Raw genomic sequence first — 114,291 nt, forward strand, 5'->3', positions numbered from 1 at the left:
CTCCTCTTTCGTGTCCGAGATCGTCGCCAAACGCTCGAATACGAGTAGAATCAACACCGTGCGCCATGTCCACCAAATTTAAACCGGACAGCAGTGGGCCTGTCCCGGGCATCTGCCACCGATTGATTTTATTCGACGTGATTAGATCCTCGGCACAGGGCCGAAGATGACGTCGAGATAAGCCTTACCCCTCGCGCTCAAGCGGGCAAGGCCCGTTGAACCCAACAAAAAACCCGCCGGAAATTCCGGCGGGTTCTTCATTTCAAAGATCGGAGCGATTATTCGCCGCGGTTCTTCAGAGCCGCGCCGAGGATGTCGCCGAGCGAAGCGCCCGAGTCGGACGAACCGAACTGTGCGACGGCTTCCTTCTCTTCAGCGATTTCCAGAGCCTTGATCGAAAGCATGACCTTGCGGTCCTTCTTCGAGAAGTTGACGACGCGGGCGTCGACAACCTGGCCAACCGAGAAGCGCTCGGGGCGCTGCTCGTCACGGTCACGGGAGAGGTCAGCGCGACGGATGAACGAGGTGAGGTCTTCGTGGTTGACGAGCTTCACTTCGATGCCGCCATCGTTGACGCCGATGACTTCAGCGGAAACGACTGCGTTCTTGCGCAGGTCGCCGGAAGAAGCGGCTTCGCCGACAGCATCCTTGCCGAGCTGCTTGATGCCGAGCGAGATGCGTTCCTTCTCGACGTCAACGTCGAGAACGACAGCCTTGACGACGTCACCCTTGTTGTACTCTTCGATGACCTGCTCGCCCGGACGGTTCCAGTCGAGGTCCGACAGGTGAACCATGCCGTCGACATCGCCTTCGAGGCCGATGAACAGACCGAATTCGGTCTTGTTCTTGACTTCGCCTTCAACTTCAGTGCCGGCCGGATGGCTGTAGGCAAATGCCTGCCACGGGTTTTCCAGCGTCTGCTTGAGGCCGAGCGAGATACGGCGCTTGGACGGATCGACTTCGAGAACGACAACGTCAACTTCCTGGCTCGTGGACAGGATCTTGCCGGGGTGTACGTTCTTCTTGGTCCAGGACATTTCGGAAATGTGGATCAGGCCTTCGATGCCCGGCTCCAGCTCAACGAATGCACCGTAGTCGGTGATGTTCGTGACCGTACCGGAGATCTTCTTGCCAACCGGGTACTTGGCGGAGATGCCATCCCACGGATCGGACTCGAGCTGCTTCATGCCGAGCGAGATACGATGGGTTTCCTGGTTGATGCGGATGATCTGAACCTTGACCTGCTGGCCAATGTTGAGGATTTCCGAAGGATGGTTGACGCGGCGCCATGCCATGTCGGTGACGTGCAGCAGGCCGTCGATGCCGCCGAGGTCAACGAACGCACCGTAATCGGTGATGTTCTTGACGACGCCGTCAACAACCTGGCCTTCTTCGAGGTTCTGAACGATTTCAGAACGCTGCTCGGCACGCGACTCTTCGAGAACCGTACGGCGCGAAACAACGATGTTGCCGCGACGCTTGTCCATCTTGAGGATTTCGAAGGGCTGCGGGTTGTGCATCAGCGGGGTAACGTCGCGGATCGGACGGATGTCCACCTGCGAACGCGGCAGGAACGCAACAGCGCCGTCCAGATCGACGGTGAAACCACCCTTGACCTGGTTGAAGATAACGCCTTCGACGCGCTCGCCAGCTTCGAACTTGGCTTCGAGCTTGACCCAGCTTTCTTCGCGGCGAGCCTTCTCGCGCGACAGAACGGCTTCGCCGAGAGCGTTTTCGATGCGCTCGACGTAAACTTCGACTTCGTCGCCGACCTTCAGCGTGCCGTCCTTGGACTTCGCGCCGAATTCCTTCAACGGTACGCGGCCTTCAACCTTGAGGCCGACGTCGACGATGGCAACGTCCTTCTCGATTGCCGTTACGATACCCTTGGCAACATAGCCTTCGGCAAGATCGTTGGAGGCAAAGGATTCTTCGAGAAGCGCTGCGAAATCTTCGCGCGTGGGGGTAGATACTGACATGAAATCTCCTGATTGCATCCGCGCTATGGCGAATACAAAAGCGCCGGTGGGCTAGTGTTGTTGATACCCGACCCCATGCCCGCCTTTTCAAAAGGCTTTCCGGCGCAAGGACATGTCTTCGGGCAATTCCGGACTAAACGCAGACGGCAGGAAGCCGTTCCGCGAGAAACCTATCTCCTCAGGGAGGCGTCGATGATCGTCCGCGCGGCCTGAAACGCCGCCTCTATACTCATTTCCGACGTATCTAGCAAGTGCGCGTCTTCAGCCGGCTTCAACGGGCTGTCGGCGCGGCCCATGTCGCGCTCGTCGCGTTTTTTCACTTCAGCGAAAATGGCATCATAATCGCCGCTGCCGCCATTGGCCAGAATTTCATCGTAACGGCGTCGCGCCCGCACGTCCGCAGAGGCCGTGACGTAAAGCTTCACCGGCGCCTCAGGGCATACCACCGTGCCGATGTCACGGCCGTCGAGCACAGTGCCCGGCTCCTTTGCGGCAAAACGCTGCTGCGCCTTTACGAGCGCGCGCCTCACCGGCGTCATCACCGCGATTTTGGATGCGGCCTCGCCGATATCGTGCCGGGAAAGAACGGCGCGATCGAGCCCCGCAAGATCGACTTCCAGCGCGATCTTTTCCGCCACGGCCTCATCATCGAGCGGCAGGCCGGCATCCAGAAGCGCCTTGGCGGTCGCCCTGTAGGTCAGCCCGGTATCGAGATGGTGGAAACCATAGGTCTCGGCAATCCTGCGCGACAGGGTTCCTTTGCCCGCCGCAGCCGGCCCGTCTATGGCGATCGTGAAGGTCATGAAGCTTTCCGCCTGTGCATTCGTCATTCATATAATAGAGTGCGCAACACCTTCCTATTTATATCAGCATCCCCGCATAGGGGTTGCGCCGAGGCAGGCGGCACCCGAAGTTTGTCTTTGACACGAAAGAGCGCAACGATTAAGGGGACCGGCTATAAATTTTACCGTCTATGCCGGTTTTACGGCGTACACACCGAAACTCATTCGACAATTTGAGGCTTAGACAGTGGCAAAAGCGGAACTTGGTACCAAGCGCACAGACCCCGATACCGGCAAGAAGTTCTACGATCTGAACCGCGATCCGGTCGTTTCTCCCTATACCGGCAAGTCCTGGCCGCTCTCCTTCTTTGAGGAAAGCACCGCCCAGGCCAAGATGGAGCAGGCTGAAGAAGAGGAAGTGGCGGAAGTCGATACCGAAAACACGGAAGTCGAACTCGTCTCGCTGGAAGATGCCGATGGCGACAACAACGGCGACGATATCCCGGATCTCGGCGACGACGATGACGTCGAAATCGATGACGACGACGACACCTTCCTCGAAACCGACGACGAAGATGACGACGACGACATGTCCGGCATCATCGGCGTATCGGGCGACGACGAAGAAGCTTGATTTTACTTGATAATTCGGCCCGACGACAAAAAAATGACGCCGGGCCGTTTTTTATGCTTGCACTCGTCGGAAAGCCGCAGTAGTAAGCCGCCACCGAACGGAACAACAACCGCTTCGGTTCCCGGAACCGGAAGAAATGCCGGAACCCTTATGGGGCTATAGCTCAGCTGGGAGAGCGCTTGCATGGCATGCAAGAGGTCAGCGGTTCGATCCCGCTTAGCTCCACCAAACCTTCCCAGACAAAAAATATCTTCCCTTCGGCCAGTCGCTCTTGCGCATCTCGCTAGTCCTTCGACCCGATCGCCTATTGCAGCAGCGCTCGCACATCCTGCCCGTTGATCCGGCACTCCACGGAACCGCCGGCACCACCTTCCTCCACCGTCCGACATTCCAGATATCTGCCGCGCAGCCGGTTCTCCAGCGCTTTGAAGGCGTTGAGGCCGCAGGCGAAACGGCGGCCGTCGGGGCCGGTGCAGACGCGGTTGCGCTCAACATCTTCCACGCCGGCGAGGCGGAATTCGTTACCCTTGAAAGTGAAGCGGCTGCTGGAAATCACGCGCAGGCGCTGGTCCGCATGCATCTTCAGCGGATAAAGATCGGGAGGCGTCGGAATGCGCTCGTAGTTTTGGCTACGCGGATCGACCCGCACCGGCGAGGTCGTCCAAAGTAGTTCCGTATTGGCCGCAAGGCCTGCTGGCGCCGGGGTTGCCTCGCCATTGACGAGCGAGGCGATGCGGATGCCGGCTATGCCGAGGCCAATGGCCAGGACGATCTGAAACAGCAAAATTGCGATCTGCCGGACCATGTCACCGCAACATCAAAACAATGAACAAATTAAAAATCGATCGGCCGCCGCCTCGCGAAGAGGTCCGCCGCATATCACATCAATAAAACCTTGCCCGCACTGACATCCCGCACCGTGCCCATGGCCATGATCGGAAGCTGGTCCCTGTCGAGGATCACCCGTCCGGTTGTCCGCAACCAGCGGAAGCCGCCAGATTTGAGCTGAATGCGATATTCCTGATCATAGAACACGCCATTTGTCAGCGAATTGTAAACCGCCTTGGCGACGCGTGCGCGCGAGCCGCTTTCTATCTGCGCGATGAAATCCTCGACCGGAATGCCGCAAGCGGCTTTTTCCGCGGAGAATTCGCGCAGGCGGGCCGCCACGGCATCGAGGTAAATCAGGTTTTGCCCGATGTTCCAGGTGTAATAACCCACAAGTGTCTCTTCGAGAGATATATTCTCCAACATCGGCCTTCTACAGTCTGAAATGCTCGTGCGGGTCTGTAACATATCAGATGACGGACGACTAACCACAAGAATTCATCCTTTTGTCTGATGGCGCCCCGTTTTCAGTGAGACTATTTATCGACAGCCCTTTTCTGCCGCCATGTTGGCGAAGCAACCTTCCTGTGCCAAAGAAGATTGATCTTGCGCCAACGACCAGAGGAGCCGCCGTGACCATCGGGCTTGCCCATGCCGAACTCATCGCCGTCGTCACCGCCATCACCACGGATGAGCCGCGGGTCATGACCGTTCGGGAAGGCGCAGCGCTTCCGTCGGGACCGTTCGAATTCGGGCACAGAACGCTTCAGAGCGGCTTGCGGGAATGGATTCACGAACAGACCCATCACCCCGTCGGTTATCTCGAACAGCTCTATACTTTCGCCGATCGCGACCGGAACAACGACATTTTAGGCGGCAGAACCATCTCCATCGGTTATCTCGGGCTGGTTCGCGAACAGGAAGCCTCCGGCGGCAAACGCCCGCTCTGGCACGGCTGGTACGAATATTTCCCCTGGGAGGATCACCGTCAGGGACGCCCGGAAGTTCTGGACAGCATCATCGACAGGCTGCGCGCCTGGGCGGATTCCGATCCCGCCTCCAAAAGCCAGCGCCATTTGCGGGCGGATTTCACCTTCGGCCTCGATGGCGGAGGCTGGAACGAGGAATTGACCCTGCAGCGTTACGAGTTGCTGTATGAAGCCGGGCTGGTCGAAGAGGCGCAGGGCGAACCGCGGATCAATTTCGGCAGGCCAATGTTTGCCGATCACCGCCGCATCCTTGCCACCGGCATCGCGCGTCTGCGGGCCAAGATCAAATATCGTCCCGTGGTGTTCGAACTGATGGCCGACGCCTTCACACTCCTGCAGCTACAGCGCGCCATCGAGGCACTGGCCGGGCTGACGTTGCACAAGCAGAACTTCCGCCGGCTTATCGAACAGCAGCAACTGGTGGAAGAGACCGGCGAGATGGCGACCGAAACCGGCGGCCGCCCGGCAAAGCTCTTCCGCTTCCGCCAGACCGTTCTCGATGAACGCGCCCTTTCCGGAACGAAACTGCCACTCTCCCGCAATTGACATATGCTCACAATGAGAATATGTCTTTACCCTAGATATACTCAAAAAGAGTATAAATGGGAGAGCACCGTGAACGAGCAGATTTCCGCCGCAAGCCTTTACGACCGCGTTGCCCGCGTCATTCCCAAGGCCGAATGGATGAGCTTTCAGGACGATGTGGAGGCGATCCTCGAGCTGAAGCGCAAGCGCAATGCCGTTATCCTCGCCCATAATTATCAGACACCGGAAATCTTCCACGGCGTCGCCGATATCGTTGGCGACAGCCTTGCCCTTGCCCGCAAGGCGATGGAGGTGGAAGCGGATGTCATCGTTCTGGCCGGCGTGCATTTCATGGCCGAGACGGCGAAACTGCTCAATCCGGAGAAAACCGTGCTCATTCCGGATATGGCCGCCGGTTGTTCGCTGGCCGATTCCATCACGCCCGAGGACATCGCGCTCCTGCGCAAGGCCTATCCCGGCGTTCCGGTCGTGACCTACGTGAACACCTCCGCCGCGGTGAAGGCGGCATCCGATATCTGCTGCACCTCCGGCAATGCCCGTCAGGTGGTGGAATCGCTCGGCGTGCCGCGCGTGCTGATGTTGCCGGATGAATATCTGGCGAAAAACGTAGCGCGGGAAACCAATGTCGAGCTGATCGCCTGGCGCGGCCATTGCGAGGTGCACGAGCTTTTCACCGCCGATGATATTCGCGAATTGCGCGAAAGCCATCCGGGTGTCACCGTACTCGCGCATCCGGAATGTCCGCCCGATGTCGTCGAGGCTGCGGATTTTTCCGGCTCCACCGCCGTCATGTCGGATTATGTCGGCCGCGAGCGCCCCGCCCGCGTGGTGCTTTTGACGGAATGCTCGATGAGCGACAATGTCGCCGTGCATCACCCCGATGTCGAATTCATCCGCCCCTGCAATCTCTGCCCGCATATGAAGCGCATCACGCTTGGCAATATCCGCACGGCGCTGGAGGAAAACCGCCACGAAGTGACGGTCGACCCGGCCATCGCTGTCGCCGCCCGCCGCGCCGTGGAAAGGATGCTGGAAGTATGAGCGAACGCCTCCCGTCGCATACGGGCTGGACGGTCATTGTCGGCAGCGGCATTGCGGGCCTGATGGCGGCGCTGACGCTTGCGCCGCAGCCCGTGCTGCTTCTCACACGCGGCGTTCTGGGCGGCGAGACCTCCAGCGCCTGGGCGCAGGGCGGCATTGCCGCCAGCCTCGGTCCGGACGATAGCGCCGCGCTGCATCTTGCCGATACGCTCGCCGCAGGCGACGGCCTCTGCGACGCGGAAATGGCCGCAGAGATCGTTTCCGCCGCCCCCGCCGTCATCGAGGCGCTGGAGCGGGCCGGGGTGCGCTTCGACCGGGATGTCGAAGGCAGGCTCGTTTTCGGGCTGGAGGCCGCCCATGGCAGAAGGCGCATCCTGCATGCCGAAGGGGACGGGTCAGGCGCGGCCATCGTCAGGGCTCTCGCCGCCGCCGTTCTTCGCACGCCGTCCATAACCGTTCTGGAAGGCACGGAGGTTCGCCGCCTGCTGACGGAAGACGGCGTCGTCGTTGGTCTCGCCTGCATCGGGCCAAAAGGCTGCTTCACTTTGCCGGCAAGCCAGGTCGTTCTCGCCACCGGCGGCCTCGGCGGGCTTTATGAGGCGACGACCAATCCCGCCGGCAATTTCGGGCAGGGCATCGTGCTCGCCGCCCGCGCCGGCGCCATCCTCGCCGATATGGAATTCGTGCAATTCCACCCAACGGCGCTTTCCTCGCCCCGACGGCCGCTGGCGCTGGTGAGCGAAGCGGTGCGGGGTGAAGGCGCGCTGCTTCTCAATGAAAACGGCGAACGTTTCATGGCGGCCGTTCCGGGTGCGGAACTCGCCTCCCGCGATATTGTCGCCCGCGCCATCGACCGCGAAATACTGCGTGGCGGCAAGGTCTTTCTCGATGCCCGCAAGGCGCTCGGCTCCGGCTTTTCCGCTCGCTTCCCCTCGATCGACCTGCTCTGCCGCGAAGCCGGGATAGACCCGGCCCGTGAACTCGTGCCGGTGCGCCCGGCGGTGCATTACCATATGGGCGGCGTCGCCACCGATGGCAGAGGCCGAAGCTCGGTGCCGGGCCTGTGGGTCGCCGGCGAAACCGCCTGCACGGGTCTGCATGGCGCGAACCGGCTTGCCAGCAATTCCCTGCTGGAAGCGGCGGCCATGGGCATGCGTGCCGCAGAAGACATTGCAGGCAGGCAGGCATATGCGGAAAAACGGGCAGTGGATATCGCAACACTCCCGATGCCCGATGTCCCGGCAGCCGACCTCTCACCCGTCCGGCACATCGTTTCCCGCCATCTCGGCATCGCAAGACATGCGGAAGGGCTGACGGGCGCGATCCGCGATCTTCTGCCACTGGCTGAGCGGAACGGCCCGGCATGCGATCCTGCCCTTGTCGCGCTGGCCATCGCCGTCTTTGCGGCGCTGCGCACGGAATCGCGCGGCGCGCATTTCCGCGACGATTTCCCTGAAAAACATGCGACGGCCACGAGGCGCAGGCTGAACCTCAGCGACGTTCTCACCATCGCCCATGAATTTTCCTCTTCCAGCCATTCTTCGGCCAGCCTTGCGCGGAGCGCCTGACATGATCCTTTCACCCCTGCCACGCCTCATCATCGAACCGCTCGTGCGCAATGCTCTTCTGGAAGACCTCGGACTGGCGGGCGACATCACGTCCGTCGCCGTCATTCCCGCCGATCATCGCTCGGTCGTCGTCATGGCCGCGCGCGAACCGGGCGTTATCGCCGGTCTCGACGCGGCAGAACTCGCTTTCCAGCTCGTGGATCCGGCCATCGCGATGAAACGGCATGTGCAGGATGGGGCCGCCGTGACGCCTGGCGATATCATCGCAACGATCGAAGGTCCCTCACGCGGCCTTCTGACGGCGGAGCGCACGGCGCTGAATTTCCTCGGCCACCTGTCGGGCATCGCTTCCGTCACCGCAAAAATCGCTGCCGCCATTGCCGGCACCAAGGCCTCGGTCGCCTGCACCCGCAAGACGACGCCGGGGCTGAGAGCGCTGGAAAAATATGCCGTGCGCGCCGGCGGCGGCATGAACCACCGTTTTGCGCTTTATGACGCCGTTCTCATCAAGGACAACCATATTGCCGTGGCGGGCGGCGTGCGCGACGCCATCCGCCGGGCCCGGCAGGGCGTGGGACATCTCGTCAAGATCGAGGTGGAGGTCGATACGCTAGCGCAGTTGCGCGAGGTCATGGATGAGGGCGTCGATGCGGTCCTTCTCGACAATATGACACCCGAACAGCTGCGCGAGGCGGTGGGGATCGTCGCCGGTCGCGCCATTACCGAAGCGTCGGGCCGCATCAATCCACAGACGGCCGCAGCCATCGCCGCAACCGGCATCGATCTCATCTCCGTCGGCTGGCTGACCCACAGCGCGCCGGTTCTCGATATCGGCCTCGACTTTCAAAGCCAGAGCTAAAGAATATGCGGCGCATAGTTCGCCGCACGGAACCAATCGCCCATATCGCCGTTATTGCTCCGCCTGGGGTCTATTCAAGGCGGGGGGATCAGTGCGCGCAAAAGCCTGTCCATATGCCTGCGGACCTCTCTTACAAAGGAAAGGCTTGTTATGGAAGACGCACAAGTTGGCTGGATTGCAGCAATCATCATCGGCGGCGTAGCCGGTTGGCTGGCCGAACAGTTCATGAAAAGCAATATGGGTCTTTTCATGAACATTATCCTCGGCATTGTCGGCGCCATCGTCGCCAATTTCCTTCTGGGGCTCGTGGGCATTTCGCTCGGAGGCTGGATTGGCTATCTCATCGCCGGCTTCATCGGCGCCTGCATTCTCATCGCCGTCGGGCGGGCATTTCGCCGCTAAGGGGAGGACACCATGAGCTTTTTCGACAAGATCAAGAACGCTATTTTCGGCAAGGCCGAAGCCGCACCGCAGACTTCGGCTCCGGCCGGCACGCCGGCAGCCACGGCAAGCCCGGCCGCACCGGCCGCACCCGCTCCGACAGCCGCGGCTCCGGCTCCCACCGGCAATGTCGACGTCGCTTCAATCCTGGATGCGGCGGTCAAGCAGAACGGCCAGAAACTCGACTGGAAACATTCGATCGTCGACCTTCTGAAAGCGCTCAATCTGGACAGCAGCCTCAGCGCCCGAAAGGAACTGGCCGGCGAACTCGGCTATACCGGCGACACCTCGGATTCCGCGACCATGAACATCTGGCTGCACAAGGCCGTCATCAAGAAACTGTCCGAAAACGGCGGCAAGGTTCCGGCCGACCTTCTGGATTGAACCGATAAACGGGAGCGCCGTGATGGACGACTATTCCAGCCTTCGAGAGCAGATCGGCCAGGACCTCGACACCCTGCACAGGACCGAGAATCCGAAATCGATCTTCGAGATCGCCGACGACTATCTTCTGGGAAATCCAAATCTCAAGAGGGCCATCGTCGAAGACATCATCAAGGAAGAAGCGGACAAGCGCGGCATCGCGATCCACTGACGCCGCGCGTCGCACGCACGGCTGTGTACCCAAAAGGGCGGCATCCCAACCGGATGCCGCCCTTTTATATTTGGCGGAGTTGCATCATCCGCACTCCGTCACCCCCGACCAGATCCGGCATGACGGAGGAGAGGCTTCCGCCAAAGCCCTATTTATCCAGCTTCGCTTCGGCCTTTTTCGCGTTTTCTTCCATCAACTCATACCACATGGCGTTCATGACGGCGAAGATGGCGGCGAGAGGCAGGCCGAGCAGCCAGGCGAAATACCACATGTTCGATCTCCTTCTTTCTCAATCAATAAGCATGACCGCTGTCGTCGCGGATCGCCCTCTCATCCACCTTGCCCCACAGAACGCGATAGACCCATGACGTATAGGCAACGATGATCGGGATGAAGATGAGGGCGACGACCAGCATGATGAACAGCGTCATATGGCTGGACGACGCATCCCAGACCGTCAGGCTCGATTTCGGATCGACCGAAGACGGCAGGATGAAGGGAAACATCGTCAGCCCGACAGTTGCGATGATGCCGAAAATCGCAAGCGAGCTGGAAAGCAGCGCCAGCACTTCCCTGCGGGCGCGGAGCAAAACGAAAGCGACGAGCGGAAAGACAAGACCGAGCGCCGGCGCCAGCATCATCCAGGGATGCGCCGCATAATTGGCAAACCAGACACCGCCCGCAACCTCTACCGTCTTCGACAGCGGATTGGACGGACCGTCGGTGACGACCTCCGAGGTGAAGCGATAGCCATCGATACCGAGCCACAGAAAGACGCCACCGAGCGCAAAAAGAACGGTGGTGGCAAGCGCCGCGATGCTGCCGAAACCGCGGGCACGGGCCGCGACCGGACCATCCGTCTTCAGCACCAGCCATGCCGCACCGTGCATGATGAGCATGGCGACGGAAACGAGACCGCAGAGGATGGCGTAGGGGTTCAGAAGCTCGAACAGCGTCGTGCCATCGTAGAAAATCCTGAGGTCGTCATTGAGGTGGAAGGGAACGCCCTGCAGCACATTGCCGATGGCCACGCCGAAGATTAGCGCCGGAACGAAGCCGCCGATGAAGAGCGCCCAGTCCCAGCCGGTGCGCCAGGCGGCGCTTTCACGCTTGGAGCGATATTTGAAGCCGACCGGCCGCAGGATCAGCGCAAACAGGGTGGCGAACATCGCCAGGTAAAACCCTGAAAACGACACCGCATAAAGCGGCGGCCAGGCGGCAAAGATCGCGCCGCCGCCAAGGATGAGCCAGACCTGATTGCCCTCCCAGACGGGGCCGATGGAATTGATGACGACACGCCGCTCGATATCCGTTTTCGCCACGAAGGGCAGAAGCGCGCCGGTACCGAGATCGAATCCGCCGGTCACGGCAAAACCGATCAGCACCACGCCGAGCAGCAGCCACCAGATGACGCGGAGGATTTCGTAGTCGATGAGTTGATGCAATATCATGATCGTTTACTCCGCAGCGACGAGTTTTTCAGGAACGAGCGGCGCTTCCGGCTCATGGTCCGGCTCCGGCCCCTTGCGGATCGCCTTCAGCATCAGCCCCATTTCGACGATGAACAGCACCGTGTAGATGGCGATGAAACACAGGAGCGTGATGAGGACCGTGGAGGCGCTGAGGCTGGAGACGGCCGCGGCCGTGGGCAGCACGCCCTCGATGATCCATGGCTGACGGCCGAATTCGGCCACCACCCAGCCCATTTCCGCCGCGATCCACGGCAGGGGAATGGCAAAGACCGCCACTTTCAACAGCAACGGATAATGATCCAGCCGACGGCGGGCCGAAAGATAAAAGAATGTCGCCGTCAGCAGGATGAAGAAGATGCCAAGACCGACCATGATGCGGAAAGCCCAGAACAGGGTCGGCACATGCGGAATGGTATCCGCCGCCGCCTTGGCGATCTGCTCCTCATTCGCCTGGCGCGGATCGTCGACATATCGTTTCAGCAGCAGGGCATAACCGAGCTCATGGCCGAGCTCGGCAAAGGTGCCGCGCACCTCTTCCGGCAACTCCGCGCCCTTACCGGTGGCCCGTATCTGCATCAGCGCGTCATAGGCCTTGATACCGTCGCGGATGCGGGTCTTGGCCTGCTCCACCAGATCGTTGATGCCCGGAATTTGCGTGTCGAGCGAGCGGGTGCCGATGAGGCCCATCACCCACGGGATCTTCACCGCGAAATGCGTTTCGCGTGCTTCCTGATCGGGAAAACCAATGGCCGTGAAGGGGGCCGGGGCCGGCTCGGTTTCCCACATGGCCTCGATGGAGGCGAGCTTCATCTTCTGGTGTTCGGTGGAGAGATAGCCGCTTTCATCACCCAGCACGACGACCGACAGCGCGGACGCCAGACCGAAGGAGGCGGCAACCGTCATCGAACGCTTGGCGAGATCGACATGACGGCCTTTCAGCACATACCAGGCCGAAACGCCGAGTACGAAGATGGAGGCCGTCACGTAACCCGCAGACACCGTGTGGACGAACTTCGCCTGCGCCACCGGGTTGAACAGGACCTCGAAGAAGTCAGTCACTTCCATGCGCATGGTCTGGGGATTGAAGGCCGATCCCGTCGGATTCTGCATCCAGCCATTGGCGATCAATATCCACAGCGCCGAAAAATTCGAACCGAGCGCCACGCACCATGTCGCGACGAGATGGCCGAGTTTAGACAGCTTGTCCCAGCCAAAGAAGAACAGGCCGACGAAGGTGGCTTCCAGGAAGAAGGCCATCATGCCTTCGATCGCCAGCGGCGCACCGAAAATATCGCCGACATAATGGCTGTAATAACTCCAGTTCATGCCGAACTGGAATTCCATGACAATGCCGGTGGAAACGCCGAGCACGAAGTTGATGCCGAACAGGGTGCCCCAGAATTTCGTCATCTGCCGCCAGACCGTGCGGCCGGTCATGACATAGACCGTTTCCATGATGGCGATCACCACCGATAGTCCGATCGTCAGGGGAACGAACAGAAAGTGATATAAAGCCGTCACTGCAAATTGCAGGCGCGACAGCGCCACTATGTCGAGTTCCATAGTCCTATCCACCTTTTCCGGAAGGCCGGCCTTCCATTTCAAAGACGACGCCGGCTCTCAAAAAATCTCAGTCCGGGCGCAGTGTCTCCAGCACTACGCCGTATTCCGGGGTGCCGCTTTGACATTCATCAAATTGACGCCCCTCTTTCAGCACGATGATGCGATCGGCAAATTCCGCCTCGCGGCGATTATGGGTGATCATCACGACAGTCTTTCGCTGCGCCCTCGCAAACAGCCGGGTGAGCACGTCGCGGGCGGTTTCGCCATCCAGCCCTTCCGTCACCTCGTCAAGAAGCCAGAGCGGCCGGTCGGCGAGCAGGAAACGGGCGAGCGCCAGCCGGCGCGACTGGCCGCCGGAAAGCCCCTGGCCCGCCTCGCCAAGCCTTGTCTCCAGCCCGGCGGCCAGGGTTTTGACGTGTTCGGCAAGGCCTGCCGCCCCGAGCGCGTCCCATAACTCGGCCCCGGTTGCGGTGGGTTTCGCCAGCCGCAGATTGTCGGAGATGCTGTCGCGGAAAAGCTGGCTTCGCTGCGTCATAAGAGTGGACGGCAGGGCGTTGACCGTGCCCGCTGCCGGCCGCAATTCACCCGCCAGAAGCTGGATGAGGCTTGTCTTGCCCGCACCGCTCTGGCCGATGATGGCAATCCGTTCCCCGGAGGCGATTGCAATGTTGATATTCGTCAGGACCGGATTGTCGTTCCCTTCACGCTCCAAACGCACATTTTTGAGCTCTGCCGCCATGCCCTTGACCGGCGAGACGGGACAGCGGCCTTCAGCCGTTGCCGAAAGACGCGGCGCGATGCGCCTTGCGGAAAACAGCGTGCGCCCAAGCTCCATCGCCCCACGACGCAACGCCGTGAAAGGCTCCAGCGCGGCAAAACAGACGAGCAGCCCGAGTGCTGCGGCCGGCGCGCTTACCGCCCCCTGTTCCGCAAGCCAGGCCATGCCGAGAAGGGCGGCGCTCAAAAGAAGGGCCGCTGAAACACCGAAGGAAAAACCGGCACTGATTTCGATGCGGTTCAGGGTATCATCGCAGGCAGAGAGGTAATCATCCGCCCGCTTTACCGCCGCGACCTGCGCGGAAAGGCGGCCGGTGGTCAAGAGCTCCGTCTGCCCGCTCACGAGATCGGCCGTGCGGGCCCGAAGGGCTTCCAGCCCGATTGCCCGGCGGCGCGAGAATGTTTCCGCCCGCAAGGCGGCGCGCAGCGAAATTCCAAGCCCCGCCGCGACGAGGAAAACCGCCGCCAGAATGCCCGCCAGAGGATGGAGAAAAGCAAGTCCAAGGCCTGTCGCGATTGCAGCAAGGACCGCCACGGCAGCGGGAACCAGCACGCGCAGATAAAGCGAATCCAGCGCATCGATGTCCGCCGTCAGCCGGTTCAGCAGGCGCGCAGGTCTCGCCTCCAGGGATTTCGCGGTCTGCGGCGCGGCAAAGCCGCGAAACAGCTTTTCCCGAAGTGCTGCAAGCACGGAAAGCGTGGCGTCATGGGTCGTCATGCGTTCGCCGTAACGGGCGGCGGTGCGCGCAAGCGCCAGAAGACGAATGGCGGCCGAAGGCGCAAAGACATCGAAGGCATAGGCAGTCACCGGCAGAAGACCGGCAATTGCCGTTGCGGTGATGAACCAGCCGGAAACGCCGAGAAGGCCGATGCCCGCCAGCACCGTCGTTACCGCAAGAGCCGCGCCCGCCAGGAGCATGCCGCGCCGCGCCGACCAGAACAGGCCGATAATGGGTTTCAATATCGCAAAACGCGCGATCATGGCTGCCCCCTCGAATGGATCGCCGTCATATCCACGATCCTGTCCATGCGCGCCGCAAGCACCGGATCATGGGTCGCGACGATCAATGTCCTGCCATTTGCCAGTTGCAGCAGGTTTTCCGTGACAAGGGCAGCCGTTTCCCGGTCGAGATGGGCTGTCGGCTCATCGGCCAGAACAAGCTGCGTTGCGGGGTCTGCGAAAGCACGCGCAATGGCAAGCCGCACCGCCTCCCCGCCCGAAATTCCATATCCGCCATCGCCGATCTGCAGATCCCGGCGCGCCTGCGACAAGCCATCGAGCCCGGTGCGGCACAGCGTCTCTTCCACCATACCGTCACTGACAACCGAACGGCCGAAGCGAATATTCGCCTTCAGCGAACCGGCAAAAAAGAACGGCTTCTGGCTGACCCAGCCGATGGTCCTGCGCAGCCCATCCGCCGTCGCATTATCGAGCTTGACGCCGCCGATCCTGATCGAGCCTTCTCCAGCCTCGGCCAACCCGGCAATCAAGGAGAGTACAGTGGATTTGCCACAACCGGAAGGCCCGAGAATCGCAACTCTCTCACCCTGCTGAACCGTCAGGTTGAGATTTTGGATGACAGGTGGAGCATTCGGATAAGCGAAGGAGAGATCGTCGATCTCCAGCAGACCGGGCGTCGGGGATGGGACAGACGCCATATCCGCGCCCTCGCCGGCGATGGCCGCACCGCCGGCCGTCAATTTGCCGAGCGCATCAAGCGCTGCTTCACCGGCCGCACGGTCGTGCCAGACGGCGGAGAGTTCCCGCAGCGGCTCGAAAAAGGCCGGCGCCAGCAGCAGGATGAAAAGACCTTCGGCAAGTGTCAGCTTCTCGCCCCAGGCGCCGAAATTGAGAAAACCGAGCAGATGAAAACCGATATAAACGGCGGTCATGGCAACGCCGAGCGCTGCGAAAAGCTCCAGCACCGCCGAGGAGAGAAAGGCGATCCTGAGCACCGCCATCGTCCGCGTCTTCAGGTTCTGCGCATCGGCGCTGAGACGTTCCGCCGTCAGATCGACGGCTTTCAGCGTGCGGATCGTTTCCAGTCCGCGCAGGCGGTCGAGCAGGAAGGCATTCATATTGCCCGTCTCGGCAAGCTGCTTTTCGCTGGCAGCCTTGGCCTGCCAGCCGATGAGCGCCATGAAAAGCGGGATGGTTGGCATGGCGAGCAGCAGCACCAGCGCCGCAATCCAGGTAAAGGGCAGGATCGCCACCACGAAAACCAGCGGCACGATGGTCGCCTTCATCCGCGCCGGCTGGAAACGGGAAAGATAGGGCACCAGCGCTTCCGCCGCCTCGGCCACAACGCCTGCCGCCTCACCGGAGGCGGTGCGCGACAGATCGAGCGGGGAAACCTTCGCCACGGCCTGTAGCGCTTCCAGCCGCCGCTGCGACAACGCCGCGCGAGCGGCACGAAACGATAGCCGCGCCGCGACCTTTTCCAGCCATGCCTTGATGAGGCCGAGGATGAGAACCGCAGCCGCAGCCGGCACAATCGCCATCATCGGCGCGCCATCGGCAATTCTTCCGACTGAAAAGGCAAGCAAACCTGCCTGCGGCAACCAGAGTAAAGCCGCAAGCACATGCAGCAAGGCAACGGATTTCCCAACCGAGGGCACGCCTGTCATTTTCGCCCGCCCGGCGGCTCTGTCGCGAGAGGTTTTGCGATTGGCATTGCTGAAGAAGCGCCGACGCGTCGCATCGGGCGAGACTCCAACCGGAGCGGGACAGACTGCGCCATCACCATCGGCCCCCTGACGGATTTCCACGGACATGCTCACGGCCGTTCTCCTCACCCGTCCTTCTTCGCGCCACGGGGTCTTGCGAGGGAGACGATCTTGTCCTTGGCCTCCAGAAGCTTCGTAACCTTCGAACCGAGCGCCAGAAGCGAAGCCAGCCTTTCCGTCTCCAGCCGCTTCACATCGTCATACCAGCCGGTCAGCTGCTCGATCAGCGTCTTCATCTCGTCGATGCGCTTTTGCGCATGCCGCTCATCTTCGTTTTCCGGCGTCTCCATCAGAATTTCGCGCAGCACGCTGAGCGTGGGATCGATCTCGCGCTTCTTGCGCTCTTCGGCAAGGGTGCGGAGAATTTGCCAGACATCGTCTGGCGTCGTGAAAAAATCGCGCCGGTCGCCGGGAAAATGCTTGAGAATTGCAAGGTTCCACGCCTGCAACTCCTTCAGGCTCATCGACACGTTGGAACGGGAAATGCCGAGCGCCTCCACAATCTCGTCCGCACACAATGGCTGCGGCGAAATATAAAGCAAAGCATAGACTTGGCCGACAGTGCGGTTGATGCCCCAGCGGCTGCCCATCTCACCGAAATGCAGCACGAAGGACTGAACGAGCGGGGACAGGCTGGTTGGCATTTTTACGTTTCCTGAATTTTCAGTAATTTCTGAAATTTCGATAACGCAAAAAACGACGAGCAGCAAATCACCTTTTTGACCTGCGTCAAAATGTGCAAACGGGCAGAGACGACCTCGGTAAAGACGGTCGTGGGTGCAGCCCGGGGCAAAATATGCGGCAGTGGCGTTAGGGGTATGACAGGCTGGGGCGTTCCGTCACTTTCCCACCGTCATTCCGGCTTTGAGCCGGAATCCAGCCAGCCCAAGTCCTTGGGCTGAAAGGACTCTCTCGCCGCGCAGACGCGCGTCGACTAGATTCCGGCTCAAGGCCGGAATGACGTACCTAAAGCAGTTGATGATATCGATAACATCATCACGAGTCTCCACGGGCAAGAACCCGTCGAAAAAATCGGCGGCGGGATGACCCGCCGCCGATCAAAACGTCGGCGCATTCGCGCGTAGAAACCTTACTTACGAAAAAGCGATCTGCACCTTCATCGCACGGCTGCGGTCCGAGGCGAATTCGAAGGCCGAGATGGCGTCGGCGAGATCGACGGTCTGGGTGATGAACGGCTTGACGTCGATCAGGCCCTTGCGCATCAATTCGACCCCGGTGGCGAATTCCTCGTGGAAGCGGAAAGAGCCGCGTAGATCCAGTTCCTTGGCGGTGATCGCCATCATCGGCAGGCTCATATCGCCGCCAAGGCCGAGCTGGACGATGATGCCGCGCGGACGAAGCGCCGTAATACCGCCGGCAAGCGCCACGGCGGCGCCAGAGCATTCATAGAGAACATCGAAGGTTCCCTTGTTCGCGCCATAGGCGGCAAGTGCGTCGGGCTCATCCTTGCTGTTGATGACACGATCCGCACCGGCCTCGCGCGCCTTGGCAAGCGTGAAATCGGAAAGATCGGTGGCGACAATCTCAGCCGCGCCGGCGCGGCGGGCCGCCAGAATGGACAAGATGCCGATCGGGCCGCAGCCGGTGACGAGCACGCGTTTCCCCAGCAAATCGCCAGCGCGGCGCGTGGCATGCAGCGTTACCGCCAGCGGCTCCGCCATGGCCGCCTCACCGGCGCTCAGGCCATCGGCCGGCACGCATTGCAGGGCGTCCGCCACCAGAACCTCACGGAAAGCGCCCTGAATATGCGGGAAAGGCATGGCGCTGCCATAAAAGCGCATGTTGAGGCACTGGTTGTGCAGACCTTCCTGGCAAAAGCGGCAGGTTCGGCATGGGCGGGACGGCGAAACGGCAACCAGACCGCCGACTTTCAACCCCTCCACGCCCTCGCCCAGCTCTTCGATGACGGCGGAGACCTCATGGCCGAGCACCATGGGTTCACGAAGCCGCACCGCGCCGAAGCCGCCATGGTTGTAATAATGCAGATCGCTGCCGCAAATTCCGCCCCGGACCAGACGAAGCCGCACTTCTCCCGGGCCCGGCGCTTCCTCGGGCCGCTCCTCGATGCGCACATCCTTCGCCCCATGGGCAACAATCGCTCTCATAAATATCTCCCGTTCGACATCGCGCCAGAGCGGCGCGACAAAATAATCCGCATCCCTGTCACCGCCGCCTGCCGTGCATTTGCACGTCGTGCCGCCTCCCCACCCGCCCGATCCGTACCGAAACCGGGCGTTTAAGCCTTGACATCCACGTCTGAAAGGGATGAATGTTATCGATAACATAAACCTGTATGAATGCAATGTCGAGAGACTGGAGGAAACAGTGGGCCTTAAATTGTTCGATCTTTCCGGCCGCCGCGCCCTGATCACGGGTTCGTCCCAGGGCATCGGCTTCGCGCTGGCGCAAGGGCTGGCGGAAGCAGGAGCGGAAGTGGTGCTGAACGGGCGCGACGAGGCGAAGCTGAAAGCTGCCGCAGCCGGCATCAAGAGCGCGAAAACGCTTGCCTTCGACGCCACCGATCATGAAGCGGTGCGCAAGGCCATCGACGGTTTCGAGGCGGAAGTCGGTCCCATCGATATTCTGGTCAACAATGCCGGCATGCAGCACCGCACGCCGCTCGAGGATTTTCCGGCAGATGCCTTCGAGCGCCTGTTGCAGACCAACATCGCCTCGGTGTTCCATGCCGGACAGGCGGCCGCGCGCCACATGATCAGCCGCGGCCGTGGCAAGATCATCAACATCGCCAGCGTTCAGACCGCCCTTGCCCGCCCCGGCATCGCGCCCTACACCGCCACCAAGGGCGCCGTCGGCAACCTGACGAAAGGCATGGCGACGGACTGGGCCAAATACGGCCTGCAATGCAACGCCATCGCACCCGGTTATTTCGACACACCGCTCAACGCGGCACTGGTGGCGGACGAGACCTTCTCGGCATGGCTTGAAAAGCGCACGCCCGCCGGTCGCTGGGGCAAGGTCGAAGAGCTTGTCGGCGCCTGCATCTTCCTGTCGTCCGATGCCTCATCCTTCGTGAACGGACATATTCTCTATGTCGACGGCGGCATCACCGCTTCGCTTTAAAAACACCGAAACCGGATGGCCGGCTGCGGCCGCCATCCGGTTTTGAACCGACGACACCACGACACTTTGGGAGGAGGCCGTGAACACCATGACCGAGAAGAACAAAGTCGCCCTGATCGGCGCCGGCGCCATGGGCGGGGCAATCGGCACACGGCTCATCGAGACTGGAAATCAGCTGACGGTTTTCGATCTGGATGCGGAGAAGGTGGCGGCGCTGACGAGCCTTGGCGCGCAGAGCGCGGGTACGGCGGCGGAAGCGGCTTCGGTTTCCGATGTGGTCATCCTCAGCCTCAATTCGCCGAAAATCGTTCGCATCGCCGTCTTCGGCAAGGATGGCGTCGCGGCGGGGGCGAAGCCCGGCACGCTCATCATCGACATGTCCTCCATCGATCCGGAAGCGACGAAGGAACTGGCTGCCGATGCCGCGGAAAAAGGCCTGCGCTGGGTGGACAGCCCGCTTTCGGGCGGCGCGCCCAAGGCGCTCATCGGGCAATTGACGCTGATGGCCGGCGGCAGCGAAACGGATGTGGCCGATGCGCACCGCGTGCTGCGACATGTGGCCAGCAATTACACTCATATGGGACCCTGCGGCGCGGGGCAGACGACGAAACTCATCAACCAGGTTCTGTGCGGGCTGAACTTCCTTGCGGTGGCGGAAGCAACGCAGCTGGCGCTGGATGCCGGCGTCGATGCCGCCAAAATCCCGCAGGCGCTGAAGGGCGGCCGCGCCGACAGCGCTATCCTGCAGGAATATATGCCGCGCTACGTGGCGAAGGATTACCGCCGCACCGGCCGCATCGACAATATGGTAAAAGACCTCAACGGCGCGCAGGATCTCGCCCGGCGCACCAACACTGCCATGCCGCTGACGGCGGTTTGCGCCGAGGTGCACCGCATGCTGACGGCGGCCGGGCTGGGTGGGGAGGATCAGGCCGCGCTGATGGAATATTTCACCGGCGCGAAACGCACCTTTCCCGACTGATTGCCCGGCAGACATGGATGGCAGGAGCCTGTTGATACAGCCCTTGCGGGCCCTTAACGGCCATTGCGAAATTGTCCTTCAGCGATGATGATCGGGCGAATCGGCACGGCAGCTGCCCCGATGACCGCAGACGCATGCATGCAAAGGACAATTTCCCGATGACACCCTCCACCACAGGCACGGGGATTGCCGGTCTGACCGTTTCTGGAAACGGTTTCACTGCCGAAATCGCTTACGAGGGCGCGACGCTTTTAAGCTGGCGGCCGGTCTCTGCCGATGGCGGCAAAAGTGAAAATCTTGTCGACGGATATTCGACGCCTGCCGAAATGCAGTCGCAAAATGGCGTGAGAAACGGCATTCTCGCCCCCTTTACCAATCGCATCCCTGATGGTCGGTTCAGTTTTGGCGGGCAGATGCACCACATTGAGCCGGTGCTTGCCCATGAAGCCCTCGTCTTCCACGGATTTGCCAGAGCCCTGCCCTTCGCACTTGCCGAGTCTTTCGAGGAAAACGGCGCTCACATTCTCGTCTTCCGCGCCGAAATAGAGCCTGCGGATTTCATGGGTTATCCCTATCGGCTTGCCATCGAGGTGGAATATCGTTTCGCCGGCCATGAGGTCACCATCGACATACGCGGCATCAATCGCGATGACCGGCCCCTGCCTTTCGCCGCCGGCTGGCATCCCTATTTCCGGCTGCCCGGCACCACGTCTATCGATGATCTTCTCCTCACGCTGCCCTCGCGAACGGCAATTGAAACAGACGAGGATCTGATCCCCCTGCAGGACCCACAGGGCGGGATGATCAAACGGGACGACACCCGCTTTCTCCATGCGCCGCTGGCCGGCCATGTGCTCGATGTCTGCTTCACCGACCTCATCGCATCCGAAAACGGGCTTTACGAGACGAGGCTCGAAAACCGGCGCAACGGTTCGAGCCTGACGGTATGGCAGGAGCGCGGGCACATGCATGTCTTCACCGGCGATACGCTCGCCCGCGACAGGCGCCAATCCATCGCGCTCGAACCGGTGGAAACGCCGACCAACGCCTTCAACCAGCCGGAACTCTCGGATGCGATTACACTGCAACCGGGCGAGACGCGAAGCTTCCGCTTCGGTGTTCGTTTCGAGACGGGGCGCTGATCAAGGCTCGATGATCGCTCAGATATGTGTCGTCGGCAGCGAAGACGACAGCTTCACCGTTTCCATCGAGATATAGGCGGACATGTCGTAAAGCTCGACGCGGCGCAGGATCTGTTTGTAGATCGTGTCGTAATATTCAACATTCGGCAGCACGAGTTTCAGAATATAGTCGAAATTGCCGGTCAGCCGGTGAACCTCGACAATTTCCGGTATGGTGCTGACGGCGGCATGGAACCGGTCCAGCCAGTCCTCCGCATGCAGGCCGGTTCTCACCAGCAGGAAAACCGTGGTCGGCAGGTTGATCTTGCGCCGGTCGAGCAGCGCCATCGTACCCGTCACATAACCTTCCGCCCGCAACCGCGTAATGCGCCGCGAACAGGCGGACAGCGACAGCGACACTTCCTCCGCGATATCTGCAAGCGGCGTTTCTGCGTTTTCCTGGAGAATCGCAAGGATTCGGCGGTCACGGTCATCAATCATCGGCTGAGAATGCACAGGTTAACGTAACTGCGCAAGAAATTTGCGATATTTAGATAAAGTGCGCCCCGATTTTGCATCTACGCCGCGAAATCCCTGCCAAAACGCACGCCGTTTTCGCCCAGAGGATGGCATTATAATTTCAATCAAACTTGATAAGGGAACTCTTATGAAACGGATCGGCCTGATTGGCGGCATGAGCTGGGAATCCACCGCAACCTATTACCGCATGATCAACGAGGCCGTGCGCGACAGCCGCGGCGGACTGGTCTCTGCTGACATCGTCATGCATTCGCTCGATTTTTCCGAGGTCGTCGCCCTTCAGAAGGCCGATCGCTGGGATGAGGCCGGTGCGCTTCTGGGTGCGGCCGGCGCGCGCCTTGCCAATGCGGGCGCCGATTGCGTGCTGATCTGCACCAACACCATGCATCTGGTCGCGGACACCGTGGAGAAGATGTCCGGCGTGGCGTTGATCGATATCATCGATGAAACCGCCGCAGCCCTGAAGGCGGACGGACGCCGCAAGCCGCTGCTTCTCGCCACCCGTTACACGATGGAACATGGTTTCTATACCGACCGCATGCGCCGCCACGGCGTCGAGGTGGTCGTGCCCGATGCGGAAGACCGGGCTGCGATCCACGACATTATTTTCGGCGAACTCTGCCAGGGCGAAATCAGGTCCTGCTCGCGCGAGCGCTATCTCGCGGTCATCGAGAAGGCCCGTGCACTCGGCGTCGATTCCGTCATTCTCGGCTGCACCGAAATTTCGCTGCTGATCGATCCCGATGCCCTGCCGCTGCCGGGTTACGATTCGACCGCCATTCACGCGAAGGCCGCCGTCGGCTTCGCGCTCGGAAACAAGGCCCTGAACAGAGCCGCATGAATGTGCCGCCTCTTTGCCTATTCCGGTAAACCGGTCTGGCTCGACAGTCTGCTGATCGAGCCGGAAGCATCGCTGGTCAGCCAGTCCATGGCCGCAAGGGAAGCGAAAACCGTCGTCAATGGCGATGGCTGCGGCCTTGGCTGGTATGGCGAACGCGGAACGCCCGGCGTTTTTCGCGATACAAGGCCCGCCTGGTCCGATGCCAATCTGGCGGCGCTTTGCCACCAGCTCCGCTCGGGCATGTTCATGGCCCATGTCCGCTCCGCCACGTCAGGCGAAGTGTCCCGCGCCAACTGCCATCCCTTTGCGCATGGGCGATATCTGTTCATGCATAACGGCCAGATCGGCGGTTACGAGCAGATCAGGCGCGACATCGATTCCCTCATCCCCGACGATATCTATGCGTCGCGACGCGGCACCGGCGACAGCGAAGCGATCTTCCTCATCGCCGCCGGGCATGGCCTCGATGCCGAGCCGGTTCGCGCCATTTCCACCGCGCTGCGGCTCTGCCAAGAAAAGATGATGGCGGCAGGTGTTTCTTCCGCACTGCGATTCAGCGCCGTGCTGATGGATGGCGATTGCCTGCATGCCTTCCGCTGGTCGAGCGACGACAAGCCGCCGACACTTTACTGGCGCGGGCTCGATGACGGCATCGCATTGAGTTCCGAACCCTTTTCCTTCGATTGCGCGCCGTGGTGCGCCGTTCCCCCCAATACCAGGGTAACGATCCGCGCCGGCGAGATGGCCATGGAGCCTTTCCTCCTGCCGTAAACAGCGCCACTGGCGACGATCGCAGCCGGTTTTTACACCGCTCCACCACAGGTCGGCGCGGCAGCGGCGATGCCCTGTTTATTTTCATTGAATTTTCGCAACCGCGAAGGCTAGTGTGTGATCCGATAGTTCGAAACAGATTTCAGGACCGGTGAACCATTTCAGAAGTATTGCAGCCTCTTCCCCTTTTCTGCGCGATGCCCGGCATCGCAAGGACCAAGAAAATTCGCTGAAGAACGGCGCAGACAGGGCGATCAATGCCTTCGGCGATCCTTTGGGCGCCGAGAAAAACACTTATTTTTCATTGCGCTAAGCTGTTCAATTTTCCGAAAAAATTGCTGTTGCCACGCCTCCATATCGATGCATAAACTGGCATCAGCAAAGGCAAGCCGGATCAACCTCTCAGACCCTCTCCTCCCACCAAGGTGCTGACCGACCAATGATCAATAATCTTAACGCCGCCGATCTTCCCCGTCCCGCCCCGCGCAGTTCCAACCCGGAAATCATGGCGTCGGAAATCATCGAACGCCTCACCTACCGTATCGGCAAGGACGTCAAGGTTGCCAAGCCGCATGACTGGCTGACCGCAACCATCCTCGTCGTGCGCGACCGCATCATCGACAAGTGGATGGAATCCACCCGCAAGGCCTATGCCAACAATTCCAAGCGCGTTTATTATCTGTCGCTCGAATTCCTGATCGGCCGCCTGATGCGCGACGCCATCTCCAATATCGGCCTGATGCACGAAATCCGCGATGCCCTGTCCTCGCTCGGCGTCGATCTGGATGTCATCGCCGGGCTGGAGCCGGATGCGGCGCTCGGCAATGGCGGCCTCGGCCGGCTTGCGGCCTGTTTCATGGAATCCATGGCGACCGTCGACATTCCCGCCTATGGCTACGGCATCCGTTATGTGCACGGCCTCTTCCGCCAGCAGATGGCGGATGGCTGGCAGGTGGAACTGCCGGAAACCTGGCTGGCGCACGGCAACCCCTGGGAATTCGAGCGCCGCGAAAGCTCCTATGAGGTCGGCTTCGGCGGCTCGGTGGAAACCATCGGCGGTTATGAAGATCCACAGCGTTTCGTCTGGAAACCGGCCGAACGCGTGATCGCCATGGCTTACGATACGCCGGTCGTCGGCTGGCGCGGCACCCGCGTCAATACGCTCCGCCTGTGGTCGGCGCAGCCTATCGACCCCATTCTGCTGGCCGCCTTCAATGCCGGCGACCATATCGGCGCCTTGCGCGAAAGCAACAAGGCAGAAAGCCTGACGCGGGTTCTCTACCCCGCCGATGCGACGCCGGCCGGTCAGGAACTGCGCCTGCGGCAGGAGTTCTTCTTCTCCTCCGCCTCGCTGCAGGACATTCTGCGCCGCCATTTGCAGCAATATCCCGATTTCACCTCGCTGCCCGAGAAGGTCTCGATCCAGCTCAACGATACGCATCCGGCCATTTCCATCGCCGAAATGATGCGTCTTCTGTGCGATGTGCACGGTCTGGAATTCGAGGAAGCGTGGAAGATCACGCAGGGCACGTTCTCCTATACCAATCACACGCTTCTGCCGGAGGCGCTGGAAAGCTGGCCGGTGCCGCTGCTCGAGCGTCTTCTGCCAAGACATATGCAGATCGTCTATGCGATCAACGCCAACACGCTGGTCTACGCCCGCAAGGAAAAGAAGATGGCGGATCAGCAGATCCGTTCGATCTCGCTGATCGATGAAGGCGGCGAGCGCCGCGTGCGCATGGGCAACCTTGCCTTTATCGGCTCGCATTCCATCAACGGCGTTTCCGCCCTTCATACCGACCTGATGAAGGAAACGGTCTTTGCCGACCTGCATAGCCTTTATCCTGAGCGTATCAACAACAAGACCAATGGCATCACACCGCGTCGCTGGCTGATGCAGTGCAATCCGGGCCTGACCAGCCTGCTGCGCGAAGCAATCGGCGACGATTTCCTCGACGATGCGGAAAAGCTGACCGCGCTCGACCGTTTTGCCGACGATGCCGGTTTCCGCGAAAAATTCGCCGAGGTGAAGCGTCTGAACAAGGTGCGGCTTGCCAATACGGTGGCGCAGCGCATGGGCATCCGCGTCGATCCTTCGGCCATGTTCGACATCCAGATCAAGCGTATCCATGAATATAAGCGCCAGCTTCTGAACCTCGTGGAAACGGTCGCGCTTTACGATCAGATCCGTTCCCACCCGGAACTGGATTGGGTGCCGCGCGTTAAGTTCTTCGCAGGCAAGGCGGCGCCGAGTTATCACAACGCGAAGCTGATCATAAAGCTTGCCAACGATATTGCCCGGGTCATCAACAACGATCCGGCCGTGCGCGGGCTTCTGAAAGTGGTATTTGTTCCGAACTATAACGTCTCGCTTGCGGAAATCATGGTTCCCGCCGCCGACCTTTCCGAACAGATATCGACGGCCGGCATGGAAGCTTCCGGCACCGGCAACATGAAATTCGCACTCAACGGCGCGCTCACCATCGGCACGCTCGATGGCGCCAACGTCGAAATGCGCGATCATGTCGGCGCGGAGAATATCGTCATCTTCGGAATGACGGCGGATGAAGTGGCCAAGGCGCGCGCCGAAGGCCACAATCCCCGCGCGATCATCGAAGGATCGGCCGAGCTGTCGCAGGCGCTGTCTTCCATCGCCTCCGGCGTCTTCTCGCCGGATGACCGCTCCCGTTTCGCCGGCCTGATCGACGGTATCTACAACAGCGACTGGTTCATGGTCGCCGCCGACTTCGACGCCTATGCCAATGCGCAGCGCGAGGTGGACGCGATCTGGAGCGATCCGGACAGCTGGTATGCCAAGACAGTGCGCAACACGGCACGCATGGGCTGGTTCTCGTCCGACCGGACAATCCGCCAATATGCCACCGAGATCTGGAGAGCCTGATGAAAAAACCGCTCAATTCGGCCGAAGAGAAAAAGACTGGCGACATCACGAAGGCTGAAATCGAGGCGATCAAGAGCGGTTTGCATTCCAATCCCTTTGCCCTTCTCGGCGTTCACGAAACGCCGGAAGGTTTTTCCGCCCGCTGTTTCATTCCCGGCGCCGAGGAGGTTTCCGTCCTGACGCTGGACGGAAATTTCGTGGGCGAATTGAAGCGGCTCGATCCGGACGGTTTTTTCGAAGGCCGGATCGATCTTTCGAAGCGCCAGCCGGTGCGGTATCGCGCCAGCCGCGACGATGCCGAATGGGCGGTGACCGACCCCTACAGTTTCGGCCCGGTTCTCGGCCCCATGGACGATTATTTCGTCCGCGAAGGATCGCATCTGAGGCTCTTCGACAGGATGGGCGCGCATCCGCTGAAGCTCGAGGGCGTCGAAGGCTTCCACTTCGCCGTCTGGGCTCCCAATGCGCGGCGCGTTTCCGTCGTCGGCGATTTCAACAATTGGGATGGCCGCCGGCATGTCATGCGGTTCCGCAAGGATACCGGCATCTGGGAAATCTTCGCGCCTGACGTCTATGCCGGCTGTGCCTACAAGTTCGAAATCCTCGGCGCAAACGGCGAGCTTCTGCCGTTGAAGGCAGACCCCTATGCGCGGCGCGCCGAGTTGCGGCCTAAGAACGCCTCCGTCACCGCGCCGGAACTCACCCAGAAATGGGAAGATCAGGCCCACCGGGAACATTGGGCGCAGGTGGACCAGCGCCGCCAGCCGATCAGCATTTACGAGGTGCATGCCGGCTCCTGGCGGCGGCGCGAGGACGGCACGTTCCTGAGCTGGGATGAACTGGCCGCCCAGCTCATTCCCTATTGTACCGATATGGGCTTCACCCATATCGAGTTCCTGCCCATCACCGAACATCCCTATGACCCTTCATGGGGTTACCAGACGACCGGCCTTTATGCGCCATCCGCCCGTTTCGGCGATCCGGAGGGCTTCGCGCGTTTCGTCAATGGCGCTCACAAGGTCGGCATCGGCATCCTGCTCGACTGGGTTCCGGCGCATTTTCCAACCGACGAGCACGGCTTGCGCTGGTTCGACGGCACGGCGCTTTACGAACATGCCGATCCGCGTCAGGGTTTTCACCCCGACTGGAACACGGCCATCTATAATTTCGGCCGCATCGAGGTGATGTCCTACCTCATCAACAATGCGCTTTATTGGGCCGAAAAATTCCATCTCGACGGCCTGCGCGTGGATGCGGTCGCCTCGATGCTCTATCTCGATTATTCCCGCAAGGAAGGCGAGTGGATCCCCAATGAATATGGCGGGCGGGAAAATCTCGAATCCGTCCGCTTCCTGCAGAAGATGAATTCCCTCGTCTACGGCACCCATCCGGGTGTCATGACCATTGCCGAGGAATCCACCTCCTGGCCGAAAGTGTCGCAGCCGGTCCACGAGGGCGGCCTCGGCTTCGGCTTCAAATGGAATATGGGCTTCATGCACGACACGCTGAGTTATTTCTCGCGCGAGCCGGTGCATCGCAAGTTCCACCATCAGGAGCTGACCTTCGGCCTGCTTTACGCCTTCAGCGAAAATTTCGTGCTGCCGCTTTCCCATGACGAGGTGGTGCACGGCAAGGGATCGCTGATCGCCAAGATGTCCGGCGACGACTGGCAGAAATTCGCCAATCTGCGGTCCTATTACGCCTTCATGTGGGGTTATCCCGGCAAGAAGCTGCTGTTCATGGGGCAGGAATTCGCACAATGGAGCGAATGGAGCGAAAAGGGCTCGCTCGACTGGAACCTGCGCCAATATCCGATGCATGAGGGCATGCGCCGCCTCGTGCGCGATCTCAACCTCACCTACCGTTCAAAACCCGCTTTGCACGCCCGCGACTGCGAACCGGAAGGTTTCCGCTGGCTTGTGGTTGATGACCACGACAATTCCGTCTTCGCCTGGCTGCGCATGGCGCCGGGTGAAAAGCCGGTGGCGGTCATCTGCAATCTCACGCCGGTCTATCGGGAAAACTATTATGTGCCGCTTCCGCTTGCGGGGCGGTGGAGGGAGATTCTCAACACCGATGCCGAAATTTATGGCGGCAGCGGCAAGGGAAATGGCGGACGCGTTCAGGCGGTCGATGCCGGCGGCGATATCGGGGCGATGCTCGTCCTGCCGCCACTCGCAACGATCATGCTCGAGCCGGAAAACTGACAGACAGAGAGGGAGGACACCATGTCGGAAAAAAGAGTTCAGCCTTTGGCACGCGATGCAATGGCCTATGTCCTCGCAGGCGGCAGAGGAAGCCGCCTGAAGGAATTGACGGACCGCCGGGCAAAACCCGCCGTCTATTTCGGCGGCAAGGCGCGCATCATTGATTTTGCGCTCTCCAACGCGCTCAATTCCGGCATTCGCCGCATCGGCGTCGCCACGCAATACAAGGCGCACTCGCTCATCCGCCACCTGCAGCGTGGCTGGGATTTCTTCCGTCCCGAGCGTAACGAAAGCTTCGATATTCTGCCGGCCTCCCAGCGCGTTTCCGAAACGCAATGGTATGAAGGCACGGCCGACGCCGTCTACCAGAACATCGACATCATCGAGCCCTATGCGCCGGAATATATGGTCATCCTCGCCGGCGACCATATTTACAAAATGGACTATGAATACATGCTGCAGCAGCATGTCGATTCCGGCGCCGACGTGACGATCGGATGCCTTGAAGTGCCGCGCATGGAAGCGACCGGCTTCGGCGTGATGCATGTGAATGAAAAAGACGAAATCATCGATTTCATTGAAAAACCGGCCGATCCGCCGGGCATTCCGGGCAATGAAGGCTTCGCGCTCGCCTCCATGGGCATCTATGTCTTCCACACGAAATTCCTGATGGAAGCCCTGCGCCGCGACGCCGCCGACCCGACTTCCAGCCGCGACTTCGGCAAGGACATCATTCCCTATATCGTCGAACACGGCAAAGCCGTCGCCCATCGCTTCGCCGATAGTTGCGTTCGTTCGGATTTCGAGCATGGCCCTTACTGGCGCGATGTCGGCACCATCGACGCCTATTGGCAGGCCAATATCGACCTGACGGATGTGGTGCCGGACCTCGATATCTACGACAAGTCCTGGCCGATCTGGACCTATGCGGAAATCACCCCGCCGGCGAAATTCGTGCACGATGACGAGAATCGCCGCGGCTCGGCCGTGTCTTCGGTCGTCTCCGGCGATTGCATCATTTCCGGCGCCTCCCTGCAGCGCAGCCTGCTGTTTACCGGGGTGCGCGCAAATTCATACTCCCGCCTTGAGAATGCCGTAGTACTGCCGAGTGTGAAGATCGGGCGTCACGCCCAGCTCAGCAATGTCGTCATCGACCATGGCGTGGTCATTCCGGAAGGACTGATTGTAGGAGAAGACCCAGAACTGGATGCCAAACGTTTCCGCCGCACCGAAAACGGCATTTGCCTTATCACCCAATCGATGATCGACAAGCTGGACCTGTAGAGCCCATGAATGTCCTTTCGGTTTCATCCGAAATCTATCCCCTGATCAAGACCGGAGGGCTCGCCGACGTTGCCGGCGCGCTCCCCATCGCGCTGGAAGCCCATGGTGTCACGACGCGCACATTGATACCCGGATATCCGGCGGTGAAAGCCGCCGTGACGGACCCCGTCAAATGTTTCGAATTTACCGATCTGCTCGGCGAAAACGCCGATGTGCTCGAAGTGCGGCATGAGGGGCTTAACCTCCTCATTCTCGATGCGCCGGCCTATTACGAGCGCTCCGGCGGCCCTTATCTCGACCAGACCGGCAAGGATTACCCTGACAACTGGAAGCGTTTCGCGGCGCTTTCGCTGGCTGCGGCCCGCATTGCCGCCGGCGCGCTTCCCGGCTGGCGGCCGGATATGGTGCATGCCCATGACTGGCAGGCCGCCATGGCGCCGGTCTATATGCGTTATGCCGAAACGCCGGAGATTCCGAGCCTTCTCACCATCCACAACATCGCTTTTCAGGGCCAGTTCGGTGCGAATATTTTCAGCAAGCTTGCATTGCCCGCCCATGCCTTCGGCATGGAAGGCATCGAATATTACAACGATGTGAGCTTCCTGAAGGGCGGCCTGCAGACGGCAACGGCGCTCAGCACCGTCAGCCCCTCCTATGCCGAGGAAATCCTCACCCCGCAATTCGGCATGGGCCTGCACGGCGTCATCGGCAGCCGCGCCCATGTGTTGCACGGCATCGTCAACGGCATCGATGCCGATGTCTGGAACCCGGCGACGGACCATCTGATCCACGACAATTATTCGGCCACCAATCTCAAGAACCGCGCGCTGAACAAGAAGGCTGTCGCCGAACATTTCCGCATCGACGATGATGACAGCCCGCTTTTCTGCATCATCTCCCGCCTCACCTGGCAGAAGGGCATCGACCTCATGGCGGAAGCCGTGGACGAGATCGTTTCCCTCGGCGGCCGTCTGGTGGTGCTGGGCACCGGCGAAGTGGCGCTGGAAGGCGCGCTTCTGGCGGCGGCATCCCGCCACCATGGCCGCGTCGGCGTTGCTGTCGGTTACAACGAGCCGCTGTCGCATCTGATGCAGGCGGGCTGCGATGCGATCATCATTCCCTCGCGTTTCGAACCCTGCGGCCTCACCCAGCTTTATGCGCTACGCTATGGCTGCATTCCGGTCGTCGCCCGCACCGGCGGCCTTGCCGACACGGTGATCGACGCCAACCACGCCGCCATCGCCAATAAATCGGCGACCGGCGTGCAGTTTTCACCCGTTACGCTCGATGGTCTGAAACAGGCGATCCGCCGGACCGTCCGTTATTACCACGACCCGAAACTATGGACACAAATGCAGAAACTCGGAATGAAATCCGATGTTTCCTGGGAAAAGAGCGCCGGTCTTTACGCCGCGCTTTACAGCCAGCTTATTTCGAAAGGCCATTGAAACAATGATCAAGACCGTTCAGACGAAGCCCTATCAGGACCAGAAGCCGGGCACATCCGGCCTGCGCAAGAAGGTGCCAGTCTTCGCACAGGAAAATTACGCCGAGAATTTCATCCAGTCGATCTTCGACGCGCTTGAGGGCTTTCAGGGCCAGACGCTGGTGATCGGCGGCGATGGCCGTTATTACAACCGCGAAGTCATCCAGAAGGCGATCAAGATGGCCGCCGCTGCCGGCTTCGGCAAGGTTCTGGTCGGTCAGGGCGGCATTCTCTCCACACCTGCCGCCTCCAACGTCATCCGCAAATACAAGGCGTTTGGCGGCATCGTGCTTTCCGCCAGCCACAATCCCGGCGGCCCGAACGAAGATTTCGGCATCAAATACAATATCGGCAATGGCGGTCCCGCACCGGAAAAGATCACCGATGCGATCTATGCCCGCTCGAAGGTCATCGACAGCTATAAAATCTCCGACGCCGCCGATATCGATCTCGACAAGGTGGGCAGCTTCAAGGTGGACGAACTGACGGTCGAGGTGATCGACCCGGTTGCCGATTACGCCGCTTTGATGGAAGAACTGTTCGATTTCGCCGCCATCCGCGCGCTGATTGCCGGCGGTTTCAGGGTCGTGGTCGATTCCATGAGCGCCGTTACCGGTCCCTATGCCGTGGAGATCATCGAAAAGCGCCTCGGCGCGCCGAAGGGCTCGGTCCGCAATGCAACGCCGCTGCCGGATTTCGGCGGCCACCACCCCGATCCCAACCTTGTCCACGCCAAGGAGCTTTATGACGACGTCATGAGCCCGGAAGGCCCCGATTTCGGCGCGGCCTCCGATGGCGATGGCGACCGCAACATGGTGGTCGGCAAGAGCATGTTCGTCACCCCGTCCGATAGCCTCGCCATCATCGCGGCCAATGCCAAACTGGCCCCGGGTTATGCCGGCGGCATTTCCGGCATCGCCCGTTCGATGCCGACGAGTGCGGCAGCGGACCGTGTGGCCGAAAAGCTTGGCCTTGGCATGTATGAAACGCCGACCGGCTGGAAATTTTTCGGCAATCTCATGGATGCCGGCAAGGTGACGATCTGTGGCGAAGAAAGCTTCGGCACGGGTTCCAACCATGTGCGCGAAAAGGACGGCCTGTGGGCCGTGCTCTACTGGCTGAACATTGTCGCCGCGCGCAAGGAAAGCGTGAAGGACATCGTCACAAAGCACTGGGCCGAATATGGCCGCAACTATTATTCCCGCCATGACTATGAGGAAGTGGATTCGGACGCCGCCAACACGCTGGTCGCAACCCTGCGCGAAAAACTCGCCACGCTTCCCGGCACCAGCTACGGCAATCTGAAGGTCGCGGAGGCGGATGATTTTGCCTATCACGATCCGGTCGATCAGTCGATCAGCAAAAATCAGGGCATCCGCATCCTCTTCGAAGGCGGTTCGCGCATCGTGCTGCGCCTTTCCGGCACGGGTACTGCGGGCGCCACACTTCGCCTTTATGTCGAGCGTTACGAGCCGGATGCAGCCCGTCACGGCATCGAAACGCAGGAGGCGCTTGCCGACCTGATTTCCGTTGCCGATACGATCGCCGGCATCAAGGCCCATACCGGCCGTAGCGAGCCGAGCGTTATTACCTGAGGGTTTTGTTCAGTTGCTGGAGAGGCGCAGAATCGAAAAGACGGGAGGCGGCCACAAGGACGTCTGAGAAGTAGCAGACCTCTCTCCAAACTCGACGTCATCCTCGGCCTTGTGCCGAGGATCTGCCAACGCATCGTCCAATCAATGCGTAGCAGATGCTCGGGACAGGCCGAGCATGACGGAGGAGAGGTTTTGGGTTCGCCATCGATCACAGGCGGACGCATACCCGCCTTCCATTAACGGCCACCTTCTACCCTTACGAAGAAGAAACAACTATCCCCCGGAGAGACAGACCATGCAGACACCTTCCGTTTTCCCCAAAGGCGCAATCCAGACGGAAAACGGAACGGAATTCACGGTCTATTCCCGGCACGCCTCGCAGGTCGATCTCTGCCTTTTCGATGCTAACGGCGAGAAAGAAACGGCGCGTTTGCCGATGGCGCGTGGTGAAGATGACGTTCACCGGTTGACCGTCTCCGATGCCGGCCCCGGCACGCGATACGGCTTTCGCGCTCACGGCATTTACGCCCCCGAACACGGCCTCTGGTTCGATCCTGCAAAGCTGCTGCTCGACCCCTATGCCACGGAGATCGACCGCCCCTTCCGGCACGATCCCGCGCTTTACGCCTTTGGTGCGGATACCGGCGGGATCATGCCGAAGGCGATCCTTTCGCAATATGAGCCGGTCCGGCGTCAACCGCCGTTTTTTGCCGAAGGCGGGCTGATTTACGAACTCGCCGTCAAATCCTTCACCCAGCTGCATCCTGAAGTGCCGGAAGAGATCAGGGGCACCGTTGCCGCACTTGCCCATCCCGCCATTGTCGCGCACCTGAAAAAAATCGGCGTCGATGCGGTGGAGTTGATGCCGATCACCGCATGGATCGACGAGCGCCACCTGCCGCCGCTCGGCCTTTCCAATGCCTGGGGTTATAATCCCGTCGGCTTCATGGCGCTCGATCCGCGCCTCTGCCCCGGCGGCGTGCGGGAATTGCGGGATACGGTTGCGGCGCTGCATGCGGAGGGCATCGGCGTCATTCTCGATCTGGTCTTCAACCATACGGGCGAAAGCGATATCGAAGGTTCGATCCTGTCGTTGCGCGGGCTCGATAACCTCACCGCCTTCCGCCACCCGCCGGGAAAGCCGGGCGTGCTGGCCAACGATACCGGCACCGGCAATACGGTTGCCTGCGATCATCCCTATATTCGCCAGCTCATCGTCGATTCCCTCAGGCATTTCGTTCTGAATGCCGGGGTGGACGGCTTCCGTTTCGACCTCGCGCCCGTGCTCGGGCGAACGGCCAATGGCTTCGACATGGCAAGCGAAACGCTCGCGGCCATGCATTCGGACCCGGCACTTTACGACCGCCTGCTGATCGCCGAACCATGGGATATCGGCCCTGGCGGATATCAGCTCGGCAATTTCCCCGAGAGCTTTCTGGAGTGGAACGACCGCGCCCGCGACGATATGCGCCGCTTCTGGCGCGGCGACGTCGGCACCACCGGGGCGCTGGCCGATGCGCTTTCCGGGTCTTCGCCGATCTTTTCCCGCCATGGCCGAGCGAACAGCCGCAGCGTCAACTTTCTCGCCGCCCATGACGGCTTCACCCTGTTCGACCTCGTCAGCCACGAACACAAGCACAATGAGAAAAACGGCGAGAACAATCGCGACGGCCACAATGAAAACCACTCCTGGAACAATGGCTTCGAAGGCCTGACGGATGATCCTGCCATTGTCGCCGCCCGCATTGCGGATGTGAAGGCGCTGCTTTCCACCCTGTTCGTCAGCCGCGGCGTCTTGATGCTGACCGCCGGCGATGAGGGCGGCCGCAGCCAGCATGGCAACAACAACGCCTATTGTCAGGACAATGACATCACCTGGGTCGACTGGTCTTCGCTTGTGCCCGAACTGATCGATCACACGGCATTTCTCGCAGTGCTTCGCAAACGCTTCGGCGTCTTTTCCGAGACCGGCTTCTTTTCCGGCAGCGGCGATGTGACATGGCTTGCCCCGGGCGGGGAGCCCATGACGATTGCGGACTGGGAAAGCCCGAATGGACCCGCCTTCGCCATGGTGCTTTCAACGTCGGACCGCGAAACGGGCGTCGAGGTCGAGCTTGCGGTTCTCATCAATCGCGGTCGCGAGATCGTTCCTTTCACGCTGCCCGGCGATGGCTGGCATGCGATCGGCACGGATTTCGGCAATCCCGCCTTCCTGCCCACCCGTTCCGTGGTGTTTTATCTGCGCAGTTGATCCCTTCGCGTCGCCAGCCGTATAAGTCCCTGGAAACAATGCGGACGAGGTAACATGACAAAAGAAATTGCGCTGGCGGAGATGAAAAATCTGGTCGGCACTGAAATGGGCGTCTCCGACTGGATCACCGTCGACCAGACGATGATTGACGCTTTCGGAAAGGCGACGCTGGATGAACAGTTCATCCACACCGACCCGGAACGCGCCAAAGCGGAAAGCCCCTTTGGCGGCACCATCGCGCATGGATTCCTGACGCTGTCTCTGCTTTCGGCGCTGAATTACGATGCCCTGCCCCGCATCCGCGAACAGACCATGGGCATCAATTACGGCTTCGATGCGGTTCGTTTCGTTACGCCGGTCAAAAGCGGTGCGCGGGTGCGCGGCCGCTTCACGCTGACGGAGGCGCGTTTTCGCGGCGCGGCCATGTTGATGACGACCTATGACGTGACGGTGGAAATCGAAAACGAGAAAAAGCCGGCACTTACCGCCCGCTGGACCACCATCAGCCAGTTCAACCCGGAGGACAGGCCGGAAGACGCCTGAAACTGCCGCAAGGGAGAGACCGCATGCATGACGAAGCCGTAAAGAATGCGTTTCTCGTGCAGGCAAGAGCCTGCGACAGCCTCGGCTCGCCCTTTACCGCACGGCTCTGCCGCGCCATGGCAGGAAGACTCGACCGCCATACCGAGGTGGGCGAGCGGATCTTGTCCTGGCCCGGCGATGTCGGCCCCTCGGGCGATTCCGCTCCCCTGCGGCTGGCGGGCGCCCTGCATGCGCTCGCCATCGAGGAAAAGATCGCGCCGCTTGCCGATATCCCGCCGGAAGACGAAGAAGCGCTCTGGCAGGCCTGCGCCAGCGCCCTGCGTTTTCATTCCGCCTTCATCCTCGAAAGATTGAAATCGCCGCCGCAAACCAACGAGGTTCGCCGTTCCGCCGTTCTGCTGCCGGGCTTTCTTTCGATTGCGGCACTGACCGGCAAGCCGCTGGTGCTTTCCGAAGTCGGAGCCAGCGCGGGCCTCAACCTGCAATTCGACCGTTACCGATATCGCCTCGGCGATCTCGCCTGGGGTGAGCAATCCGATGTTTTCCTGTCACCGGAATGGCGCGGCGACACGCCCGCCCATGAGCGGATCGAGGTTATCGAGCGCGCCGGCTGCGATCTCAACCCGCTCGACCCATCATCCGCCGAAGATCGCCTGCGGCTGATGTCCTATGTTTGGGCCGACCAGACAGACAGGCTGGAGCGAACCGCCGCCGCCCTGCGGATAGCCGTGGAACATGGTCTGCATGTCGAGAAGGCGGACGCGGTCGACTGGCTTAAACGCCGCCTTGCCAGGCAATATGCGGGTGCTGTCCACGTCGTCTATCACTCAGTCGCCTGGCAATATCTGCCCGATGGCCTGAAACAGGAAGGCGAGGCTGTGATTGCCAAAGCTGGAACCCGCGCCACGCCGGATGCCCCGCTTGCCCGGCTGCAAATGGAGGCGGATGCGACGCCGGGCGGTGCCGCCATTACCCTGCAGATCTGGCCGACGGGCGAGAAACAGGAAATCGGCCGAGCCGATTTCCATGGGCGATGGGTGGAATGGCGGGGCTGGATGGCCGGTTAAACCGCCACGTCCTCAGCCGCCTCCTGCAACAGCCCGCCGACATATTCCGCAAAGGAACGCCAGCATTCCACCCGGAACGTATCGTCCGCCGTGCGCAGCAGCACCACTTCCGCCTTGCCGAAAACGGTGCGCGAGCACGCGCCGACCGGGAACTTTGCGAGAGAAAGATCCTGCGGGCAGCCGGCATTGAGTGCCGCTTCCGCACCGGCACCGGAGACGATGACGGCCGTATTGCGGTGGGAAACATCAGTTGCAGAAAACAGGCCGGAAACGCCGGCGAGAGCCGCCATCAGGTCGCTCTCGCCCTGATCGATCACCAGCCATTCATCCGGGCCGAGCCACAAAGCGGACCGCAGGCCCGAGGTGACGGAGCTTTTCGGGCGGGCCGGCAGGGCAAGACCGAGCGCTTGCGAAAGTGCCGGCAGGGCGCTTTCCCGGGCGCGCAGCGAGAGCCGCGAGGCGGAAGCAGCGGGTTTCAGCGAAACAAAGGGAGAGCCGCCGTGAAAATCCTCGAGCACGGATTTGCGTTTTGCGTGCAGTTTGTCAGCCATTGAGACGGGCTCCTTCCTTGTCGAGGAAGACCATGTCGGTCACTTCGACGGCAATGGTTTTATCGGCGAGCGGAATATAGAGCGTTTCGCCCATGCGCGCCCTGCCATCCGCCACCAGCGCAAAAGCGATGGAATGGCCGAGATTTTCCGACCAGTAGGCGGAGGTGACATGGCCGAGCATGGTCATGGGTTTCGGCTGGTTCGGATCGACAACGATCTGGCCGCCCTCGTCCGGAACGGTCAGCCGGTCTTTCGTCTTCAGGCCGACAAGCTGTTTGCGGCCGGAGCGCGTGAGATCGGTGCGTTTCAGACCGCGAATGCCGACGAAATCCGTCTTCTTCTTGGAAACGGCCCAGGCAAGCCCGGCATCGTCAGGCGTCACCGTGCCGTCCGTATCCTGCCCGACGATGATATAGCCCTTTTCCGCACGCAGAATGTGCATGGTCTCGGTGCCATAAAGGCAGCCGCCGACGGCTTCCGCCCTTTCGCGGATCGCCGACCAGACGGCCGCGCCGTAATCGGCCGGAACGTTGATTTCGAAACCCAGTTCACCGGTAAAGGACACGCGGAAGAGCCGTGTCGGCACACCGCAGAAGGTGCCTTCGGCCACCGCCATATGCGGGAAGGCCTCCGGCGAGAGATCGATGCCCTCGACGAAGGGAGCGATAACCTCGCGCGCCTTTGGCCCCTGCACGGCAATCACGGCCCATTGTTCGGTGGCCGAGGTGAGCCAGACATTGAGATCGGGGAATTCGGTCTGGAGATAATCTTCCATATGCTGGAGAACGCGCGGCGCGCCGCCCGTGGTCGTCGTCACATGGAAACGGTCTTCGGCAAGACGCCCGACGACGCCGTCGTCGTAAACGAAACCGTCTTCGCGGGTCATGATGCCGTAACGGCAGCGGCCGGGTTTCAGCGTGTCCCAGGCGTTGGTGTAGATGAGGTTCAGGAACTTCGCCGCATCCGGGCCGACCACTTCGATCTTGCCGAGTGTGGAGGCATCGAACACGCCGACGCTTGTCCGAACCGTCTTGCATTCGCGGTTGATCGCCTCATGCATGTCTTCACCCGCCCGCGGGAAGAACCAGGCGCGCTTCCAGTTGCCGACATCCTCGAACACCGCACCTGCAGCCAGCTCTTCCTCGTGCATCGGCGTCTTGCGGGCCGGGTCGAACAGCGCGCCGCGCGAATGATTGATGAGCGTGCCGAAGGTGACCGGCGTATAGGGCTGACGGAAGGTGGTGAGACCGACCTTGGGCAAATCCCGGCCAAGCGCCTCCGATGCGATGGCAAGGCCGTGCATATTGGACATCTTGCCCTGATCGGACGCCATGCCATTGGTGGTGAAGCGCTTGATATGCTCAACGGAATGCATGCCTTCGCGCACGGCAAGGCGGATATCCTTGGCGCAGACATCGTGCTGGAAATCGATGAAGGCCTTGACGCCGGTTCCCTCACCCGCGCCTTCGGCCGCACCGATCATGCCACCGGTCCAAATCCTTGCATTCTCACCGGAAAACTCCACGCCGCCGCCACCGGCAGCCGCAGCCTCGGCGATCAACGCGGAAAGATCGTCCGTGCCGTTGCAGGCGCCGATGGAAACACCGTTCTGCACATGGATATCTGGCAGGAAACGCTGGTTAGCCGCGTCAAACTTCAGCTTGCCGCGCGATTGCGAGAAGAGATGCACCGATGGCGTCCAGCCGGCCGAAACCACAAGCGCATCGATGGCGATTTTGCGCTTGTTGGAACCGCCATTGCGGCCAACTGTCATGGAAGACACACGCAGGCGGCCGGCGGTATTGTAAACGCTATGGCCCGCCAGCACTTCGATGCCGAGCGCGCGCGCCTCATCCAGCAGGCGCTGATCCGGGTTCTCGCGGCAATCGACGATGGCGGCGATTTTCACCCCGGCCTTCTTCAGATCGAAGGCCGTCTCATAGGCCGAATCATGGGCGGTGTAGACCCCGACATTTTGACCCACAGCGACGCCGTAATGGTTGAGATAGGTGCGTGCGGCCGAGGCCAGCATGATGCCGGGGCGGTCATTATTGGCAAAGACCATGTGACGTTCGATCGCACCCGCCGCCAGCACGACCTTTTTGGCGCGTACCTGCCACAGCCGCTCGCGCGGCTGGTGTCTGGCGGGCGTGGCGAGGTGATCGGTCACCCGCTCGGCCAGCGCCACGAAATTGTGGTTGTAATAACCAAAAGCGGTGGTGCGGGTGAGAACCCGCACATTGGGCAGGGACTTCAGTTCGGCAAAAACCTTCTGCGCCCATTCGTAACCGGGCAGAGCGTCGATGACCGTGCCAGTGTCGAAACGCAGCGCGCCGCCGACTTCGGCATTTTCATCGACCAGAATGACGCTTGCGCCGGTTTTCGCGGCAGCAAGCGCCGCCGTCAGACCAGCGACGCCGGCACCGGCCACCAGCACGTCGCAATGGGCATAACGACCGGAATAATGATCCGCATCCGGCTCGCTCGGCGCCTTGCCAAGACCGGCGGCGCGGCGGATCAGCGGTTCGTAAATCCTGTGCCAGGCGGCCTTCGGCCACATGAAGGTCTTATAATAAAAACCGGCCGCGAACATCGGCGACAGGAGATCGTTGATGGCGCTCAGATCGAAGGACAGCGACGGAAAGCGGTTCTGCGAGGCGATGATCGCGCCGTCGAACACTTCCTGCACCGTGGCGCGCACATTGGGCTGCTTGCGCAGACTGTCGCGGGAAACGTCGATCAGCGCATTCGGCTCTTCCGGCCCGGCGGAAAGGAAGCCGCGCGGCCGGTGATATTTGAACGAGCGGCCGATCAGATGCACGCCATTGGCCAGAAGCGCGGAGGCGACCGTGTCCCCCTCCAGCGCCTGATAAATCTTGCCATCGAAGGTGAAGCGCGCGGTTCTGGCCGGGGTGAGACGACCGGCCCCCTTGATACGATAATCGCCGCTCATTGCCCGGCTCCCTTTTCTGCGGAAAGGACCGTCTCAGTATCGGGTTTCGGCTCACCCGCCTTGTAGGTCATCAGGAATTTGTCGCTGACCGAATCGCGGGCGGCGTTGAAGAAGCGGCCGCAGCCGTGAATGTGACGCCAGCGCTCGAAAACGAGGCCCTTGTCATTGTCGCGAATGAAGAAATATTCGGCGAAGGCCTCGTCGGAAATATCGGCGATGTTTTCCGGCCGGGCGATATGGGCTTCGCCCGCCCAGCGGAATTCCAGTTCGGAACGGTCTTCCCCGCAATAGGGGCAATGGATCAGAAGCATCGTCGCTCCACCTAGAGAGAATTTTCCGGAAGCGCTGTTCCGGCGGGTTGGTCACACAGCCGCTTTCCCATGGCTACGAAAGGGGAAAGCCGCTTTAAAAGCTGCTCGAAATTATCGAAAGGGCGTAGCGCCGAGGCCCGGCCCATATTGACGATGGCAACCGCCATCATGTCGGTATCGATCGCGAAGGGGTAATCCTGCCCTCCATCCTCCTTCTCACCGACAAAATAAACCATCTTGTTCGCGAGACTTGGAGCACAGAGAAGCAGGCCTTTTTCCGCCATGAAGGGCCAGTCTTTCTCACCCTGCATCTTCGCAATCTTCTGGCTGCGAAAATCCCTGGCCTCGGGAATGACGCTGCCGACGGGCACGGGCACGGCCGCGCCTGATATGTTGATCGCAAGCATGGCCGCCGCCAGCATCAATGCGCCACCGCGGCAGCGGCAGCCTCATCGATAAGACGGCCGGTGCGGAACCGGTCGAGCGTCAGCCCCGCCGCCAGACGATGCGGTTCGCCCCGCGCGATGAGATGCGCGAAAAGATTGGCCGAACCCGGCGTCGCCTTGAAGCCGCCCGTACCCCAGCCGCAATTGACGAAGAGGTTCTGCACCGGCGTCACGCTCTGGATAGCCGAGCGGTCGGGTGTGTTGTCGGTAATGCCGCCCCATTGGCGCATCATCTTGACGCGGCGGAAGATCGGGAACAGCTCGCAGATCGCGTCGAGCGTGTGGGTGATGATCTGCAGGCCGCCGGTCTGGGAATAGGAGTTATATTGATCGGTGCCCGCGCCGATGACCAGCTCGCCCTTGTCGGATTGCGAAATATAGGCGTGGACCGTGTTGGACATCACCACGCAGGGGAAAATCGGCTTCAGCGGTTCCGAAACCAGCGCCTGCAGCGGGTTGGAATGCAGCGGAACGCGCACATCCGCCATTTTCATGATGACGGAGGAATGACCGGCGGCGGAAACGCCGATCTTCTTCGCGCCGATGAAACCGCGATTGGTTTCCACACCCGTCACCGCCCCGTCCGGCCCGCGGCGAATGCCCGTAACCTCGCAGTTCTGAATGATGTGCACGCCGCGGTCGGAGGCCGCGCGGGCATAACCCCAGGCCACCGCATCGTGGCGCGCCGTACCGCCGCGGCGCTGGAGGGCAGCGCCGTTGATCGGATAACGCGCATTGCCTGATATATCGAGTGGCGGGCAATAGGCTTTCGCCTGCTCCGGCGTCAGCCACTCATTGTCGATGCCGTAAAGACGGTTGGCATTGATATGGCGGCTGAAGGACTGCCGGTCATGAATATTGTGCGACAGCATCATCACGCCGCGCGCCGAATACATGACGTTGTAATTGAGATCCTGGCTCAGGCCTTCCCACAGTTTCAGGGAATGCTCGTAAATATCCATGCTCTCTTCATAGAGATAGTTGGAGCGGATGATGGTGGTGTTGCGGCCGGTATTGCCGCCGCCAAGCCAGCCTTTTTCCAGAACTGCAACATTGGTAATGCCGTGTTCCTTGGCAAGATAATAGGCAGCCCCCAGCCCGTGGCCGCCGCCGCCGATGATGATGACATCGTAATCCTTGCGCGGCTCGGGCGAGGCCCATTGCGCATCCCACCCCTTATGACCCCTGAGCGCCTCACGCGCCACGGCAAAAACGGAATATTTGCGCATTCGCAATCTGCTCCTCAAGAACCGGCCAGAGGCCGGAAACATGGCTCCGGCCCTTATCATACACATGGCAAATCGGGATGGGAGGCAATATCCATTTTGCGACGCCGCAATGATTTTGTTTCGACATCGCAGGCAGAATTCCGGGCAAGCCGCATTTTGCTGGGTGATTATGCGCTACCGGCTGGACTTGGCTCAAATGATCTGTTATTGCACGTCACCAATCGCCCGGCTCGACAGCCGAACGAACGATTTTTTATTTGCGTGCGAATGCCTTATTCACATAGCAAATTAACCAAACCAAAGGAACGGGATTCACGTGCAGGTACTAGTCCGCGACAATAACGTTGATCAGGCGCTCCGCGCCCTGAAGAAAAAGATGCAGCGCGAAGGCATTTTCCGTGAAATGAAAATGCGCGATTACTACGAAAAGCCCTCCCAGAAGCGCGCTCGCGAAAAGGCTGAAGCCGTTCGCCGCGTTCGCAAGCTGGCACGCAAGCGTGCACAGCGCGAAGGTCTGGTTGCAGGCCCCCGCGCAGGCCGTTAATAGGCCGTCTTTTGGACGTTTTTGAATGCTTGTTGGGCGGGGGCGATCAATTCGCCGCCGCTCTTTGTGTTTGTGGCCGGAGAACGCTCTTGAAAACGACCGTGAGACCGGCCTGCGAGGGAACCCACACCGAATGATCGCTGTCGACGCCTGTGTTGTGAAAAACTCCGATGCCTCCACGCGCCGGGTGCCATTGAAAAACAACAGAGGGTTCCGCGCTTCTCTGGTCGTCTGTACCGTCCTTGCCGGTCTTTCCGGCTGCGCGACATCCAACCAGACGGAAGATGTGTTCAGGATCGACCGTGCCCAGGGTTCGCAGGAAAACATCGCCTCGCTCACCTCGGTCATCAACGCCAATCCGCAGGATCCCGAAGGCTATAACGTCCGCGGTTCGGCTTACGGCCGCGCCGGCGATTCGCGCCGCGCCATCGAGGATTTCAACAAGGCGCTGCAGCTCAACCCGCGCTTTTATCAGGCCTATGCCAACCGCGCGCTGGTCTATCGCAACTCCGGGCAGCAGCAGCAGGCCCTGCAGGACTACAACGCCGCCCTGCAGATCAATCCGAGCTACGATGTGGCGCTGATCGGCCGTGGCAATCTTTACCGCCAGTCCGGGCGTGTGAACGAAGCCTTCAACGATTTCTCCCGCGCCATCGAGCTTGAAACCACCGACGGACGCGCCTGGCACAATCGCGGCCTGATCTACCAGCTGCGCAACCAGCATGCCCAGGCCATCGAGGACTTCTCCAAGGCAATCTCGCTGTCGTCGACCTCGCCGGAACCCTATAACGGCCGCGGCCTTTCCTATGTCGCCTTGAACGACGATGAGAACGCCTTTGCCGATTTCAACCACGCCATTTCGCTGGATGGCAATGTGGCGGAATCCTGGGCCAACCAGGCGCTTGTTTATGAGCGTCGCGGCGAGATGGCCAAGGCCGCCAAGTCCTATGGACATGCCGCCCGGCTCGACCCGAAATACAAGCCCGCACTCGACGGCGTTGCCCGCACACGCGGCGCCGGCGCTTCCTGATCAAACGGGCATGAACAAAAAAGCCGGCAGGTTTGACACCTGCCGGCTTTTTTTATGAAAAACACTGAGGCCTCAATGGCTGTCGCGGCGCGCCTCTGGCGTGGCATCGCCCGCCCACAATTCAGCCTGCACAGCGTTTTGAAATTCCATGACCTCGCGCCGCATGGCGGCGTCCTCATAGCCAAGCGCCATCAGACGGGCGGCCAGCTCACGGCACTCCCTGCGCCAGAAATCATTCGCCTCCACACCATGCAGCCGGTCCAGCATGGTTGCACATCTTTTTACGTCGGCAATACGGTTCTTTGCCGGAAAGGCGATTACTTCTGAACTCGTTGTCACGCGGGCACCTTGCTCTTGCTGAGGAATCAATACCGACTTTTTAAAGGCGAGATGGTTAACGAAGTCTGCAGAGGGCGTAAGACAGCCGACAATGGCCGCAAGAGAACGATTTTATGTCTCTAAAAACCAGGAAATCGCCTGGTAAGGCAGCCCCGATTGGGGGAAGTCATCGATTACCGAGGAATTTACCAATCAAGATTACCGAAATTTCATGCCGCAACCGTTAGAAGAAGTATATGTGTGTTGAAACAGCACCGGTCTCATCGTATATTTCTTGCAAAGAAGAAAAATGCCGCAGCGCAGTCAAAAATGGAGAAATCGTTCTCGGGAGGAGAGCACCATGTATGCACCTCGTGTTTTTTTCAGCATGATCGGTGCATTGCTTACCTTTGCGGTTGCGACATATTTCATCCACGGCTCGTTCTATACGGCATTCATCCAGACCCTCATCTGCGCGGTCATTCTGCAAGTCGGTTATTTCATTGGGATTGTCGTCCTGGTCGCCCGGGAAAAACGGCGGATGCGCGAAACCTTCGCGCGGGATCGTGGCGCCGAGGCAATGCAGGCGGACGCCGTAAAAAGCCCGCCGCCGCACGGCGCAAAATTGACCGATATGTGAGCCTTCACGCAGCTTCATTTACTGCGTCGCAAAAAAATCGCTTGCATCCATACCCGTGACACTTTCTGCTGGCCAAATCCTGACGGTTGGTCAAAGCAGAAGGACAATACATGGTGAGCGGTTCACAGCCCATTTGCGTCATCATCGCTGCGAAAAATGCATCCGAAACGATCGATATCGCCATACGTTCCGCCCTTGGGGAGCCGGAGGTCGGCGAAGTCGTGGTGATCGACGATGGTTCCACCGACACGACGAGCGATGTGGCGCATGCGGCGGATGACGGCACGGGCCGTCTGCGGGTCGTCCGATTCGAAGTAAACCGAGGCCCTTCGGCTGCGCGCAACCACGCCATCTCTATTTCATCGGCGCCGCTCATCAGCATTCTCGATGCGGACGACTTCTTTTTCAGGGGCCGTTTCGCCGCCATGCTGGCCGATGATGACTGGGATCTGGTGGCCGACAATATCGCCTTCATCCAGCAATCGGTCCCCGGCGCATCCTCCATGCAGCCGGCGCGCTTCGAACCGCAGGCGCGGTTTCTGTCGCTGACGGAATTCGTGGAAGGCAATATTTCCAGGCCCGGCGTCGAACGCGGGGAAACCGGGTTTCTGAAGCCGGTCATACGTCGCGCTTTTCTTGACAAACATGCACTGCGTTACGATGACGGCCTGCGGCTCGGTGAAGATTACGAGCTTTACGTGCGGGCACTGGCCGCCGGCGCGCGTTACAAGGTCATCCGTCATTGCGGTTACGGCGCGATCGTGCGCGGCAACTCGCTGAGCGGCCGCCATCGCACCGAAGATCTTCGCCGCTTATATGAGGCGGACAAGGCCATTCTCGCCGGCTGCCGGCTTTCGGCAGAGGAAACGGCGATCCTGCGGGAACATGAAAAACACATCCGCGCCAAATTCGAGCTTCGCCATTTTCTCGATGCGAAAAAGCAGAAGGGCATGGGCGGCGCGCTGAGCCATGCCCTTGCGCGGCTCCCCGCCCTGCCCGCCATCACGCGCGGCATCTGGAGCGACAAGACCGCCCGATTCCGGAAATCGCCGCCGGTGCGGGATGTGCGTTATCTGCTGGACGGTACGCCGGTTTCGTAGGGGAAAAGACGACCTGCGCCAATTCCTCGCCGTCATCCTCGGGCTTGGCTTGTCCCGAGGATCTACTCACGTATCGTATGATTGGTCGGTTGCAGATGCTCGGGACAGGCCCGAGCATGACGATAGAGACCCTGGAGGATGGCATCCTCAAGCGAAGGCGGCAGAAATTCTCTGCCGCATCCACTCTTCGCCCTCAGAGATAATCCCGCTTCACCGTTTCCAGAACGGCGGCGAAGCGCTCCTTGCGCTCTTCCAGCCGGCCATCCGGGCTGAGACGCGGCTCCGCGCGGCTTGCCTGCCAGAGCGCCAGCGTGGAAGGTGCTGCCAGCACCTGCTTGGCCAATTTGCGCAATGACCGAGGCTGCGTTTCCTGCGGCCGCACCAGCACGTCACCCTCATGCGCCGGGCCTTCATGCGCCGGAACGGAACCGGTCTCGGCAATGACGGGGCCAGGCGGCGGCGGGAAGCTCATGCCCCAGAAGCGCGAGCCCTTTTTCGCCGCCTCGGCGCGGGTTGAAACGGGCACATAGCGCGGCTGATATTCGACACCCACGCTACCGGCCCAGTCGCTCCATTTGAAGCTGTTGATCGACGGCGAGGTGCTGACCGCGACCCATGGCACGCGGAAGGCATCGGCAAGAATTGCGCCATGCATGGATTCGGCCACGATGAATTCCGACTGGGCGATGGCGCGGATCACCGCTTTCGCCTCGCCGCGCGGGTCGAGATAGGTCAGTCCCGCCGGTTCGCAGACGGTTTCCCACATGCCGAATTCCGCCGATTCCCAGTGCGGAACGAAGGTCTTCTTGTAGAGCTTCGGCAGGCCTTTGAAATCGGGCATCTCGGTGACCATGACGGCCGGATCGACAATGCCCTTTTCGGGCGCGAGCCCCAGCTTCGCGGCGGTTTTTTCGCCGCGCACGCAGCGAATATCCCAGAACTCGGTGCTGGTATCCGGCACCGCGCCATAACCATAGCCGCTGCCGATCACCAGCTTGCGTTGCTTTGCGGGCAAAAGAACGTCGTTCAGCACGGTGCCGACGCCAACGAGCATGACGTCGTCATGCACATCGCGCAGGCCCGGAAGCAGAAAATCCCACAGCCACAGGTTGAGATCGTCACCGAAATTTCCGTGATGAGATTCCCAGTGGTAAGGTTTCATGAGGTCACTCCTGGGTGAAAAAACATATAAATTCTTGCGGGCGAGAATTCGCTCATCTGGAGCGGACGATTTTTCCAGCACCGAGCTCGAACGCGGCGCGCAGCAGTGCCGGATCGCGCATCGCCCATTTCAGGAGCAGTCCGAATTCGGGTGCCTTGCGCCGTTTCAGATTGCCCGCCTGGCTCCACAGCGCCTGTTTGCGCGCCGTGTTTTTATAGGAAGCGATGGAGGCGACATCGTCCGGCCGGCGCGAAAAACGCCCCTCCAGCGTATCGAGCGCCACCCAGGTATTGAACTGCTGGCGCAGGAATTCCGGCGAGGTATTGTCGATGCTGTGGAAGATATTGACCCCCATTCCGCGCATCGCGCCGGCGTCGTCACACAGAAGCGTGCGCTTCGATGCCAGGATGGAATCGCAGAAAAACAGCACGTCTTCCGCCGCCAGACGAAGCGCCGGGTCAAAGCGGATTTTCTCAAAAAGAGGACGGCCGATCACCATGCAGGAGAGATGCAGGAAGCTCCAGTTGCGCAGCATCACACTTGCCAGATCCGGCAGTTCGATCAGCAGCGGCCTCTCGGAAAGCCTCGCCGCACCCTCATTCTTCTCCAGCTCGGAAATGGCGAAATGATAATAAAATTCGTCACTTGCCTGCATGGATGCCCAGTAGCACTCGCCGCCATAGGTCTGAAGCGCAAAGGCCGCATTCTGCAGATGATCGGGTGTCCAGATATCGTCGGAATCAAGAAAGGCGACATAGTCGGTGCCGTCAGGCACATTGTCCAAACCGGTGTTGCGGGCGCCGCCCGGGCCGGCATTGGCCTGTTTAATGACGAGAATCCGGTCTTTCTCACCCTGCGAAAGTTCCGCAAGTTCCTGATCGATCGGGTATGGCGATTCGTCATCGACGATGACAAGATCGAAATCCTGGTAAGTCTGCGCAAAAACCGATGCGAGTGCACGTCCCAAGACACCGTGCTGCTTTTGGTAGTAGGGAATGACGACAGTAAATCTTGCCATTGTTTCGCCCCTTGCGTTGATCAAGAAGTGTCGGGCCCGATCCTAAAAGCGGCCCCGATGGTATCGGCAACTCCCAACCGGCTTTCCTCCCGCCGGCCTCCAGAAACAGGATGCTTGTATGCCCCCAGCGCCAAATGTAAAGACCATCACCACGAATGTCGGCTGGAGCGTTTTATCAAAAACAGGGACATTCGGGCTTAAATTTGTCACGGTCCCACTTCTCGCAAGACTGCTTTCCCCGGAGGAATTCGGGGTGGTAGCGGTAGGACTAACGGTTGTACAGTTTCTGACCATGATCGCCGGCGCGGGGCTGACCTCTGCCCTCATCGTCGAAAAGGAAGAGGATATGGAAACGATCCATACCGTCTTCTGGGCCAATCTCGCCATCTCCTGCACCATGGCCGCCGTCCTCTACATCTGGGCAGAATTTTTCGGCGGACTTCTGGGTGCTGTTGAAAGCGCCTCTCTGCTGCGCATCATGGCATTCCTCATCCCGCTGCAGCTTGCCGGTGATGTCGCCTATTCGCTGCTGGCGCGACGGATGAATTTCAGCAAGGACGCGCTGTGGAGCATGGCGTCGGAAAGCATCGCGGCCATCGTCGCGGTCGCGCTCGCCTTCATGGGCTTCGGCGTCTGGGCGCTGATCATCCAGCTTTTTGCCGCGGCCCTCATCCGGCTTGTCGGGCTTTATGCCGTTTCCCGCTATTGCCCGCGTTTCGTCATGAAACCGCGCCGGCTGGTGCCGCTTCTCGGCTTCAGTTCGGGGCTGATGGGCTCGGAAATCGCCAATTTCGTTACCTTCCAGTCACCGATGGTGGTCATTGCCCGGCATCTTGGGCTGGCCGATGCCGGCGCCTATTCCGCCTCCAACCGCTTTGCCAGCATTCCCAATCAGGTAGTTCTGTCGGCCGTCATGGGTGTCCTGTTTCCCGCCTTCAGCCGCATGATGGACGACCCACAACGCCGGCGCGATGCGCTGATGTTCAGTACACAGGTGCTGACGGTGCTCCTGGCACCGATGATGTTCGGCCTCTGGGCCGTGGCGGAGCCAGCCATGCTTGTCATCTTCGGTCAGAACTGGGCCTATGCCTGGCCCGTTCTCGGTCTGCTCGCCCTGTCCAAGGCCATTCTGACGCCGTGCAGCACCTTCATCCCGTATCTGAAGGGAGCAGGTTACGGCCGCGTGCTGTTCTGGTCGGCGACCATTCGCGCCGTCGTCACAACCGTCGCGGTCTGGCTTGCCGCGCTTTATGGCACCCTGATCGACGCGATGGTGTGGCTCTGCATCGTCAACGCGGTAACGCTGGTCGCCTATTCCTGGGCGGTGTTCAAGGCAAGCGATACCCCCTTCTTCCGCGGCCTTTATGTCAGCAGCCGGCCGATGATCGCGGCGCTGGTGATGGCCGTTGCGGTGCGTTATCTGCTTCACCTTCTGGCTGAACGCGTTCCCAATGCCACGCTTCAGGTTCTCATCGGCGCTGCCGTCGGCGGCGTCATCTATGCGGTGCTGATCCTGCTGACCGAACGGGCGCTGCTCGGGAAAATTCTCGGAATGGTCAAATCGCGGCGTATGCGGGATACCGCAACTCAGGGTTAGTTCAACCGCAGAAAAACGCGCCTCATTTCCGCCGTTAACCGGCCTTTTCCGCGGTGATTTTCCTCACCGCGGCAGGGCGGGATGGCGGTTCTTTTTGCAGCGCAATATCACGACAAATGACAATTTCACACGCTTAGGCGATTTTTAACGATGGCGATATTTATAAAAATGCCAGTAATTTCAGATATTTGAATTTTTACAGCAACAGGAATGACCGGAACGCCAGACATTCACCCGCAAAATCTAAGCTTGTGTTTTTCCCGCGTCGCCACATTTTATCCCAAAGTCGAAACCAGACTTTCCAGTGCGGGCTTAAGTTCGCTCTGGTTGCAACGCGGCGTGGGTGGACGCCGCCCAATAGGGGTGACTGATGTGACTGTCGATCAGAACCTATCCTCCCGTATCAATTTGATGCGCATATTGCTGATCTCCGGGATCGTGTTCGTCCATGTGCCGCACGATGCCGAAACCAGCCCTTTTCTCGGCCTTTACGGTTTCTTCGACTGGCTGCGGGTTTTCCTCGGCGATGCGCTGTTTCGCATCGGCGTGCCCTGTCTCAGCGCCATTTCCGGTTATCTGCTGTTTCGCCGCGGCATGAGCGGTTTCGATTATCCGGCGACGATCCGTTCCAAGTCGAAAACCGTGCTGCTGCCCTTCCTTCTGTGGAACGGCGCGCTGTTTGCCGCGGTGCTGCTTATCCAGCTGTTCGACCTTGGCGTCGGCTATTTCCCTGATCTGTGGAACGCCAGCCCGCGGGAAATCATCAGTCACGGAACGGCGCTTGAAGAGCTGCCGGTCAACGTGCCGCTATATTTCCTGCGTGATCTCTTTGTCTGCATCCTGCTGTCGCCGGTGCTTGCCTTTCTGATGCGCCGTTTCGCGCTGCCGACGCTCGCGATCCTGCTCATCATCACCGCCATGCCTGATTTGACGATCTTCATCGTCCAGAAGAAATCCATCCTTTTCAGTTTTTCGCTCGGCATTGCACTTGCGCTGCACCGGGTCGACGTCAAGGCGCTCGATCCTTACGCCGTGCCAATCATGGCGCTGACCTTTGCCGCCTCGGCCATATTGGCGACGGGACTTTATTTCACCGGCCCGGAATTCACCTTCTGGCTCAACATGTCGCGCAATCTGCTTGCCGTTTTCGGCGCGCTCGGTTTCTGGGCGTCTTCCGCCCTGTTGATCCGCAGTCGGCTTGGCCAGCGGCTTGCCGAAACCGGCAGCCTGAGCTTCTGGATTTTCTGCGCCCATTATCCGCTGCTCGTCATCATGTGGATGGTATGGAACAAGGGCGGGCCGGATTTCTACCCCGCCTTTTATATCAGCGCGACGCTGTCGGCCTTCGTCATTCTGGTGGTCAGCAATTCCCAGACCCGCAAATACCTGCCGGCCGTCTATGCCGTGCTGACCGGAAGCCGCAGCGGCAAAGGCAAGACGAAGGCCGACTTTGCGGCAAAACGGGCCGCCATGATCGGCCCGCCGACATCCGAAACGCTTTATTCGCAACGACAGAGGTGAACCAATGACAACATTTGTCACCCGCGTTCAGACACGCATTCTTCTCGCCGCGGCCCTTCTGGCTGCTCCCTTTGCGACGCCCGGCCAGGCACAGGAAGGCAATGGCGCATCCTTCATCGAGAACTTCGATTCCATGGACAGAAGCTTCTGGTACGTTTCCGACGGCTGGAACAATGGCGCGCATCAAAACTGCACCTGGTCGAAGAAACTGGCGACGGTGGAAAACGGCCAGCTGACACTCGGTTTCGAAGAAGCCAAGGCCGGCGACCGCAAATTCGCCTGCGGTGAAATCCAGACCAAGGGGCGTTATCGTTACGGCACCTATGAAGCACGCATGAAGGCCGCCACCGGTTCAGGCCTCAACTCCGCCTTCTTCACCTATATCGGCCCGACCGACAAGAAGCCGCACGATGAAATCGACTTCGAGGTGCTGGGCAGGAATACGGGCCAGGTGCAGCTGAACCAGTATATTTCCGCCAAGGGCGGCAATGAGAAGCTGGTGCCGGTGGAAGGCGGAGCCGATGCCGGCTTCAACGATTACGCCTTCGTCTGGGAACCGCAGCGCCTGCGTTATTACGTCAACGGCAAGCTCGTCCATGAAGTGACGGATGAGTCGAAAATCCCCCAGAATGCCCAGAAGATTTTCTTCAGCCTGTGGGGCACCGATACGCTGAAAGACTGGATGGGCAAGTTTTCCTATTCCGGCGCGACGCAGATGGTCGTTGATCGTTTTGCCTTCACGGCGCTCGGCGACAAATGTCAGTTCCCGGAATCCATTGCCTGCGCCCTCAACTGATTTTTTTGAACTAAACCGTCATCCGCGGCGTCTCTGACGCATGAACCAACCGGACCCTTGCATGACCCATGTTCTATATCTCGCGCATGATCTGTCGGACGCCGCCATTCGTCGGCGGGTGCTGACCCTGCTTGCGGGCGGGGCGCGGGTGACGCTGGCGGGCTTCCGGCGCGGACAGAACCGATTGGCGGAGATCGAAGGCGTCTTACCCGTCGTGCTCGGGGAAACCGCCGACGGGCAGTTTCTGCAGCGCATGGCGGCGGTGGCGAAAGCCAGCCTTTCGCTCGGCGAGACATTGAGCGGCATCCCCGCCCCCGACGTCATTCTCGCCAGAAATCTGGAAATGCTGGCGCTGGCAAAGCGGGCCATGTCGATCTATGCCGGACAGCCGGCGCTGGTTTACGAGTGTCTCGACATTCACCGCCTGCTTCTTAACAAGGGAAAGCCCGGGCAAATGCTGAATGCCGCGCAGCGTTATTTCGCACGCGACGCCAAGCTGCTGATCACCAGCTCTCCCGCCTTCGTGGAGCATTATTTCAAGCCCGTGTCGGGCCTCGATCTTCCCGTCCTGCTGCAGGAAAACAAGGTGCTGGCGCTCGATGCGGCCGTTGCCGCCACGCCGCAGCCACGCGCTCCCGCCCAAGGCGAACCATGGAAAATCGGCTGGTTCGGCGCGCTGCGCTGCCGCAAATCGCTGGAAATCCTTGCCGAATTTGCCCGTCGAATGGAGGGCAAAGTCGAAATCATCCTGCGCGGCCGGCCGGCCTATTCGGAATTTGCCGATTTCGACGGCTTCGTGGCCACTGCCCCGCATGTGCATTTCCATGGGCCTTACAAGAACCCCGAGGACCTTGCCGCCATCTATAACGAGGTGCAATTCACCTGGGCGATAGACTTTTTCGAGGAAGGCCAGAATTCCAGCTGGCTGCTGCCCAACCGGCTTTACGAGGGCTGCCTTTATGGCACCCTGCCGATTGCGCTGGCCGGCACGGAAACCGCCCGTTTCATCGAAAAGCGCGATATCGGCTTCGTCCTGCAACATGCGGGCGCTGACGATCTTGCCGCATTGTTTAACCTGATGAACCCGCAAACCTATGCGGACGCCTTCAAAACCCTCTCGGCAACAGACAGGAAACAATGGCTGACCGACCGCGACGATTGCCGTCTGCTGGTTCAGCAACTGTCCTCTCTCGCCAAATCCGCTTCCGGCCATGCCCGTGAAGCGCAGTTTTCACCCGTGTAGTGCGTAGGGGGCAAATCATGGAAGGTCTTGGTCATTCCGGCATCAGAACGCTGATCGTCATTCCCTGCCTCAATGAGGCGAAGACGATCGAGGGGCTGCTTGTCAAATTCACCGGCGCGATGCAGGGGCGTCTTTTCCGCATCGTGGTTGCCGATGGCGGCAGCACGGATGGAACCCCCAATATCGTTTCCGCCTTCGCGGCGGCGGATGACCGCGTGACGCTTCTCGCCAATCCGAAGCGCATCCAGAGCGCCGGCATCAATCTTGCCGTCGCCACCTTCGGCGAGGATTTCGATTACCTTATCCGCATCGACGCCCATGGCGATTATCCCGACGATTATTGCCAGCGGCTGATCGAGGATGCCGAGCGCACAGGTGCTGATTCCGTCGTCGTCGCCATGGATACGGTCGGCCACGGCCTGTTTCAGAAGGCGACGGCCATCGCCCAGAATTCCAAGCTCGGCAATGGCGGCTCCAAGCACCGCGAAGGCGCGAAAGGCCACTGGATCGACCATGGCCACCACGCGCTGATGCGGATCGCCGCTTTCGATGCGGTTGGCGGTTATGATGAGAGCTTCAGCCATAATGAGGATGCCGAGCTGGATTTTCGCCTGCGCAAATCCGGCTTCCGCATCTGGATGACCGACAAAACCCGCATGACCTATTATCCGCGCGCCAGCGTCATGCCGCTGTTCCGGCAATATCTCGCCTATGGCCGCGGCCGGGCAAAGAACCTGCTGAAACATCGCTCGATCCCGAAAATCCGACAGATGATACCGCTCGCCGTGCTGCCGGTTTTCATCTTCGCGCTGCTGTCGCTTGTGCATTGGGCGGCACTTATTCCGCTCGGCCTCTGGATCGCCGCATGTGTGGGTTATGGCTTGTGGATGGCAATAGGTCAGAAAAACCCATACGGCCCGCTCGCCGCCTTTTCGGCAATGGTGATGCATCTGGCCTGGTCCACCGGCTTCTGGCTGGAACTCCTGAAATTCCGGGGAAGAAAGGCTGTCTCATGACCGACAACACCGTCACCCGCCCACATGATTCGAAAACCGTCGATATCGGCATCTGCACCTACAGACGTCCGGCGCTGGTTGCCACACTTCTGTCACTCTTCGAACTGGAGGTGCCGGAAGGCGTGAAAGTTCGGCTGATTGTTGCCGATAATGACGAGGAGCCGAGCGCCAAGGCGAGCGTCGATCGCCTGCGCGAAACCGCGCCCTTCGAGATCACCTATGTGCATTGCCCGAAATCGAATATTTCGATTGCCCGCAATGCCTGCCTATCGGAATGCAAGGCGGATTATCTGGCCTTCATCGATGATGACGAGACCGCCCCGCCGAACTGGCTGGCTGCCCTTCTGGAAAAGGCCGATGAAACCGGTGCGGAAGCCGTTCTCGGCCCCGTATCGGCGGTTTACCGGGACAATGCGCCGGGCTGGATGAAACGCGGCGATTTCCACTCGACAGTTCCGGTCTGGGTCAATGGCGAGATCATCACCGGCTATACCTGCAACACATTGCTCAAGATGGATGCGCCCTCGGTGAAGGGCCGGCGCTTCGCGCTGGCGCTCGGCCAGAGCGGCGGTGAGGACACCCATTTCTTTTCGCACCTTCACGCCGCTGGCGGCCGCATCGTTTTTGCTGAAGACGCCATGCTGTCCGAACCGGTGCCGGAAAATCGCGCAAGCTTCATGTGGCTTGCCAAACGCCGGTTCCGCTCCGGCCAGACCCATGGCCGCGTGCTGGCGGACAGGAAACCCGGTATACGCCGCGTGGTGCAGGTGCTGAAGGCAGGTTCGAAAGTGCTGTATTGCGCCGTCTTCGCCGCCTTGAACGGCTTCAACGCCGTGCGCCGCAACCGTTATGCGCTGCGTGGCGCACTGCATATGGGCTCGATGAGCGGCGCCTTCGGCGTGCGTGAAATCCGCCAGTATGGCGCGGTGGAGGCGACCTGATGGAAAACCTTGCCTCGCCGCCCGATATCAGCTTCGTCATCGCCGCCTATAATGCCGCCGATACGATTGAAGCCGCCATTCAAAGCGCACTCGACCAGCAGGGTGTGACGCTGGAAGTAATCGTCGTCGACGACCGCTCCGCCGATGACACCATTGCGCTGGTGGAAGGTATCGCCATCATCGATCCGCGCGTCCGCCTGCTTGCTCTTGCCGAAAACCTCGGTCCGGGCGGGGCACGCAATGCCGGTATCGAAGCCGCGACCGGACGCTGGATCGCCGTGCTCGATTCCGACGATGTCATTCGCCCGGAGCGCTCCGCCTGCATGATGTGCCGGGCGGAAGCCGCCAATGCGGCGATTGCGGTCGATAATCTCGATGTCGTCTATACCGACGGCAGGCCCATGGAGACGATGTTTCCGGAAGAATTCCTGGAGGAACGGCCGGTTCTCACGCTTGAGGACTTCATTTCCTCCAACATTCTGTTCCGCGCCACCTTCAACTTCGGCTACATGAAACCGATGTTCCGGCGCGATTTCCTCAATGTCGAGGGACTGCGCTTCCGCGAGGACATCCGCATCGGCGAGGATTATATCCTGCTCGCCTCGGCGCTCGCCGCCGGCGGTCTTTGCGTCATCGAACCGAAGCCGGGTTATGTCTACAATATTCGCGAAGGCTCGATTTCGCGCGTGCTCGAACTTCATCACGTCGAAGCGATGATGCGGGCGGATCAGGAATTCCTGAGCCATTACACTTTGCTGCCCGCCGCCATGGATGCGCAGCAGGCGAGAGCCCGCAGCCTGCGGCTGGCGCATAATTTTTTGACATTGGTGGAAAACATCAAGAGCCGCTCGGTACTCGGCGCCTTGAAGACCACGATAAGGGATCCTGCCGTGCTGGGGCACTTAAGAATGCCGATAGCGGTGCGGCTGAGGAGGCTGCGGGATGCCATGTTTGCGCCCGCGGCAAATACTGGGGTGAAAAGACAGATTTCGTGAAATTGACGCGTGGACGAAATCTGCGCGGGGACTGGGGACAGATCAAACCTTGATGAAGGAGAACGCGATGGACCTGAACAAACCTGTCAGAAAAGCCGTCATTCCCGTAGCTGGCAACGGCACACGGTTTTTGCCCGCCACCAAGGCGATGCCGAAGGAAATGCTGACGATCGTGGATCGTCCGGTCGTGCAATATGCCGTTGACGAGGCCATGCAGGCCGGCATCGAGCACATTATTTTCGTGACGAGCCGCAACAAGACCGCCATCGAAGACTATTTCGACAGCGCGCCGGAACTCATCAACACGCTCACCCGCTCCGGCAAGACCGTGCAGGTATTGCAGCTGGAAAAGATGCTGCCCGTTGCCGGCACCGTCAGCTATACGCGCCAGCAGGTGCCGCTCGGTCTCGGCCACGCCGTCTGGTGTGCGCGCGAACTGGTGGGCAAGGAGCCTTTCGCCCTGCTTCTGCCTGACATGGTTTCCTATGGTGCACGCGGCTGCATTGCCGGGCTGATGGAACTTTACGATGAAGTCGGCGGCAATATTCTCGGCGTAGAGGAATGCCTGCCGGAAGAAGTGTCGTCCTATGGCGTCGTCGGCGTCGGCCAGAAGGTCAATCACGGCTTCGCCGTCACCGAAATGGTCGAAAAGCCGGAACCTTCGAGGGCGCCTTCGAATTATTACCTGAATGGCCGTTACATCCTCCAGCCGGAAATCTTCGATATTCTCGCCAGGCAGGAACGCGGTGCGGGCAATGAAATCCAGCTGACCGACGGTATGAAGCGGCTTGCCGAAAAGCAGTCTTTCCATGCGCAGAAATATAGCGGCCGTACTTTCGACTGCGGCAGCAAGCAGGGCTTCATCGCCGCCAACGTCGCCTTCTCGCTGCTGCGCGCGGACATGGAAGCCCAGGTTCTCGCTTCGGTGAAGGAACTGGTGGCGAACCACGAAAGCCGCGTCCAGGCGGCCTGACTTTAATCGCGCCGCCGGGGGAGGCGGCCGGCGCACCAATAACGGGAGGCGGGAAGGCGAGCATGTGTTCGGCTTCCCGCGTACCATTTTAATTCACAAGGTAGGTCCATGCACCACAAGACCTTTAAATCCAACATCGGTTTTCCGGAGTCCGGCAAGGATTCCGATACGTTCATCGACCTCGACCGCCTGTGGGCCGCCGTGGTGCGTCGCGCCAATGTCATTGCCGCTTCGGTCATCGCCGCCGTGGTTCTGGCCGGCCTTTATCTGGTGCTTGCGACCCCCGTTTACACCGCGATGACGCAGGTGCTCCTGGATGAAAGCCTTTCCCGTTATGCGGAAGAGGAATCGCCGGTGCCCGCCGCGCAGATCGTCGACAACCGCATCGCCAGCGCCGTGGAAATCTTGAAATCCAAGGAAATGGCGCTGACGGTGGTCGACAAGGCCAAGCTCGATGAGAACGACACCATCGTCAATCCGCCGATGTCCCCGGTCGAACTCGTCAAATCCTCCGTGCGCGGCATTCTCGACCTAGTGCTGCCGGGCGACCCACCGGTCTCCGAAGCCGCAATCCGCGCCGGACGCCGCGAAAAGGCCGCCGCCGTGCTGCAGCAGTCGCTGACGGTGGAACGTGTCGGCCGCAGCTCGGTCATCGCCATCTCCACCCGCTCGACCGACCGCCAGCTGGCCGCGCAGATCGCCAAGACCTATGCGCAGGCTTACCTTACCGAACAGCTGAACGCCAATTTCGACGCCAGCGAGCGCGCCTCGGTATGGTTGCAGGAACGCATGACGGACCTCAACCAACGCGCCCAGGCGGCTGAACTGGCGGTGCAGAAATTCAAGTCGGACAACAACATCGTCTCCTCGCGCGGCGAGCTGATGTCCGAAGGCCAGCTTGCCGACCTGAATGGTCAGCTGATTGCCGCGCAGGCCGATGCCGCGACGGCCTCGGCCCGTTACAACCAGTATAAATCGATCATCGACAGGGGACCGGATGCGGCCGTCGACAATGCCGTCGTTTCGGCCCGTGACACCGATAATTCGGTCATTCAGGATCTGCGCAAACGCTACATCACCATTTCCGACCGGCAGCAGGGCATCGTCCAGCAATTCGGCGCCGACCATCCGCAGGCGGTTGCGCTGGACGCCGAGAAGAAAGAGGTTTCGCGGCAGATCTATCAGGAGCTGCAGCAGCTTACCGGCAGCCTGAAGAACGAATACGACGTCACCAATTCGCGCGTACAGTCGCTGCGCGACAATATCGACCGGGTGGCTGGCCGTAATTCCGAAGCCAACATCACCATGGTCCAGCTGCGCGAACTCGAGCAGCGGGCAACCGCGCTGCGCACCCTCTACCAGTCCTATCTCGGCCGCTTCGAGGAGGCTTCCCAGAAGCAGTCGCTGCCAATCGCCAAGGCCCGTATCATCTCCGAAGCCGGCCTGCCGACATCGCCTTCCAGCCCGAAAAAGACCATGACCATGGCGCTTTCGGTCGTTCTCGGCCTGATGCTGGGCGGCGGTATCGCAGCGCTTCTCGAATTCCGGGATCGCTTCTTTCACACCGGCAATGATGTGCGTGACAATCTGCGCATGCGTTTTCTCGGTTACCTGCCCTTCATCGGTGAACGGGGCGTGGAAAACGCCAAGCCGGGCAACAGCGCCGCCACCCCCGGCGGCGAGAATGCGACGCTTGACGAAAGCGGACAGGTCTCGTTCCAGAAAATGCTGCGCCTTGCCGTCGACAGCCCGCGTTCCAGCTTTGCGGAGACGCTGCGTAACGTGAAACTCACGGCAGATGTCGTCATTCAGGAGCGCCAGTGCCGGGTCATCGGCGTCATTTCCTGCCTGCCGAACGAAGGCAAGTCGGTCGTGGCGCTCAATCTCGCCGGTCTCATCGCCTCCACCGGCAAGCGCACGCTGGTGGTGGATGCGGATATCCGCAATCCCGGCCTCAGCCGCATGCTGACGACACGGCAATCCGCCGGCCTCGTCGAAGTGGTGCTCGATGAAGTTCCGTGGACGCAGGCGGTGAAGGTGGATACGCGCACGAAAATGGGCATCCTGCCGGTTTCCACCAGCAACCAGTTCGCCCATTCAAGCGAGCTGCTGTCTTCCTCCGGCATGCGCAAATTCATCGACTCCGCGCGAGAGGCCTGCGATTACATCATCGTCGACCTTGCACCCGTGGTTCCCGTCATCGACGCCAAGGCCTTTGCGCCGCAGGTGGACGGTTTCGTCTTCGTCACCGAATGGGGCAAGACGCCGATCCAGATGGTGCAGAACCTGATGGCCAACGAACCGCAGATCGCCAACAAGACGCTCGGCATCGTGCTGAACAAGACCGACATGACGGAATTGCAGCGTTATGCCGGCCCCGGCGGTTCGGAGCATTATCACGAGAAATTCTCGGCCTATTACGGCGATGCGAAGCCGCCGGTAAAGGAAGATGCGTAATGGTGAAGATTTAACAGGCCGGTTGCATCCACACTCCGTCACCCCGGCCCCGAGCCGGGGTCCAGCCAGCCCAAGTCCTTGGGCTGAAAAGAAGTCTTGACGCCGCGCAGACGCGCGGCGGCTGGATGCCGGATCTAGTCCGGCATGACGGAAGAATCACAAATTCCCCCATTCCACCCATGGCATTGCCCCCTGAAATTGCGCATTTATGGCATGAAGCTAAAATCGCAAGCAGGATCAGTCCCATGCCATCACCCATCGCCTTTGTTTCACGGATGAATGCGGAAACGGAAGCCGTCTGGAAAGAGGCGCTGCGCGCCGCAATGCCCCAGGAGGAAATCCTTTCCTTTTCCGAATTGACGGGCGAACAGCGCCGGGCAGTGGATTTCGCCATCGTCGCCAATCCCGATCCGGCCGATATCGCGGCACTTCCGGGCCTCAAATGGATCCACAGCCTGTGGGCGGGTGTCGAGCGACTGGTGCTGGAACTGGGCGATAAGGCACCCCCCATCGTTCGGCTGAAGGACCCGGAGCTTTCCCGCGTGATGGCCGAAGCCGTGCTGGCATGGACCTATTATCTGCAGCGCGACATGCCCGCCTATCGCGAAAACCAAAAAAAGGCGCTCTGGCAGGAGCTGGACTATCGCCACCCCGGCGAGATGACCGTCGGTCTCCTCGGCCTCGGAGCCCTCGGCACGGCTGCGGCGGAGCGCCTCATCCATGCCGGTTTCAACGTTGCAGGCTGGAGCCGTTCGGCCAAGGTGATAGAGGGCGTGGAAACGCTGACCGGCGATGCCGGGCTGCAGGCATTGCTGGAAAAGAGCGACATTCTCGTCTGCCTCGTGCCCCTGACCGATGCGACGCGCGGTCTTCTTGATGCCGGCAGCCTTGCCGCAATGAAACAGGGGGCGGCACTCATCAATTTCGCCCGCGGCGCGGTCATTGTCGCCGATGACCTGATTGCGGCGCTAGATTCCGGCAGGCTTTCGCACGCCGTTCTCGATGTCTTCGAGCAGGAGCCGCTGCCCGCCGCTTCCGCCTTCTGGCAGCATCCCAAAGTTACGGTCCTGCCGCATATTTCCGCGCCGACAAGCCGGGAAAGTTCGGCCCGGATCGTGGCCGGCAATGTTCGCACATGGCGGGAAACGGGCGGGCTGCCGGAGACGGTCGACATGGCCCGCGGTTACTGAACCGGCGGCAAGGCGGCCTATTCGGCCGCCACCGACTTGCCCGTATGGGCCTGTTCAACGGCGGAGACGATCTGCTGTTCGTCGTAAGGTTTGGTCAAGAGAACCGCGCTTGCCGGCGCTCCTTCCGGCAAATGGCTGTCGCCCGTCGCAAACACAATGGCAATCCCCGGCTTGCGGCGCAGGGCCTCCACCGCCAGTTGGCCGCCCTTCATGTCGGGCAGGCCGATATCGGTGACGAGAACGTCGATCTGATCCACTTCGATAGCTTTCAGCGCCTGCGCCGCATTTCCGGCCTCCACGACGGCAAAGCCGCTCTCCGACAGCATCTCCGTCGAATTCATCCGGATCAACTCGTCATCCTCGACCAGAAGAACGCGTATGGACCGGTTTTGATTTTCGACCGCCCTGACCGGCTCGGAAAGCTTGGAAGAACCCGGAGCCGATGTCGGCCGCGCTCTCGACAGCGAAACCTGCTTGCGGTTGGCGATGACGTGGCGAATGCGCCGCGCCAGCGCTTCGCGCGTATAGGGTTTGGAGAGAAGCTCCACCCCGGCATCCAGCTTGCCGCCATGCACGATGGAGTTTTCGGTGTAACCCGAGGTGAAGAGAACGGCGAGGTTGGGCAGCCGTTCCTGCGCGCGGCGCGCCATTTCCCGGCTTTTCAACGGTCCAGGCATCACCACGTCAGTGAAGATGACATCGATCGGAATGCCGCTTTCCACCACCGTCAAACCGGCCTGCGCATCGCGGGCGGTCAGCACGCGGTAGCCGAGATCGCTCAAGGTCTCGACGACGGTGTTGCGCACTTCCTCGTCATCTTCCACCACAAGAATGGTTTCCGTGCCGCCCTCCACGGGGCCGGTCGGCATCACCACTTCCCTGTCCTCATCGGCGGCGGAGCGCGGCAGATACATCTTCACCGTCGTTCCCTGCCCCACCTCGCTATAGATGTTGACGTGGCCGCTGGACTGTTTCGCAAAACCGTAAACCATCGAAAGCCCGAGGCCGGTGCCCTTGCCTTCCGGTTTTGTCGAGAAGAACGGCTCGAAGACCTTTTCGAGAATTTCCGGCGACATGCCCGAACCCGTATCGGTGACGGCGAGCATCACATATTGCCCCGCAGAAACTTCCGAGTGCTTGCGGGCATAATCGCGGTCGAGAACCGCATTTCCGACCTCGATGGTCAGCTTGCCCTGTCCTTCCATGGCGTCGCGCGCATTGATGGCCAGATTGAGAAGAGCATTCTCCACCTGGTTGGGGTCGGCATAGGTGTTCCAGAGACCGCCCGAGGTGATGACCTCCACCTCGATCGCCTCGCCAAGCGAGCGGCGAAGCAGATCGTCCATACCGGTCACGAAACGGGCGATGTTGATGACACGCGGCTCCAGCGCTTGGCGGCGGCCGAAGGCCAGAAGCTGGCTGGCCAGCTTTGCGCCGCGATGAACGCCGGCAAGCGCGTTTTCCAGCCGCCGCTCCGCACGTTCATTGCCCATCACATCCTTTGACAGCAATTGCAGATTGCCGGCGATCACCTGTAGCAGATTGTTGAAATCATGCGCCACGCCGCCGGTGAGCTGGCCGATGGATTCCATTTTCTGCGCCTGCTGTAGCGCCTTCTCAGTCTGGCGACGCTCGGCCATTTCCGCCTCGACACGCGCCTCAAGGCTCTCGTTCAATTGCCGAAGCTGCTCTTCTGCCCGGATGCGGTGGCGAATTTCGCGCTCGAGATTGCTCGCATGTTCCTTGAGGGTGTTTTCGGCCCGCCGCTGTTCGGTGACATCCGTATGGACACCGACCCATTCGGCAATGGCGCCGGCCTTGTCGAAAATCGGCACGCCACGGATCGCGAAAGTGCGATAGACGCCGTCATGGCGGCGCACCCGATGTTCCCAGATATAGGTCGACTTTTCCGCAACCGCTTTGTTCCAGCTGTCGACAGACCCCTGCCTGTCGTCGGGATGAACCGCTTCTGCCCAGCCAAACCCCTGATATTCTTCCGGAGTCTGACCCGTCAAAGCGCTCCAGGCCGGTTGCTCGCCCAGCATCATTCCTTCGGCGCTGTTGGTCCACAGCACGCCGTGCACGGCATCCACCGCAGCACGGAAGCGATTGTTGCTGATGAGGATTTCCCGCTCCGAGCGCTTGCGCTCCTCGATATCGATGATCAGCACATAGATGCCGTCGATGGAGCCATCGGCAATGTAACGCGGAACATAGCGGATTTCGGCGGCGCGCGTGCTGCCGTCCGGTCTGCTGATCACGGTATCCGAAACGATCTTTTCGCCGCCGAGTGCGCGGTCGAGATAGGCCCTGCGGGCCTCGAAAAACGCCTCGCCGACGATTTCGGGAACGCTGCGGCCGATCACTTCTTCGGCGCGGCGACCGAACCATTCCAGATAGCCGTCATTGGCGAATTTATAAACGTAATCACGGTCGACATATCCGACCAGAATGGGCAGGGCATTGGTAAGCCGGCTCAGTTCCTCGCGGCTCTGTTCCAGCGCCTCCACGGCCTTCACCTTGTCGGTATTTTCAAGCACGGTGCATAAAACGCCGTCCACCGTGCCGCCCTCATTATAGATCGGCGTGTAGAACAGGTCGAAGATCACCTCTTCCGGCAGGCCGTGCCGCATCAGCGTCATCGGCTGGTCGCGATAGGCCATGACCTCACCGCGAAAACCGGCTTCGAGAATGCGGCTGTTCCAGTCCCATATTTCCGGCCAGATGCCGGGCACGGTTCCGCCCAGCGCCTGCGGGTGATAATTGCCGGCGATCTCCGCATAGCCGTCATTATAGATCATCACATGATCCCTGCCCCACATCAGCACCTGCGGAATGGGGGAATTGACGACGGAATTGGCTTTCTGCCTCAGATTTTGCGGCCAGTCGCAAATAGGACCGAGCGATGTCTTCGACCAGTCGAAGCGGCGCACAAGCTCACCCGTTTCACCGCCACCGATCGGCCATACCGGCGCAGCAACAAGATTGGTCATTCAACATCACCACAAAAACCGAGAGAAAATCTCCCGTAATACAGAACAGGATAAAAGTCCAAGAAAACAAAAACTTCCGCTTATTGTTCCCACGCTTTTCAGAAAATTGAAAAAGTTCCATCGCTGCGTAAATGTCGCAAGGCGAATGCTAAACCATCAAACATTTCAGGACCTTCGTGCCAGAAATTTCTCTAATATATCCCTGCAACCCCGCCGTCGTTTGACAATTGGCATCCTCAATACGCCAGAAATTGCCGCAAACGGGATGGCGACAAAGGAATTATTAAGCCTCAATAAGGGCGCTGGCGGTCGCGGTGCCGTCAGCGCCCGGGTCTTCGCCACACCGCGACCAGAGGGAACAACAATGAAAATACTTTTGGGTGCCACAATTCTTTCCGCCGGCTTCGCCTTTTCAGGCGGTGCGGCCTATGCCGCCGACTGTGGAAACGTGACGATCGCCAGCATGAACTGGCAATCCGCCGAAGTCGCCGCCAATCTGGACAAGCTCATTCTCGAAAAGGGCTACGGATGCTCCGCCGAAATCGTCACCGGCGACACTGTGCCGACTTTGACCTCCATGGCCGAAAAAGGCCAGCCGGATATCGCGCCTGAGGCATGGGTCAGCCTGCAGCCGGAAATCGTCAAGCAGGGGCTGGAGGGCGGCAAGGTCGTTGCGGCCGCCAAGATCCTCTCGGATGGCGCGGTCCAGGGCTGGTGGATTCCGAAATATGTCGCCGACGCCAATCCCGATCTCAAGACCATTCCTGATCTCTTCAAACATCCCGAACTCTTCCCCTCGCCCGAAGACAAGTCCAAGGGCGCCGTGTTCAACGGCCCGCAGGGCTGGGGCGGCACTGTCGTCACCGCGCAGCTCTTCAAGGCTTTCGGCGGTGAAAAGGCCGGCTTCACCCTCGTCGACACCGGCTCCGCCGCAGGTCTCGACGGTTCCATCGCCAAGGCTTATGAAGCCAAGCAGCCATGGGTCGGTTATTATTGGGCGCCCACCTCGCTGCTCGGCAAATACGAGATGGTAAAGCTCGAATTCGGAACGGACTATGATGCGGCTGAATGGAAGCGCTGCACATCCGTCGCCGACTGCGCCGACCCGAAGCCGAACGCATGGCAGGTGGACGACGTGCAGACGTTGGTCAGCAAGTCCTTTGCCGATCGTGCCGGCCCCGCCATGGACTATCTCAACAAACGCGCATGGACCAACGCGACCGTCAACAAGCTGATCGCCTGGATGACGGATAACCAGGCGACCGGTGAAGACGGCGCCAAGCATTTCCTGAAGGAAAACGAAGCGCTGTGGACGGGCTGGGTATCTCCCGACATCGCGGAAAAGATAAAGGCCGCCCTTTAAAAGCCGGCCCCTGCATATCTGCCCGGCAAACGGCGTCCGCCAGCGGCGACGCCGCGCCCGCATCGGCCCTGGAATGCCTCCCGGCTTTCCGGTGGCGATGCGCCGGTTCAACAGAGCGTTCCGGCCTGCGTCCTGACGGATGCGCGGCGCTCTGACGATTTTACTCCCGGAGCGCGGAGGATATCGATCCCCGCCTCCGGTTCGTCATGGAGAACAGGATATGGAATGGCTTTTCAAATTTCCGACCATGAATGACGATGCTCTGCGCGCGCTAAAAAAAGTCATCGACGAGGGGTTCCGGGCTTTCACCCGAACCTATGGCGGCGCAATCGAGGGGTTGTTTACCCCCCTTCAGAGCTTCCTCATCTGGGCGGAAAGGCTTTTGATCGGCGCACCCTGGCCGGTCGTTATTCTTATTGTCGGCGCGCTTGCCTGGTTCGGCAGCCGCAGCGCCACCATTGTTTCGCTCTGTTGCGGCATTCTCTTCGCCATCGGCTGGTTCGGCATGTGGGAAGACACGATGAAGACGGTCTCGATGATCTTCGTCTGCGCCGTGCTGTCCATCGTCGTCGGCCTGCCCATCGGCATCGCCATGGCGCGCTCCAACCGCCTGCAGAGCGTGGTCAATCCCGTTCTCGACGTGATGCAGACGATGCCGAGTTTCGTCTATCTCATTCCCGTCGTCATGCTGCTCGGCATCGGCCGCGTGCCCGGCGTCATCGCCGTCGTCATCTACGCCATTCCGCCGATGATCCGGCTTACCAATCTCGGCATCCGCATGGTCGACCGCGACGTGCTGGAGGCTGCCGATGCCTTCGGCTCTTCGAAGCGCCAGAAGCTTTTCAAGGTGCAGCTGCCGCTGGCGCTGCCCACCATCATGGCCGGCATCAACCAGACAATCATGATGGCGCTCGCCATGGTCGTCATCGCCTCCATGATCGGCGTTCAGGGCCTCGGTCAGCCGGTGCTGAAGGCCATTGCCAACCAGTATTTCACGCTCGGCGTGTTCAACGGGCTTGCCATCGTCGGCATCGCCATCATCTTCGACCGCATCAGCCAGGCCTATGGCCTTCGCCTGCAAAAACATCGGGAAGTGGCGCATGGCTAGTCAATCGATCGAAATTCGCAGCCTCTACAAGATTTTCGGCCCCAAGGCGGGAGACTATGTCGAACCCGTCAAGGCCGGCATGTCCAAGTCCGATCTCAACGCCAAACATGGCCATGTGCTCGGCCTGCGCGATATCAACATCACCATGCCGGGCGGGCAGATCACCGTTATCATGGGCCTTTCCGGTTCCGGCAAATCGACACTGATCCGCCACGTCAACCGGCTGATCGACCCGACCGCCGGCGAAATCCTCTATGGCGGCACGGACGTGTGTCGCCTCAACGAAGCGGATCTGCTGGAATTCCGCCGCCACAAGACAGCGATGGTGTTCCAGAAATTCGGGCTGCTGCCGCACCGCAACGTGCTGCAAAACGTCGTCTATGGCCTCGAGGTGCAGGGCGTCGACAAACGCGAGCGCGAAGAAAGGGCAGAGGTCTGGATCAGGCGCGTGGGGCTGGAAGGTTTCTCCAACCATTATCCAAACCAGCTTTCGGGCGGCATGCAGCAGCGTGTTGGTCTGGCGCGGGCGCTCACCAACAATGCCGAAATCCTGTTGATGGACGAGGCCTATTCGGCGCTCGATCCGCTCATTCGCGTCGACATGCAGACGGTGCTGCTGGAACTGCAGAAGGAACTGAAAAAAACCGTGGTCTTCATCACCCACGATCTCGATGAGGCCCTGCGGCTGGGCGACAAGATCGCCATTCTGCGCGACGGCGAGATCATCCAGCAGGGCACGGCGGCCGAAATCGTCATGTCTCCGGCCGACAGCTATATCGAAGCCTTCGTGGAAGAGGTCAATCGCGGCCGCGTCATTCGCCTTGGCGCCGTGGTGCAGCCGGAATTTGCCGGCCAGTCCCGCCTTCAGCTCGATGCGGATATGACGGTTGAAGAGGGCCTGCGCGCCCTCGTCCGGGAAAATGTCAGCAGCGCCACAGTCGTCGGTGAAAACGGCAAACCGCTTGGCGCCGTCACCACCGATGCCATCATGCGTTGCCTCGTCAGGACCGCACATGGTGAGGAAGCAGGCACGGCTGAACGCTTGTCAGGCTGAGCCTTCAAGCCACGCGGCCATGCCCTTTGCGGCGGCCTTGCCGGTGGCGAAACAGGCGGTCAAGAGATAACCGCCGGTCGGCGCTTCCCAATCCAGCATTTCCCCGGCAGCAAATATGCCGGGGAGCTTTTCCAGCATGTAGCTTTCATCAAGGCCGCTCCATGCGACGCCACCGGCAGATGAAATTGCCTCAGCAATCGGTCTCGTCCGCAAAAGCGGTATCTCCGCATGTTTTATTCTCGCGGCGACGAACTCATCCGGCATGGCCGCGATATCGGGAAAGATTTCCCGCAGAAGCCCGACCTTCACCGCCGATAAGCCGGCCGCCTTGCGCATGCGGTTTGCAAAGCTCTCTTTCCGTCCGAGTTTCGCCAGATCGCGGCTGAGGCGTTCCACCGTACGTCCCGGCGCAAGATCGATTGCGAGCGACACTTTGCCCGCCTCTTCCAGCCGGTCGCGTAGCGCGGCGGAATGGGCGTAGATCACGCTGCCCTCAATACCATGCTCCGTGATGACGAATTCGCCCTGAAAGGCTCCGGCCGGCGAAATGGTGATGGTGGATTTCACCGCTTCACCGGCAAAACGCGCGCGGAAGATATCGCTCCAGTCAACGTCGAAACCGCAATTGGCGGGGCGGAACGGGGAAAGCGCCACGCCTTTTTCCGCCAGCGCCGGAACCCATGCGGCATCGGAGCCGAGACGCGGCCAGCTCGCGCCGCCGAGCGCCAGAAGAACGGCATCGGCCTTGATGGTGATCTCGCCCTCCGGTGTCGTGAAAAGCAGGTGCTCACCGGAAAAGCCCGTCCAGCGATGTCGCGTCCTGATGGTCACCCCCTGCGCCTCCAGCCGGGCAAGCCATGCCCGCAGCAGCGGCGAGGCCTTCATGACGGCGGGAAACACCCGGCCCGAGGTGCCGACGAACGTTTCCTGCCCCAGCCCCTGCGCCCAGTCGCGCAGCATATCCGGCGTAAATTCATCGAGAGCGGCGCGCAGTCTCGGTTCCGCATCGCCGAACCGGTGACGGAAGCTGTCGTAATCTTCGGCATGGGTGATGTTGAGGCCGGATTTTCCGGCCATCAACAATTTACGCGCCACGGTCGGCATCGCCTCCAACACCGTCACGGCATGGCCTGCGGCCGAAAGCATCTCGGCCGCCATCAGCCCCGCCGGTCCGCCGCCGATAATCGCGACCTGCCTCGCCTTTGCCAAAACCCTCTCCATCGCCATCTTCGCCATTGCGAGCCTTATACCGATTTCCGCATGCGAATATATGCGATATTGAAACGCCCATGTTCACGCTCGACTGCCCCGTCACCTTTTCGCAGGATATCAAGAAAAGCCGCTTCATCGCCTTTGCCGCGCCGGTGACGGGCGAGGAGGATGCGAAAAACTTTCTTGCGGCGCATTCCGATCCCGACGCCAACCACAATTGCTGGGCCTGGCGAAGCGGCCAGACCTATCGTTTCAGCGATGACGGCGAGCCTTCGGGCACGGCCGGGAAACCGATCCTTCAGGCCATAGACGGTCAGGCGCTGGACAATGTCGCCGTTATCGTCATCCGCTGGTTCGGCGGCATTCTCCTCGGCAGCGGCGGCCTGATGCGCGCCTATGGCGGCACGGCGGCCGCCTGCCTGCGGCTTGGCGAAACCTCGCCGGTCATCGCCTATGTCAGCGCGACGCTCAGTTGCCCCTTCTCCGATCTGGCGCTGGTGAAATCGCGCCTTTCCGCCACACAGAACCTGCGGGTGGAAAGGGAGGATTTCACCGGCACCGGCGCGGATATGCTGCTTTCGGTCCCAGCGGAGGAAGCCGAACGGCTCAGCCGGCTTTTAAGCGACCTGACCAGCGGTCGCGTCAATTTGCATATTCCCGACTAGAGTTTTTTCGCTTTTCTTCGAGTCGCGAAAACACTCTAACTCTTTGTTTTGGCGCATTTCCGGACGGAAACCGGGGTCCACTTTTCCTGGAAATGCCCTAGCGCCTGTCCGAACGCGCAATTCGTGCTAAGGAAGCGACATGTCTACAGAGCTTTCCAACCCTGTCTATCATCCGCCACTCGACCCCTGGCTCACCATCGTGCACCGCGACGACGATCTGCTGGTGCTCGACAAGCCGAGCGGGCTTTTATCGGTGCCGGGGCGCGATCCGGCGCTTTCGGACAGCCTGATGACGCGGGTGCAGAAACAGTTCCCGAAAGCGCTGATGATCAACCGGCTGGACAAGGACACCTCCGGCATCGTGCTGATGTCCCTGAACCGCAAGGCGCATGCGGCGATTGCGTCGCAGTTTGAAAACCGCCAGACGCGCAAATCCTATGTCGCCATTGTCTGGGGAGAGGTTGTGGGAGAAGCGGGGGAAGTGGACCTGCCGCTCGCCATCGATCCCGAAAACAAGCCCCGCCACCGCGTCGACCGCGAGAACGGCAAGCCGGCGCAGAGCCTCTGGCGGGTGCTGGAACGATTGCCGCTTCCGGCAACGCGACTGGCGCTAACCCCGCTTACCGGCCGCACCCACCAATTGCGGGTGCATATGAAGGCGCTCGGCCATCCGATCCTCGGCGATGAATTTTACGCCGAAGGCGAAGCGCTCGCCGCCGCGCCGCGGCTGATGCTGCATGCACAGGAGGTCGGGTTCCGCCATCCCGATGGCCGTGACGTCACCTATACCGTACCCTGCCCCTTCTGAGGTCCAAGATGAAGGAACAAAACGAAAGCTTCGTGGTGGATTTTGTCGGCGGCGCGGTCGGGCACCGTTTCCGTTCCGGCGAAGGGCGCGGGCAGGCCTTGCCGAAAGCCGCGGGTTTCACCAAAGGCCGCACGCCAAAAATCGTCGATGCCACGGCCGGGCTCGGGCGGGATGCCTTTCTGCTTGCCTCACTCGGCGCGGAAGTGACCCTCATCGAACGCTCGCCGGACATGCATGCGCACCTCGCCGATGGCATTCGCCGTGCGCTGGAGGCGGGCGGCGCCTATGCCGAGGCGGCGGCGCGCATGACGCTGCTTCATGGAGATTCACGCCAGTTGCTGCAAGAGCTTTCACCGGAGGTGGTGATTGTAGACCCCATGCACCCACCGCGCCACAACACGGCGTTGGTGAAAAAGGAGATGCGGGTGCTCAGGGAACTGGTTGGCTCCGACCCGGATCAGGTGGAGTTGATGGAGGCTGCACTGGAGAATGCGACGAAACGGGTGGTTTTGAAATGGCCGCTCCGCGCCGAGCCGATGCCGGGCATTCGCAGGCCTTCGCATCAGATAATGGGCAAGAACACCCGTTATGATGTCTTCATGATTTTCGGGAAATCTCTCGACCCGGAGGAATGATCAGCGGAAGCTCGGCTTGCGCTGCGCATTCATCAAAAGCTCGTGCCGCGAGGCGAACTCGCCAAACAGCTTTCTGAGCCGGGTTTCCTCGGCCTTGTCCAGCCGGTAACGCCGGCAGAATTCCGCAACGTTGAGAATCGGCTTGGTTCTGTTCCCGTCAATGGTCTTGTTGTCGATGATCTGCATAGCGCCCTCCGTATAACAGAGCCCAAACGTCGCTTGCGCCTTGCGGTTCCTTATGAATTCGCATGGATGAGAAAAGAGCGTGCCGCCTGCACACGGAGTGATCAAGTTTTCTTGAAACTATCGCAGGAAACGAAATCCTCCCCAAATGGTTTTCCGCCTGATGTAAACGATGGAAGGGAGACCCATGTTCCATACCAACCGATTTCTGAGTTCGACGATCCTGTGTGCGCTGCTCGCCGTGCCGCTCGCCGGTGTTGCGCAGGCCCAGGCCCCGGCCGCCGAAACGAAACGGCCGAATGCGCCGGATCAGAAACCGGCCTTTGAGGGTCAGACCCGCGCGCCGCAGGCCGCCACCCAGCCAAGCGTCGAAAAAACCGTGATCGCGGACGGCCTGCCGCATCTGTGGTCGATGGAGTTTCTGCCCGATGGCCGCATGATCGTCGCGGCCAAGGAAGGCGCGATGCATATCGTCGCCGATGGAAAGGCCGGCCCGGCGATCGCGGGCGTGCCTGAGGTGGCATCCGACGGACAGGGCGGCCTTCTCGACATCGCGCTGGCTCCCGATTTCGAAACATCGCGCACCATCTTCTTCTCCTTTTCCGAACCGCGCGATGGCGGTAACGGTACTTCGGTAGCCTCGGCGAAACTGACCGAGGAGGGCGGCGCGGCAAAGCTGGACAATGTCTCGGTGATTTTCCGCCAGATGCCGACCTATGACGGCGACAAACATTTCGGCTCCCGCCTCGTTTTCGGGCCGAACAACGAGCTTTACGTCACCGTCGGAGAACGTTCGGATTCAAAGCCGCGCGTGCAGGCGCAGGACCTGTCGAGCGGGCTTGGCAAGGTCTTCCGCATCGATACGCAGGGCAAGGCCTTTGAAGGCAATCCCTTCGCCAGCCAGCAGAACGCCCTCCCCGAAATCTGGAGCTATGGCCACCGCAACCTGCAGGCTGCGGCACTGGATGGTGAGGGCAGGCTCTGGACGGTGGAGCACGGGCCAAAGGGCGGCGATGAGCTGAACCTGCCGAAAGCCGGCCTGAACTACGGTTGGCCGGTCATCACCTATGGCGTCGAATATAGCGGAAGGTCGGTTGGCGAAGGCGTTACCGCAAAGGAAGGCATGGAACAGCCGGTCTATTATTGGGACCCGGTGATCGGCCCCTCCGGCATGGCCTATTATGACGGCGACCAGGTTCCCGAATGGAAGGGCGCCTTCATCGTGGGCGGTCTGGTGAGCCAGGGTCTCGTCATCCTGCATATCGATGGCGACAGGGTTGCCACCGAAAGCCGGCTGCCGCTGGAAGCGCGCATTCGCGACGTGAAGGTCGGTCCGGATGGCGCGATCTATGCCGTGACCGAAGAGCGCGGCGGCGGTGAATCGCAAATTCTGCGGATCGCCAAGGCCGGCTGATTAAAAAGGCCGGCTGAGAAAACTCATGACTGGAACGACAGGCCGCCGGAACGAAGGTGGCCTGTTTTTCGTTTGCCGCAGCGTGAAACCTGCCGGAAAAAACCATGCCACAACCGCCCACCCGCCTTCTTGCCAAAATCGGACTTGCCTATGTTAACGATCAGGAGCCGGGTATTTCCCGCGAAAAACGCGGACGCGGTTTCTGTTACCGCCTTCCGGGCGGCGAACTTCTCTCCGACAGCGTCGAACTGAAGCGCATCAAGGCGCTCGGCGTGCCGCCCGCCTATAAAGACGTCTGGATATGCATCGATCCATCAGGGCATCTGCAGGCTACGGGTTTCGATGCCCGCGGGCGAAAACAGTATCGGTATCATCCCGACTGGCATGCGCTCCGGGGTGAGACGAAATTCTTCCAGCTCAAAAGCTTCGGCAAGGCGCTGCCCGCCATTCGCCGCCGCGCCATCGCCGATATCGAAAAACAGGATCATGGGCAGGAAATGACGCTCGCAGCACTCACGCTGCTGCTCGATGCCGCCTATCTGCGCGTCGGCAACCGCTCCTATCTCGAAACCAACGGCACCTATGGCGCAACGACATTGCTCAAGCGACACGTCTCTTTCGGTGAAACCATCGAGCTGCGGTTTGCCGCCAAGGGCGGACAGAAGGTGAAACGGCAATTGCGCCACCCTCGCCTTCAGAAAATCCTTGAGGAAATCGCCGATCTGCCCGGCAAGGAACTCTTCGTCTGGCAGGATAGTGAGAACCGCGTGCATTCGGTCGATTCCAGCGATCTCAACGCTTATCTCTCCCGTATCGGCGGTCAGGGTATTTCAGCCAAGACCTTCCGCACCTGGGGCGGAACGCTCGCCGCCTTCTGCAACGCGATGGAACATGTGGCGGCGGGTGAAAAACCGAGCATAAAAGGCATGTGCGAGGCAGCGGCGGCGGAGCTTTCCAACACACCCGCCATCTGCCGCAAGAGCTATGTGCACCCGGCTGTCCTCGATATAGCCACGGAAGAGAAAGCGCAGAAAAAGCTTGGCCGTATCCTGAAGGTCGGGGCAAAGCCCGTCTCCGGCCTCAGGGCGGATGAAAGACGGCTGCTTGCCTTCCTGCCCTGAGGATCAGCGGCTACCGGCCCATTCCGCCAGTTCCCGCTCGGCCCTTTCCAGCGCGCTGTAATTCAGCAGCTTGCGCAGGAAAGCGACGGTAACGGCGCGGGTTCTGAGATTATACCGGCCTTCCGCCTCGTCATCGCCGGCTGCCTGATGCACATTCAGTTTCTCATAGAGGCTTTGCAGCCGGTTCTGCACGCTGCGCAGCGACAGGTTGCGGCGGCGCGCAATCGCCTTGTCGGTGAGGCCGAGCGCGACATCGACAAGGATTTCATATTCGGAATCGGTAAAGCCATGCGCCTTGCCGAGGCTCTTTTCCTGCAGGCCGCGCACTTCCCGGTCGATCACACATTGCGCCTCGATGAAGATGCTGCGCAGCGCCAGCCGCAGGCGGTCATCGGAGGCGGATTTCAGCACGTAGCCATAGGCGGCCCCTTCCGGCACGATGCGGGAAACACCGCGCACATAGGCCTCGTCGGAATAGTTGGACCAGAACAGGATGCGGGTATCCGGCCTTTCCTTCCAGATGGTGCGTGCCGCCTCGATGCCGTTGCGCTCGTTCATCTGCAAATCCATGACGATATGGGCGGCGCGATTTTCCCGTGCGAGCTTTTCGCCGGTTCTGCCGTTTGCCGCCTCCAGCACCTTGTCGCATTCCGGCAGCGCGGCACGCACCGCCTCGTTCAGATAGGCGCGGTGCAGCGCATCGTCCTCCACGATCAGCACGTCCATGTCACAACTCCTCCCGCCCGTCGAAAGCGCCTGCCGGCAAGGTGACGGTGATGCGGGTTCCCGCTCCCGTGCCATTGCCGCCAATATCGAATTTCGCCGAAATCAGCCGCGCCCGCGTCTTCATATTGCCGATGCCGAGGCCGCCGGAGGCCCCGCCTTCGCCACCACCGCTGCCATCGTCGCTGACCGTCACCCGCAAGCCGCCGTCGATTGCGGTCAATTTCACGGCCATCGCTTCGGGCTGTGCATGGCGAATGGCATTGTTCACCGCCTCCTGCACGATGCGGAACAGCGAGATGGCCACCGTCTTGTCCAGCCTTTCCACCAGCCCATCGGTCTCATCCGTCACCGACCAGTCGATTGCGGACCCGCTGTCGCGCACGGAACGGTCCACATAGGTCTCGATGGCCTCAACGACGCCGAACAATTGCAGGATCGAGGGTTTCGCCTCCTCGATGATCTCGCGCAAATCCTGCATGCAATGCTGCAGGCTGCGCACCACCGGCTCCAGCATCTCGCCTGACAGGTCGGGGGTATGGCTCATGCGCTCGATGCGCCGCGCCAGCCGCGTCAGATCCGCCAGCGTCTGGTCGTGCAGATCCATGCCGATACGTTGCCGCTCGGCCTCCAGCGCCTCGGTCAATTGCAGCGCGCCCAGCCGCAGTCCCTCCTCGCGGGCATTGGCGCGCGCTTCCTCGATGGCGGAGCGTTTGGCCTGCTCGGCGGCACGGATGGCGTAGAAATAAGGCGCCAGCAAATCCGCGACGGCGCGGGCATTCGCCACATCCTCCATCGTGTAGGCGTCCGACTGGTGGGAGGAGCAACTCAGCGCGCCGATGATGTCGCCATGCACCTTCATCGGCACATGCAGCCGGCTATGCAGATTAAGCTCGATGATCGGGCTTGAAAACGACCCTTCGAAATGAAAGCGCGGATCGGAACAGGCGTCGCCGCTCAAGAGATATTCCACCTCTCCTGACAGCAGCGAACGGATCGGGCTGCCGGTCAGAAGGGCGGGCGGCTGCCGGCTCCAGGCGCTGACGAGACCACTCTCATAGGCGATGTGATATTTGTCATCCAGCTGCTTGATGCAGACATCCATATGGTCATGCGGGATGATATGGCTGATCTCGGTGGCGACCGCCTGGATGATGGCATTAAATTCGAGCTGCCCGGCGAGCAGCCGCGAAATGCCCATATAATGATGAAAAAGAGCGCTTTTCGGCGTATCCAGCATGTGCGGACGCCCTCCCAAGCGCCTGCCTTCGACCATCGCGGCAAGATTCAACCCCAAGGGCGCCGCATCATCCATTCTGCGCCCGGCAGTGGCGTTTCGTCCTGCGGGTTCCCGCAAGCTTTCTGCGGAAACCCGCAGGAAGATTGCCGCGATCCGCCTATACAAGCCAAATCTTCTTGGTCATTCTCGCTTCTACTGGGGAAAGGAGCTCCAGTGCAAAGGAATTCCACCTGCCGCCGAGGAGATTTGCGGCGTGCGAGGATTCCGGGCTCGAAAAGGGCAAGCCACGAGGGAGGAAATCAAATGGCTTTCAGGAAGATGCTTCTGGCATCGGCCGCTGTCGCATGCGCAGCTCTGCCGATCACCGCTCATGCCGATACGTCGGCCAAAAAAATCGCGCTTTCAAACAATTATGCCGGTAATTCCTGGCGTCAGGCGATGCTGACGAGCTGGGACAAGATCACCAAGCAGGCGGTTGCCGACAAGCAGGTCGCCGCCGCCGACGCCTTCACCACCGCCGAAAACCAGGCGACCGAACAGGCCGCGCAGATCCAGAACCTCATTCTTCAGGGTTACGACGCCATCGTCATCAATGCCGCTTCGCCGACCGCGCTTAACGGCGCGGTGAAGGAAGCCTGCGATGCCGGCATCACCGTCGTATCCTTCGACGGCATCGTCACGGAGCCCTGCGCATGGCGCATCGCCGTCGATTTCAAGGCAATGGGCGAAAGCCAGATCGACTATCTCGCCAAGGCCATGCCGAAGGGCGGCAACCTGCTTGAAATTCGCGGCCTTGCCGGCGTTTCGGTGGACGATGAAATCCACGCCGGCATCGCCGCCGGCGTCGCCAAGAACCCGCAGTTCAAGATCGTCGGTTCCGTCAACGGCGACTGGGCGCAGGATGTGGCGCAGCGCGCCGTCGCCGGCATTCTGCCGAGCCTTCCCGAAGTCGCGGCAGTCGTGACGCAGGGCGGCGACGGTTATGGCGCGGCACAGGCTTTTGCCGCCGCCAAGCGCCCGACGCCGACCATCGTCATGGGCAACCGTGAAGACGAACTGCAATGGTGGAAACAGCAGAAGGACGCAAGCGGTTACGAGACCATGTCCGTCTCCATCGCCCCAGGCGTCTCGACGCTCGCTTTCTGGGTGGCGCAGCAGATCCTTGATGGCAAGGATGTGAAGAAGGACCTGACCGTGCCCTTCCTGCGCATCGACCAGGCCAATCTCGAGGAAAATCTGAAGACGACCCAGAAGGGCGGCGTGGCGAATGTTGAATATTCGCAGGAAGACGCCCAGAAGGCCATCGCATCGGCCAAATAGGCCGGATCGACCCAGAGCCTGACTATTGCGGCGCTCCCGTAAAGGGCGCCGCAATAGTCACACATTGTCTGATTTTCACATCACTGGCGTAGTTGCTCATGAATGACATCATCGAGGCGGAAGAAGTCGTCGCTGCGCGCGGCGTGAAGGTCGTGTTCGGCGCGGTAAGAGCGCTGGATGGGGCCGATCTCGTCATCCGCACGGGGGAATGCCTCGGGCTCGTCGGCCATAACGGCGCGGGAAAGTCCACCATCGTCAACGTCATCAATGGCGGGCTGACGCCGCATGAGGGTTCCGTTTCTTATGGCGGCAACGAAAACCGCCACGGCATTGCCGCCGCGCGCGCGAGCGGCGTTCGCTGCGTGTTTCAGGAACTGTCGCTTTGCCCGAACCTGACGATCAGCGAAAATGTCCGCATCATGCATGCCGCCACGGGTGGGCGAAACTGGCGCGGCCGTGCGCTGACGACGATCCGCCAGACACTGGACGAGATTTTTCCCGGCCACGGCATCGATTGCGAGCTGACCATCGCCGAACTTTCCATCGCCGAACGGCAGATGGTGGAAATCGCCATCAATTTTTGCCGCATACCGAACGCGCCGAGACTGGTGATCCTCGATGAACCCACCTCTTCGCTGGATGCCGGTCTCGCCGAGCAGCTGATGGATTATGTCCGCCGTTTCGTGCGTGAGGGCGGGTCGGTTCTGCTGATCTCGCATATTCTCGGCGAAATTCTTTCGACGGCCACCCGTATCGTGGTGATGAAGGATGGCCGGGTGGTGGCCGACCGGAAGGCCACCGACTTCACCACCCGCTCGTTGGTTGAGGCCATGGGCAGTGTCGTCAAGGAACAGGACAGGCGGCGGGGTGAAAGCCGCAAGGCAGGCGAGAAGGTGCTTTCCATGCCGGCACGGCGCGGCGAAGGCCTTGCCTTCGAGGCCTTTCGCGGTGAGATCGTCGGCCTTGCCGGCCTCGGCGGTCATGGCCAGACCGAAGCGCTGCTCGATCTTTATCTTGCCCGCAACAATAGCTGGCTGCCCGCGCGCAAGACCGATATCGCCTTCGTGGCGGGGGATCGCAGCCTGAACGGCACTTTTCCGCTGTGGAGCATCCTCAAAAACCTGTCCATCGCCTCGCTCAGGGATATTTCAGCCGCAGGCATGGTGGACAGAGCCAAGGAAACCGAGCTTGGGGCGCAATGGAAAAAGCGCATCGAAATCCGCACGCCCGACATGGGCAACAAGATCCTTTCGCTTTCCGGCGGCAACCAGCAGAAGGTGCTTTTTGCCCGCGCGCTTGCCACCACCGCCAGCACGGTTTTGATGGACGACCCGATGCGCGGCGTCGATATCGGCACCAAACAGGAGGTCTATGACATCTTGAGAACCGAAGCCTCCCACGGCCGCACCTTCATCTGGTACTCCACCGAAATGGACGAAATCCGCCTCTGCGACCGGGTCTATGTGTTCCGCGACGGCGCCATCCAGGCGGAACTCGTCGGCGACGATATTACCGAGCAGAATGTGCTGGCGGCCTCCTTTGCCGGAGAAGACCACGCATGAAACTCTCGGCAAACGCGCTCCGCCTCATCATTCCCGCCGCCTCGCTCGCCTTCCTGCTCGCCGCCGTCTTCTACATGCAGCCGCGCGCCATGAGCTATACCGGCATGAACCTGCTGTTCAATCTGGCGGTGCCGATTGCGCTCGCCACCATTGCGCAGATGCTGATCATGTCGGTCAACGATCTCGATCTGTCGATGGGTACCTTCGTCAGTTTCTGCGCCTGTGTGACCGCCACTTTCCTGCAAACCACGCCACTCCTCGGAATTGCGATTTTTGCCGGTGCGATTGCGGTCTATGCATTGCTGGGCGCCATCATCCATATCCGCGCCCTGCCCTCCATCGTGGTCACGCTCGGCATGAGCTTCGTCTGGGGCGGCCTCGCCGTTCTCATTCTTCCCTCGCCAGGCGGCCAGGCCCCCGCCTTCATTCGCACGCTGATGACGGCAAAACCGCCTTTCGCGCCGATCGCCATCGTCGCCAGCATCCTGATCGCGGTCGTCGCCCATTACATCGTCATGCGCTCTTCTTTCGGCGTGCTGATGCGCGGCGTCGGCGGCAATTTCCGCTCGGTCGAGCGCTCCGGCTGGTCGGTCGTCGGCATTCGCGCCGCCACCTTTGCGCTGGCCGGTTTCTTTGCGGTGCTGTCCGGTATCGCCCTTGTCGGGCTGACGACATCGGCCGACGCCAATATCGCGCTGCGTTACACGCTGCTCTCGATTGCCGGTGTCATTCTCGGCGGCGGCGAATTCGTCGGCGGCCGGGTATCGCCCATCGGCGCGGTCATCGGCGCGCTGACGCTGACGCTCGCCGGTTCGTTCCTCTCCTTCATGCGCATTTCGCCGGACTGGCAGATCGGCGCGCAGGGGGCGATCCTCATCATCGTGCTGGCGCTGCGGATTCTGCTCAACCGTCTTGAAAAGCGGGAGAAAAACCAATGAACGGGCTCTCTTCCCTCACCAGAAAACCATGGATCTGGTCTTTTGCCGCAACGGCGGTCGTCTGGATCGTCACCGTGCTCTTCACCGGCGGTGCAAGCTCCTTCGGCCTGTCGCACGCCGCACTCACCTTTGCGGCCTTTTCGGTCATCGTCGGCATCGGCCAGATGTTCGTCATCACGCTCGGACCGGGCAATATCGACCTCTGCGTACCCGCCACGATGACGCTGTCAGGCACGCTGGCGCTCAAATTCATGGATGTGTCCGACGGTCTCATCCTGCCCGGACTGCTGATCGCCATCCTGATCGGCATCGCCATCGGCATCGGAAATTATGCGCTGATCAAGCTCCTGCGCATCCCACCGATCATCGCGACGCTCTCCATGAGCTTCATCGTGCAATCCATCGCCATCTGGTCGAACCGCGGCCTGCGCATCAAGCCGCCGGAAACATTGGCCACATTCGCCACGTCAAGTTTCTTCGGCATTCCGAACGTCGCCCTCGTGGCCCTGCTGCTCTCGGTCATCGCCTGGCTGCTGCTCGACCGCTCGTTTTACGGACGCTGGATTTCCGCCATCGGCCAGAGCACCTTCGCCGCCCGCATGACCGGCATTCCCGTGGACGGCGCACGTTTCGTCACCTATGTGCTCTGCGCGGTGCTGGCGGCGATTGCCGGTTACCTGCTCGCCAGCTTCTCCGGCGGTGCTGCGCTCAACATGGGCTCGGAATATCTGCTGATGTCCATCGCCGTCGTCGTCATCGGCGGCACGGCGGTGGCGGGAGGGGATTCCAATGTGCCCGGCATCTGGGGCGCTTCGCTCTTCATGTTCCTGGTGGTGTCGATGCTGAATACCTATGGTTTCGGCGCCGGCATCCGCCTCATCCTCACCGGCCTCATCATCATCTCCGTCATTCTTCTGGCAAGCGGCCCCAAGGCCACGCGCTGAACCCATAACGACAAGCCCCCAAGCGGACCACGCTCATGACCACAGACAAGACCTCCCCTTACGAAATCCACGACGACCGCTTTCGCCATCTGATCGTCGGCAATGCCGAGCTGGAAGAGCTTTATTCCGGTTGCCGCTGGGCCGAAGGCCCGGTGTGGTTTGCCGATCTGAACTGCCTGCTGTTCAGCGATATTCCCAATGAGCGCATGTTGCGCTGGGTGCCGGATGGCGGGATCTCGGTATTCCGCCAGCCCTCCAACTTCACCAACGGCAATACGCGCGACCGGCAGGGGCGGCTCGTTTCCTGCGAACATGGCGGCCGCCGCGTCACCCGCACCGAAGTCGACGGCTCGATCACCGTTCTTGCCGACAGCTACGGCGGCAAGCGGCTGAACTCACCCAATGACGTGGTGGTGAAATCCGATGGCAGCGTCTGGTTCACCGATCCAACCTACGGCATTCTGTCCGATTACGAGGGCTACAAGGCGGAACCCGAACAGAAGACGCGCAATGTCTACCGGCTCGATCCCGCAACCGGAAAAATCGACATCGCCATCGACGACTTCGTGCAGCCGAACGGCCTTGCTTTTTCGCCGGATGAGACGAAGCTTTACGTTGCCGACAGTTCCTATAGCCACGACGTCACCCGCCCGCGCCATATCCGCGTCTTCGACGTGGTAGATGGCGTAAAGCTCACCAACGGCCGGGAATTCTGCAATCTCGACAATGGCCTGCCGGACGGCTTCCGTCTGGACACGGCCGGCAACCTGTGGAGCAGCGCCGGCGATGGCGTCCACTGCTTTTCCCCCGAAGGTACGCTCCTCGGCAAGATCAAGGTGCCGCAGACAGTCGCGAACCTCACCTTCGGCGGCCCTAAAAAGAACCGCCTGTTCATCACCGCGACGAAATCGCTCTATTCGGTCTATGTCGCCGCAACCGGCGCGCAAACGCCTTGATCTACTGAAAAACCGGAGGAAACGGGCCGGGAAGGAACTGGCAAGACGGGTTCACCGCGCTATAAAAGCGGAATGAACGACGATTCCAGCCCCTTCCTGGCCGACGACATGGCGATGGACGGCGACACGCCGGCCATTGAACCCACCAGCCGGATGCTGTCCTGGGCGCGCAATTCTGCGCTCTACCGGCTGGAACAGCGCATGATGACGGAAAAGCAGCTGCGCGACGCCATCATGCGCAAGGCGCGGGAAAAATTCGATGATATCAGCCCGGCGCAGGTCAGGGCGCTTGGCGAATTTGCCGTAACCTTCGCTTATGGCATCAAGGCGCTCGACGACACGGCCTTCGCGGAAATTACCGTGCGGAGCGGCCAGCGCAGCGGCAAGTCGAAACGCGGGCTCGCGCAGAAACTTCAGGTCAAGGGCATCGCCCGGGAAACGGCAGCCGTCGCGCTTCAGGAAACAAACGATCTCGTCGCAGCCGTCATCTTCGCGCGCAAGCGCGCCTTCGGGCCGTTTCGCCGTGTCGAACTGGACGAGAAGCGCAAGACCAAGGAATTCTCCGCTTTCGCCCGTAACGGCTTCGGCTTTGAGATCGGCTCGAAAGTCATGGCGATGACCTTCGAAGAGGCGGAAGAGATTATCGCTGAAGCGCCGCTCTGACCGCTATTGCGGCATGGGATGCGTTTTCAGATAGGCGATCAGATCCGCTATATCGGTTTCGCTCCACAGCCCGAAAAAGCGCATGGCATTTCCCGGGATCGCCTTTTTCGGGCTGGCGATGAATTTTTGCAGTTCCTCTTCCGACCACACCCGGCCAGCCGCACCGGCATCCTTCAGCGCCTGCGAATAGTGGCCGTAATCGGTGACGGAAGCCATCGGCCTGCCGACGACACCCATCAGATGCGGCCCCATGCGGGTGCGTGGCGTGTCGACGCTGTGACAGGTGGAACAGCGGCTGAAGACTTTCTCCCCATGGGCCGCATCGCCCTCGGCAAAAGCGGCTGTCGCCGAAAGGAAAGAACAGACGGTTACTGCCGCGACACTTCTGAATGTGGAAATCATGGCCCGGATAATACAACGCCCTCTCCGTCTGACAACGAAGAGGGCGTATTTTGACATGCGACAGAATGCCCGGCCGGGGCCGGGCACTTTGCCGATCAGTTCATGGCCGTGAGCGTCACGGAGGTGCCGGTGGCGGCGAGGTTGAGACCAACCTGACCCGTCACGCTGACCGTCTGCAGCTGGATGGAGCCGGACGTGCCGCCAACGAGAACGTTGGTGCCGACGCCGAGACCGACGGTGACTTCAGCCGTTGCGCCCTGATAAAGGCCGCCGAGCGAACCGCGGTGGTAACCGGCGGTCGGGGCGAAAACGGCCCAGACCAGACGGCCCTGCGTGGTGAAGCCGAGGTCGACACCCATCTTGCGGATGGCGCCGGTGTAATGGTCGGTGCGACGGGCGCCCATGGTGGACTGGAAGGTGCAATCCAGTTCCTTGGCCGAGCCGAGAACGTAACCGACGCCGCCGCCGATATCGCAGGTGAGGTAACCGATCTTGACGCCGTTGCGATCGTCCTGCTCCTGCGGAGCCGGCTCATATCTCGCGAGGTCGGCAGCGAGGGCGGATGCGGTTCCGCCGAGGCCCATCGTCAATGCGGCAAAAGTTACGGCAACAGCCTTTTTCATCTGATTTTCTCCTGTTTTATTCCTACCCGCAGCAGCCCTTCTTGCCCTCTCCGGATATTGAATTCCGCACTGTTAACGTTTGTTCCCTGAAATCGATCCAAAACAACTTAATTGGAGGCGATGAAAGCGGAACGGTTAACAATGTCTGATGGCGGTAGGACGCCATTAAGACATTGTTAGGGCGGGAAATACGTGGGGAATCGCCATCAACAGCCAGCGTTGCCGGCCGTTGTTTTGCTGCAACAACCTCAAAGCGGCAGGGCGACGGGAAAGCCGGTGGCGGCATGGGTCATGACATCCATGCGGACACCATAGATGCGCTGCAGCGTCTCCGGCGTCATGATCTCCTGCGGCGTTCCCCGCGCGATAAGCTGGCCGGAATGAAGCGCGACGATCTCATCGCAGAAGCGCGCCGCCATGTTGACGTCGTGCAGCACGACGATGACGCCGAGACCCTTTTCGCGCGACAGTCTCTGCACCAGCGAAAGCACTTCGATCTGGTGCGCCATGTCGAGCGCGGAGATGGGTTCGTCGAGAAGCAGGCTCTCGGCGTTCTGGGCCACCAGCATGGCAAGCCACACGCGCTGGCGCTCACCGCCTGAAAGCGTATCCACCAGCCGGTCGCGAAAGGCGACGGTGTCGGTGAGTTCGATGGCTTCGTCCACCTTCTCCTGATCCGCTTTGGTGAACTGCCCAAGCGCGCCGTGCCAGGGATAACGGCCGAGCGCCACCAGTTCCTTGGCCAGCATGCCGGAGGCGGCCGGCGTATATTGCGGCAGATAGGCGAGCTTTCGCGCAAATTCACGATTGCCCCATGCGCCAAGCGCCTTACCCTCGAATGAGACCCCGCCCGCCGTCGGCTCCTGAATCCGCGCGAGAATCTTGAGCAACGTGGATTTTCCCGAACCGTTATGACCGATCAGGCCGATGGTCTTGCCGGTCGCAAAACTGGCCGTCAGCGGCTGCAGCAATGTCCTGCCCGGCACTTCCATGGTCACGCCGTCGAGAGAAAAAAGCGGAATATCGTCATAATCGACGGCAAGTGCTGCCTGACCCATGGTTCTCATCTCCGTACGTCGTTCAAGAAATTCATCATCGCCTGCCTGAAAGCCAGATCAGATAGGGCGCGCCGGCAAGCGCCGCAAAAAGCCCGAGCGGCAGTTCATAGGGAAAGGTGACTGTCCGTGCGCCAAGATCGGAAAGCGCCATCAGCACCGCGCCGAACAGGAAGGAGGCGAGGAGATGGTCGCGCGGCGTGGTGAAACCGGCGCGAAGTGCAATATGCGGCGCCATCAATCCGACGAAACTCAAGGGACCGACGAGCAGCGAGGCAGCCCCGGTGGCAATGCCCGCCACCGCGATGACGGCGACGCGCGCCGCATCGAGCGGCAGACCGAGGGAGAGCGGCACATCGCGTCCGAGCGGCAGGATCGTCAGCCAGCGCGTGACCGATAACGCCCCCGCCAGCAGCACGACGGAAAGAATGGCGAGAAAAATCGCCGAAGCCGGCGTCGCCGTCGAACCCGAGCCGCTGAGCCAGGCGAGGATCTGCCATGCCCGCTGGTCGCCAATGGCAAGCAGCGCCGAGAGAACGGCCGAGCAAAGCGAACTTATGGCGATGCCCGCGAGCAGGATTTTTTCCGGCGCGAGGTGCCGGCGCATGGAAAACAGCAGGACGAGGATCATGACGGCCGCAGAGCCGATGCCTGCGCCGCAAAACAGTTCGAAAAGACCGGCGGCCGGAAAAATCGTGATGGCGGCGGCAAAACCGAGGCCGGCACCGCCGCTGACGCCGATCACCTCCGGGCTTGCCATGGGATTGCCGGTAAGCCGCTGGAGAAGCGCGCCCGCCATAGCCAGAAGTCCGCCTGCTGCAACGGCCGCCACCAGCCGCGGCCAGCGGAACGGCAGCAGGCTTTGCAGATCGTCAGCCTTCAGCACCGTCCAGCCATCGGGCCCCTTGCCGATGGCAAGCGCTGCAAAAACCAGCCCCGCCATGACGGCCAGCACCGGCAGCAGGGCCCTAAGCCGACGTCTTGTCGCCAGCTCGACGCCTTCACCGCGCTGCACATCGGTCGGCCGGATTTTCGGCAGCAGCCACAGAAGCAGCGGGCCGCCGATCAGGGCCGTTACCGCGCCGGTCGGAAAAACTTCGGCGGTCGTGCTTGCCAGAAGCTGCACGAGACCGTCGCAGAACCACAGCAGTAGACCGCCCAGAAGCGGGGAAACCAGGAGCACCGAAGACGAACGCCGCACACCGAGCGCCCGGGTGAGCGCAGGTGCTGCAAGGCCGATGAAGCTGACGAGGCCGACCGCCGAAGCAACGAAGGCGGCCAGCATGACCGCGACGGCGGCGACCGCCAGCCTGATCGAAAACAGCGAGACGCCAAGCGATCTTGCACCGGCATCGCCGAGGCCGAGGACCGTCAGCGGCTTAATCAGCAGGCCGGTCAGCATGAGCCCGGCAACAAGCTGAAACGCGAGGGACAAGGCGTTCGACCAGTCCTGCTGGCTGAGCGAGCCGCCGTTCCAGACGACCAGCGACATCAGATATTCTCCCTGTGCCAGCGTCAGCGCGGCGGAAACGGACGCGGCGGTGATGCCGACCAGCAGCCCCGACACCACCATGGTCACCGGCTCGAAGGAGCGTCGCCAGCCGAGAAGAAACACGATGCCGGCCGCACCAGCCGCGCCGGCAAGCGCCACCAAAGCGCGGTTGCCATCCAGCACCGACGGAAAGAACAGGGTGGCGATGACGATGGCCAGTTGCGCGCCGGCCGAGATGCCGAGCGTCGAAGGATCGGCAATCGGATTGCGCAGCAATTGCTGGAACAACGCGCCCGACAGGCCGAGCATCGCCCCCGCCAGAATGGCGACCGCCACGCGCGGCATCAGGCTGAAGGCGAAAATCACCTGATCCATCGACATGGTGGCAGCATCGAACGGCAGGCCGGGCCATGCACCGAAAGGCAGCCGTAACAGCCCGGCATGCAGGGAAAGCCCGCAGGCCAGAACGAACAGCAGCCCGAAGAAAAGCTGAAGAGGCCGCGCCGTCACAGGGCTTCTCCCTGCGCCGAGAGCGCTTCGGTCAGAAGCCGCGCAAAGCGCATGCCGGCGGTGATGCCGCCATAGGGACCGACATTGCCGAGCGTCAATAACCGGTTTTCCCGCACGGCGGGCAGCGCGCGCCATATGGCGCTGCTGCGCAGGGTTTCCCGCGCCTCGACCGGAATATCGGAGACGATGACGATGCGCGCATCGGGCGAAGCGGCGAGGTTTTCAAGCGGCACCGGGGCCGCGAAGGTGAATTGCGAACGATCCACCCAGGCATTGGCGAGTCCCAGCCGGCCAAGAACATCCCCGAACATGCTATCCGCACCGAAAGCGCGAAAATGCCGGGCGTCGCCGATATTGATCACATAAGTCGGCCGCGCCGCAAAACCGGCAAGGCGGGTCCGCATGGCTTGCAGCGTCGCTTCCGTTTCGCCCAGAACCCTGCGCGCCTCATCGGCCTTGTCAAGCTTTTCGCCAAGGGCGGAGACCGCCGCCAGCGCCTTTGCGAAAGGCGGCTCGCCCTTCACATAAAAGGGCAGCGAGAAGACCGGGGCAATCGCTTCCAGCCTGCCGGTATAGCGGGTGTAGAAGGGCGAAATCAGAATGAGATCGGGCCGGGTCAGTTGCAGAAGCTCGAAATTCGGCGCGCCGCGCAGGCCGAGATCGGCGACGGTTGCGGGGATTTCCGGCTCGACCGCGTCCGCCCGAAACTGGACGAGCTCGGTCGCCGCCACCGGCATGACGCCGAGCGCAACGGCGGTTTCCAGCATGGCCCAGTCGATGGCGGCAAGGCGTGGCGTGACCGCCGCGCGCGCCTTGCCAGCAAGAGCCGAAGCAGCGAGCAGGCCTAAAAATTCCCGCCGCCCCCAAAGGGGGGACATCCATCGATCCTTGCGCGTCATGCCCCTGCTGCTTCACTTTGATATGGCGTCACCAACGATAGGTCAGCTTGCCCATAACCGTTCTTCCGTCACCGTAATAGCATCCGAAAGTCGAGCAACTAGAAATATATTCTTTATCAGTCAAGTTTTGCACCAGAAGCGAGGCGCGGTAGCCGTTCTTCTCGTAATGCACGCCGAGATCGAGCAGGGCGAGGCCCTTCATCTCGAAGGTATTGGCGGCATCACCATAGCGTTTTCCGACATAACGCACACCGCCGCCGATGCCGAAACCCTCAAGGACGGTATCTTCCGGGAAAGTGTAATCCAGCCAGAGGCTTGCGGCGTGCCGCGGCGTGCTGTCCAGCTCCTTGCCGTTATTCACGCGGCCGGAGACCTCGCTGTCCATGTAGGTATAGGCCGCGCGCAGGTCGAGCCCGTCGGCAAGGCTTGCGACGCCTTCAAGCTCGAGGCCTTTCACATGCGCCTCGTCCATCTGCTGCGTCACGCCGCCCACCGTCGTCGTAACGTTTTTCTGTGTCAGATCGTAGATCGCGGCGGAGAAGAAACCGTCGAAACCCTCGGGCTGGTATTTGACGCCCGCCTCCCATTGTTCGCCGGTGGTCGGTTTCGGCGCATCGCCGACAGCCGGCTGCGGCACCGGTTCGAAGGAGGTCGCGTAACTGACATAAGGCGCGATGCCGCCATCGAACAGATAGCTGACGCCGACGCGGCCGGTCAGCTTGTGATCGTCCTTATCGAGCGAACGGTAGGTGGTGCCGTTGAAGGTCGTGCCGCTGGTGCTTGCCCAGTCCTGCCGCAGGCCGGCGGTAACGCGCCAGTTCTCAAAAGCCATCTCGTCCTGCGCATAAAGGCCGATCTGGGAAATATCCGTCTTCACATCGGCATAAAGCGTGCGCGAGGTGAGGCTGATCGGTCCGCCATAGACCGGATTGACGGGATTGAGCGGCGTCGCGGCCCAGAATTCGGTTTTGACGTTATTGTCGAAATAACGGTAGTCCAGCCCGACAAGCAGGGTGTGGTCGATTGGCCCCGTGGAGAACTCCGCCTGCAGGCTGTTGTCGATGTTGAAGGTGTTCAGCAACTCGTCCTGGAACGTCGCATTGCGGCGGATGAGATTGCCGATCATGCCGCCGCTGGTCGAGGACATGCCGAGCGCGCGGTAGGACCAGTCGAAATTGGAATAACGCGCATTCTGCCGGAAGGTGAAGGTCTCGTCGAAACGGTGCTCGAATTCATAACCGATATTGGTGAATTTGCGGCTCGACGTATCGAAGGACGGATCGCCGACATAAAAGCTGCGATCCAGCATATTGCCGGGTCTGAGATAGGTCAGCGCCGGCGGCAGGCCGGAGGGCGAACTCGGATTGTCGTGCTGATAGGAGGCAAGAACCGTCAGCTTCGTATCCTCGTCCGGCTGCCAGGTCAGCGCCGGTGCGATGAAATAACGGTCGTTCTGCAAGTTGTCCGTCTGGGCATGGGCGTTGCGCGCAAGGCCTGTCAGGCGATAGGCGAAACTGTCGCTATCCGCCACCGGGCCGCCAATATCGAACATCGACTGGTAATAGTCGAAGCTGCCGATCTGCACACCGACTTCGCCGAACCGTTCGAAGGTCGGCCGCTTGCTGATGAGATTGATAAGGCCGCCGGGATTGCCCTGACCGAAAAGAACGGAAGCAGGCCCGCGAATGACTTCCACGCGCTCCAGACCGTAAACCTCATAGGAAGGCGCACCGGCGGTACGCATCAGCCGCAGACCGTTCAGGAACTGCAACTGGTTTCCCTGGAACCCGCGAATGCGCGGCGCATCGAAACGCGGATCCGCCCCAAACGGCTGCGCGACGACACCCGGAACATAGTTCAGCGCCTCGCTGAGATTGCGGACGTTCTGAGCATCCATCTGGTCCTTGGTGATGACGGATACGGATTGCGGCGTCTCGATCAGGGATCGCCCCGTCTTGGTGGCGCTGGCGCTGGTTTTCGCCACATAGCCTTTCACCGGCGCCTTGGGATCCTGATTTTTGGCGCCCTCCACGGTGATGGTCTGCAGCACCGTCGTACCGGCCTCCTGCGCAAGGGCGGAAGCCGAGGCCAAAAACGCCACATAAGCGATGACGGCGCAACCGCCAGCCAGAATGGAAATGTGTTTGGTTTTTCCCTGCACCCCAAGACCCTTCGTCACCTGCGCCACCATAAGGCGGTATTTTTCTGGAGAATTTAAGTCATCTTATTACGCAAGGGACGGATTGCGATCCAATAAGCGCAGCCGGTTTTTTTCAGAACTATTGATTATGAAAACTCGCAGCGATAATAGCTTGGAATTATTCAAATCTGCCGGGAAAGGCCGTGACGATGGGCAGGAAACCGGCAAGCCGGGCAGAAACATTCGAATTGCGTCACCTGCGCTATTTCACCACGCTGGTGGATGAGCGCAATTTCGAGCGCGCCGCCGCCCGCCTCGGTATCGCCCAGCCGGGCTTGAGCCAGCAGATCATGGCGCTCGAACAGATTGTCGGCATGCCGCTTCTCGACCGAACGCGCCGCTCGGTGAAGTTGACCACGCCCGGACAGCTTCTCTACGAGGACGCCCGGAAGATCCTCGCCAATGCCGAGGCGACGCTTGCGGCGCTCAAACGTGTCGACCGCGGCGAAACCGGGCGCATTTCCATCGGTTATGTCGCCTCGGCCGCCTATTCCGGCCTGATGATCCGATCCATCGCCAGTTTCCGCGCCTCCCATCCCGATGTGGAACTGCAATTGATCGAGATGGAGATGCGGCTGCAACTGGCCAAGATTGCCGACGGCAATCTGGACTTCGCCTTCATCCGCCCGCCCGCGCCTGTTCCGGAAGGTGTGACAACCCATGTGGTGCTGCGCGAACCGCTGATGGCCGCACTTCCTGAAAACCATCCCCTGGCCTTTGCGCTGCAGGTCGATCTGAAAAACCTTGCCGGCGAGACCTTCATTACCCCGCGACAGCCGCCGGATGTCGGCTTTCACTACAATACGATTGAAGCCTGCAATGAAGCCGGGTTCCAGCCGGCGATCAACCCGGAAGGCAGGGACTACACCACGATTACCAGCATGGTGGCCATCGGCCTCGGCGTCGCGCTGGTGCCGCGCTCGCTTAATTGCCTGAGGTTGCCCGGTGTGCGCTATGTGCCGCTTGCGGCCAGTTCCACGACCTCGGACCTCGCTATAGCCCACCGGAAAACGGAAGCCTCTCCCGCCGTCAGGGCCTTCATTCTCCATATGCGCAATTGAAGCGGCAGCACCCGCCCGCCTGCCGATCCCGTGGACGAAAAATCCGCCATCACCCGTTTGCGCCGCATCGGCGGCAACAGGCGGGAGCGGCGTAACCGCATGGGATTGCGAAAGGAATGACGCTCTTGCGGGCAGGCCGAACACGAGGCCGAAATCCTGTCCGGATATTTCCTGTCCCCGCTTTTCCCCGCAGCCGCAGCGCATCCCATAATCGCGGCAGATTTTAATTTACGGGAGACAGCAATGGCTGAGACTTACGAACACCACGCCGCCGGCCTCGAATCGCCGGCATCCCACGCTTTCGATGTGGTTCCGGACGATACGAGCCCGCTTTCTTCCCCCACCCGCGCCATCTATGTGGGCAATGGCGGCCATCTCTGCCTGACCCTGCTTTCCGGGGCGACGGCGACCTTCCAGAACCTGCCCGCAGGCAGCCTGCTGCCGGTCAGGGCCACGCGCATATTTGCAACGCGCACCACCGCCACAGGCATCGTGGGCCTCAATTAAGGCCTCTATCGTCTCGACAATCTCAAACAGCACCACCGAACGGCCACGACGGAGTGTGACACTTCCATGACAAGCTTTCAGGTTGATGTCAGCAAAATGACGCATCCGCCGTTGATCGGCCCATGCGGCAGCCTGGACGACGGCGTTTTCGCTCCGTCTCCGTTGCCGCCGGCCTATTGGAAATCTGGTGGATCTGACAGTGGCTCTTTTTACCGCGAAAGCGACGGGAACAGTAACATATCGTCTGGAAATCGGCAGCGTGCCGCTCAGCCTGCTGACGGCGGCCTATCTGCTGTTTTTCACGAACCGGACATTCTGGTCGAAGGTTCACACCTATCTTTCCGCCTATCCGGTCGCCATCGTCGCGCTTTATGCCGCCATGGCCGCCCTGCTCGGCGCCATGATCATCATTTTTTCCGCCAAATATCTCATCAAGCCGTTTTTGATCTTCCTCGTCTTCGCGGCGGCGGCCGCTTCTTGGTTCATGGATCGCTACGGCATCGTCATCGACAGCGACATGATCCGCAACGCCATGGAGACGACGCAGGCGGAAGCCGGCAATCTGATCACGCCCGGCTTTCTCTGGCACATGGCGATTTACGGACTGGTGCCGTCCCTCCTCATCGCCGCCGTCCGCATCAGACACCGGCCGATCCTCGACAAGCTTTTGTGGAACACGATCAGCATCCTGATCTGTCTTTCCATCGCCGGCATCATCAGCTTCGCCAATTCCAAGACCTTCACCACCGCCGTGCGCCAGCACAAGGATATCGTCAAAAGCGTCAATCCCCTGTCGCCGATCATGTCGGCCATTCATTACTTCACGCTGGCGGGCAAGGAAGTCGATATTCAGGTCAGCCCGGTCGGCGGGGATGCGAAGGTCCTGCCTTCATTGGGCGGCGTCCGCAAACCCCGCATCACCGTCATCGTAGCGGGCGAGACGGCGCGGGCCGCGAACTTTTCCCTGAATGGCTATGGGCGCGATACCAATCCCGAGCTTACAAAACGCGGTGTGGTCTATTTTCCGAACACGACCAGCTGCGGCACCGCGACGGCGATTTCCATTCCCTGCATGTTCTCGAAGTTCCCGCGTTCGGAATATAGCCACAAAAAGGCGCTCGCCAATGAAAACGTCATGGATGTTCTCGTCCATGCCGGGGTCAGCGCGACATGGCTGGACAATAATACCGGCAGCAAGAACGTGGCCGACCGCATCCCCTATTTCGACCTACCCTCCACCAATGACAGCCGCTTCTGCACCGGCGGGGAATGCCGCGACGATATCTTCTTCGACAAGCTCGACTCCTGGCTCAACAACGTCACCAGAGACAGCGTCATCGTGCTGCACCAGATGGGCAGCCACGGGCCGACCTATTATCTGCGCTACACCGACGAATTCCGCAAATTTACCCCGGATTGTCGCACGGCCGAGCTTGGCAACTGCTCCGACGCGGAGATCGTCAACTCCTACGACAACACGCTTCTTTATACCGACCATTTCCTCTCGACCGTGATCGACAAGCTGAAGGCCCGTTCCGACAGGCTGGCGACGGGCATGATCTATGCGTCTGACCACGGCGAGTCGCTTGGCGAAAACGGCGTCTACCTGCATGGCGCGCCCTATCTTCTGGCGCCCGACCAGCAGACCCATGTGCCGTTTCTCGTCTGGTTCGACGATGACTTTGCGAAATCCATGGGGCTCAACAAAGCCTGCCTCGCAAAAACCGCAGCGGAGGGCGGGCGCTCGCACGACAATTATTTCCACAGCATCCTTGGCATGATGAATGTCTCCACTTCGGTCTACGATCCCTCGCTCGATGTATTCGGCGGCTGCACCCAGCGGCAGAACAGCTGAAACACCGTGCTTGACGCTTATCCGGAGAAAGAGATACGCAGGACGAAGCGATAGAGGGAGCTGTCTTGCGGGTTCTGCTTGTTGAAGACGATCATGTGCTGGGCGAGGCGCTGCGGGACCATGTCGCGGCGGCGGGTCATGCTGTCGACTGGTTCAAGACGCTCGGCGACGCCATGGCGGCGACGCTGACGATGGGTTACGGCCTCATCCTGCTCGACATGCGCCTGCCGGATGGCGAGGGCATCACCCTTCTGCAAAGCCTGCGCCAGCGCGATGACGCGACGCCGGTGATCATTCTGACGGCCCATGACCAGGTCTCCGACCGGATCGCCGGGCTGAACGCCGGTGCGGACGATTATCTGGTCAAACCTTTCGATCTCAACGAGCTTTCGGCCCGCATGCTGGCGGTTTCGCGCCGTTACGAAGGGCGTTCCGCTCCCGTCATCCGCCTGCCCGGCATAGAGATCAACCAGGTGGCGCGCAACATCACGGTCGATGGAACGGCGCAGACGCTGAGCGCCCGGGAATGGGCCGTGCTGGAAAAACTCGTCGAACATCCCGGCGCGGTCGTCTCGAAAGCGCAATTGCACGACACGCTTTATGAATTCGGCGCGGAAATAGAAAGCAACACGGTCGAGGTCTATATCAGCCGACTTCGCAAGAAAATCGGCCATGACCGCGTCGAAACCGTGCGCGGCGTCGGCTACACCATTCGATAGTCAGAATTACAAGCAGGCAGAAATGGCCAGACCGACCAGCATGACCCGCAAGCTCGTGACGGCGCTGACCAGCGTTGTCGCCATATCCTGGCTTCTCGCCTGCGGGCTGGGCGTCATGGTGATGCAGGATGAGTTCGCCGAAATTTTCGACGCCGGCGTTGAGGAAACCGCCGAAAGACTGCTGCCGCTATTGGTGGACGATCTGAGGGAAAACAACACCGCGCCTGCCGCGCAAAAGCTCAACCGGACGTCGGAACGGGCGGAATATCTGACCTATCAGGTCCGCGACCGGGAAGGACAGGTGGTGCTGCATTCGCATGACAGTTCGACGGAGCCTTTCGAGGTCTCGCTCGAACCCGGCTTTTCCGAAACCGCGACCCAGCGCATCTTTACGGTTGCGACACCGGACGGAAACTATTTCCTGCAGGTTGCCGATGCCTTCGCCAATCGCCGCGAAGCAATCGAAGAGGCGGGCACCGCGCTGCTGCTTCCCGTTCTCATCCTCATTCCCGCCAGCATTTTCGCCGTCATTGTCGTGGTGCGCAGAACGCTGCGACCGATACAGACCCTGCGCGACGACATTGGCAAAAAGGACGGCGGCAATCTCGCGCCGCTGCCAACACAACCCTTTCCGGGCGAGCTCCATCCCATTGCCCGTTCGGTCAATCTGCTGCTCGGACGATTGCGATCGGCAATCGAGGCGGAACGGGAATTCACCGCCAACAGCGCCCATGAATTGCGCACGCCGATTGCCGGCGCGCTGGCGCAGGCGCAGCGGCTGCACGCCGACATACCGCCGGAACTTGCGCCGCGCGTGGAAAACATCGAAAAATCCCTGCAGCATCTCGCCCACCTGGCCGAAAAACTGCTTCAGATGTCGCGCGCGGAAGCGAGGATCGGGGTCACCGACACGGCAAACGATCTCATCCCCGTTCTCGAACTGGTTATCGATGACATGATGAGAACGGCCATCGGTTCATCCCGCATCCGCTTCACCAATCGCTGTGAAGGCGGCCTGTCCTGCAGGATCGGCGCGGATGCCTTTGGCATCATCATCCGTAACCTCCTCGAAAATGCGCTGATCCACAGCCCGGCGGAAAGCCCGGTGCAGGTCGTCGCCGAAGCGGACGGCACGATCCGCATCGTCAATTCCGGGGCGGCGATCGACGCGGCTCTCCTGCCCAAGCTGACGACGCGTTTTACCAGGGGCCAGACCACGGCGGACGGAACCGGGCTTGGCCTTGCCATCGTCAAGAGCCTGGTGGAGCAAGCCGGCGGAGAGCTGGTGCTTTCCTCGCCGGCGCCGGGCCGGCAGGACGGTTTTGAGGCCCGCATCGCCATTCCCGCCGAAGCCGCCTGAATGCTAAAAAGAAAAAGCCCCATCGGAAGGACGGGGCTTTTTCCGGTCTGGATGGCGGTCGCTCAATCCTCGTGGATATGGCTGTGATCGCGCGTATCGCGCATCTTCACATAAACCACCAGCGACAGGGCGATCATGATCGTCACATACCAGAAGAACCAGTTTTCGTGGCCGATCTGCTTGAACTTGAGGGCCACGAATTCCGCCGTTCCGCCGAATATGGTGTTCGCCAGCGCATAGGGCAGAGCCACGCCAAGCGCACGGATATGGGCAGGGAACATTTCCGCCTTCACCACCGCATTGATGGAGGTATAGCCGGTGACGATCAACAGGCCGACCAGAACGAGGGCGAAAGCCATGATGGGATCGGTCGTCGTCGAAAGCGCGCTGAAGATCGCATAGGTGAACAGCGTTCCGAGAATGCCGAAGCCGACCATCAGCGGCTTGCGGCCGATCCTGTCGGACAGCGCACCCGCAATCGGCTGACACAGCATGAAGACGAAGAGCGCCGCCGTGGTGATTTCCGTGGCGCTTTCCTTGCTGAAGCCGGAGGTGTTGACGAGGAATTTCTGCAGATAGGTCGTATAGGCATAAAAGGCGAGCGTGCCGCCGGAGGTCAGCGCCATGACCATCAGCGCTTCCCTTGGATAGTGCTTGAACAGCGCCCATCCGCTGGACTTCGGCTTGTCGGCAGCTCCAGTCTTGGTATTTTCGAAGGATTGCGTCTCGACAAGGCCGCGGCGGATATAAAACACCGCAATCGCCAGAAGGCCGCCAATGAAGAAGGGAATGCGCCAGCCCCAGGAGCCGAGCTGTTCCGGCGTCAGAACCCGCTGCAGCACCAGAAGCACCGCCAGCGCCAGAAGCTGACCGGAAATAAGCGTCACATACTGGAAACTGGAGAAGAAACCGCGACGGTTCTTGCCGGCCATTTCGCTGAGATAGGTTGCGCTGGCGCCATATTCGCCGCCGACGCTGATGCCTTGCAGAAGCCTTGCGAAAACCAGAATGGTCGGCGCGGCAATGCCGATCGCCTCATGGCCGGGCGTAATCGCGATCAGCAGCGAACCGAGACACATCAGCGTGACAGATAAGGTCAGGCCGGCTTTGCGGCCCTTGCGGTCGGCATAGGTGCCCATGAACCAGGCCCCGATGGGCCGCATCAGAAATCCGACGGCGAAAACGGCGGCTGCACTCAGGAGCTCGGCGGTCTGGTTTCCGGAAGGGAAAAACACCGGCGCGAAATAAAGGGTGAAGGCCGAATAGACGTACCAGTCGTACCATTCGACGAGGTTGCCCGCCGATCCGCCGATAATGGATTTCAAACGGGTTTTCTGGTCCGGCGCGGTGGCGGGACCATTTGCCATAATATTCACGGGTAAACTCCAATTCATCTTCGTCTGGAGATGGAAGGGCGAACGGAAGGTGTGATAATTTGTCGCTCTCGGTGGGGGTATATACCCGTCATGTTGCAGTGCGCAAGTTTATACCGCATTGCAATATTGCCGAAAAATCAGCCCACCACGCCCACCGATGATCCGCCTTGTAAGCCGCCCGCGCTCAAACTAAAAAATATCAATGATTTACGATATATCGGACGTTCAGATCGAAAAGCTTCTCATTGCCGCCGCCCGTGCCGGCGAGGCGCTGGCGCGGCTGGACGAGCGGATCGACCGGTCACCGATGAAACACGGCTTCATCGAAAGACAGGATTTCACCGATGCGATTTCCTCCATGTGGGTGGATGGCGAACTCGTTCACATGGAAGATCTGGTGCTGCATGACGCGCATATGGATGTGCGCGCGCCAACCCATGAAATGACGGCGGCGCACCGGATTCTCCGCTCGAGACGGCTGATCTTTTCCAATCCCCCCGGCTGGGCCTTTACCGCGCCGGGCCTTTCAAGGCTACGCGGCAGGGCGGCACTTGCCCAAGCGCCAGAGCCTTCCAGACAAACGCTCGACCACGCCCGCGATGAAGACACCGACGCTGAGGAGGAGGAAACATCGCTGGATGGCGCTTTTTCCGAGCTCGATGCGCTTCTGGCGCGAAGCGCCGCAACGCTCGACGCGATCACCACCGGTAGCGCGCTTCCGCCAATGCACAGGGAGGAAAGCCATGCGATCATCAACGAACCCGACTGGGACGAGGATGAGCGGCTGAAAGAATGGTGGAACGTCCATGCGCGGACGGAGGAACTGCCGGCGATTCTTCGCACCGCCATCCTGCTCGACGCCTGGAACATGATCGAGGTGCTGCAACGCAGCCCCTGGCTCGGCCGGCTTCTGGCCTCCGCCTTTCTGCGCGACGGCGCCGTCACGCCCGATCACCTGCCGGCCCTCAGCGCCGGTCTCCGCACGGTCCCGCGGGAGCGTCGGCACGCCCGAAACCAGACACAGCGCGTTCTCGCACTTCTCGACAGCTTTTACGAAGCGGCGCAGGCCGGCATGAAGGAACATGACCGGCTGGCCCATGCGCGTGAACGCATGATGCGCAAGCTGGCAGGCCGGCGTTCCTCCTCGCGCCTGCCGGAACTCGTGGAACTTGTCGTCTCCCGACCGGTGGTTTCCGCAGCGATGATCGTCAAGGAACTCGGCACCACACCGCAGGGCGCGATCGGGCTCGCCAACCAGCTGGAACTGCGGGAAGTGACCGGTCGCGGCCGGTTTCGCGCCTGGGGCATGCTCTAGCGAAAGCCCCGTCGCAAGAGCCCCGAAAAACGGCGGTATCTCGGCTTTTTTCCGGCAGAGGCGTGCCGCAGGAATGCAGCGATCACGAATCTTAACAAAATTTAACTATTGCGTAGGTCGATGAAGCCGCTATGTTCCTCGCTGCGTTGCAGCACCGATTTTCTTCTCCGGCAACGCGGTCGCATTCGGCCCCGGCAACTTTTCTTTGCCGCCCGCATTTAAGTGTCCATTCTGAGGGAGATGCAATAATGACAATTTCAATCTCACAACCCGATTCCGATCACGAAACCGATGCTCCTTTTGCCAAAAAGGTTCTCACCGCGCGCAATCTAGCCGGATATACGGTCGAACAGCTTGCCGTGACCTGCGGCCTGACGACCAGCGAAATACGCGCGCTCGAAGACGGCACGGACAGCGATCCGCTGCGCATCAGACGCGTTGCCGCAGCTCTTCATATTCCTGTCGAAACCGTTATCTGATCCGCCTTAGCGATCATCAAAAATCTCAGCGCCGCCGGGGACGATGTTCCCGGGAACATCCGGGCGGCGCGCGTGGCCTGATGCCGCCTATCCCTTCCGGAACATTTTCCGCGCCTCTCTCTTAACATTTTCGTTATCCGGCACCACATGGGGTTCACGAGCGACCATGTTGGCCGAGTGCGACATGCGCCCCGCTTGTGCGAGAGCAGCAACAACCTCCGGAATCCTGCCATGACACTAAGTCTCGACACCGAAGAACGGGTTTCTTCAGCATTGGATGAATTGTGGCCAGCGGAAAAGACGGAAATTCTCGACTGGTTGATCACCGGTACCAAGGACGAACGCTTTATCGACGAAATATTCGTCGAGCTCTGCAACAGGCTGCGGGCGAGCGGAATTTCCGTGGCGCGGGGCGTGCTCGCTTTCCGCATTCGCCATCCGCAATGGCTTGGCGCGCGCATTCTGTGGAAAGCCGGCCTGTCCTCCGCCGAAATCGCCACCTATGGCTATGGGTCTGAAAATACGCCCGAATATCTGAACAGCCCTATCAACGACATTCACCAGGGCGCCACCGAAGTCCGCCACCGGCTGAACGGAGAGGACATCGATGAGCCCGGCTATACGATCTACGAAGACCTGCGGGCCGAGGGGCTGACGGATTATTGCGCCTGGCCGATCGAGCACACCTTCGGCAAGCGCCATGTCGCCAGCTTCTCCAGCGACCGGCCCGGCGGTTTTTCCGACAGTGAAATCCTCGCCTTGAAAAACCTGCTTCCGGCGCTGGCGCTCGTCAGCGAAATACGCCTGAAGAACCGCATGACGCGCACCCTTCTGGAGACCTATGTGGGGCCGCATGCGGGCGAAAAAATCCTCAATGGCGCCACCACGCGCGGCAGCGGCATGACGGTGGGGGCGGCGATCCTGATCTGCGACCTGCGCAATTTCACCCATATTTCCGACCTTTGGCCGCGTGACGATGTCATCGAGCTTCTCAACGGTTATTTCGACGCCATGTGCGATCCCATTGAGGAATTCGGCGGCGAAATCCTGAAATTCATGGGCGACGGGCTGCTGGCGATTTTCCCGCTCAGCAACCCGCAGGCCTGCGAAAACCTGCTGAAAGCCATCGCCAGCGCCCAGAAGAGCCTCGTCGCGCTGAATGAAATCAATTGCCGCAAGGGCCACGATCCCCTGGGTTACGGCATCGGCGTGCATGTCGGCGATGTCATGTATGGCAATATCGGCTCGAAAACCCGCCTCGATTTCACCGTCATCGGCCCCGCCGTCAATATCGCCTCGCGGCTGGAAACGCTGACCAAGGAGACCGGACGCAATGTGCTTTTCTCCGAAGAATTCGTGCGTATGGCCGGATATCAGGGAAAGCTGGAAAATCTCGGTCCATGGCTGCTGCGCGGCCTCGAAACCCCGGTCGAAGTATATGCCCTGCCCCACAATGCGGCCCTGACAGATTCGGCCGATTGATTATCGCGCGGGGCTGTTCACGACACCGGCCATCCGCGCCGCATGACCTTCCCGAAGAGCGATTTCGGCCGTCTGGATCATCGTCAAAACGCTTGACACGTCTGCGATGTCGATCTAGCAAAATGGAACATATATTCCATATCGAAACATTGCTTGCATTCATATTCTGTCTTTCCGGGAGTGAGGGACGGGTGTGAGAAACCGGAGGAAAGATGGTTACGAAATTGGCACTGCTCGGCGCTGGACGGATCGGCAAGGTCCACGCCAAGGCGATCACCACCGACAGCCGTGCGCAGCTGGTGGCCGTTGTGGACGCCATGGCCGGTGCTGCGGAAGCAATCGCCCGCGAGGCGCAGTGCAAGGTCAGCACGATCGATGAGGTTCTGGCCGACAAGACGATCGATGCCGTCATCATCTGCACTCCGACCAACACCCATGCCGACCTGATCGAGCGTTTCGCCCGCGCCGGCAAGGCGATCTTCTGCGAAAAGCCCGTCGATCTCGATGTCGCCCGCGCGGAAGCCTGCGCCAGGGTGGTCGAGGAAACCGGCGCGAAGGTGATGCTCGGTTTCAACCGCCGTTTCGACCCGCATTTCCAGGCCGTTCACAAGGCAATCGACGATGGCCGCATCGGCAAGGTGGAAATGGTGACCATCACCAGCCGCGACCCCGGCCCGCCGCCGGCCGAATATATCAAGGTCTCCGGCGGCATTTTCCGCGACATGACCATTCATGATTTCGATATGGCCCGTTTCCTGCTCGGCGAGGAAGTGGAAAGCGTGTTTGCCACCGGTTCCGTCCTCGTCAATCCGGAGATCGGCGCGCTGGGTGATTTCGACAGCGCCAGCATCATCCTGACGACAAAAAGCGGCAGACAGGCGATCATTTCGAATTCCCGCCGCGCGACCTATGGTTACGACCAGCGCATCGAAGTGCACGGTTCGCTCGGTTCGGCCGCGGCCGAAAACCAGCGTCCTGTTTCCATCGAGATCGCCAATGCGGACGGCTACACCCGCCCGCCGCTGCATGATTTCTTCATGACGCGTTATACGGCCGCCTATGCCGCGGAAATCACCGCCTTTATCGACAGCATCGAAAACAACGTCGCGCCGTCGCCCTCCATCAAGGACGGTCTGATCGCGCTGAAACTGGCCGATGCCGCACTGAAATCCGCGACCTCGAAGACGGCCGTGAAGCTCGGCTGAAGCCACAACCGGGACGCTGAGCGTCTTGCTGAACCTTCTGTCCGCCGCGCAATTGTTGACGGCGGACAGCCCTGCCTGTCCCAAAGCCCTCGGCAGCAGGCTCACATCATACTAGCTCTACGCCGACCTGCGGAGCGGCGTGCCCACCGCCCTCATTCCTGTGCTCGTCACAGGAATCCAGCCGGCGCGTGTCTGCGCGGCGGGAGAGACCCCTTTCAGTCCAAGGACTTGGACTGGCTGGATCCCTGTGACGAGGACAGGGATGAGGGGAAAGCCCGCAAAACGACGTTCCAGCAATCGCCCCTTTAAAACGCAGCTTCCACACTTGCATGGCAGCTATTCGGAAAATAAGGTTGTCTGACAAGGTACGGCCGTAACATATGGCTGTTACCCACCTCATTCACCCCGAATACTCTTTTGCCGGCGGCAGTCGGATAGCGGTTTTTTCATGCCATCACCCAGGACCGGCTTTCTTTATGCGCTTGTCGCTTTCACGATCTTTGCGGCGCAGGATGGCATATCGAAACATCTGGGCAGCGCCTATCCGCCGGTTTTTATCGCCATGCTGCGATACTGGGCCTTTGCCGTCTTCGTTCTTTTGATGGCCGCAAGGTCGGCGGGCGGCATTCGGGGCGCCGTCATGGCCAACCGTCCCTGGCTGCAGATCGGCCGCGGCGTGCTTCTCGCCGTGCAGATCGTCATTTCGATCTTTTCTTTCGCCGTCGTCGGGCTGGCGCACAGCCACTCCATCCTCGCCTCCGCACCGCTGATCGTTGCGGCGCTTTCCATGCCTTTGCTGGGAGAACATGTGGGCTGGCGGCGCTGGAGCGCCATTTTTGTCGGCTTCATCGGCGTTCTCGTCATCCTCAAGCCGGAGGGAGACGGTTTCGACAACCGGCTGATGATCACCTTCGTGGCGACCTTCATGCTGGCTCTCTATAGCGTCCTGACCCGCCTCGGCAGCAAAAGCGATTCGTCGATGACAAGCTTCTTCTACACCGGCGTGGCCGGTGCAGCGGCCCTGACGCTGGTCGGTCCGTTTTATTGGGTCAGCATCGAGCCGCAGGATTGGGGCTGGATGCTGGCGCTGTGCATTACCGGCATGAGCGGCCATTATTGCCTGATAAAGGCGTTCGAACTGGCGGATGCGGCCTCGGTGCAGCCCTTTTCCTATTATCAACTGGTACTCGTCTCCATCATCGGCGTCACCGTCTATGGCGAGGTGGTGACGTCCAACATGGTCATCGGTGCGGCGATCGTCATTGCCGCCGGCCTCTTCACCATCTGGCGCGAACATGTGGTTGCCCGCAAGAACCGCCGGGAGACGAAATAGGCAGAAGACCCTGGACGAGCGCCGCCTCACACCGCAGCAGCATACCGAACAGATCGCGCGGCTCATCCGGGTCGGCCAACAGATCGAGCTCGGTATAAAGCCCGGTGGATGGCAGCTTCGAGCGCACGTAACGCAGCGCCGAAAAATCTTCCGTCGCGAAGCCGACGCTGTCGAACAGTGTGATCTGCCGGTCGCTCGCCCGCCCCTGCTTTTCACCGGTTATGACCTGCCAAAGCTCGGTGACGGGATAATCCGCCGGCAATTGCTGGATTTCACCTTCAATGCGCGTCTGCGGCGGATATTCGACGAAAATATCCGACCGCAACAGGATGTCCCGATGCAACTCCGTCTTGCCGGGGCAATCGCCGCCAACGGCGTTGATGTGAATGCCGGGCCCGACCATGTTGTCGGTCAGTATCGTCGCATATTGCTTGTCGGCGGTGACGGTGGTGATGATATCCGCCCCTTCGACCGCTTCCTGTGCGCTCTCACAGATCTTGATGGCAAAACCCTGCCCGGCGAGATTGCGGGCGCATTTTTCGCTGGCGGACGGGTCGATATCGAATAGCCGCAGCGTATCTATGCCGAGAATCGCCTTGAAGGCGCGCGCCTGGAATTCGCTCTGCGCGCCATTGCCGATGATGGCCATGGAGCGGGAATTTTTGCGGGCGAGATATTTTGCGGCGACGGCCGATGTTGCGGCGGTGCGCAGCGCCGTCAGGATGGTCATCTCGGTCAGAAGCAGCGGATAACCGTTACCGACATCGGAAAGCACACCGAAAGCCGTCACCGTCTGGCGGCCTTCCTTCATGTTCTTCGGATGGCCGTTGACATATTTGAAGCCGTAAAGCGTGCCATCGCTGGTCGGCATCAGTTCAATGACGCCTTCCTTCGAATGCGAGGCGATGCGCGGCGTCTTGTCGAAGCTTTCCCAGCGGCGGAAATCCTCTTCCACCGCATCGGCAAGCTCGCGCAGGAACGTATCGATGCCGACGCGCAGCACGAGTTTCATCATGTGATCGACGCTGACGAAGGGCACGATATTGAGGTTCGGTATCACGGTCATCATATCACCCCTTTCAGCCGGCCCGTGTCGGGCGGTCCATAACCCGCTTGCCCATCAGGCTGGCGGCGAGATCGACCATTAGCGTCGCGGTTCTGCCGCGCTCGTCAAGAAACGGGTTGAGCTCCACCAGATCGAGACTGCAGACCAGCCCGCTATCATGCAGCATTTCCATGACCAGATGCGCCTCGCGGAACGTCGCACCACCCGGAACCGTGGTGCCGACGGCCGGCGCGATGGACGGTTCGAGAAAATCGACATCGAGACTGACATGCAAAAGCCCGTTTGCCGCCCGAACCCGCGCCAGAAACGCCCGCAGCAGAACGGCGACGCCATGCTCGTCGATTGAGCGCATGTCGTGCACGGTAATGCCGCTCTTTTCCAGTGCGGCCCTTTCGGCCGGATCCACGCTGCGGATGCCGATCATGCCGATATTGTCTTCCGGAACCGCATGGGAAAGCGGCGGGAAATACCCGGCAAATCCCTCTCGCCCACTGAAATAGGCGACCGGCGTGCCGTGCAGATTGCCGCTGCGCGTCGTCTCAAGCGTATGATAATCGGTATGTGCATCGAGCCAGAGCACGAAAAACGGCCGGCCGGTCTCTGCCACCCGGCGCGCCATGCCGGCGACTGTCCCCGCGGAAATCGCATGGTCGCCGCCGAGAAAGATCGGCACGGCATCCGCGCTTTCACGATAGGCAGCCTCCGTCAGCGCCTCGGTCCAGGCCACGGTTTCAGACAGATGATGCACGGCGGGATTGGGATGATTAAATTCGCGGAAGGTCGCCGGCGTCACATTGCCGGTATCGACAACGCGATGCCCCAGTTCTTCAAGGGCACGAGCAAGCCCCGCGACGCGATAGGCGCTCGGCCCCATCTCGCATCCCAATTGCCCGGCCCCGATCTGCAGCGGCGCACCGATCAACCTGATCTCCATTCCCATCCTCGCTTTCCTGCCAACAAGACCAGTTCACCACAGTGATCTGGCGAAACGAACATCAAATATTGGCAATATTATCGAAATAAGCTATCGATCTGATAAAATTGATTTATCGAATTGGTCATCATGGATAATCTCGACGAACGGCTCATCACCCTTTTGCGACACAATGGCAGGCGCAGCATTTCCGATCTCGCAATCGAGACGGAAACCTCTCGCGCCACGGTGCGCTCACGCATCGAAAGAATGGAGAACGACGGCACCATCATTGGTTACACCGTCATTTTGCGCGCCGATGCGGTGGAGGCCGCGATCCGCGGCATCATGATGATCGAGATTGAAGGCCATGTGACGGACCGCGTCATCCGCACCCTTGGCGGTTTTCCGGAAATCTCCGAAATCCACAGCACCAACGGCCGCTGGGACCTGATTGTGGAACTCAACGCCGCCACCCTCAGCGATTTCGACGCGGTACTGCGCCGCATCCGCCTGGTGCCCGGCATCACCGGCAGCGAGACCAGCCTTTTGCTCTCCACCCCACGCTCCACCCGGGCACGGCTCTGAACCGGGGAGCAAAACGCAAAACAGGGATAAAACGCATTTTTCGATTTTTTCGACTTGCGCCCCGGAATAAATCATCTATATGACGACCCACCAAAGCGAACGCGCCACGCGCTTTAAAGCTTTTGGGGAATAGTTCAATGGTAGAACAGCGGACTCTGACTCCGTCGATCTTGGTTCGAATCCAGGTTCCCCAGCCAAATTTCTCCAAATAAAATTAGCTTCTTGAGTTTTGGATATCGCATGGCATCGCGACGTCCCGTGCCCGGCATCGTTCACCCGCGATAGACCACAGCTCCACCCGTCATACCGGCACCGGCGGCCGTCAGAAGCAAGTTTTCGCCTTGCCGGAAAGGCCTTTCGGCATTGGTGACGGAGAGCGAAAGCGGAATGGTGGCAGCGGAGGAATTGCCGAAGGTTTCTATGGTGCGAACCGTCTTTTCCCTGACAATGCCGAGATTGCCGCAGACGGCGCCGAACATGCGGGCATTGGCCTGATGGGGTACGAAACGGTCGATATCGGTTGCTGTCATTCCGGCTTGATGCAGCACCCGTTGCGAGGTCGCGGTCATCAGCGCCACGGCACGGGAGAAGACTTCGCGGCCGTCACGCATCGTCATCAGCACCTCCTCAGTGGATGTATCGGCAGAGAAGGGCTGGCTGCTGCCTCCCGCCGCTATCTGGATCAGATCGTAACCGTCGCCATCCGCAACGAGATCGGCTGACAAAAGCCCACGCTGCGCCTCGCGGCAGGGCTTGAGGACGACGGCGCCGGCGGCATCGGCGAACAGGACCGCGCTTGCCCTTTCCGCCGGATTGATACGGCGGCTCAATATATTGGCGGCAACGATGAGGACGGCGCGGCCGTGGGCGCGGACAAAGCCATCCGCAAGGGTAAGCGCATAAAGAAAGCCGGAACAGGCCCCGGCGAGATCGATCGCGCCGGATCGGGCAAGGCCCAGCCTGTGGGCGAGCAGCGGCGCCGAGGGCGGCAAGAGGTGATCCGGCGTGGAGGTCGCAAGCAGCGTCAATGCGATGTCGTCGGGGCCGATTTCGGCATCTTCCAGCGCCATGCGGCCGGCTCTCGCGGCAAGGCCGCTCAGAGCGTCGCCCTCTTGCGCCCAATAGCGCGTGCGGATGCCGGTGCGCCGCTCGATCCAGCCGGCTTCCAGCCCGAGACTGGTCTCTATCTCGGCATTGTCGACGCATCGTGACGGAACGGCATGACCAAAACCGGCCATGCGGGAAGAACGGGTCTGCATTGTCAGGACTTTCGGAAACGGTTCTGGAACAGGCTGAACATGGCCACACCCCGTTTTCACGCGATGCCGAGCGCGCGCGATTTTAGCGAAGCGGTTTCGGTGACGATCCCGGCCACCTCATCAATGGCGTCAAAGGCGCTGGCCAGATCTTCCGCCGTCGAACAATAGGGCGGCATCAGGTAAAGCACATTACCGAGCGGGCGGATGACGAACCCGCGCTCGCGGAACAGTTGCCGCATGCGCGGCCCCGCCTCGGCGAGATACCCGCCGGCGGGCACCACGAGATCGAGGGCCGCGATGGTCCCCATCTGCCGGATGCCGGTGAAACGCCGGTCATCCGCAAATCGCCGGAGATTGTCACGCAGCACCCGTTGCAATTGCCCGATGCGTTGAAGCACGGGCTCATCCCGCCAGACCTGAAGATTGGCGACGGCCGCGGCGCAGGCAATCGGATTGGCCGTATAGGAACTGGAATGGAAAAAGGTCTTGCGACGATCCGTCGAAAAATGCGCGTCGAAAATCTCCGCACTGCACAGCGTTGCCGCCAGCGGCAGGGAGCCGCCGGTCAGGCCCTTGGAGGTGCAGAGAATATCCGGTGAAATGCCGGCCTGTTCGCAGGCGAACATGGTTCCGGTTCTGCCCCAGCCCGTCATCACCTCGTCTACAATGACGAGGCAGCCATGGCGTTCGGCGATCTGTTTCAGCCCGGCCAGAACATCCGCGCCGTAAATCCTCATGCCGCCGGCCCCAAGCACCAGCGGCTCAGCCAACAGGGCAGCGATACGGCCTGAACGACAGAAGTTTTCGAACATGTCCAGCGTGCGCTGTTCGCTGCCCGCTTCCGGAAAAGCCAGCCGGTCGACGCCGAAGAGCAGCGGTTCGTAAGCGGCATTAAAGACACCGCGCTCACCGGTCGACATGGTGCCGATGGTATCGCCGTGATAGCCATGCTCCATCACCACGATACGGTCGAGCTTTTCTCCGCGATTGTGGAAATATCCCAGCGCCATTTTCAGCGCCACCTCAACCGCCGTCGAGCCGCTATCGGAATAAAACACATGGCTTAGCCCGGCGGGCGCAAGCTCGATCAGCCCGCGCGCCAGCGTTTCGGCGGGTTCATGGGAGAACTCGGCGAAAATGACCTGGTCGAAGGCCTCTGTCGCGGCGCGGATGGCTGCCATGATCGCCGGATGCCGGTGCCCGTGGGTGATGACCCACCAGGAGGAAATGGCGTCAAACAGGCGATTGCCGTCTTCATCGACGAGAAATGCGCCTTCCGCTGATACGACGCGTTTCATTAGCGGTTCCAGCCCATGCTGGGTGAAGGGATGCCAGACAGGGGAACGGCTCATGCCGGCGCCTCCAGAAAATCAGCGAGATTGAAGTGTCGGGCAAATGCCCGATGCAGCACCTCTGATGTCATCTCCGGCAGGCACGGCAGACGGCCGAGCAGGCGAATGGCGCCGATATTGGCGATGACGCGCTCATTTTCCCGGTTCTCATGGCCGATGAAGACCACGCCCTGCACGGGAATGGCGCGGTGCCGCAACGCCTCGAGCGAGAGCAGCGTGTGGTTGATGGTGCCGAGAGACGTTCTTGCGCAGAGCACAAGCGGAATTTGCCAGCGGGCGAAGATATCGGCGAAGAGCACCGTGTCCGTCAGCGGCACCAGAAGCCCACCCGCCCCCTCGATCACCAGCGGTCCATCCGTTTGCGGCAGCAGCAGCAGCGTGGGGTCGATCGTTACATTCTCGACGCGGGCGGACAGATGCGGCGAAGCCGGCATTTTCAGGCGATAGGCCTCCGGTAGAATACGCCCGCGCGGCACGCCACCCAGCCGTTCCACCGTCTCGCTGTCTGTTTCTTCCTCCAGCCCGGATTGCACGGGTTTCCAGTAACAAGCCTGCAGGGCATGGGTCAGCGCTGCGGAAAAAACCGTCTTGCCGATGCCCGTATCGGTGCCGGAGATGACAAAACGAGGGCTCATCTTCGCTCCTCCGCCAAGGAAAGGGCAAGCAGCCCGATCATATCGGCGATCTGGCTTTCATCCACATTGAGCGTGATGGCAATGCGCAGGCGCGCAGTGCCATCCGGCACTGTCGGCGGGCGGATCGCGCGTACATCGAAACCGCCCTCCCGCAGATGCGCGGCGACACGAAGCGAACGGGCGTTGTCACCGATCATCACCGGTAATATCTGCGACCCGCTGGGCGCTACGCCGAGCCGGGAGCGAAGCTCTTCGCCGGCAAAATTTACCAGCTCCGCCAGCCGCAGGCGTCGCCATGGTTCATCGGCGACGATGCGCAGGGCTTCCCGCACCGCGGCCGCCATCAGCGGCGAAGGCGCGGTCGAATAGATGAAACCGCGGGCGCGGTTGACGAGGTAATCGGCAAGCACCGCCGGGAGGCTCAAAAGCGCGCCGGAAAGACCGAGCGCCTTGCCGCAGGTGTGCAATGCCACCACATTGCCCCGGCCTTCCAGCTCCACGGCAAGGCCGCGCCCGCCAGGCCCGAACACGCCGGTGGCATGGGCCTCATCAACGACAAGGAAGCCTCCGTGTTGCGCGGCAAGATCAGCCAGGGCCGAAAGGGGCGCTCGGTCGCCATCCATGGAATAAAGGCTTTCGACGGCGATCCACGGTCGGCCCCGGCCACCCTCCTGCCGCCAGCGGATTATCTCCCGTTCGAATGCCTCGACCTGATTATGCGGCGCGGCAATCGCCTTCGCCTTGCCGGCCACGATACCGTCATGGACGCTGGCATGGATCAGGGCGTCGTGAAGAACGAGGTCTTCCCGCAGCGGCAATGTGGAGAACAGCGCGACATTGGCGGCAAAACCGCTGCCGAAATAGATCGCTTTTTCCGCTCGGAAAAATGCCGCTGCTTCCGCTTCCAGCGCCTCATGTTCGCGGTGGTTGCCACGCAGCAGCCGCGAGCCGCCGGCCCCCACCGGCACACCCCTTCCGATAGCGTCGGTAAATGCCGCCTTCAGCCGGGGTGAATCGGCAAGGCCAAGATAGTCATTGGAGGTGAAATCGATCCCCTGTTGAGGAGCGAGCGCGCGCAGCCGCGATTTGCGCTCCAGGCCTGCAAGCTTCGCCTCATAGGGAGAGAGAGCCGCGAGGGTCACCGGCACCCTCCCGCCTCCCCAGACTGCAATTCCGTGGACTGCAGTTCCATCGGCTTCAGGCCAAGACGGCGGAAAAGCGCCGTGTCGTGGTCCTCACCCGGATTATCCGCCGTCAGCAACGTCTCGCCGATGAAGATGGAATTGGCGCCGGCCAGGAAACAGAGCGCCTGCGTCTCGTCGCTCATCTCCGTGCGCCCGGCCGAGAGCCGCACATGCGAACGCGGCATGAGGATGCGCGCCAGCGCGATGGTGCGGACGAAATCGATCGGATCGACGGGATCGGCCTTGGCCAGCTTCGAGCCGGGGATCGGGATCAGCATGTTGATCGGCACGCTTTCCGGCGGCACCGGCAGGTTGGCAAGCGTCACCAGCATCGAGATCCGGTCTTCCACCGTTTCCCCCATACCAAGAATGCCGCCGGCGCAAACCTTGATGCCGGCATCACGGACATTGGCAAGCGTTTCCAGCCGGTCCTCGAAGGTGCGGGTGGTGATGATCTGCGAATAGAACCGCTCGGAAGTGTCGACGTTGTGGTTGTAGTAGTCGAGACCGGCATCGGCCAGCCGCTCGGATTGCTGCGGCGTCAACATGCCGAGCGTCATGCAGGTTTCCATGCCGAGCGCCTTCACGCCCTCGACCATGGCCACCACGGCCTCCATGTCGCGCTCCTTGGGATTGCGCCAGGCAGCACCCATGCAATAACGCGTCGCGCCGCCTTCCTTCGCCTTGCGCGCCTCAGCCAGCACCCGCTCCACTTCCATGAGTTTGGAGGCCTTAAGGCCGGTGGGGTTGCGGGCGGACTGGCTGCAATAGCTGCAATCCTCCGGGCAGCCGCCGGTCTTGATGGATAAGAGCCGGCTCATCTGGATGGCATTGGGATCGAAATGACAGCGATGCACCTGCTGGGCGCGAAACAGAAGATCATTAAACGGCAAATTATAGATAATTTTTGCTTCTTCGAGCGACAAGCCGTTACCAAAACCTTCAACCGGAGCCGGATTTCTGTCGATTTGCGTCACGATCTGGTCCATCTGCCGACCTTTCCCTCAAAATAAATAGATAGAAGTTCTTTTTATCTATTTTTTTAGAGCCGCTTTTTGCAAGCACTTTTTCGAGAAAAATTTTCGGCAGGAGAGATGGCGACATATGCGGGATCGGAATCGCCGGCTTTAAACGCTGAAATTCATAGAATACGCACGTGCTCACGGAAAAGATCGGGCCGGCCCATGGCGTGAAAAGTCCGCCCTTGCTAAGGGTGAGGCATGATCACACTTCGTCCCTCCGAGAGCCGCGACGCTTCCCGCATCCTCGACATATGGAGCAAAGCAGTCGACGCCACCCACGGGTTCCTTCTGCCGGCGGATCGCGTCGCGATCGGGGAGGAAGTCGAAGCTTTTCTGCCGCAGGCGTCGCTCACGCTGGCGGTCGATGTTTCTGATCGCCCCCTCGGCTTCATGTTTCTGCATGAAGGGCACATGGAGGCGCTTTTCATCGATCCGGACCATCACGGCCAGGGCATCGGCAAGGTTCTGGTTCAGCGGGCGCTTGCGCTCCACCCCGCACTAACCACGGACGTCAATGAACAGAACGCCGCGGCCATGGGGTTTTACCGCCGGCTGGGATTCGAACCGACGGGACGCTCCGATCTCGACGGACAGGGGCGACACTATCCGCTCGTTCATCTTCGATTTCGCGCAACGGAAAAATAGGCCGCCGGGATCGTCGGGGAGGATCAAGCCACGAACACCATAGTCCGCTTCGCAACCGACGATTTTCTGCCCGAACACCGCTTCGACCAATGGCGCGAAGTGCGCGGCAAAAGCCTGTTTGGCGTGACAATCGAGCTTGCGCGGGACCTTCGCCACAGCTTCAGGGGTTCGTTTCAGGCCCGCGCCGTCGCCGGCGCCGTGGTGACCGAGATGCGTGCTTCCTCTTACCGGGTGAACCGCACCGAAGCCGATATTGCCCGCATTGCCGGCGACAGCCTCTGCATTGGCCTGCAGGTCAGGGGCTCCGGCTTTCTGCATGCCGGCAAGAATCAGGTTCACGCGGTTGGCGGTGGCGATATCACCATCAACTATTCCGACTTGCCCTATGATGCGATACCGGGAAACGAGGCGGATTTTCACTACAGGATGCTGAAGATCCCCGTGGATTACGAGGTCATGCTCGGCCAGGCCACCGATGACCTGTTTGCGACGCGTTATGCGGAAAACAACAGTTTCTCCCTGCCCTTCCGGGCCCTCTTCAATGCGCTGAACGCCGACCACGGCAGGCTCATCGATCCCGCCCGCGATGTCACCCATATCGCCCGGCTTGCCATGACGGCGCGCGGGCGGCTTTCGCCCGCCATGCCGGAGGTTCGCGCCGCGCTCAGGACCGGGCTCTGTTATGCAGCACAGGACATCATGATACGGAAAAAATCCCGGCAGAACCTCACCCCTGCCGCCGTCGCAAGGGAACTGGGCATTTCGCTTCGGCAATTGCATGTGGTTTTCGAGGGTGCCGAACTGTCGTTTTCCCGCACGCTCTCCTCCATGCGGATCGAGGAGGCGAGACGGTTGCTGCTGGCATTCCCCGCCTTGCCGGTCACGCAGATCGCCTATGGCTGCGGCTTTGACAGCCTCGCAACTTTCTACAGGGTATTTGCCGGCACCTATGGCATGACGCCCGGCGACGCCCGCGCTGCGGATATGCCGCCGGCTTAAAATTTCACCTCTGCGCGCAATGAGAAGACGCGCCATTTCAGCTCCTGTAAGGCCGATTGGATCATCCCATCCCGGAGCGCGGCCCATGACCAATTTTTTCGATTTTGCGATCTCCCGGTTGCCGACCGCGACAGCCGATTGCCGCAGGCCAGCGCCCGGCGAAATAGAGGCGATGCTGCAAAAAGAACCCTTCGCGGCGGCGCTGCGTCTGCTGGCGGGAAGTTTCATCGCCCTTTACGAAGGCTCGCCCGAGATGACCGCGCTTTTTGCGACACGCCAGAGCCGGCTTCTGTGTCACGCGCTTCTGGCGCTCTATTTTCAGAAATGTGGCGCCCCTGAAACAGGAGAGGGAGAAGCCGCGCTGACGCGGGAAGATTTCGGCCATCTGGCGCTTCGGCATGGGCTCGCCAGCCATAGTGTCGCTTATGCCTTCTTCAAAGAGGCGCTGAAACGCGGAATGACACGCCCGGCAGACCAATCCAGCAATGGGCCCGGCAATGGGGTCGTGCCTTCAGCCCCGGCGCTGGCGATGCTCGCCCAATGGTATGACGTGCATTTTCAGGCGCTGGATCTGCTCGACGAGGGCTTCAGGGCATCACGTTTCATCAAGCGGTCGGAGGCCATGCTTCCCCATATCCACCCCCGCGTATCGCAGGCGTTTCTGTCACATCCGGAGGTGCGCTGCCCCGGCCCGCTTTCCATCATCTTCAACTGGTTCGATGCCGGCGGACTGCTGATGGACCGCCTTATCGCCGGCATCGACTGGGAAAGGCCGACCGAACAGGGCAGGCGCCTGACCGATGTGGAAGCCGTGACGCAACTGGCGACATCCCTCTCCCTGTCGCGTATCCACATCGGCCGTAAGCTAGCGGCGGCCGAACTGATCGGCGGCATCGGCTGGAGCGGACGACGCGGCCGTTCCGCGCTCTGGATTTCGCAGGGTTTTTACGAGGAATATGCCCGTATGCAGGCTCGCAAGCTCCTTATTCTCGATGAAGCCTTCATCGACTTCGCGTAAGGTGCGGGCAGGCTGCAGACCCTGCCATTCCGCTTGCCGGCCTCGCTCCGCGTGAATGCGGCATAACGGCTTTCGTCGATGGTTATGAGGGATATCCATTGACAAATCACAGGACTACAGCTTTTCTACGCAACATGCGTGAGATGTTGCGAGCATCGAAATTGCTGGCCCTGTTGTTTAGACTGGTGATGATACTGTCACTGGCTGGCTATAGTGTTTCCACCGTCAATGCCGCAATGCATCCTGCCGAAGCCGGTGGAATGCAGCACGATCAGTCCGCCATGATGGATCACGGCGCGACGATGGACCATGGCGCCGCAGCCATGATGTCCGACAGTCACGATCACAACGATATGGCCGAACAGAACGGCGGCGTCAAAAAGCCCGTCAAGCCGCAATGCTGCGGCGATTTCTGTCTCGGCATGGCGGTTCTGATCAGCCACGACACCATTGGCAGACCTGTCGTCAACAGCATCCGTTCCTTCCTCGACGACAGCAAGGCGCTGGGCCAGACCCCGCTCCTTCACCGCCCCCCGAATATCTGAACAGGCAAAGCCCGCCTTTGGGCAATGACCGTGCGTGAGCGGCTTTAGCGCCGCCGCGCCGTTGCATCTCCTGTTCGGAAAATACCCATGAACCCAATTTACATTGTGGTTGCGGCGCCCCTGCTTCTGGGCGGCTGCACAGCCACATCCATGATGAACGACGCCGCCTCCTATGACGACGCGGCAAACCCTTCGCTCGGCGCCGCCCCCATCCGCTATCAGACCCCGGTTGCGGGTTACACGCACCGCGCGCCGGTGGACCCGAAGCCCTGGCGTAACCAGAACGATGCGCAGGCTCCGAAAGGAGACGCATCATGACGATACTTACCTTCAAACTCGGAGCAAAAATCGCGACCACCCTTTGCCTGCCGTTTCTTCTCGGCGGCTGTGTCACGGCCGCCCAATATGCGTCGCGTGACGCCGGTTTCGCCAATGTTTCGGCCAGGACATCCGAGGCGACAGGCAAGCAAGCGGTCTGGGTGCAGAACCGGGCCGAGGCGCAGGCGACGCAGGCCCGCGTCAAATCGCTGATGGCCGCCGGCAAAAGTCTCGATGTCGAGACGGCGGTGCAGGTTGCGCTCCTGAACAACAAGGGCCTTCAGGCAGCCTATGCCGATCTCGGCGAATCCGCCGCCACCGCATGGCAATCGACCATGCTGGTCAATCCGCGGGTCGGTATCGGGCTGACGGGGATCGGCACCCCGGGGCTCAGGGCCTATCAGGCGATCGAGGGTGTCGTCGTCACCAATATTCTGGCGCTGGCCAC

105 protein-coding genes and 2 tRNA genes (1 of these 107 only partly in view) are annotated in these 114,291 nt (G+C 60.7%); 68 read left to right on the forward strand and 39 right to left on the reverse strand.

What is annotated here, in order from left to right; genetic code table 11:
- Positions 1-278: 278 nt before the first annotated feature.
- Positions 279-1,979, reverse strand: a complete 1,701-nt coding sequence (gene rpsA, locus ACQZ40_RS13325) for a 30S ribosomal protein S1 (RefSeq protein ID WP_003522474.1) — start codon at positions 1,977-1,979, stop codon at positions 279-281.
- Positions 1,980-2,149: 170 nt separating this feature from the next.
- Positions 2,150-2,809, reverse strand: a complete 660-nt coding sequence (gene cmk, locus ACQZ40_RS13330; RefSeq protein WP_448748133.1) for a (d)CMP kinase — start codon at positions 2,807-2,809, stop codon at positions 2,150-2,152.
- A gap of 199 nt (positions 2,810-3,008) precedes the next feature.
- On the opposite strand from cmk, the gene ACQZ40_RS13335 reads away from it, so the two are divergent.
- Positions 3,009-3,395, forward strand: coding sequence for a TIGR02300 family protein (locus tag ACQZ40_RS13335; protein WP_003522472.1), 387 nt, complete (start codon positions 3,009-3,011; stop codon positions 3,393-3,395).
- 152 nt (positions 3,396-3,547) lie between these two features.
- A tRNA-Ala gene (locus ACQZ40_RS13340) sits at positions 3,548-3,623 on the forward strand.
- A gap of 76 nt (positions 3,624-3,699) precedes the next feature.
- On the opposite strand, the gene ACQZ40_RS13345 is transcribed toward ACQZ40_RS13340, so the two are convergent.
- Together ACQZ40_RS13345 and ACQZ40_RS13350 are read right to left on the reverse strand one after the other, a co-directional pair.
- The gene (locus ACQZ40_RS13345; RefSeq protein WP_080857689.1) at positions 3,700-4,200 is read right to left on the reverse strand and encodes a hypothetical protein; all 501 of its coding nucleotides are present in this window, start codon (positions 4,198-4,200) and stop codon (positions 3,700-3,702) included.
- A gap of 74 nt (positions 4,201-4,274) precedes the next feature.
- Positions 4,275-4,649, reverse strand: a complete 375-nt coding sequence (locus tag ACQZ40_RS13350) for a PAS domain-containing protein (RefSeq protein ID WP_125146837.1) — start codon at positions 4,647-4,649, stop codon at positions 4,275-4,277.
- Between the two features lie 206 nt (positions 4,650-4,855).
- On the opposite strand from ACQZ40_RS13350, the gene ACQZ40_RS13355 reads away from it, so the two are divergent.
- The 7 genes from ACQZ40_RS13355 to ACQZ40_RS13385 all read left to right on the forward strand — a co-directional run bounded on the left by ACQZ40_RS13355 (position 4,856) and on the right by ACQZ40_RS13385 (position 10,262).
- Positions 4,856-5,758, forward strand: a complete 903-nt coding sequence (locus ACQZ40_RS13355) for an NUDIX hydrolase (RefSeq protein WP_003522469.1) — start codon at positions 4,856-4,858, stop codon at positions 5,756-5,758.
- Positions 5,759-5,827: 69 nt separating this feature from the next.
- Entirely contained in the window at positions 5,828-6,799 is a 972-nt protein-coding gene (gene nadA, locus ACQZ40_RS13360) for a quinolinate synthase NadA (protein WP_003522468.1), read from the forward strand.
- Positions 6,796-8,367, forward strand: a complete 1,572-nt coding sequence (locus ACQZ40_RS13365; protein ID WP_078052620.1) for an L-aspartate oxidase — start codon at positions 6,796-6,798, stop codon at positions 8,365-8,367. The genes nadA and ACQZ40_RS13365 overlap by 4 nt, the downstream gene beginning before the upstream one ends.
- Position 8,368: 1 nt before the next feature.
- Positions 8,369-9,226 carry a carboxylating nicotinate-nucleotide diphosphorylase gene (gene nadC, locus ACQZ40_RS13370; protein WP_078052619.1) on the forward strand — a complete coding sequence of 286 codons (858 nt, stop codon included), beginning with the start codon at positions 8,369-8,371 and terminating at the stop codon, positions 9,224-9,226.
- Positions 9,227-9,376: 150 nt separating this feature from the next.
- Positions 9,377-9,628 (forward strand): GlsB/YeaQ/YmgE family stress response membrane protein, encoded by a 252-nt coding sequence (locus ACQZ40_RS13375; protein WP_003522465.1) that lies wholly within the window; start codon positions 9,377-9,379, stop codon positions 9,626-9,628.
- A 12-nt stretch (positions 9,629-9,640) separates the two neighbouring features.
- A complete protein-coding gene (locus tag ACQZ40_RS13380; protein WP_065657363.1) occupies positions 9,641-10,051 on the forward strand; it encodes a DUF3597 domain-containing protein in 411 nt (136 codons plus the stop codon).
- Between the two features lie 22 nt (positions 10,052-10,073).
- Positions 10,074-10,262 (forward strand): hypothetical protein, encoded by a 189-nt coding sequence (locus ACQZ40_RS13385; protein ID WP_003522463.1) that lies wholly within the window; start codon positions 10,074-10,076, stop codon positions 10,260-10,262.
- 148 nt (positions 10,263-10,410) lie between these two features.
- Here ACQZ40_RS13385 and cydX read toward each other — a convergent pair whose 3' ends face one another.
- The 7 genes from cydX to ACQZ40_RS13420 all read right to left on the reverse strand — a co-directional run bounded on the left by cydX (position 10,411) and on the right by ACQZ40_RS13420 (position 18,927).
- Complete coding sequence (gene cydX, locus ACQZ40_RS13390) at positions 10,411-10,533, reverse strand: cytochrome bd-I oxidase subunit CydX (RefSeq protein ID WP_003508602.1); 123 nt, start codon at positions 10,531-10,533, stop codon at positions 10,411-10,413.
- A 22-nt stretch (positions 10,534-10,555) separates the two neighbouring features.
- Positions 10,556-11,713, reverse strand: a complete 1,158-nt coding sequence (gene cydB / locus ACQZ40_RS13395) for a cytochrome d ubiquinol oxidase subunit II (RefSeq protein WP_448748134.1) — start codon at positions 11,711-11,713, stop codon at positions 10,556-10,558.
- Positions 11,714-11,719: 6 nt separating this feature from the next.
- A complete protein-coding gene (locus ACQZ40_RS13400; RefSeq protein ID WP_080853860.1) occupies positions 11,720-13,297 on the reverse strand; it encodes a cytochrome ubiquinol oxidase subunit I in 1,578 nt (525 codons plus the stop codon).
- A 67-nt stretch (positions 13,298-13,364) separates the two neighbouring features.
- Positions 13,365-15,056, reverse strand: coding sequence for a thiol reductant ABC exporter subunit CydC (gene cydC, locus ACQZ40_RS13405; RefSeq protein ID WP_448748135.1), 1,692 nt, complete (start codon positions 15,054-15,056; stop codon positions 13,365-13,367).
- Positions 15,053-16,849, reverse strand: coding sequence for a thiol reductant ABC exporter subunit CydD (gene cydD / locus ACQZ40_RS13410; RefSeq protein WP_448748175.1), 1,797 nt, complete (start codon positions 16,847-16,849; stop codon positions 15,053-15,055). The genes cydC and cydD overlap by 4 nt, the downstream gene beginning before the upstream one ends.
- Positions 16,850-16,866: 17 nt before the next feature.
- Complete coding sequence (locus ACQZ40_RS13415; protein ID WP_003522458.1) at positions 16,867-17,445, reverse strand: GbsR/MarR family transcriptional regulator; 579 nt, start codon at positions 17,443-17,445, stop codon at positions 16,867-16,869.
- Positions 17,446-17,895: 450 nt separating this feature from the next.
- Positions 17,896-18,927: an L-idonate 5-dehydrogenase gene (locus ACQZ40_RS13420; RefSeq protein ID WP_080853863.1), complete on the reverse strand. Its 1,032-nt coding sequence runs from the start codon at positions 18,925-18,927 to the stop codon at positions 17,896-17,898.
- A gap of 220 nt (positions 18,928-19,147) precedes the next feature.
- Here ACQZ40_RS13420 and ACQZ40_RS13425 point away from each other — a divergent pair, with 220 nt between their 5' ends.
- From ACQZ40_RS13425 to ACQZ40_RS13435, 3 genes are all read left to right on the forward strand, one after another.
- Complete coding sequence (locus tag ACQZ40_RS13425) at positions 19,148-19,903, forward strand: SDR family oxidoreductase (RefSeq protein WP_080858185.1); 756 nt, start codon at positions 19,148-19,150, stop codon at positions 19,901-19,903.
- A gap of 88 nt (positions 19,904-19,991) precedes the next feature.
- Complete coding sequence (locus tag ACQZ40_RS13430) at positions 19,992-20,885, forward strand: NAD(P)-dependent oxidoreductase (protein WP_078052615.1); 894 nt, start codon at positions 19,992-19,994, stop codon at positions 20,883-20,885.
- A gap of 158 nt (positions 20,886-21,043) precedes the next feature.
- Positions 21,044-22,027 carry an aldose epimerase family protein gene (locus ACQZ40_RS13435; RefSeq protein ID WP_448748136.1) on the forward strand — a complete coding sequence of 328 codons (984 nt, stop codon included), beginning with the start codon at positions 21,044-21,046 and terminating at the stop codon, positions 22,025-22,027.
- A gap of 18 nt (positions 22,028-22,045) precedes the next feature.
- Here ACQZ40_RS13435 and ACQZ40_RS13440 read toward each other — a convergent pair whose 3' ends face one another.
- Entirely contained in the window at positions 22,046-22,507 is a 462-nt protein-coding gene (locus ACQZ40_RS13440) for an Lrp/AsnC family transcriptional regulator (protein WP_003522155.1), read from the reverse strand.
- A 166-nt stretch (positions 22,508-22,673) separates the two neighbouring features.
- Between ACQZ40_RS13440 and ACQZ40_RS13445 the strand changes: the two genes are divergently transcribed.
- From ACQZ40_RS13445 to ACQZ40_RS13490, 10 genes are all read left to right on the forward strand, one after another.
- Positions 22,674-23,387 carry an aspartate/glutamate racemase family protein gene (locus ACQZ40_RS13445; protein WP_448748137.1) on the forward strand — a complete coding sequence of 238 codons (714 nt, stop codon included), beginning with the start codon at positions 22,674-22,676 and terminating at the stop codon, positions 23,385-23,387.
- On the forward strand, positions 23,388-24,158 hold the full coding sequence (locus ACQZ40_RS13450) for a class II glutamine amidotransferase (protein ID WP_065657371.1): 771 nt from the start codon (positions 23,388-23,390) through the stop codon (positions 24,156-24,158). It abuts the gene before it with no gap.
- Between the two features lie 439 nt (positions 24,159-24,597).
- Positions 24,598-27,060, forward strand: coding sequence for a glycogen/starch/alpha-glucan phosphorylase (locus ACQZ40_RS13455; protein ID WP_078052613.1), 2,463 nt, complete (start codon positions 24,598-24,600; stop codon positions 27,058-27,060).
- Positions 27,060-29,267 (forward strand): 1,4-alpha-glucan branching protein GlgB, encoded by a 2,208-nt coding sequence (gene glgB, locus ACQZ40_RS13460; RefSeq protein WP_142845719.1) that lies wholly within the window; start codon positions 27,060-27,062, stop codon positions 29,265-29,267. Before ACQZ40_RS13455 ends, glgB begins: the two co-directional genes overlap by 1 nt.
- Positions 29,268-29,288: 21 nt before the next feature.
- On the forward strand, positions 29,289-30,551 hold the full coding sequence (gene glgC, locus ACQZ40_RS13465; protein ID WP_003522150.1) for a glucose-1-phosphate adenylyltransferase: 1,263 nt from the start codon (positions 29,289-29,291) through the stop codon (positions 30,549-30,551).
- Between the two features lie 5 nt (positions 30,552-30,556).
- Positions 30,557-31,999 carry a glycogen synthase GlgA gene (glgA, locus tag ACQZ40_RS13470; protein ID WP_448748138.1) on the forward strand — a complete coding sequence of 481 codons (1,443 nt, stop codon included), beginning with the start codon at positions 30,557-30,559 and terminating at the stop codon, positions 31,997-31,999.
- A gap of 4 nt (positions 32,000-32,003) precedes the next feature.
- Positions 32,004-33,632, forward strand: coding sequence for an alpha-D-glucose phosphate-specific phosphoglucomutase (locus ACQZ40_RS13475; protein ID WP_448748139.1), 1,629 nt, complete (start codon positions 32,004-32,006; stop codon positions 33,630-33,632).
- A 295-nt stretch (positions 33,633-33,927) separates the two neighbouring features.
- A complete protein-coding gene (glgX, locus tag ACQZ40_RS13480) occupies positions 33,928-35,883 on the forward strand; it encodes a glycogen debranching protein GlgX (RefSeq protein ID WP_448748140.1) in 1,956 nt (651 codons plus the stop codon).
- A 54-nt stretch (positions 35,884-35,937) separates the two neighbouring features.
- The gene (locus ACQZ40_RS13485; RefSeq protein WP_174058417.1) at positions 35,938-36,426 is read left to right on the forward strand and encodes a MaoC family dehydratase; all 489 of its coding nucleotides are present in this window, start codon (positions 35,938-35,940) and stop codon (positions 36,424-36,426) included.
- A gap of 23 nt (positions 36,427-36,449) precedes the next feature.
- A complete protein-coding gene (locus ACQZ40_RS13490; RefSeq protein WP_448748141.1) occupies positions 36,450-37,493 on the forward strand; it encodes a DUF2332 domain-containing protein in 1,044 nt (347 codons plus the stop codon).
- Here ACQZ40_RS13490 and ACQZ40_RS13495 read toward each other — a convergent pair.
- The 5 genes from ACQZ40_RS13495 to ACQZ40_RS13515 are packed head-to-tail and all read right to left on the reverse strand — an operon-like array spanning position 37,490 to position 42,983.
- Positions 37,490-38,044 carry a sarcosine oxidase subunit gamma gene (locus tag ACQZ40_RS13495; protein ID WP_448748142.1) on the reverse strand — a complete coding sequence of 185 codons (555 nt, stop codon included), beginning with the start codon at positions 38,042-38,044 and terminating at the stop codon, positions 37,490-37,492. The genes ACQZ40_RS13490 and ACQZ40_RS13495 overlap by 4 nt on opposite strands.
- Positions 38,037-40,997 (reverse strand): sarcosine oxidase subunit alpha, encoded by a 2,961-nt coding sequence (locus tag ACQZ40_RS13500; RefSeq protein ID WP_448748143.1) that lies wholly within the window; start codon positions 40,995-40,997, stop codon positions 38,037-38,039. The genes ACQZ40_RS13495 and ACQZ40_RS13500 overlap by 8 nt, the downstream gene beginning before the upstream one ends.
- A complete protein-coding gene (locus ACQZ40_RS13505) occupies positions 40,994-41,308 on the reverse strand; it encodes a sarcosine oxidase subunit delta (RefSeq protein ID WP_003508553.1) in 315 nt (104 codons plus the stop codon). The genes ACQZ40_RS13500 and ACQZ40_RS13505 overlap by 4 nt, the downstream gene beginning before the upstream one ends.
- An 11-nt stretch (positions 41,309-41,319) precedes the next feature.
- Complete coding sequence (locus ACQZ40_RS13510; RefSeq protein WP_443408394.1) at positions 41,320-41,730, reverse strand: hypothetical protein; 411 nt, start codon at positions 41,728-41,730, stop codon at positions 41,320-41,322.
- The gene (locus ACQZ40_RS13515; protein ID WP_059756984.1) at positions 41,730-42,983 is read right to left on the reverse strand and encodes a sarcosine oxidase subunit beta family protein; all 1,254 of its coding nucleotides are present in this window, start codon (positions 42,981-42,983) and stop codon (positions 41,730-41,732) included. Before ACQZ40_RS13515 ends, ACQZ40_RS13510 begins: the two co-directional genes overlap by 1 nt.
- Positions 42,984-43,299: 316 nt before the next feature.
- On the opposite strand from ACQZ40_RS13515, the gene rpsU reads away from it, so the two are divergent.
- Both rpsU and ACQZ40_RS13525 read left to right on the forward strand, forming a co-directional pair.
- Entirely contained in the window at positions 43,300-43,527 is a 228-nt protein-coding gene (rpsU, locus tag ACQZ40_RS13520) for a 30S ribosomal protein S21 (RefSeq protein WP_003508541.1), read from the forward strand.
- A gap of 133 nt (positions 43,528-43,660) precedes the next feature.
- Complete coding sequence (locus ACQZ40_RS13525; RefSeq protein WP_003508539.1) at positions 43,661-44,557, forward strand: tetratricopeptide repeat protein; 897 nt, start codon at positions 43,661-43,663, stop codon at positions 44,555-44,557.
- A 72-nt stretch (positions 44,558-44,629) separates the two neighbouring features.
- Here ACQZ40_RS13525 and ACQZ40_RS13530 read toward each other — a convergent pair whose 3' ends face one another.
- Positions 44,630-44,896 carry a DUF6074 family protein gene (locus ACQZ40_RS13530; RefSeq protein WP_035239160.1) on the reverse strand — a complete coding sequence of 89 codons (267 nt, stop codon included), beginning with the start codon at positions 44,894-44,896 and terminating at the stop codon, positions 44,630-44,632.
- 340 nt (positions 44,897-45,236) lie between these two features.
- Between ACQZ40_RS13530 and ACQZ40_RS13535 the strand changes: the two genes are divergently transcribed.
- The gene (locus ACQZ40_RS13535; protein ID WP_149743448.1) at positions 45,237-45,515 is read left to right on the forward strand and encodes an exopolysaccharide production repressor protein; all 279 of its coding nucleotides are present in this window, start codon (positions 45,237-45,239) and stop codon (positions 45,513-45,515) included.
- Between the two features lie 110 nt (positions 45,516-45,625).
- Positions 45,626-46,615, forward strand: coding sequence for a glycosyltransferase family 2 protein (locus tag ACQZ40_RS13540; RefSeq protein ID WP_448748144.1), 990 nt, complete (start codon positions 45,626-45,628; stop codon positions 46,613-46,615).
- Positions 46,616-46,808: 193 nt separating this feature from the next.
- On the opposite strand, the gene ACQZ40_RS13545 is transcribed toward ACQZ40_RS13540, so the two are convergent.
- On the reverse strand, positions 46,809-47,777 hold the full coding sequence (locus tag ACQZ40_RS13545) for a polysaccharide pyruvyl transferase family protein (protein ID WP_065657384.1): 969 nt from the start codon (positions 47,775-47,777) through the stop codon (positions 46,809-46,811).
- A 52-nt stretch (positions 47,778-47,829) separates the two neighbouring features.
- Positions 47,830-48,795, reverse strand: a complete 966-nt coding sequence (locus ACQZ40_RS13550) for a glycosyltransferase family 2 protein (RefSeq protein ID WP_078053654.1) — start codon at positions 48,793-48,795, stop codon at positions 47,830-47,832.
- A gap of 118 nt (positions 48,796-48,913) precedes the next feature.
- On the opposite strand from ACQZ40_RS13550, the gene ACQZ40_RS13555 reads away from it, so the two are divergent.
- From ACQZ40_RS13555 to ACQZ40_RS13600, 10 genes are all read left to right on the forward strand, one after another.
- Positions 48,914-50,392, forward strand: a complete 1,479-nt coding sequence (locus ACQZ40_RS13555; RefSeq protein WP_448748145.1) for a lipopolysaccharide biosynthesis protein — start codon at positions 48,914-48,916, stop codon at positions 50,390-50,392.
- A gap of 372 nt (positions 50,393-50,764) precedes the next feature.
- A complete protein-coding gene (locus ACQZ40_RS13560; RefSeq protein ID WP_080858182.1) occupies positions 50,765-51,913 on the forward strand; it encodes an acyltransferase family protein in 1,149 nt (382 codons plus the stop codon).
- A 4-nt stretch (positions 51,914-51,917) separates the two neighbouring features.
- Positions 51,918-52,709, forward strand: a complete 792-nt coding sequence (gene exoK / locus ACQZ40_RS13565; protein ID WP_078053656.1) for an endo-1,3-1,4-beta-glycanase ExoK — start codon at positions 51,918-51,920, stop codon at positions 52,707-52,709.
- 61 nt (positions 52,710-52,770) lie between these two features.
- Positions 52,771-53,952 (forward strand): glycosyl transferase family 1, encoded by a 1,182-nt coding sequence (locus ACQZ40_RS13570; RefSeq protein ID WP_448748146.1) that lies wholly within the window; start codon positions 52,771-52,773, stop codon positions 53,950-53,952.
- Positions 53,953-53,969: 17 nt separating this feature from the next.
- Entirely contained in the window at positions 53,970-54,968 is a 999-nt protein-coding gene (locus tag ACQZ40_RS13575) for a glycosyltransferase family 2 protein (RefSeq protein WP_080857672.1), read from the forward strand.
- A complete protein-coding gene (locus tag ACQZ40_RS13580) occupies positions 54,965-55,909 on the forward strand; it encodes a glycosyltransferase (protein WP_448748147.1) in 945 nt (314 codons plus the stop codon). The genes ACQZ40_RS13575 and ACQZ40_RS13580 overlap by 4 nt, the downstream gene beginning before the upstream one ends.
- Positions 55,909-56,904: a glycosyltransferase family 2 protein gene (locus ACQZ40_RS13585; RefSeq protein ID WP_003522129.1), complete on the forward strand. Its 996-nt coding sequence runs from the start codon at positions 55,909-55,911 to the stop codon at positions 56,902-56,904. The genes ACQZ40_RS13580 and ACQZ40_RS13585 overlap by 1 nt, the downstream gene beginning before the upstream one ends.
- Positions 56,905-56,971: 67 nt before the next feature.
- Positions 56,972-57,877 carry a UTP--glucose-1-phosphate uridylyltransferase gene (locus ACQZ40_RS13590; RefSeq protein ID WP_448748148.1) on the forward strand — a complete coding sequence of 302 codons (906 nt, stop codon included), beginning with the start codon at positions 56,972-56,974 and terminating at the stop codon, positions 57,875-57,877.
- Positions 57,878-57,985: 108 nt separating this feature from the next.
- The gene (locus ACQZ40_RS13595; RefSeq protein WP_065657393.1) at positions 57,986-60,334 is read left to right on the forward strand and encodes a polysaccharide biosynthesis tyrosine autokinase; all 2,349 of its coding nucleotides are present in this window, start codon (positions 57,986-57,988) and stop codon (positions 60,332-60,334) included.
- A gap of 245 nt (positions 60,335-60,579) precedes the next feature.
- Positions 60,580-61,524, forward strand: a complete 945-nt coding sequence (locus tag ACQZ40_RS13600) for a 2-hydroxyacid dehydrogenase (protein ID WP_174022554.1) — start codon at positions 60,580-60,582, stop codon at positions 61,522-61,524.
- 17 nt (positions 61,525-61,541) lie between these two features.
- Here ACQZ40_RS13600 and ACQZ40_RS13605 read toward each other — a convergent pair whose 3' ends face one another.
- Positions 61,542-64,517 carry a PAS domain-containing protein gene (locus ACQZ40_RS13605; RefSeq protein WP_448748149.1) on the reverse strand — a complete coding sequence of 992 codons (2,976 nt, stop codon included), beginning with the start codon at positions 64,515-64,517 and terminating at the stop codon, positions 61,542-61,544.
- Between the two features lie 364 nt (positions 64,518-64,881).
- On the opposite strand from ACQZ40_RS13605, the gene ACQZ40_RS13610 reads away from it, so the two are divergent.
- The 3 genes from ACQZ40_RS13610 to ACQZ40_RS13620 all read left to right on the forward strand — a co-directional run bounded on the left by ACQZ40_RS13610 (position 64,882) and on the right by ACQZ40_RS13620 (position 68,042).
- On the forward strand, positions 64,882-65,880 hold the full coding sequence (locus ACQZ40_RS13610; protein WP_078053665.1) for an ABC transporter substrate-binding protein: 999 nt from the start codon (positions 64,882-64,884) through the stop codon (positions 65,878-65,880).
- 220 nt (positions 65,881-66,100) lie between these two features.
- Entirely contained in the window at positions 66,101-66,988 is an 888-nt protein-coding gene (locus tag ACQZ40_RS13615; protein ID WP_035263623.1) for an ABC transporter permease, read from the forward strand.
- A complete protein-coding gene (locus tag ACQZ40_RS13620) occupies positions 66,981-68,042 on the forward strand; it encodes a quaternary amine ABC transporter ATP-binding protein (protein WP_080819920.1) in 1,062 nt (353 codons plus the stop codon). The genes ACQZ40_RS13615 and ACQZ40_RS13620 overlap by 8 nt, the downstream gene beginning before the upstream one ends.
- On the opposite strand, the gene ACQZ40_RS13625 is transcribed toward ACQZ40_RS13620, so the two are convergent.
- Positions 68,034-69,278 carry a TIGR03862 family flavoprotein gene (locus ACQZ40_RS13625; RefSeq protein ID WP_448748150.1) on the reverse strand — a complete coding sequence of 415 codons (1,245 nt, stop codon included), beginning with the start codon at positions 69,276-69,278 and terminating at the stop codon, positions 68,034-68,036. The genes ACQZ40_RS13620 and ACQZ40_RS13625 overlap by 9 nt on opposite strands.
- A 53-nt stretch (positions 69,279-69,331) precedes the next feature.
- Between ACQZ40_RS13625 and ACQZ40_RS13630 the strand changes: the two genes are divergently transcribed.
- The 3 genes from ACQZ40_RS13630 to ACQZ40_RS13640 all read left to right on the forward strand — a co-directional run bounded on the left by ACQZ40_RS13630 (position 69,332) and on the right by ACQZ40_RS13640 (position 71,362).
- Complete coding sequence (locus ACQZ40_RS13630) at positions 69,332-69,919, forward strand: IMPACT family protein (RefSeq protein WP_448748151.1); 588 nt, start codon at positions 69,332-69,334, stop codon at positions 69,917-69,919.
- A 139-nt stretch (positions 69,920-70,058) separates the two neighbouring features.
- Positions 70,059-70,727, forward strand: coding sequence for a pseudouridine synthase (locus ACQZ40_RS13635; protein WP_448748152.1), 669 nt, complete (start codon positions 70,059-70,061; stop codon positions 70,725-70,727).
- An 8-nt stretch (positions 70,728-70,735) separates the two neighbouring features.
- A complete protein-coding gene (locus tag ACQZ40_RS13640; RefSeq protein WP_448748153.1) occupies positions 70,736-71,362 on the forward strand; it encodes a class I SAM-dependent methyltransferase in 627 nt (208 codons plus the stop codon).
- On the opposite strand, the gene ACQZ40_RS13645 is transcribed toward ACQZ40_RS13640, so the two are convergent.
- Positions 71,363-71,548 (reverse strand): hypothetical protein, encoded by a 186-nt coding sequence (locus tag ACQZ40_RS13645; protein WP_003508485.1) that lies wholly within the window; start codon positions 71,546-71,548, stop codon positions 71,363-71,365.
- A 184-nt stretch (positions 71,549-71,732) separates the two neighbouring features.
- Between ACQZ40_RS13645 and ACQZ40_RS13650 the strand changes: the two genes are divergently transcribed.
- The gene (locus tag ACQZ40_RS13650) at positions 71,733-72,959 is read left to right on the forward strand and encodes a PQQ-dependent sugar dehydrogenase (protein WP_448748154.1); all 1,227 of its coding nucleotides are present in this window, start codon (positions 71,733-71,735) and stop codon (positions 72,957-72,959) included.
- Between the two features lie 104 nt (positions 72,960-73,063).
- Positions 73,064-74,080: a DNA topoisomerase IB gene (locus tag ACQZ40_RS13655; protein WP_448748155.1), complete on the forward strand. Its 1,017-nt coding sequence runs from the start codon at positions 73,064-73,066 to the stop codon at positions 74,078-74,080.
- Positions 74,081-74,083: 3 nt separating this feature from the next.
- On the opposite strand, the gene ACQZ40_RS13660 is transcribed toward ACQZ40_RS13655, so the two are convergent.
- Both ACQZ40_RS13660 and ACQZ40_RS13665 read right to left on the reverse strand, forming a co-directional pair.
- Positions 74,084-74,806, reverse strand: coding sequence for a response regulator transcription factor (locus tag ACQZ40_RS13660; protein ID WP_003522116.1), 723 nt, complete (start codon positions 74,804-74,806; stop codon positions 74,084-74,086).
- A gap of 1 nt (position 74,807) precedes the next feature.
- Positions 74,808-76,043 (reverse strand): GAF domain-containing sensor histidine kinase, encoded by a 1,236-nt coding sequence (locus tag ACQZ40_RS13665; protein ID WP_448748156.1) that lies wholly within the window; start codon positions 76,041-76,043, stop codon positions 74,808-74,810.
- 303 nt (positions 76,044-76,346) lie between these two features.
- Here ACQZ40_RS13665 and ACQZ40_RS13670 point away from each other — a divergent pair, with 303 nt between their 5' ends.
- The 6 genes from ACQZ40_RS13670 to recX all read left to right on the forward strand — a co-directional run bounded on the left by ACQZ40_RS13670 (position 76,347) and on the right by recX (position 82,426).
- Complete coding sequence (locus tag ACQZ40_RS13670) at positions 76,347-77,363, forward strand: ABC transporter substrate-binding protein (protein WP_003522114.1); 1,017 nt, start codon at positions 76,347-76,349, stop codon at positions 77,361-77,363.
- 98 nt (positions 77,364-77,461) lie between these two features.
- Entirely contained in the window at positions 77,462-78,925 is a 1,464-nt protein-coding gene (locus ACQZ40_RS13675) for an ATP-binding cassette domain-containing protein (RefSeq protein ID WP_080857659.1), read from the forward strand.
- Positions 78,922-79,863, forward strand: a complete 942-nt coding sequence (locus ACQZ40_RS13680; RefSeq protein WP_448748157.1) for an ABC transporter permease — start codon at positions 78,922-78,924, stop codon at positions 79,861-79,863. Before ACQZ40_RS13675 ends, ACQZ40_RS13680 begins: the two co-directional genes overlap by 4 nt.
- Positions 79,860-80,807 carry an ABC transporter permease gene (locus ACQZ40_RS13685; RefSeq protein ID WP_003522111.1) on the forward strand — a complete coding sequence of 316 codons (948 nt, stop codon included), beginning with the start codon at positions 79,860-79,862 and terminating at the stop codon, positions 80,805-80,807. Before ACQZ40_RS13680 ends, ACQZ40_RS13685 begins: the two co-directional genes overlap by 4 nt.
- Before the next feature lie 35 nt (positions 80,808-80,842).
- Positions 80,843-81,763: an SMP-30/gluconolactonase/LRE family protein gene (locus ACQZ40_RS13690; RefSeq protein ID WP_220318307.1), complete on the forward strand. Its 921-nt coding sequence runs from the start codon at positions 80,843-80,845 to the stop codon at positions 81,761-81,763.
- A gap of 72 nt (positions 81,764-81,835) precedes the next feature.
- Positions 81,836-82,426 carry a recombination regulator RecX gene (gene recX / locus ACQZ40_RS13695; RefSeq protein WP_065657411.1) on the forward strand — a complete coding sequence of 197 codons (591 nt, stop codon included), beginning with the start codon at positions 81,836-81,838 and terminating at the stop codon, positions 82,424-82,426.
- Positions 82,427-82,429: 3 nt separating this feature from the next.
- On the opposite strand, the gene ACQZ40_RS13700 is transcribed toward recX, so the two are convergent.
- From ACQZ40_RS13700 to ACQZ40_RS13725, 6 genes are all read right to left on the reverse strand, one after another.
- Complete coding sequence (locus tag ACQZ40_RS13700) at positions 82,430-82,828, reverse strand: c-type cytochrome (protein ID WP_065657412.1); 399 nt, start codon at positions 82,826-82,828, stop codon at positions 82,430-82,432.
- Between the two features lie 95 nt (positions 82,829-82,923).
- Positions 82,924-83,451, reverse strand: a complete 528-nt coding sequence (locus ACQZ40_RS13705) for a DUF992 domain-containing protein (protein ID WP_003522107.1) — start codon at positions 83,449-83,451, stop codon at positions 82,924-82,926.
- Between the two features lie 248 nt (positions 83,452-83,699).
- Positions 83,700-84,509, reverse strand: coding sequence for an ATP-binding cassette domain-containing protein (locus tag ACQZ40_RS13710; RefSeq protein ID WP_174040167.1), 810 nt, complete (start codon positions 84,507-84,509; stop codon positions 83,700-83,702).
- Positions 84,510-84,543: 34 nt separating this feature from the next.
- Positions 84,544-86,508, reverse strand: a complete 1,965-nt coding sequence (gene fhuB, locus ACQZ40_RS13715; protein ID WP_448748158.1) for a Fe(3+)-hydroxamate ABC transporter permease FhuB — start codon at positions 86,506-86,508, stop codon at positions 84,544-84,546.
- Positions 86,505-87,407, reverse strand: a complete 903-nt coding sequence (locus ACQZ40_RS13720) for an iron-siderophore ABC transporter substrate-binding protein (protein WP_448748159.1) — start codon at positions 87,405-87,407, stop codon at positions 86,505-86,507. Before ACQZ40_RS13720 ends, fhuB begins: the two co-directional genes overlap by 4 nt.
- Positions 87,408-87,435: 28 nt before the next feature.
- A complete protein-coding gene (locus ACQZ40_RS13725; protein ID WP_448748160.1) occupies positions 87,436-89,598 on the reverse strand; it encodes a TonB-dependent siderophore receptor in 2,163 nt (720 codons plus the stop codon).
- 158 nt (positions 89,599-89,756) lie between these two features.
- Between ACQZ40_RS13725 and ACQZ40_RS13730 the strand changes: the two genes are divergently transcribed.
- The 5 genes from ACQZ40_RS13730 to ACQZ40_RS13750 all read left to right on the forward strand — a co-directional run bounded on the left by ACQZ40_RS13730 (position 89,757) and on the right by ACQZ40_RS13750 (position 95,109).
- On the forward strand, positions 89,757-90,668 hold the full coding sequence (locus tag ACQZ40_RS13730) for a LysR family transcriptional regulator (RefSeq protein WP_065657513.1): 912 nt from the start codon (positions 89,757-89,759) through the stop codon (positions 90,666-90,668).
- A gap of 243 nt (positions 90,669-90,911) precedes the next feature.
- Positions 90,912-91,175 (forward strand): spike base protein, RCAP_Rcc01079 family, encoded by a 264-nt coding sequence (locus ACQZ40_RS13735; RefSeq protein ID WP_448748161.1) that lies wholly within the window; start codon positions 90,912-90,914, stop codon positions 91,173-91,175.
- A 187-nt stretch (positions 91,176-91,362) separates the two neighbouring features.
- Positions 91,363-93,030: a phosphoethanolamine transferase gene (locus tag ACQZ40_RS13740; RefSeq protein WP_448748162.1), complete on the forward strand. Its 1,668-nt coding sequence runs from the start codon at positions 91,363-91,365 to the stop codon at positions 93,028-93,030.
- Between the two features lie 65 nt (positions 93,031-93,095).
- A complete protein-coding gene (locus ACQZ40_RS13745) occupies positions 93,096-93,749 on the forward strand; it encodes a response regulator transcription factor (RefSeq protein ID WP_020010073.1) in 654 nt (217 codons plus the stop codon).
- 22 nt (positions 93,750-93,771) lie between these two features.
- Positions 93,772-95,109 (forward strand): sensor histidine kinase, encoded by a 1,338-nt coding sequence (locus ACQZ40_RS13750; RefSeq protein ID WP_125146154.1) that lies wholly within the window; start codon positions 93,772-93,774, stop codon positions 95,107-95,109.
- Between the two features lie 62 nt (positions 95,110-95,171).
- Here ACQZ40_RS13750 and ACQZ40_RS13755 read toward each other — a convergent pair whose 3' ends face one another.
- Positions 95,172-96,476 (reverse strand): MFS transporter, encoded by a 1,305-nt coding sequence (locus ACQZ40_RS13755; RefSeq protein WP_448748176.1) that lies wholly within the window; start codon positions 96,474-96,476, stop codon positions 95,172-95,174.
- Positions 96,477-96,687: 211 nt separating this feature from the next.
- On the opposite strand from ACQZ40_RS13755, the gene ACQZ40_RS13760 reads away from it, so the two are divergent.
- From ACQZ40_RS13760 to ACQZ40_RS13780, 5 genes are all read left to right on the forward strand, one after another.
- Positions 96,688-97,800, forward strand: a complete 1,113-nt coding sequence (locus ACQZ40_RS13760; RefSeq protein ID WP_448748163.1) for an RHE_PE00001 family protein — start codon at positions 96,688-96,690, stop codon at positions 97,798-97,800.
- Between the two features lie 248 nt (positions 97,801-98,048).
- The gene (locus ACQZ40_RS13765; RefSeq protein WP_003522093.1) at positions 98,049-98,279 is read left to right on the forward strand and encodes a helix-turn-helix domain-containing protein; all 231 of its coding nucleotides are present in this window, start codon (positions 98,049-98,051) and stop codon (positions 98,277-98,279) included.
- 231 nt (positions 98,280-98,510) lie between these two features.
- Positions 98,511-99,761, forward strand: a complete 1,251-nt coding sequence (locus ACQZ40_RS13770; protein ID WP_448748164.1) for an adenylate/guanylate cyclase domain-containing protein — start codon at positions 98,511-98,513, stop codon at positions 99,759-99,761.
- A gap of 212 nt (positions 99,762-99,973) precedes the next feature.
- Positions 99,974-100,966 (forward strand): inositol 2-dehydrogenase, encoded by a 993-nt coding sequence (gene iolG, locus ACQZ40_RS13775; protein WP_448748165.1) that lies wholly within the window; start codon positions 99,974-99,976, stop codon positions 100,964-100,966.
- Between the two features lie 448 nt (positions 100,967-101,414).
- Positions 101,415-102,299, forward strand: a complete 885-nt coding sequence (locus tag ACQZ40_RS13780; RefSeq protein WP_448748166.1) for a DMT family transporter — start codon at positions 101,415-101,417, stop codon at positions 102,297-102,299.
- Here ACQZ40_RS13780 and ACQZ40_RS13785 read toward each other — a convergent pair.
- Both ACQZ40_RS13785 and rocF read right to left on the reverse strand, forming a co-directional pair.
- The gene (locus ACQZ40_RS13785) at positions 102,244-103,365 is read right to left on the reverse strand and encodes an ornithine cyclodeaminase (RefSeq protein WP_448748167.1); all 1,122 of its coding nucleotides are present in this window, start codon (positions 103,363-103,365) and stop codon (positions 102,244-102,246) included. The two genes, ACQZ40_RS13780 and ACQZ40_RS13785, sit on opposite strands and share 56 nt — an antisense overlap.
- 13 nt (positions 103,366-103,378) lie before the next feature.
- Positions 103,379-104,299, reverse strand: coding sequence for an arginase (gene rocF / locus ACQZ40_RS13790; RefSeq protein ID WP_448748168.1), 921 nt, complete (start codon positions 104,297-104,299; stop codon positions 103,379-103,381).
- A 129-nt stretch (positions 104,300-104,428) separates the two neighbouring features.
- On the opposite strand from rocF, the gene ACQZ40_RS13795 reads away from it, so the two are divergent.
- Positions 104,429-104,866 carry an Lrp/AsnC family transcriptional regulator gene (locus tag ACQZ40_RS13795; RefSeq protein ID WP_003508428.1) on the forward strand — a complete coding sequence of 146 codons (438 nt, stop codon included), beginning with the start codon at positions 104,429-104,431 and terminating at the stop codon, positions 104,864-104,866.
- A gap of 123 nt (positions 104,867-104,989) precedes the next feature.
- A tRNA-Gln gene (locus ACQZ40_RS13800) sits at positions 104,990-105,063 on the forward strand.
- A gap of 75 nt (positions 105,064-105,138) precedes the next feature.
- Here the strand turns inward: ACQZ40_RS13800 and ACQZ40_RS13805 are convergent.
- From ACQZ40_RS13805 to bioB, 5 genes are read right to left on the reverse strand one after another with little or no spacing between them, the layout of a single operon-like run.
- On the reverse strand, positions 105,139-106,125 hold the full coding sequence (locus ACQZ40_RS13805; RefSeq protein ID WP_174045873.1) for a beta-ketoacyl-ACP synthase III: 987 nt from the start codon (positions 106,123-106,125) through the stop codon (positions 105,139-105,141).
- Between the two features lie 56 nt (positions 106,126-106,181).
- Positions 106,182-107,477, reverse strand: a complete 1,296-nt coding sequence (locus ACQZ40_RS13810) for an adenosylmethionine--8-amino-7-oxononanoate transaminase (RefSeq protein WP_448748169.1) — start codon at positions 107,475-107,477, stop codon at positions 106,182-106,184.
- A complete protein-coding gene (bioD, locus tag ACQZ40_RS13815; RefSeq protein WP_448748170.1) occupies positions 107,474-108,112 on the reverse strand; it encodes a dethiobiotin synthase in 639 nt (212 codons plus the stop codon). Before bioD ends, ACQZ40_RS13810 begins: the two co-directional genes overlap by 4 nt.
- Positions 108,109-109,254 carry an 8-amino-7-oxononanoate synthase gene (locus ACQZ40_RS13820; protein WP_081308055.1) on the reverse strand — a complete coding sequence of 382 codons (1,146 nt, stop codon included), beginning with the start codon at positions 109,252-109,254 and terminating at the stop codon, positions 108,109-108,111. Before ACQZ40_RS13820 ends, bioD begins: the two co-directional genes overlap by 4 nt.
- Positions 109,251-110,285, reverse strand: a complete 1,035-nt coding sequence (gene bioB / locus ACQZ40_RS13825) for a biotin synthase BioB (protein WP_065657433.1) — start codon at positions 110,283-110,285, stop codon at positions 109,251-109,253. The genes ACQZ40_RS13820 and bioB overlap by 4 nt, the downstream gene beginning before the upstream one ends.
- A gap of 231 nt (positions 110,286-110,516) precedes the next feature.
- On the opposite strand from bioB, the gene ACQZ40_RS13830 reads away from it, so the two are divergent.
- From ACQZ40_RS13830 to ACQZ40_RS13855, 6 genes are all read left to right on the forward strand, one after another.
- Positions 110,517-110,963, forward strand: coding sequence for an acetyltransferase (locus ACQZ40_RS13830; RefSeq protein WP_065657434.1), 447 nt, complete (start codon positions 110,517-110,519; stop codon positions 110,961-110,963).
- A gap of 99 nt (positions 110,964-111,062) precedes the next feature.
- Complete coding sequence (locus ACQZ40_RS13835) at positions 111,063-111,962, forward strand: AraC family transcriptional regulator (protein WP_174014348.1); 900 nt, start codon at positions 111,063-111,065, stop codon at positions 111,960-111,962.
- Positions 111,963-112,047: 85 nt separating this feature from the next.
- Complete coding sequence (locus ACQZ40_RS13840) at positions 112,048-112,980, forward strand: hypothetical protein (protein ID WP_448748171.1); 933 nt, start codon at positions 112,048-112,050, stop codon at positions 112,978-112,980.
- A 134-nt stretch (positions 112,981-113,114) separates the two neighbouring features.
- The gene (locus tag ACQZ40_RS13845) at positions 113,115-113,525 is read left to right on the forward strand and encodes a hypothetical protein (protein WP_448748177.1); all 411 of its coding nucleotides are present in this window, start codon (positions 113,115-113,117) and stop codon (positions 113,523-113,525) included.
- A gap of 87 nt (positions 113,526-113,612) precedes the next feature.
- On the forward strand, positions 113,613-113,843 hold the full coding sequence (locus ACQZ40_RS13850; RefSeq protein WP_003522077.1) for a hypothetical protein: 231 nt from the start codon (positions 113,613-113,615) through the stop codon (positions 113,841-113,843).
- Positions 113,840-114,291, forward strand: partial view of a TolC family protein gene (locus tag ACQZ40_RS13855; protein WP_174037211.1) — the 5' portion only. 1,027 nt of this gene lie beyond the right edge of the window; the window shows 452 of its 1,479 coding nt (coding positions 1-452); its start codon is at positions 113,840-113,842; its stop codon lies off the right edge, out of view. Before ACQZ40_RS13850 ends, ACQZ40_RS13855 begins: the two co-directional genes overlap by 4 nt.

Source organism: Agrobacterium sp. 16-172Ci (assembly GCF_053522725.1).

Excerpts from the sequence above, each read along its gene's own strand:
- rpsA (WP_003522474.1), bottom strand. The coding sequence starts at position 1,979 with ATGTCAGTATCTACCCCCACGCGCGAAGATTTCGCAGCGCTTCTCGAA.
- cmk (WP_448748133.1), bottom strand. The coding sequence starts at position 2,809 with ATGACGAATGCACAGGCGGAAAGCTTCATGACCTTCACGATCGCCATA.
- ACQZ40_RS13345 (WP_080857689.1), bottom strand. The coding sequence starts at position 4,200 with ATGGTCCGGCAGATCGCAATTTTGCTGTTTCAGATCGTCCTGGCCATT.
- ACQZ40_RS13350 (WP_125146837.1), bottom strand. The coding sequence starts at position 4,649 with ATGTTGGAGAATATATCTCTCGAAGAGACACTTGTGGGTTATTACACC.
- ACQZ40_RS13365 (WP_078052620.1), top strand. The coding sequence starts at position 6,796 with ATGAGCGAACGCCTCCCGTCGCATACGGGCTGGACGGTCATTGTCGGC.
- nadC (WP_078052619.1), top strand. The coding sequence starts at position 8,369 with ATGATCCTTTCACCCCTGCCACGCCTCATCATCGAACCGCTCGTGCGC.
- ACQZ40_RS13375 (WP_003522465.1), top strand. The coding sequence starts at position 9,377 with ATGGAAGACGCACAAGTTGGCTGGATTGCAGCAATCATCATCGGCGGC.
- ACQZ40_RS13380 (WP_065657363.1), top strand. The coding sequence starts at position 9,641 with ATGAGCTTTTTCGACAAGATCAAGAACGCTATTTTCGGCAAGGCCGAA.
- ACQZ40_RS13385 (WP_003522463.1), top strand. The coding sequence starts at position 10,074 with ATGGACGACTATTCCAGCCTTCGAGAGCAGATCGGCCAGGACCTCGAC.
- cydX (WP_003508602.1), bottom strand. The coding sequence starts at position 10,533 with ATGTGGTATTTCGCCTGGCTGCTCGGCCTGCCTCTCGCCGCCATCTTC.
- cydB (WP_448748134.1), bottom strand. The coding sequence starts at position 11,713 with ATGATATTGCATCAACTCATCGACTACGAAATCCTCCGCGTCATCTGG.
- ACQZ40_RS13400 (WP_080853860.1), bottom strand. The coding sequence starts at position 13,297 with ATGGAACTCGACATAGTGGCGCTGTCGCGCCTGCAATTTGCAGTGACG.
- cydC (WP_448748135.1), bottom strand. The coding sequence starts at position 15,056 with ATGATCGCGCGTTTTGCGATATTGAAACCCATTATCGGCCTGTTCTGG.
- cydD (WP_448748175.1), bottom strand. The coding sequence starts at position 16,849 with ATGTCCGTGGAAATCCGTCAGGGGGCCGATGGTGATGGCGCAGTCTGT.
- ACQZ40_RS13415 (WP_003522458.1), bottom strand. The coding sequence starts at position 17,445 with ATGCCAACCAGCCTGTCCCCGCTCGTTCAGTCCTTCGTGCTGCATTTC.
- ACQZ40_RS13420 (WP_080853863.1), bottom strand. The coding sequence starts at position 18,927 with ATGAGAGCGATTGTTGCCCATGGGGCGAAGGATGTGCGCATCGAGGAG.
- ACQZ40_RS13430 (WP_078052615.1), top strand. The coding sequence starts at position 19,992 with ATGACCGAGAAGAACAAAGTCGCCCTGATCGGCGCCGGCGCCATGGGC.
- ACQZ40_RS13435 (WP_448748136.1), top strand. The coding sequence starts at position 21,044 with ATGACACCCTCCACCACAGGCACGGGGATTGCCGGTCTGACCGTTTCT.
- ACQZ40_RS13440 (WP_003522155.1), bottom strand. The coding sequence starts at position 22,507 with ATGATTGATGACCGTGACCGCCGAATCCTTGCGATTCTCCAGGAAAAC.
- ACQZ40_RS13445 (WP_448748137.1), top strand. The coding sequence starts at position 22,674 with ATGAAACGGATCGGCCTGATTGGCGGCATGAGCTGGGAATCCACCGCA.
- ACQZ40_RS13450 (WP_065657371.1), top strand. The coding sequence starts at position 23,388 with ATGTGCCGCCTCTTTGCCTATTCCGGTAAACCGGTCTGGCTCGACAGT.
- ACQZ40_RS13455 (WP_078052613.1), top strand. The coding sequence starts at position 24,598 with ATGATCAATAATCTTAACGCCGCCGATCTTCCCCGTCCCGCCCCGCGC.
- glgB (WP_142845719.1), top strand. The coding sequence starts at position 27,060 with ATGAAAAAACCGCTCAATTCGGCCGAAGAGAAAAAGACTGGCGACATC.
- glgC (WP_003522150.1), top strand. The coding sequence starts at position 29,289 with ATGTCGGAAAAAAGAGTTCAGCCTTTGGCACGCGATGCAATGGCCTAT.
- glgA (WP_448748138.1), top strand. The coding sequence starts at position 30,557 with ATGAATGTCCTTTCGGTTTCATCCGAAATCTATCCCCTGATCAAGACC.
- ACQZ40_RS13475 (WP_448748139.1), top strand. The coding sequence starts at position 32,004 with ATGATCAAGACCGTTCAGACGAAGCCCTATCAGGACCAGAAGCCGGGC.
- glgX (WP_448748140.1), top strand. The coding sequence starts at position 33,928 with ATGCAGACACCTTCCGTTTTCCCCAAAGGCGCAATCCAGACGGAAAAC.
- ACQZ40_RS13485 (WP_174058417.1), top strand. The coding sequence starts at position 35,938 with ATGACAAAAGAAATTGCGCTGGCGGAGATGAAAAATCTGGTCGGCACT.
- ACQZ40_RS13490 (WP_448748141.1), top strand. The coding sequence starts at position 36,450 with ATGCATGACGAAGCCGTAAAGAATGCGTTTCTCGTGCAGGCAAGAGCC.
- ACQZ40_RS13495 (WP_448748142.1), bottom strand. The coding sequence starts at position 38,044 with ATGGCTGACAAACTGCACGCAAAACGCAAATCCGTGCTCGAGGATTTT.
- ACQZ40_RS13500 (WP_448748143.1), bottom strand. The coding sequence starts at position 40,997 with ATGAGCGGCGATTATCGTATCAAGGGGGCCGGTCGTCTCACCCCGGCC.
- ACQZ40_RS13505 (WP_003508553.1), bottom strand. The coding sequence starts at position 41,308 with ATGCTTCTGATCCATTGCCCCTATTGCGGGGAAGACCGTTCCGAACTG.
- ACQZ40_RS13510 (WP_443408394.1), bottom strand. The coding sequence starts at position 41,730 with ATGCTGGCGGCGGCCATGCTTGCGATCAACATATCAGGCGCGGCCGTG.
- ACQZ40_RS13515 (WP_059756984.1), bottom strand. The coding sequence starts at position 42,983 with ATGCGCAAATATTCCGTTTTTGCCGTGGCGCGTGAGGCGCTCAGGGGT.
- ACQZ40_RS13525 (WP_003508539.1), top strand. The coding sequence starts at position 43,661 with ATGATCGCTGTCGACGCCTGTGTTGTGAAAAACTCCGATGCCTCCACG.
- ACQZ40_RS13535 (WP_149743448.1), top strand. The coding sequence starts at position 45,237 with ATGTATGCACCTCGTGTTTTTTTCAGCATGATCGGTGCATTGCTTACC.
- ACQZ40_RS13540 (WP_448748144.1), top strand. The coding sequence starts at position 45,626 with ATGGTGAGCGGTTCACAGCCCATTTGCGTCATCATCGCTGCGAAAAAT.
- ACQZ40_RS13545 (WP_065657384.1), bottom strand. The coding sequence starts at position 47,777 with ATGAAACCTTACCACTGGGAATCTCATCACGGAAATTTCGGTGACGAT.
- ACQZ40_RS13550 (WP_078053654.1), bottom strand. The coding sequence starts at position 48,795 with ATGGCAAGATTTACTGTCGTCATTCCCTACTACCAAAAGCAGCACGGT.
- ACQZ40_RS13555 (WP_448748145.1), top strand. The coding sequence starts at position 48,914 with ATGCCCCCAGCGCCAAATGTAAAGACCATCACCACGAATGTCGGCTGG.
- exoK (WP_078053656.1), top strand. The coding sequence starts at position 51,918 with ATGACAACATTTGTCACCCGCGTTCAGACACGCATTCTTCTCGCCGCG.
- ACQZ40_RS13570 (WP_448748146.1), top strand. The coding sequence starts at position 52,771 with ATGACCCATGTTCTATATCTCGCGCATGATCTGTCGGACGCCGCCATT.
- ACQZ40_RS13575 (WP_080857672.1), top strand. The coding sequence starts at position 53,970 with ATGGAAGGTCTTGGTCATTCCGGCATCAGAACGCTGATCGTCATTCCC.
- ACQZ40_RS13580 (WP_448748147.1), top strand. The coding sequence starts at position 54,965 with ATGACCGACAACACCGTCACCCGCCCACATGATTCGAAAACCGTCGAT.
- ACQZ40_RS13585 (WP_003522129.1), top strand. The coding sequence starts at position 55,909 with ATGGAAAACCTTGCCTCGCCGCCCGATATCAGCTTCGTCATCGCCGCC.
- ACQZ40_RS13590 (WP_448748148.1), top strand. The coding sequence starts at position 56,972 with ATGGACCTGAACAAACCTGTCAGAAAAGCCGTCATTCCCGTAGCTGGC.
- ACQZ40_RS13595 (WP_065657393.1), top strand. The coding sequence starts at position 57,986 with ATGCACCACAAGACCTTTAAATCCAACATCGGTTTTCCGGAGTCCGGC.
- ACQZ40_RS13600 (WP_174022554.1), top strand. The coding sequence starts at position 60,580 with ATGCCATCACCCATCGCCTTTGTTTCACGGATGAATGCGGAAACGGAA.
- ACQZ40_RS13605 (WP_448748149.1), bottom strand. The coding sequence starts at position 64,517 with ATGACCAATCTTGTTGCTGCGCCGGTATGGCCGATCGGTGGCGGTGAA.
- ACQZ40_RS13610 (WP_078053665.1), top strand. The coding sequence starts at position 64,882 with ATGAAAATACTTTTGGGTGCCACAATTCTTTCCGCCGGCTTCGCCTTT.
- ACQZ40_RS13615 (WP_035263623.1), top strand. The coding sequence starts at position 66,101 with ATGGAATGGCTTTTCAAATTTCCGACCATGAATGACGATGCTCTGCGC.
- ACQZ40_RS13620 (WP_080819920.1), top strand. The coding sequence starts at position 66,981 with ATGGCTAGTCAATCGATCGAAATTCGCAGCCTCTACAAGATTTTCGGC.
- ACQZ40_RS13625 (WP_448748150.1), bottom strand. The coding sequence starts at position 69,278 with ATGGCGAAGATGGCGATGGAGAGGGTTTTGGCAAAGGCGAGGCAGGTC.
- ACQZ40_RS13630 (WP_448748151.1), top strand. The coding sequence starts at position 69,332 with ATGTTCACGCTCGACTGCCCCGTCACCTTTTCGCAGGATATCAAGAAA.
- ACQZ40_RS13635 (WP_448748152.1), top strand. The coding sequence starts at position 70,059 with ATGTCTACAGAGCTTTCCAACCCTGTCTATCATCCGCCACTCGACCCC.
- ACQZ40_RS13640 (WP_448748153.1), top strand. The coding sequence starts at position 70,736 with ATGAAGGAACAAAACGAAAGCTTCGTGGTGGATTTTGTCGGCGGCGCG.
- ACQZ40_RS13645 (WP_003508485.1), bottom strand. The coding sequence starts at position 71,548 with ATGCAGATCATCGACAACAAGACCATTGACGGGAACAGAACCAAGCCG.
- ACQZ40_RS13650 (WP_448748154.1), top strand. The coding sequence starts at position 71,733 with ATGTTCCATACCAACCGATTTCTGAGTTCGACGATCCTGTGTGCGCTG.
- ACQZ40_RS13655 (WP_448748155.1), top strand. The coding sequence starts at position 73,064 with ATGCCACAACCGCCCACCCGCCTTCTTGCCAAAATCGGACTTGCCTAT.
- ACQZ40_RS13660 (WP_003522116.1), bottom strand. The coding sequence starts at position 74,806 with ATGGACGTGCTGATCGTGGAGGACGATGCGCTGCACCGCGCCTATCTG.
- ACQZ40_RS13665 (WP_448748156.1), bottom strand. The coding sequence starts at position 76,043 with ATGCTGGATACGCCGAAAAGCGCTCTTTTTCATCATTATATGGGCATT.
- ACQZ40_RS13670 (WP_003522114.1), top strand. The coding sequence starts at position 76,347 with ATGGCTTTCAGGAAGATGCTTCTGGCATCGGCCGCTGTCGCATGCGCA.
- ACQZ40_RS13675 (WP_080857659.1), top strand. The coding sequence starts at position 77,462 with ATGAATGACATCATCGAGGCGGAAGAAGTCGTCGCTGCGCGCGGCGTG.
- ACQZ40_RS13680 (WP_448748157.1), top strand. The coding sequence starts at position 78,922 with ATGAAACTCTCGGCAAACGCGCTCCGCCTCATCATTCCCGCCGCCTCG.
- ACQZ40_RS13685 (WP_003522111.1), top strand. The coding sequence starts at position 79,860 with ATGAACGGGCTCTCTTCCCTCACCAGAAAACCATGGATCTGGTCTTTT.
- ACQZ40_RS13690 (WP_220318307.1), top strand. The coding sequence starts at position 80,843 with ATGACCACAGACAAGACCTCCCCTTACGAAATCCACGACGACCGCTTT.
- recX (WP_065657411.1), top strand. The coding sequence starts at position 81,836 with ATGAACGACGATTCCAGCCCCTTCCTGGCCGACGACATGGCGATGGAC.
- ACQZ40_RS13700 (WP_065657412.1), bottom strand. The coding sequence starts at position 82,828 with ATGATTTCCACATTCAGAAGTGTCGCGGCAGTAACCGTCTGTTCTTTC.
- ACQZ40_RS13705 (WP_003522107.1), bottom strand. The coding sequence starts at position 83,451 with ATGAAAAAGGCTGTTGCCGTAACTTTTGCCGCATTGACGATGGGCCTC.
- ACQZ40_RS13710 (WP_174040167.1), bottom strand. The coding sequence starts at position 84,509 with ATGGGTCAGGCAGCACTTGCCGTCGATTATGACGATATTCCGCTTTTT.
- ACQZ40_RS13720 (WP_448748159.1), bottom strand. The coding sequence starts at position 87,407 with ATGACGCGCAAGGATCGATGGATGTCCCCCCTTTGGGGGCGGCGGGAA.
- ACQZ40_RS13725 (WP_448748160.1), bottom strand. The coding sequence starts at position 89,598 with ATGGTGGCGCAGGTGACGAAGGGTCTTGGGGTGCAGGGAAAAACCAAA.
- ACQZ40_RS13730 (WP_065657513.1), top strand. The coding sequence starts at position 89,757 with ATGGGCAGGAAACCGGCAAGCCGGGCAGAAACATTCGAATTGCGTCAC.
- ACQZ40_RS13735 (WP_448748161.1), top strand. The coding sequence starts at position 90,912 with ATGGCTGAGACTTACGAACACCACGCCGCCGGCCTCGAATCGCCGGCA.
- ACQZ40_RS13750 (WP_125146154.1), top strand. The coding sequence starts at position 93,772 with ATGGCCAGACCGACCAGCATGACCCGCAAGCTCGTGACGGCGCTGACC.
- ACQZ40_RS13755 (WP_448748176.1), bottom strand. The coding sequence starts at position 96,476 with ATGGCAAATGGTCCCGCCACCGCGCCGGACCAGAAAACCCGTTTGAAA.
- ACQZ40_RS13760 (WP_448748163.1), top strand. The coding sequence starts at position 96,688 with ATGATTTACGATATATCGGACGTTCAGATCGAAAAGCTTCTCATTGCC.
- ACQZ40_RS13765 (WP_003522093.1), top strand. The coding sequence starts at position 98,049 with ATGACAATTTCAATCTCACAACCCGATTCCGATCACGAAACCGATGCT.
- ACQZ40_RS13770 (WP_448748164.1), top strand. The coding sequence starts at position 98,511 with ATGACACTAAGTCTCGACACCGAAGAACGGGTTTCTTCAGCATTGGAT.
- iolG (WP_448748165.1), top strand. The coding sequence starts at position 99,974 with ATGGTTACGAAATTGGCACTGCTCGGCGCTGGACGGATCGGCAAGGTC.
- ACQZ40_RS13780 (WP_448748166.1), top strand. The coding sequence starts at position 101,415 with ATGCCATCACCCAGGACCGGCTTTCTTTATGCGCTTGTCGCTTTCACG.
- ACQZ40_RS13785 (WP_448748167.1), bottom strand. The coding sequence starts at position 103,365 with ATGACCGTGATACCGAACCTCAATATCGTGCCCTTCGTCAGCGTCGAT.
- rocF (WP_448748168.1), bottom strand. The coding sequence starts at position 104,299 with ATGGAGATCAGGTTGATCGGTGCGCCGCTGCAGATCGGGGCCGGGCAA.
- ACQZ40_RS13795 (WP_003508428.1), top strand. The coding sequence starts at position 104,429 with ATGGATAATCTCGACGAACGGCTCATCACCCTTTTGCGACACAATGGC.
- ACQZ40_RS13805 (WP_174045873.1), bottom strand. The coding sequence starts at position 106,125 with ATGCAGACCCGTTCTTCCCGCATGGCCGGTTTTGGTCATGCCGTTCCG.
- ACQZ40_RS13810 (WP_448748169.1), bottom strand. The coding sequence starts at position 107,477 with ATGAGCCGTTCCCCTGTCTGGCATCCCTTCACCCAGCATGGGCTGGAA.
- bioD (WP_448748170.1), bottom strand. The coding sequence starts at position 108,112 with ATGAGCCCTCGTTTTGTCATCTCCGGCACCGATACGGGCATCGGCAAG.
- bioB (WP_065657433.1), bottom strand. The coding sequence starts at position 110,285 with ATGGACCAGATCGTGACGCAAATCGACAGAAATCCGGCTCCGGTTGAA.
- ACQZ40_RS13830 (WP_065657434.1), top strand. The coding sequence starts at position 110,517 with ATGATCACACTTCGTCCCTCCGAGAGCCGCGACGCTTCCCGCATCCTC.
- ACQZ40_RS13840 (WP_448748171.1), top strand. The coding sequence starts at position 112,048 with ATGACCAATTTTTTCGATTTTGCGATCTCCCGGTTGCCGACCGCGACA.
- ACQZ40_RS13845 (WP_448748177.1), top strand. The coding sequence starts at position 113,115 with ATGCGTGAGATGTTGCGAGCATCGAAATTGCTGGCCCTGTTGTTTAGA.
- ACQZ40_RS13850 (WP_003522077.1), top strand. The coding sequence starts at position 113,613 with ATGAACCCAATTTACATTGTGGTTGCGGCGCCCCTGCTTCTGGGCGGC.